The following is a 106,458-nucleotide window of genomic DNA, read 5'->3' as shown; positions in this document are numbered from 1 at the left end:
AATTATATTCAGTTTTACAATTACAAACGTAGGCATTCTACGCTTAATTATATGACGCCACATCAGAAATATAATGAATTAAAAAATGCCGCTTAGAATCTCTACAGAATTTGTTGACCATTACAAGTTAATGAGTCCAGAGGACGATCTGGAGTTAAGATACGTTCAATCAGTCTATGCACGCTTCACAGCCTAAACCATAATAAACAGCTATGTCCACTTTCTTAAGAACAGCAGGTGTTCGTTTAAGGTGGAACAAACTAACATAATTCTCTCTTAGCAGAATTTAACTTAAATCTAATTACTTCAACATCCTTTAATATATTTCATGTGCACTTTATAACCAATAAATGCTAGCTTAGTGGCAAATTAATTGAAGGAAATAATTATGAAACTTGAGTCTTTAGCGCTGCATCACGGTTATGAATCTGAACCTACAACTAAATCGGCGGCGGTGCCGATTTATAATACCTCATCGTATACGTTTGATAATACTCAGCATGGTGCTGATTTATTTGATTTAAAAGTACCCGGGAATATTTATACCCGTATTATGAACCCGACTAATGCGGTGCTTGAACAGCGTATTGCGGCCATGGAAGGGGGCATTGGTGCGCTTGCTGTGGCCTCTGGTATGGCGGCCATCACTTACGCAATTCAATGTTTATGTGAAGTGGGCACTAATATTGTCAGTACCAGCCAAGTGTATGGTGGTACTTATAACTTATTTGCCCATAGTCTACCTCGCCAAGGTATTGAAGCGCGGATGATTAAAGCGGATGACTTTGCCGGTTTTGAAAACGCGATTGATGAGAATACCCGTGCGGTTTTTTGTGAGTCGATTGGTAACCCTGCAGGGAATATTGTTGATATCGCTCGATTAGCTAAAATAGCCCATAGCAAAGGCGTGCCGCTGATTGTTGATAACACGGTGGCAACGCCGTATTTATGCCGGCCATTTGAGTTGGGTGCCGATATTGTGGTGCATTCGCTTACTAAATATATTAACGGCCATGGTACGGCGATTGGCGGCATAATTGTTGATTCGGGTAAGTTTGACTGGAAAGCCAATGCCACTCGTTTTGCGATGATGAATGAGCCTGATCCGTCGTATCATAATGTGGTTTATACCGATGCTTTTGCTGAAGCGGCGTTTATTGGTCGCTGCCGGGTTGTTCCACTTAGAAATACCGGTGCGGCACTTGCGCCTAAAAACGCCTCTGACATTTTAATTGGTCTTGAAACTTTAGGGCTAAGAATGCAGCGTCACTGTGAAAACGCACAACAGCTTGCTGAATACCTAGAGAATAACCCTAAGGTGCTTTGGGTTAATTACGCGGGGTTAGCTTCAAGTCCCTATAACGCAATGAGTAAAACAACCACTAGTGGCAAAGCGTCTGGTATTTTAAGCTTTGGGATAGCGGGTGGCCTTGAAGCTGGCACTCGCTTTATTGATGCACTGAATATGATTTTACGTTTAGTAAATATCGGTGATGCAAAGTCATTGGCTTGCCACCCAGCATCAACCACGCATCGACAATTAAATGATGAAGAATTGGCGAACGCAGGGGTTAGCCGCGATTTAATTCGTTTATCAGTGGGTATTGAAAACATCGACGATATCATTGCTGATGTAAGCCAAGCGCTCGATAAAGCTTAGTAATGTTAGCTACAGGGGTAAAGCGTGATCCACATTAATGTTTAAACATGCATTTTATGTTTTGCTTGTAAGGTAAGTTTTATTTATGACCTACCGCACAAATTTACGTTTATATTCGTATAATGATTTAAATAAAATGGAGTGCCAGTACATGAAACTATTAATTTTTTTAGGTTCAGTTCGAAAAAGCTCGCCACCTAAGCCGGCACGTCTCGGTGAAAGAGTTGCCAAGGCATGCCAACGCTGTTTGCTTGAGCAATACAGTGACCACGATATTGAACTGATAGATCCGCTAGACTACGATCTGGACCCTATATTTAAACCGCACTTTGCTTATTCACAAGCCGAGGTGCCTAAAAAACTCGATGACCTCGCGGAAAAAATTAAAGCCAGCGATGGTTTTATTATGGTCAGCCCTGAGTACAATCATTCAATGAGTCCAGCATTGGCTAATTTATTAAACCATTTTGGTAGCTCTTTATTTGCTTACAAACCCAGCGTTATTGTTACGTATTCTGCGGGGCAGTGGGGTGGCGTTCGTGCCGCTGTTGGGATGCGCAGTTTTTTAAGTGAGCTTGGGTGTTTGCCGGTGTCGGCTATGATCCATGTGCCAAAAGCGCAAGATGTATTTATTGAAAGTGGTGAAACAAACAAAGAGGCAGAGCAAGCATCATGGCGCGAATATTTTTCGCGGTCGTTTAATCAGTTACTGTGGTGGGCTGAGGCAGCAAGTAAGCAACGCGAGCAGGTTGACCCTAAGCAATTAATTAAAGACTTTAAACGCGACCCGTCGCAACGCAATGCACCTTAATAAGCTATGGGGTATTAGCATCCTCTCTAGGAGTATCTAAAATAGCTTGTTTCTCTTGGTCTGATAAAATGATCCAGTCAAATATTTCGTCGCTAGTTCGGCCGCAGCCGCTGCAATAGCCTTTGAGACGGTGGCATTTCCCAATGCAGTCGGTTTTTAATAGCGATGAACTTTTTTGGGGTGTTGAATTCATAAATCCTTAGCCAAGTAGGCCAACATTTGCTGACCTGTTTTATGGTTTTAATGCTATTTATTTGCTACCGATTTACCTACTTCAAATGAGGTAGACCAAGGCGTCGAGCGAGATAATGTTTTTCCGGTATGAATTGAAATAGCTGGGTTTTTTTCATCAAGTACAAAGGTAGTGCGTAATGAATCAGCAGATTCTTTTTGTTGTTCGTGCCAGTTATTTTGCGCTAAACAAGCTCGGGTGAAATCAACAGCCTTTTGATGAATGGCCACCGCTTGCGTTTGTTCTTGGTAATTATCTTGGCAACGATAAGTCACTGTATCGGCATCCAAAGCACTGATTTGGCATGCTTCACCAACGAGATTGTATTTAGCTGTCCAGGTTTCTGCGTACTTTGTATTCACGCGGGTACGCTTTAACACCTCAAAACGTGAGTCGTAGGCTGCTAATAAACCATTGATTTTTTCACAAGGCGTGAGGTTATCAATACTTGCTTTTTGCTCTGTTGTTAAGCTGCTACAACCTGATAAAATAAGGCCTGTTAATAATACCGATAAATACTTTTTCATAGTGGACTATCCTTTTGTGATAGCTAATCCTTCGTAGTTGCTTAAAGGATACCTAAGGGCTTGAAAAAATGCCATTAAAGACGTGAAAATAAAATCATTGCATGACTTATATCAAACGTTTTTAGCGTAATATTTCAAAATTATTTGCATCAAAACTAAGTATTACTTTAAGCAAACGCGGCCACTTATAGATTTTGAACAGGTACATTTTTTATTGTTACGCTACCTGAACCATCAGCAAGTAAAGTAAAACTGCCTGCTTTGTTAACATAAATGCCACCAGAGCCATCGGTTACTGTGACTTTGCCGACAATGTTTTGCACATCGATATTACCCGACCCATCATGAATAATTACATCACCTTGAGTGTTTGCCAGTTCAATACTGCCCGAGCCGTCATGGATGTTTACACTGTCAGTAATATTGCTCGCAGTGATTGCACCTGAGCCATCTTCAATGGTTAATTGACCCGAAATATTATTGATTATAATTGCGCCAGAACCATCATGAATGCTAGTTTCAGCTGCATTTTCAATCGAGATCTCGCCTGATCCATCGGTAATATCAAGCAAGAATGTTGCTGGTAGCGACACCGTTAGATCTATGCGCGTATGATCTTCACTGTGGTTATCACAATTATTCGCAGTTAATTTTGCTGAGTTGCCACTTTTATCTAAAGTAAGGCAGTAGTTGTCATGCGCTTCATATTGATAAATTTCAGCCTTTACCGTCACAGTGTCGGTATTACTGCCTACGATATGTAAAAAGCCCGAACCTGCTGCAACGTTTAATGCTGATAGTGATTGAGCATCAAGGGTAAGCTTTTTTGTGTCTTGTAGTGTCATCTCGTTATTCCAAGCCAAAGCTTGAGCAGATAGCAGTACAGTGCCAATCAGAGTCAATCGTGTGAATGCGTTAATCATTATTATTCCCTTTCATTTTTGTGGTGTTTTTAGTTTAGTCGTATAGAGCGACTAAAAAGGTTTAAAGGGGATTTGATAATTTTTATTTTAATGCGAAAGTTTGATGCGCTTTGCTTAACTACGGTACATGAATTTACGCCCGAGAAAGTACGAAGTCTTAGGCAACAAAATAATCTTTCCCAACCTGTATTCGCTTGCTATTTTAATGTTAGTGATAACGAGTGAGGAAATGGAACAAGGTGAAAGTAAACCAAGAGACGCAGCGTTAAAAATGCTCTCACTGCCAGAAAATAAAGCTCTTGCAGCAATAGCGTGATTTAGACTTTAAAAGCTGACTTGGATGCAGTCTAGCCTTTCATATTCCGCAGTTGCATTTTCTGTTTTAACTATTTTATTTTAAAAGACTTTTTGCTTGGTATTCAGCGCGGCGCCTCTTAGCCTTTTTGTAAACAACTTACTTAAAGGTCTTTAAACAAAGCGCTGAGCAAACTCAGCGCTTAATAAACAAGAGCAGATAAACTTACTTATGTCTTCCTTGCAAACACGCTACTACGTCTTGTAGCTCTAAGCCTTGGCGCTGTAGCAATACGATTAAGTGATATAACAAATCAGCTGATTCGTTGGTTAGCTCTTCGTTATCATGTTTCATTGCAGCTAAAGCGACCTCAACGCCTTCTTCACCCACTTTTTGACAACTGCGGCTTAAATCTTTAGCAAACAAAGAGGCGGTGTAGCTTTTTTCAGGGTCGTCGTTTTTACGCGATACAATTACTTGCTCAAGCTGCGCTAAGAAGCTTAGGCTTGGTTTTGCAGCATCACCAAAACAACTTTGTGTGCCTAAGTGACACGTTGGCCCAAGCGGGTTAGCCAGCACTAAAATAGAGTCATAGTCGCAATCAGTATGGACAGACACTACTTCTAAGTAATTCTCAGAGGTTTCGCCTTTGGTCCATAAACGGTTTTTTGAACGCGAGTAAAACGTCACTTTTTGCTTTTCAAAGGTGACTTCCAGCGATTCTTGATTCATAAAGCCTTGCATTAAAATAACCCCAGTACGGGCATCTTGCACGATGGCAGGGATCAATTCGCTTTTAGCAAAATCAACTTGGGTAAGATTTTGTTTGGTTAGTTGCATAGTCGCGCCGCCACTTGGTTATCTATTAAATATTGTTTTAATTCGCCGATGTTGATCACATTTTTGTGAAATACGCTGGCTGCCAGTGCGCCATCAACGTGGCTTTGTTTAAATACATCGACAAAATCTTGCATGGTGCCAGCACCACCTGAGGCGATAAGAGGAATATCACACAAAGCACGCATTTTAGACAGCTGCTGGTTATCGTAGCCATTGCGTACGCCATCTTGGTTCATGCAGTTGAGTACGATTTCGCCTGCGCCTAAGTCTTGCACGCGTTTTACCCATTCTTGCGTTTTATAACGGGTGCGGCTTGACGCATTAGGATCGCCAGTAAGCTGATACACTAAATATTCGCCAGTTACTTCATCGTAAAAGCTATCAATGCCGACAACGACACATTGTTTACCAAACTCATCATGTAGTTCTTTGATAAGCTCAGGGCGGGCAATAGCAGGGCTGTTTATACTGATTTTATCAGCGCCGCGTTCTAATACGCGTGCTGCATCAGCCACTGATTTAATACCACCTGCAACACAAAATGGAATATCAATATGACGTGCTATGCTCTCTACCCAGTTTACATCGAGAAGGCGTTTTTCAACACTGGCGCTAATTTCATAAAATACCAGTTCGTCAGCACCAGCTTCGCTATACGCTTTAGCCATTGTTAATATGTCGCCAACCACTTCGTGGCCTTTAAATTTAACGCCTTTGACTACTTGGCCGTCTTTAACGTCTAAACACGGGATTATGCGTTTTGATAACATGCCAACGCCTCCTCTACATTAAATGCGCCATCAAGCAGTGACTTACCTAATATAACACCGCCTACGCCAAGCTCTTTGAGCTTTTTAATGTCATCAAGCGAGCTTACACCCCCAGAGGCTTGTACTTTAATATTGCTGTTGTGTTTTATTAAGTCTTCATATAATGCAAATGAAGGACCAGTCATGGTGCCGTCTTTACTGATGTCCGTGCATAGAAAATCAATTACACCCAGTGCTACATAAAAATCGACTAATTCAAATAAGCCGAATTCTGATTCACTTAACCAACCGTGGGTGGCAGGTGCCCAGCCATTGTCGGTTTTATTAACGTCGAGGGCGATAACAAAGTGCTTGGCACCGAATTTTTCAATCCAGCTTTTTACTTCATCACGTTTTTCAACCGCCATAGAGCCAATTACTACTTGGTTAGCACCGGCTTTAAGCCAGTCGCTTACGTCTTGTTCAGTACGAATACCGCCACCAACTTGATACGGTACGTTAAGTACTTTGGTGGCTGCTTGAATGTGTTGCCATTGTTTTTTATTAGGATCGCGTGCGCCTTCTAAATCAACAAGGTGTAATTTACCTGCGCCGCTTTGTGCATACTCTTGTAAGCGTGCACCAAGCTCAAACGGGTAAAACTGTGCAGTATCGTATTTACCTTGATATAAGCGCACAATTTGATTTTGTAATATATCTAATGCTGGAATAATCACTTGAATTCTCTTTATTAATTTGTGTTGATACGCTTTATTTATAGCTGCCAGTCTAAAAAGTTCTGCAATAACTGAGTGCCGATTTTAGCGCTACGTTCAGGGTGAAATTGCATACCCGCGTAGTTATCGTTGGCAACAATCGCTGAGAAGGTTTGCCCGTATTCGCCACTAACCAATGTTGCATCATTCACGGTATGAGCAAAACTATGCACAAAATATACTTGCTTGTTTGCATCAAGGCCTTTGGTTAAAGCATGTTCACGATTAACGGTGAGGTTATTCCAACCCATGTGCGGAGACGTTAAACTACCCACATCAAGTGCTTTAACGTGCCCAGGTATTTTGCCAAGGCATTGCACATTACCTTCTTCAGTGCTTTCGCACAGTAACTGCATGCCTAAACAAATCCCCATCAGAGGGCGTTGGTATTCATTGATTGCCTGTTGCCAACCGCCTTCTACCAAGCGCTTCATAGCAACAGATGCATGGCCAACACCTGGTAAAATAGCGCGTTCAAAGTTTTTAAGTTGCTCTGGCGAGGTGATAACTTCTGGCGTTTGCCCTAAGCGCTCAAAAGCAAAGCGTACAGAGTTTATGTTGGCACAACCGGTGTTAATTATGGCAATCATAAACACCCCTTAGAGCTGGCTGTTTGTTGGCTGGCATCAGCGGCAATGGCCATACGTAAAGCGCGAGAAAACGCTTTAAATAAACCTTCAACTTGGTGATGGCAGTTACCGTCGCTAACCGACAATATTAAGCTGATCGCTGCATTGTCGCTTAAGCTTTTGAAAAAGTGTTCAACCATTTGTACGTCTAAATCACCGGCTTTTTCACGGCTAAAGTTAGCGTTTAATACAAACGAAGCACGACCTGACAAGTCAATTTGTGCCTCTGCTTTGCATTCATCCATCGGTAGCGCAAAACCATAGCGAGCAATTTGTGATTTAGTACCAATGGCTTGTTTAAGCGCTAAACCAAGGGCAATGCCGATATCTTCAACAAGGTGGTGCTCGTCAATGTGCAAGTCGCCGCTGGCTTGAATATCAAGGCCAATATTGGCATGGGTGCGAATTTGATCAAGCATGTGATCAAAAAAGCCAAGGCCGGTGCTGATCTCGCCATTTTTACTTTGATCTAAATTGAGTTTTACATCAATTTGCGTTTCTTTAGTGTTGCGAGTCACGCGGCCTTGTCGATCAGCGGTGGTAAGTTTAGTGACAATTGCATTCCAATCACCGTCATACAAAATACCTTCACAACACAAGTTTTGTGCAAGGCCAATATCTGTTTGGCGATCGCCAATCACAAATGAGCGTGCTAAATCGACTTTACCTGAGCGCATTAACTCGGTAAGCAACCCTGTTTTTGGCTTACGACAATCACAATTTTGCTCATTAAAGTGTGGGCAAATTAATACGTCGTCAAATTTAATGCCTTGGCTTGATAAAATAGCCATCATCTTATCTTGGGCAATATCAAAATCAGCCGTTGGAAAGCTGTCAGTGCCTAAGCCATCTTGGTTTGACACCATCACTAAACGATAGCCTGCGCTTTGTAATTGCAAAAGAGCAGGGATCACGTTTGGTAAAAACGCTAACTTTTCAAGACTGTCTACTTGCTTGTCGGTGATTGGCTCTTCAATAATAGTGCCATCACGGTCGATAAATAAATACGGGTTGCTCATGATACTTCCTGCTCTTTAAAAGTGGCTGATTGGCTTAGGCCATCTAACCATATTTTTACTTGTTCTAGTTCTTGCTCACTGCCGATTGAAATACGTAGCCAATCGTTTTCGCCGTATAAAGTAAAAGCACGCATAACTAAGCCTTGCTCAAGTGCGATATTAAAGCTGTTTTTATCGGCGAGCTTTAGGGTGACAAAATTTCCTTCGCCACTGAGCACTTGTAATACGGCAGGGGAGGCTTCGAGCCACTGCTTTAGCTTTGCCCTTAGTGCATTTAAAATACTTACTTGGCGACGCATTGAAGTAATGGCATCTGGGCTGAGTGCATTTGCAGCAATGCTTGCCACTACCGTTGATACTGGATACGGTGCAATCACTTTACGGATTGGCGCTAGTACTGACGATTGGGCAAGAGTAAAGCCTGTACGCAGGCCTGCTAACGCAAATGCTTTAGAGAGCGTTCTAAGTACTACTATGTTGGCAAATTCGTTGATGAGTTTGCTTGCACTTTGCTCTGGGCAAAATTCAATATAAGCTTCATCCACAACGACCAGTGCTTTATCGGCAAGTGCTGTTGCAATAGCCTTTATTTTTTCAAGCGGTGTTAAGCTGCCTGTTGGGTTATTTGGATTACAAATAAACACTAATTTGCTATTACCAACAGCGTTGATTATTTCATCAACAGTACCATCGAGTAATAATGCTTGGCTTAAGCCATTTATTGCTACGTTGTGGGTGTCGGCGGTGACTTTGTACATGCCGTACGTAGGTAAAAATAAAGCAACCGAATCTTGCTCTGGTTGGCAATAGGTGCGTACCAGTAGCTCAATACCTTCATCCGCACCACGGGTCATAAGTACTTGTTCAGCAGTGAGTCCTGCGTAATCAGCATAGCGGTTAATAACATTGATAGGCTGCGGATCAGGGTAGCGATTTAAATCATTAATGCTGATATCGATACTTTTAACATACGGGCTTTCATTTGCATTAAGCCACGTTGTGCCGGTTAGTTTCTCACTTTTTGCCGAGCTATATGCTGCTAATGCATCAATATTGGCCGGTAATAAAGGATTATTGCTCATTGTTCATCGCCTCTAAACGCACCTTAACGGCATTTGCGTGGGCATCAAGTCCTTCTGCATCAGCCAATGGTAAAATTGCTTTTGATAAGTTTTTTAAACCATTTTGAGTAATGGTTTGTACGGTATAAGTGCGAAAAAAATCAAGTAAGTTTAAGCTTGAATAAGTGGCACTGTAGCCATAGGTTGGTAATACGTGATTAGTACCAGAGGCATAATCACCAGCAGATTCTGGCGTGTAGTCACCCACAAATACAGATCCTGCATTTTTAACTTTGTTTAAATACGGGTTGGCATCAGCCAGTTGCAGTATTAAGTGTTCAGGGCCGTATTGTGCTGATACAGCAAATGCTTGCTCGATTGAATCAACCAAAATAAGCGATGAATTAGCCAATGCTTTTGCGGCAATATCTTGACGCGATAGTTTAGCTAATTGGCGTTCAATGGCTTGCTCGGTGCGGGCAATCATACGTTCACTGTTACACAGTAAAATTACTTGCGAATCAGCGCCGTGCTCAGCTTGAGATAATAAATCAGCGGCAATAAATTCAGGGTTTGCGCGCTCATCGGCAATCACTAACACCTCAGATGGGCCCGCAGGCATATCGATCGCCATGCCTGGTATGGTCTGAGCTACTAGTTGTTTAGCCATAGTCACAAAGCTGTTACCCGGGCCAAAAATTTTATTCACCTTGGGCACTGAGTCTGTACCATAAGCCATTGCGGCGATTGCACCTGCGCCGCCACTTTCTACGATTGTTTTGATACCGCATAGTTTAGCCGCATATAAAATTGCTGGGTTTATCGGTAAATCACCTTGCACCGGTGTTGCTAACACTACGGTTGTCGCACCACTTAGCTGCGCCAGTACACCTTGCATGATCACTGATGAAGGCAATGGCGCACTGCCACCTGGCACATATATTCCAACGGCTTCAATGGCTTGGTATTTTAGTTCACATAACACACCGGGCTGAGTCGACAATTTAATATCTTTGGGTAGCTGTGCTTGGTGAAAACGTTTTACATTAGCGTAGGCTGTGTCTATCGCGTATTTAAGCTCAGCGCTTAACTGCTGCTCAGCGGCATTGATCTCACTTTGCGGCACTAATAAGCGCGGATTTTCGCGGTTATCATATTGCTTAGCCATGTCGAGTAAGGCTGTGTCGCCTTGCTCTTTTACGTTTGCCATAATTGCTTGGCAAATAGCTTCTACTTCCACACTTGCACTAACAGCAGGGCGCATTAGCGCCGCTGCTTGTGCATCTTTGGAAACCTCATTCCAGCGCAACATTGACTTACTCCATCATTTTTTCAATTGGCATAACGAGGATAGAGTTGGCGCCTAGCGCTTTTAATTGCTCCATTGTTTCCCAAAATAATGTTTCACTGCTCACCATGTGCAGGGCTACGTACTCATCAGAGCCAGCAAGCGCTAATACCGTTGGTTGGCCAGAGCCTGGTAAAATATCGCAAATTTCATCCAGTTTATCTTTTGGCGCGTGCAGCATGATGTATTTGCTTTCTTTGGCTTGTCTCACGCCGCGTAAGCGTGGCATAAGTTTGTTGATAAGCGCTAGTTTGTCAGCATCTTGTAAGTCTTTATTTTGGATAAGGCAGGCGTTTGATTCTAAAATAGTATCGCCTTGCATAAGGCCGTTGGCTTCAAGTGTGGCACCGGTAGATACTAAATCACAAATTGCATCGGCAAGTCCTGCACGTGGTGCGACTTCTACAGAGCCAGTCAGCATTACTGTGCTGGCGTTTATGCCTTCACGCTTTAAGTATTGAGTTAAGATTTCAGGGTAGGTGGTAGCAATGCGTTTGCCTTCAAACCAGCTTTTATCTTGCTTGCCAAGTTCTGACGGCCATGCAAGTGCAAGGCGACAGTAGCCAAAATCAAGTTTAGACAGTTTAGTAACTTCACTTGGTACGCCTTGGCGCTGGCGCTCAGCTTGTACTTCAACGAGTACGTTTTCGCCTACTATGCCTAAATCACACACGCCGTCCATTACCAGACCGGGTATATCGTCATCGCGCACCCGTAGTACGTCAATCGGCATATTGGTCGAGTGGGCAATCAAACGTTGCTCACGCAAGTTAAGTTTAACACCTAGCTGTTTTAGTAAGTCTTGGCAATCTTTAGAAAGGCGGCCACCTTTTTGGATGGCGATACGTAGACGGTTGCTATTACTCATTATTCATTTTTCCTTTAATTTAAAAACTAAAAACCCCGAGGGAACCTCAGGGCGAAAAATGAATCATTGTATGTTGACTCGCCAGAGGTTCCTTTTAGGAATAACCTCTCAGCGAAAGACCTGACAGGTTATTCCGGTGAATGGTGGTGATGATGTACTGTTGTCAGGTTTAAGCGCATTATAATATATCCTAAATAACTTTCGTTTTATCATTGCTTCATGTAAACAAAAGTGTTTAATCTGTTTAAGTAAATTTCACATATAGAAAAACACATTTGTGGGGAAGCTGGCAAGTTTTTTTTGCATAAATTAAAGAATAAGCTATAACGGCCGATGATAAGAGTAACCAAAGGAGGAACGTATGGATATTATGATCCCTTATTTAGGGCAGATCACTCGTTTGCAACTTGAGTCGAAAGGCGCTTTTCATATTGCGGGGCTAAAAGATTCGAACGCGCAGCGAATTGAACGTGAAAAGCGGCAAAAACGTCAGTTGGAGCGCAAAGAACTACTGTCTAAAGAAAAGCTTGAAACAGCTAAGAAAGAGCGCAATACAGACGAGGAAGACGAAACCCATTTAGACACATGGGCGTAATATTTCTAGGATCTTATGCATAGAAAATGCATAACTAATTCTAGCACCGTAAGCATTAGCTTGCGGCGCCAGAAGTAAGTTTAAATGTTAGTTTTGTTGTTTGGCACTAATGCTACTGTGAATTAACGGCGAAATAGTGAGCCCTTGCACAATAATCGAAAATATCACCACAACGTAGGTAACAATAACAAGCAGGTTGTGTAAATCAGAGCCGCCCACAAATACCTGATCACGAGGAATTGCCGCAGCCATTGCTAAAGCAAGGCCACCGCGTAGGCCGCCCCAGGTTAAAATTTTAACTGAGTGTTTGTCGTATTTTCTAAATTTCTTAAATACCACAAATGGTGCGCCAACACTGATAAAGCGAGCAAGTAATACTGCAGGCACCATTAGTAGTCCTAAACCAATTTCAGCTAGGCTGATGGGCATAGTGACAATTAGCATCCCGATAATCAAAAATAACAATGCATTCAAAAAGCTGTCGGTGGCGTGCCAAAAGTCTTTTACGTAGCGAGTGTCTTCAGGCCCGGTGCGCTCTGTCGCTTTAGTACGGGTTATATTACCTAACAATATACCGCTAGTTACCATCGCCAGTGCGCCAGATATTTCCCATATATTGGCAGCGGCGAATCCTGCTGTCGGTATAGTTAAGGTTAGTAACAAGCGAATATTTACATCACGACTGTTGATGATCAGATAATGACCCACTAACGCAATCACTAAACCAAATGCAATCCCTCCCAGTGCGTCGACAAAGAATAGCTCTGCAATGCCTGCTGCACTGGCTTCAGTGTCGAGAAAAGCCACGGCAAAAATAGTGGTAAAAATAACTAAACCAATACCGTCATTAAATAATGATTCACCTTCAACTTGCACAGAAATTCCTTCAGGGGCACGCATTTGTTTAATAATTGCAAGCACTGCAATTGGATCGGTTGGACTTATTAATGCACCAAACAATAAACAATAGATAAAAGGCACCGCAAAGCCTAACGCGGCAAATAAGTAAAAGCTTAAAAAGCCAATGATAAAGGTGGAGGCTAAGGTCGAAAATAACACCAGTACGGTAATTTCAAAACGTTGTTTTTTGAGTGCCGCAAGGTTAATTTCCAGTGCGCCTGCAAACAGTAAAAAGCCGAGCATGCCTTTGAGTAATAATTGATTAAAATCGATACTTGAGACTATTTGTGTAATCTCCAGTGCGGTTGAATCGCCCAATAATTTTACCGCGAGTATTAATAACAATGAAATCACTACTGAGCCAGTTGTTATGGCAATAGTGGTTTGCATTTTGAGGATATACTGGTTAGCAAATGCGATAAAAATCGCTAATGCAGATAAAAAACAAATGAGGTACCAAGCATTCATTGTTTGACCTTAAATAATATATTGGAATGAGCAAAAAGGAATGTACTTTCGCGCAGGTATGTTACTCCTGAGACTTTCAAATGTCACCGCGATAATACTGTTAATTACACTTTTAATAGGCGTTTATGCTACTGACGCAATGACAGCGAAATTAATTGATGGTTTTGTTTGAAGTTTTATGGGTATGAACAGCTTCTAAACGTCAACAGCTTCTTTTTCTAGTCGTCAACATTTGCAGTTTGCTATCTATATCGGTAGTCCTATTGCCAATTAATTATAGAGCCGAGTAGCAATGACATTTAATGTATTACCAATAATAAAAACAAATGATATGTAACCACATGTTAATTTAATGTAATTATTTATTTACAGTTTTCCGGGGTTTTGTTAGTGATTAATTAACAATGTTGGTTTAAGTTGTTGTTTTAAAATGTTTCTGTTTTGGTTTTTTGTTATTTAATGTTAATTTTTTGTTTCATTTTCAATTTCACTGAAAGCAGTATAGGCTGAACTTGAATCGGGAACGGGTAGTGCCGGTTTAATACAAAAATATTAAATAAATAACAACTTAAATGGAGCGTAAACGTGAATTTATCTAAAATCACATTAGCAACACTTGCTGCTCTTGCGGTAACGCAAGCATCAAGTGCAGTAGCTGCAAATAAACAATATCTAAATGAACAAGCAGCCCTAACTACAGCTTTGCAAAATAGTGCGTCATCGGTACTTATGGCAAGCCCAATGCAGTTAGTTGGTTTAGATGCTGGCAATGAGTTAGTCGTATTAAAAGAAGTAAAAAGTAACAATGGTGATACGACACGCCGTTATCAACAACAGTATCAAGGATTACCAGTCATTGGTGATACTGTGAGTTTAACGTTTGATAATAACGGCCAATTAAAACGCGCTCATGGTGCTGCTGTATATGATATTAGTAGTGATATAAGCTCAGTGATGCCAAAACTCAGTAAAAAAATGGCTATTACACAGGGGTTAAAAAACTCCCCCGCAGCGGCTAAATCAGTAAGTCTTAAAAAACACAATGAACAATCGCGTTTAGCGATTTGGCTTGATGCGCAACATGTCGCACATTTAGTGTATGAAGTATCGTATGTTACTTATGGTGCTAATCCTTCTCGACCTTATCAGATCATTGATGCGAATTCTGGTGAGGTTTTGCATAGCTTTGATAACCTTCAACATGCCAATGCGACAGGCCCTGGTGGAAATTTAAAAACAGGAAAGTACATTTACGGGACTGATTTTAGTAGTTTAGATGTGTCGCAGTCAGGCAACACTTGCACCATGAATAACGCAAATGTTAAAACCATTAATTTAAATGGTGGCACCAGTGGCTCTTCAGCGTATTCCTTTACTTGCCCCGAAAACACCTTTAAGGAAATAAATGGCGCTTATTCGCCATTAAATGACGCGCACTACTTTGGTAATGTCATTTTTAATATGTATAACGACTGGATTGGTTCTCCTCCGCTGTCTTTTCAATTGCAAATGCGTGTTCATTACGGCAGTAATTATGAAAATGCTTTTTGGGACGGATCAGCAATGACTTTTGGTGATGGTCAAAATACCTTTTATCCATTAGTTAGTTTAGATGTTTCTGCTCATGAAGTTAGCCATGGTTTTACTGAACAAAATTCAGGGCTTGTATACAGTGGGAAATCGGGCGGCTTGAATGAAGCGTTTTCTGATATGGCTGGTGAAGCTGCCGAGTTTTATATGCTAGGCACTAATGATTGGTTAGTTGGCCAAGAAATTTTCAAAGGCAATGGTGCATTGCGTTACATGAATAACCCGACCCAAGATGGTAGTTCAATTGATAACCAATCGAGTTATTATTCTGGGATGGATGTACATTACAGCTCAGGTGTATTTAATAAAGCATTCTATAACTTAGCAACTAAAGCTGGTTGGGATACTAGAAAAGCTTTTGAGGTTATGGCGCGTGCAAACCAATTATATTGGACCGCTAGTACTAATTGGGACTTGGCTGGTAATGGTGTAATGGATGCGGCATGTGATTTAGATTACAGCCCAGATGATGTACAAAGCGCACTTGCGGCAGTGGGTGTAACGTCAAATTTAAGCCCTGGTAGTAGTTGTGGAGGAGTAGAGCCACCAATTGACGAGCCACTTAGCAATGGCGTGCCACGCACTGGGATCAGTGGTACAGAAAAACAGCAACTGTTCTTTACCTTAGAAGTACCAGCTAATGCCACTAATTTGCAGTTTAACACGGTAGGTGGCAGTGGTGATGCGGACTTGTATGTAAAATTTGCGCAAAGACCAACACTGAATAGTTTTGATTGTAACAGCACGACTTCAACCAGCACTGAAAGCTGTGCTATCAGCAATGTTCAAGCAGGTACTTACTATGTAATGGTTGAAGCCTGGAACCAAATATCGGGCGTTTCACTCACGGGGAGTTTTGATGGCGGTGATACGGGTACTACACCAATAAACCGTACTGAAACTAATGTAAGTGTTAGCTCAGGTGGTTGGACTCGTTTTAGTCAAGAACTAAGCGCAGGTTATTCAACATTGAATGTTGCTATAGCGGGTGGTTCTGGTGATGCAGACTTGTATGTTAATTTTGGCTCGCCATCATCAACATCGTCTTATCAATGTCGACCATATAAAAATGGTAACAACGAAAGTTGCGAAATTACTGCTCCACAAGCGGGCACTTGGTATATTGATTTACAAGGCTACAGTGCGGCAAGTGGCGTAACGTTAACAATAACGGCTAACTAATCCCTCACCTAAGGGAGCATTCGCTCCCTTTTTTACCCTTATATTTTCAGAGTCTGAATTTGGGTAAACACAGAAAAAAAGGAAACTGTTATGAATATCTTTGCACCAAGCGTCCTGCTTGGCACTGTGTCATTATTGGTAAGTCAGCTGGTAATAGCACAAGAGCCTGACAGTATTTGGGTAAGTATTGACCCTGTAGCAGCTAAACATTACAAATTAAACCAAACAGCTCATAAACACAGTACCGAGCTCCTCGCTCCACAAGCATCCAGCTTATCTTCTATTAATTTTATGCGTATTAAACAGACTGAAGTGGCTAATTTAAGTGAATTTATGCACGACAATTACCATCGCTGCGGTGGCTTTGTAGCACATGAATCATTGCTTGAGGCGCAGCTTTATACTGAGCAATTAGCTAAAGTACAGAATCAGTCAATCAACAGCTTGGCTATTAACTACACAATAGATAATGCGCAAACGGTACAGACACTGATCAATAACATTAGTCCTAATGATCTAACCAATACCGTTAATTCGTTGAGTGCTTTTAATAATCGCTATTACTCAGTACAAAGTGGAGTTGATGCATCTCAATGGTTAAAAGATTATTGGCAACAGTTAGCGAGCAACCGCGCTGATATTAGTGTTGATTACTTTAGCCATAGTTGGTCGCAATCATCTGTAATTGTGACTATTCAAGGCAGCGAAAAAGCGGATGAAATAGTAATTGTTGGCGGTCATTTAGATTCAATTAATCAATCAAATCCTAGTAATGGCAGAGCGCCCGGGGCGGATGATAATGCCTCCGGTATTGCGGTCTTGTCGGAAGTGCTTCGGGCAATCGTAGATAATAACTATCAACCACAAAGAACAATCCAAATTATGGGTTTTGCAGCTGAAGAAGTAGGGCTGCGAGGTTCAAAAGCGATTGCAACGGCGTATAAATCACAGGGCAAAAATGTGGTAGGTATGGTGCAATTTGATATGACCGGTAATCATGGCAGTAGCGATGATATTGTGATGATGACAGATTATACTAACAGCGGCCAAAATCAGTTTTTGGGACAATTGATCGATACTTATTTACCCACCCTAAGTTATGGTTTTGATCAGTGTGGTTATGGCTGTTCAGATCATGCTTCGTGGTATCAGCAGGGCTTTGCCGCCTCAATGCCATTTGAGTCGCGCATGGCTGATATTAACCCGCTAATCCATACAGCAAACGACAGTAATTTTGATGCTGATCATGCGAGTAAATTTGCCAAGCTTGCGGTGAGCTACTTAGCTGAAATGGCTAAAAATGCCGGCTATGAAGTACCACCCACTGACAATGAACTGGAAAATGGTGTCACAGTGTCTGGAATTAATGCGCTTGCTAAAGAGCAAGTTTTTTATACCTTAGCAGTCCCTGCAGGAAGTAGTAATTTAAACTTTACTACAGCAGGTGGCAGTGGCGATGCTGATCTATACGTTAAGTTTGGCGCACCGCCTACTTTACAAGACTTTGACTGTAACAGCACTAATTCAAACAGTAATGAAGCATGCGCTATTAGTAATATACAATCAGGTACATATCATGTCATGGTTGAAGCATGGAGCGCTATTACCGGTGTTTCCTTAACGGGTAGTTATGATGGTGACAATAATGTACCGACACCGATTAATCGTACCGAGACGAATGTCAGTGTGGCAACAGGAGGTTGGACTCGCTTTAGTCAAAATATCAGTGCGGGTTACGCGTCGTTAAATATTTCTATTTTAGGTGGTAGCGGGGATGCTGATCTGTATGTGAATTTTGGTTCGCCGTCATCAACGTCAACATATCAATGTCGACCTTATAAAAATGGTAATAATGAAAGCTGTACTATTAGCAATCCCCAAGCTGGTGCTTGGTATATTGATTTACAAGGTTACACTGCGGCAAGTGGTATTACTTTAACGATCAACGCACAATAATAACAATAGCAAAGGGGCATTGCTCCTTTGCTATTTGCTTTGCGTATTCACTTGCCCTTGGGGCTATGCTTACGTAAAATCCCGCTATTATTTTTAGCAAAGCGATCGTTATTATCAAACAGCTTTTTAGTGCAGCAGGCCCGTTAGCGCAATCTCTAGATGGTTATACGCCTCGCCAACCGCAGATCGATATGGCGGTTGCGGTGAGTGATGCATTAAAAAACCGCTCGCAATTAGTGGTTGAAGCGGGCACTGGTACAGGTAAAACCTACGCTTATTTAGCCCCTGCGCTAAAGTCTAAAGGTAAAACAATAATTTCAACCGGCACGAAAGCGCTGCAAGAACAATTATATCACCGTGATTTACCACAATTAGTCAAAGCGCTTAGTGCGAGTAAAAAAACCGCGCTGCTAAAAGGGCGCAGTAACTATCTATGTACTTATCGGCTTAATCAGCATGTTGCCCATGTACCGACCGATGATTCTGATGTGATGCATCAATTGGCCATGGTGGCTAAATTTGCCAGTGAAACGCACACCGGTGATCTGGCTGATTGTATTGGTATCGAAGAAGATGCCAAAGTATTACCTTATGTAAGCTCCACTGCAGATAACTGCTTAGGTAAAGAGTGTCCTGATTTTCAAGATTGCTATATTCGCAAAGCCCGCTTAAAAGCGATGGATGCCGATATAGTAGTGGTTAACCATCATTTGTTTTTTGCAGACATGGCGGTAAAAGATACCGGCTTTGCTGAACTCATTCCCACAGCTGATGCCTATATATTTGATGAAGCACACCAATTAAGTGAAATTGCCAGTGATTACTTTGGTGAGAGTATCAGCACTAAAAAGCTGGTGGACTTAATTAATGATTTACGAGCAATTTATCGCTCTGACATTCCGGATATGTTGCAACTTGGTAAAACCTTAAATAAGCTTGAAACCAGTGTTGCAGACTTGCGCTTACAATTTGGCTTAGATGGTAGCCGAGGTGATTGGCGACAAATGCTGGCAAGTAAAGAAATTTGCGCCGCGTTACATAGGGTGATCAGCGATTTAGACTTTTTGTATCAAGTACTCAAACATTGTTTAGACCGTAGCGATAAAATAGAACACCCATTTGAGCGTACCTTAGCTTTTAAAGGGCAATTAGAACGGGTGTTTGATATAAGCCAAACAGGTAACAGTTATTGGTATGAAACAACACGCCGCTATTTAACCGTACATATAACTCCGCTTAACGTATCAGTTAAATTTGCGCAAATGATGGCAGACACGGGGGCTGGCTTTGTATTCACCTCAGCGACTCTATCTGTCGATAATGCACTTGATCATTTTAACGCAAGCCTAGGCCTTAAGCCTGCCAAAAGTATGATGGTTGATAGTCCGTTTGATTATTATCAGCAAGCCTTATTATGTTTACCGCGTTATTTGCCTGAAACACATGCAGCGAATATGCCTCATGCGATTGTTAAGCTTACCCTCGATTTAATTAAAGCAGCAAAAGGGCGCTGCTTTGTATTGTTTACCAGCTATCGGATGATGCATTTAGTCGCCGAAGGGCTAAGTACGCAGATTGATTATCCTATTTATATGCAAGGGCAAATGTCTAAACGTATTATTTTAGAAAAATTTACCCGCCATGGTAATGCCGTATTATTAGGTACTGCGTCGTTTTGGGAAGGAGTTGATGTCAGAGGTAGCACACTCAGTTGTGTTATTATTGATAAGTTACCCTTTGCAGCACCCGATGATCCACTGCTCCAAGCTAAAATGCAAGATGCGCAATTACAAGGACATGATCCTTTTGCTTATATTCAATTGCCACAAGCGGTGATTGCACTAAAACAAGGCGTTGGACGACTGATCCGCGATAGTAAGGATAAAGGGGTGTTGGTGATTTGCGATAACCGTTTAGTGACACGCCAATACGGCCAAGTCTTTTTAAAAAGCTTGCCGCCGATGCGCCGCACACGAAGCCTTCAAGTGGCCAGTGAATTTTTAGAACACATTAACTAGAGAAATAATTACCATGAATAACGCAATCAGTACTAGTGATATTAATCTATTAGCATTTGACGCTTCTACCGAAGCATTGTCTTTAGTGCTCAATTATAATGGTCAGTTATTTCACCATTTTGAAGTATGCCCGCAACAGCATAGTCAAAAAATCTTACCGTTGGTTGATCAGTTGTTAGCTAAGGCAAATTGCCGTTTAACTGATTTAGATGTTATTGGTTTTGGCCAAGGCCCAGGTAGTTTCACTGGCGTGCGTATAAGTGTCGCCATTGCGCAAGGCTTAGCTTATGCATGTAAACTGCCACTAGTTGGTGTGTCAACGCTGCAAATGATGGCGCAGCAAGCTTATCAACAAACCGGTGAAAAAAGTGTATTTAGTGCTATTGATGCGCGTATGGGAGAAATATATTTTGCCCATTATAGACTCAGTGATAATGGTGTGATGACCTTACAAGGTGACGAACAAGTATTAAAACCCGCATTATTATCTCTTGCAGACGAACCAGGGATTGCAGTGGGCACTGGCTGGCAAACATACCCTGAGGCACTGGCAGATAACCCACAAATAGCTATCAATAACGACATCATATTACCTGATGCCGGTTTTATGTTGGCTACAATTAGCGATGATTTCAGTGCGCAACGTACGGTCAGTGCTGCGCAAGCTCAACCTAAATATGTACGTGATACAGTAACCTGGAAAAAATTACCTGGACGCGAATAAACTGATTAATAAAGCAACTTGCAAGGTTATTAAATTTGGCACATAATTTAATAACCTAAGTAACGAGACGCAACTTTGAATCTACCTATTGGCTCAGGGTTTTACTCGGGAGACATACCCGGTAAAATTACCTCAAGACAGATCAACACTAATAAACCTCAGGGTTTATTGGAGCAATCTGCTGCTGATAATAAACAGTCTGCGGAGTTTGTTAAATCAAGCCAAGCAGGTATTGCGCTGGCTGATAAGTTACAAAGTGATACTGCCCAACCTAGTTACCGACAAACGATTTATGACCAACCGACAGCCAAAGTAAGTCGTGCTATTTCAACCTACACCGAGTTTGCTAATTTAGAACGCCGAGCTGAAGTACAAAACTTAATTGGTGTGGACATTTACGCTTAACAATTAGACAGTAATTTAACTCTGTGTTGATGTGCTTGTATTTGGCAAAAGTTTACCTCCAGCTGTGATTAAAAAAGCCCAGATACATTATGACTGGGCTTTTTATAATTAACCTTTAATGTTGCAGTTAGCCTCTCCCCTCAGGAAAAGCAACATGCCAATTAAACATTACTGCTGTTCAATAAAGCCGATCAGTTTATCGGCAATATCAGTATTGTTTTGTGAGCCGATAAATTTATCAGCACCTTTACCATAGGCAAATACTTGTACATCAATAGCAGTGTGACCGCCGGTAGTCCAACCGGTGAAACTGGCTCTACTGATAATATCTTTAATGGCAAGATTAAGTGGTTTATCACCTAATTTTTTTGCTTGTTCAAGCTTGATCTGGTTTTCGGGAGTGTATTCTATATTCGTGTTAGCAGTCCAAATGGCTTTTAAATCATCAGACTCTGACATTAATTTAGTTAATTTAACGGCTGTGGCTTTCACGCCTTTTACTACCTCGGTTTCCCATTTATATTGACCATGCGCACCTAATGTTAAACCACCTGTTGAGTGATCTGCGGTGATCACCAATAAGGTATCCGGGTTTTTATCAACGTACGCTTTTGCTTGCTCGATTGATTTAGCAAAATCATCCATTTCCGCCATTGCACAGGCAATATCATTGGCATGGCCACACCAATCAATTTGGCTGCCTTCGATCATCACGAAAAAGCCATTTTTGTCATTTTCATCAAGTAACTCAAGCGCTTTATTGGTCATTTTTGCTAAGCGTGTTGGGTTATTATCTAACGCAAAGTCAAGCCCAACTGGAGCAAATAATCCCAGCGCAGGAATTTGCTTAATATCTTTTAACGCACTAAAGTCATCACTGTATTGATAGCCCGCTTGCTTAAATTCTGCAACTAAATTACGGTCTTCACGGATGTAATATTTAGTACCGCCACCGAGCATTAAATCAACGGGAAGTTTTCCGGCAATTTTATTATCAATGTAATCATTGGCAATTTCATCGTAGTTACGACGAGATTCATTATGTGCAGCGAAGCTTGCAGGCGTGGCATGATTGATTTGTGAGGTTGCAACTAATGCGGTGATCATGCCTTTTTGTTTGGCAATTTCGAGCATGGTTTTTACCGGTTTTTTATCGGTATCAACTGCAATTGCACCATTATAGCTTTTATGGCCGGAGCTCAAAGCTGTTGCGCCAGCAGCACTGTCAGTTACATAGGTATGGTCGTCAGGGGAAGTATGTGCCATACCTTTAAGAATTGTATCAAACACCGTACCTTCAATTTCTTTGGTCGACGGATCATCTTTAAAGTAGCGATATGCTGTAGTATAAGCGGGGCCCATGCCATCACCAATCATATAAATTATGTTTTTTGGTGCTTGCTCTGCGTATGCACTTGCTGAGCATAATAATGCCAAGAGGCTTATTTGTTTCTTCATCTTTGTACCCTGTTTATTATGTAGTGCCATTGTATACGCAATGTAGTATAAATAAATGTCTTTTACGTTAAACAAACTAAAAACAAAGGGGAATTACGCAGTGCATCCATTTTCAGTTCAAAGTGGCGCATTAACACTTCATGGCCTAACATTTGGGCAAGGAAAAGAGGTTGTCATTGCATTACATGGTTGGCTTGATAATTGTCATAGTTTTTTACCCATGTTAGAACATAACACCTTAACTGCAACTTGGTATTGTGTGGACTTTCCAGGACATGGTTTATCAGATTGGCGTGGTAGTGATGCACACTATTATTTCATTGATTACATTGATGATATTTATAACTTAATCGAGCAACTTGGGGTTAATAAAGTACACTTGGTTGGTCATTCTATGGGCGCAATGGCCGCTGGTCTTTTTGCCAGCTGTTTTCCTGATAAAGTAAATACGGTCACTATGATAGAAGGACTGGGAGTTGTCACAACACCCAGTAAAAAAGTGGTCGAGCAGCTTAGAAATGCAATTTTGAATCGACGTCGTGTAAATAAAAAAGCACCCCGACAGTACGAGTCAAAACAAATAATACACCAAGCACGGGCGGTACAAAGTGACTTACCTTTGGATTTAATAGCACTTTTGATGGACAGAAATATACGAGAAACTGAACAAGGATGGCTGCTAAGAACTGATCCAAAGCTTAAAAATCATTCAGGTTTTAGATTTGATGAGCAACAATGCATAGCGGTAATAAGCGAAATAAATGTGCCGTGCCAATTAATTCTAGGCAGTAAAGGATATCAATTTATTAGTGATAATTTAAATAAATATGCTAATTATTACAAAAGCTTAACAGTAAATGAAGTTGAAGGTGGCCACCACTGCCATATGCAAAGCCCTGAGCAATGTTTACAGCAGGTTCATGCATTTATGCTGCAAACTGGTGCATGTTAATTGTATATTTGCACAAAATGTGGGAATATTTGCGAATTAGAGTGATTGCTCAATTGTGAAATTGCCTTACTTAGTTTAAGGTTTAATAAAAATAAATTATAAATAGAACAGGAGCTAAGAGTGGAAAAAATTTGGCTGAAGCGCTACCCAGAGGGTATGCCTGAAACAATCGATCCTGAGCACTACAACTCGTTGTTAGAAGTGTTTGAAAAAAGCTTCACTGACTACAAAGACTTGCCTGCTTTTACCAATATGGGTAAAACATTGAGCTATGATGAAATAGACCAAGCAACAAAACGTGTTGCCGTGTATATTCAAAAAGAGCTGGGATTGAAAAAAGGCGATAAAGTGGCTGTAATGATGCCAAATTTATTACAAACACCTGTTTCAATACTCGGTATTTTACGTGCCGGTTGTGTCGTAGTTAACGTTAATCCGCTTTACACTGTACGTGAGCTTGAACATCAATTAAATGATTCAGAAACATCAGCGATTTTTATACTGGCTAACTTTGCAGACACGCTTGAAAAAGCATTGCCGCACACTAAAGTAAAACACATCGTAGTTACCCAAGTGGGTGATATGGTGGGTGGCTTTAAAAAGCACTTGGTTAACTTTGTTGTTAAGCATATTAAAAAAATGGTGCCAAGCTATTCATTGCCTAACCCCATTAAGTTTGAAGCCTTACTTGCAGCGAACGAAAAAGATTACATTAAACCTGAAGTGTGTTTATCTGATATTGCTTTTTTACAATATACCGGTGGCACAACGGGTGTCTCTAAAGGTGCGATGCTGACCCATGGCAATATGGTAGGTAACTTAGAGCAGGTTTCTGGTTGCTTAGATCAAGTGTTAGAACGTGGCAAAGAAGTTGTTGTCACTGCTTTACCGCTTTATCATATCTTTGCACTAACAGCGAACTGCTTAACGTTTATGAAGTATGGCGGATTAAATTTATTGATCACCAATCCGCGTGATATGAAAGGCTTTGTGAAAGAATTAGGCCAACATAAATTCACCGCGATCACGGGCGTAAATACATTATTTAATGGTTTGTTGAATACACCGGGTTTTGCCGAGCTTGATTTTTCAAGTTTGAAAATGTCCCTTGGTGGTGGTATGGCTGTACAGCGACCTGTTGCTGAAAAATGGCAAAAGATCACCAGTAGCAAATTAATGGAAGGGTATGGTTTAACTGAGTGTTCGCCATTAGTTACTGTCAGTCCTTATGATCTAGATTCATACAATGGTTCGATTGGTTTACCTGCACCTAATACTGAGATCAAGTTGATGTTAGATAATGGTGAAGAAGCAGCCAAAGGTGAGCCGGGCGAATTATGGGTTAAAGGCCCACAAGTGATGGTTGGTTATTATAATCGTCCTGATGCAACGGCTGAGTGTTTGCAAGATGGTTGGTTTGCCACAGGGGATATAGCCACTTATGACGATGAAGGATTCTTTTATATTGTTGACCGTAAAAAAGATATGATCATCGTATCTGGCTTTAATGTGTTCCCAAATGAGATCGAAGAAGTGATTGCAATGCATGAAGGTGTTTTAGAAGCAGCAGCAATTGGTATCCCTCATGATGTTAGCGGCGAACAAGTTAAAGTTTTTATTGTTAAAAAAGACCCATCTTTGACTGAAAAAGATATAATAAAACACTGTCGTGATAATTTAACTAATTACAAGGTCCCTAAACTGGTTGAGTTTAGGGATGAATTGCCAAAAACAAACGTTGGCAAAATACTCAGACGAGCCTTGAAAGATTAGCAAGCTAAAAAAGCCGACATATGTCGGCTTTTTTATTGTAGGAGATTAAGTGCAATATCAATTGATCCAAACCCAAAATCAATTAAATGAGTTTGTAGAGCAGATCCGTAACAAACCCATCTTAGCAATTGATACAGAATTTATGCGTCGTCGTACTTTGTATCCTGAAGTTGCCCTTATTCAAGTTTATGACGGCGAACATTTAGCATTAATCGATCCGCTAGCCGAGCTATCATTGTTTGATTTTTGGCAGATTCTACGTGATCCTGCGGTGTTAAAAGTCTTGCATTCACCGTCGGAAGATATTGAAGTATTTCAAAAATACGCCGGCTTCGTACCAGCTCCCTTATTTGATAGCCAATTTGCCTTGCAATTATTAGGCAATGGCAACTGCATGGGCTTTGCTCATATGGTAAAAAATTTACTCGATATTGAAATCGACAAAAGCGAATCACGGACCAATTGGTTACAGCGTCCGCTAACAATTAAACAACTCGATTACGCTGCAGCTGATGTATTTCATTTATTACCGTGCTTTAAAATTATTATTGAACAAATCAACGACGCTGGTTTCTTTGATATTGTGATCAATGAAAGTGAGTTGATTGCACAAAAACGGGCTTATCAAACACCGGATGAACATCTGTATCGAGACATTAAAAATGCTTGGCAATTAAAACCTGCGGATCTTGCTGTATTAAGAGAGCTTGCGGCTTGGCGTCGTAACAAAGCGATACGCAAAAATTTAGCGCTTAACTTTGTATTAAAAGAGCATTGCTTGGTTGAATTGGCAAAACGCAAACCAACGAGTTTAACTGCAATGCGTAATGTCCCAGAAGTCGATAGCATCGAAGTTAACCGCTCGGGCGTTGAAATCTTAAAGTGTATTGAAAAAGCTAAAGTGATCCCTGTTGCAGATTTTCCTGAGCCACTAAGACGACTTATTGACTTTCCAAGTTATAAAAAAGTAGCCAAAGAAATTAAACAAAAAATCACTGCAGTTGCTAAAAAACAGGGCATTCCAGAAGATGTATTTGCATCTAAAAAGCAAATCAACCAGTTGATCAGTTGGAATTGGAAGTTAACCAGCGCTGAGCGTGAACAGACTCCAAAGCCCGATTTACTTAACTCATGGCGTTATGAATACTTAAAAGACACACTGAAAGAGTGGGATGTATAATTATTAAGAGTTCATAGGGACTAAGATAGTTAATGTACTATTGTTAGTCCCTACTGTTTGTGTCAGAGGAGGGAGAAAGTTACTTTATTCGCCCATTTTAGCGAGGATCTTATCTAAATTAACTTTAGATTTAGCCACGCTTTGCATTGGTGTTAACCCATTCGGGTATTCTTCTTGCTCTACGACTAGCCACTGAGTGGCGCCATCAACAATCAATGTTTCTATTATTTTTTGCCATGGATAATCATTTTCACCTAATATAGGACTTAAGCCATCGTTAGGATGGGTGCGAACTTTTAAGTGGGTTGCCAGGGTTCGTCCTGGGTATTTTTTAATGAAATATTCAGGATCTTTTCCTGCATAATGTACCCAACCTATATCAAGCTGCAGTGGCAGGGTATTTGGCGTATTACTGGCAATAGCGTCCCAGTATGTCGCGTTTTGGAATTGATTAAACTCCTTATTATGGTTGTGAAAACCGATGTGCATAGCATAGCGCTGAGCGATTTCATTAACCTGAACGAGTTGTTCGGTCAGAGAGGTAATTCCTTGTGGGTGCCAAGCTCTTTCATCCCAAGGTACAAATAAAATCGAGACACCAAGGGTTTTATAAAACAATAATGTGTCTGTTAAGGTGTCATCCGTTAAGGAGTCAAAGCCGATATGTGCGCTACTAGCGACTAAATTTAGCTTCGCGAGTTTGTCCTTCAGTGCACTTGGATTGTTCTTATAAGGCCCAAAGTCACCTGCAAATTCCACACCTTGAAAGCCCATATCAGCAATAGATGAAAGGGTGCCATCAAAATCCGCTTTTAAGGCATCTTTAACAGACCAAAGCTGAACACTAACGGGGAGTAGTTGTTTGCTTGTTTTTGCATAGATAGACAGCGAGTTTAAAACACAAAAAATAAACAGAATTGAAATAACATAATTAAATAATGATTTGATTTTGAACATAAAAAACACCTAGGAGGAAAAGCAGGGAATTGCTCCCTGCTTAGGGCTGGGCTAGCTAAAAAATAACTTAGCGTTAACTGGCAACTGAATCTTGATAAGCATACTCGGTCAAACCCAGTTCAGCTAAAACGCTATCTAAATGGGCTTTTGCTTCGTCAGTAGGTCCTGGGTAATCGCCTGCAATAGGCACATTGCCTAAATAGCCAATATCTTTACAACCTTGCGGTGTACAAAAGTAGGCACCAAGTACAAGGTTTTTAAAGCGTAAAAAAGCATTACCAATGCGTTGAAACTGCGCAGGGGTTTCATCATCAAAATAAGCAATATCATTTAAGATGGCTGTTTGTTGCTCTTTTTTCAATGCGACAAATGGTGCTTTATAACGCAGCACAGCCTCATCATCGATCCATGCTAAGCCGTGTAAAATAGTAACGCGGTCTTTTTGTTGACCGTTATAAGGTGAGCTTACCCACTCATCAATCACACTCGGTACATTTACCTCAGTTGCACTTGGGTTGTTACCTTCGCTAGGCACGATATAATCGGCTAACACCGCAACTAAATTTAATTGTGCTTGAGTTAATGTCAATGGCCAAGGTGATTGTGGTGGCATAACCATATTTGGATCAGTGCCATAACCTTTAGCTGTTATAGGTTGTAAATCTAAGTCAGGCCAATGTCCTTTATCACTAATTTTCTCTTCTAACGCTTTACTACATCCTGCTGAAAGTGATACGGCGGAACCTGCGGCTAATAAACCAAGCCACTTTAACGATTCACGACGTGTCATGCCGGAAATATATTTGTATGAGTCAACACGATCTTCATTATGCATGTTACAGCGCTCCTTGTTCTATTTGTTTGGCTATCCAGGTTGAATTACGCATTGCCAATGTCATGATGGTTAATGTGCAATTTTTATGTGGATTAGAGGCAAATACCCCTGCATCCATCACAAATAAGTTGTCGCAATCCCATGTTTGGCCCCATTGATTGGTCACTGAATCCTGTGCTGAGCTGCCCATGCGAGTGGTGCCTACTTCATGAATGATCTCACCACCTTTTGAAATTGCTTTTTCAGCAGCAGGTAATTTGCCCACAGTAGCCCCTAGATTTTCAAGGATCTGTTTCGCTGTTTTTAAGCCGTGCTCAATTTGTTTTAGCTCACGATCTGACCATTTGAAATGAAATTTCGAAACCGGAATGCCCCATTTATCTTTAACATTTTCATCAATTTCCATGTAGGTATCATCGTTGGGGAGCATTTCTCCGCGCAGCGCAAAGCCAACATAAGATCCATAGGCATCACGAACTTGTTGTTTTAGCTCAATACCATAACCACGTTTATCGCCAGAGACTCCAGAGCCAGGTTGATTAAAACCGCTACTGATCTCAAAGTGATAACCACGAGGAAAATCAAGCTCACCTTTGGCATGTGCTTTGTGTCCCCACCAAGGAATAAATAAATGGTTCCCAGTGTGGCCATCTTCGTTATAACGTGGGCGACCTTTTAATGCTGGAACTTGCGCACCAAGCCAAGCACCGGTTGAATCCATTAAGTTACGACCTACTTGGCCACTTGAGTTAGCTAAACCTTTGGGATGCTTGGCGTGTTTTGAATTTAGCAAAATTCGTGCGGATTCGCAGGCACTAGCAGCAAGGATCACGATATCTGCTGTCAGTGTTTTTTCAGCTACGGTTTGCTTATCTATATAAGTTACACCCGTTACTTTACCGTCATCATTAACAGCGACTGATTTAACCATTGCATCAGTAATTATTTCTAAATTCCCAGTTGCTTTTGCCATAGGTAATAATGAGGTTGTAGTTTGAAACGCCGCGCCGATTGAGCAACCATGGCCACAAGGTGTTGCATAAAAGCATGCCATACGATCATCTTTTGGCCGAGTTAATACTGCTCTGTGCATAGGTACGGCTGCGATACCCATTTTTTTCGCACTGGCAGCAATCAGTAACTCAGGAATTCGCGGCGTTGGTGGTGGCTGTAATACCCCAGGTGCAGATGGCGGCATATCATCAAGGCCGGTATTGGTGCCGCAAATACCCACTAGTTCTTCCGTGATGTCGTACCATGGTGCGATATCATCATAAGTGAAAGGCCAATCTGCGCCGTTGCCATCTTGGCTTTTACCTTTAAAATCATGTTCACTAAAGCGTAATGAGTAACGTCCCCAGTGATTAGTTCTTCCACCTAACATGCGTGCACGCCACCAGTAAAAATCAGTGCCTTTGGCGTTAGTGTAAGGCTCATCAGGAACTTGCCAGCCACCATCGACGGTTGCATCGTAAAAGCCAAAGTTTTTGTCTTTATTTCCTGCGCCCATTAAAGGAGCTTCACTGTTACGGCGAAACATTGGGCTTTCTTTTTTTGGATCGTAATCACGCCCCGCTTCAAGTAATAATACTTTATGGCCTAGTTTAGTTAAGGTATAAGCAGCCATTGCGCCACCTGCGCCGGAGCCAACAACCAGTACTTTATGATCAAATGTAGACATGCTTATAGTTCCTTAATTTTTATATTTTTAAACCACACTTTGTCACCATGATCCTGTAAACCTATGCGACCTTCCTTTGCTGTTGCGAAGTTAGACCAAGTTGCAAATTTACTGTTTTTAACCAAGGTATTCCAAGTACTACTGCCCACAACAATACTGGCAGTGCTGACATCATTTTGCCAAACTTGTAAATGGTCATTAAGCATTCTAATACGCACCGTGTTCCACTCAGTTGCAGGTTTGTGAGCTGAAGTAGGTGGCGTAAATAAATCATAAATAGAGCCAGATAAATGAGAGTCTATTTTTGTATCTGAATGACGTTCGTTATCTATAATTTGGATTTCAGGGGCGTGCGAGTAAATATATTTACCTTGCTCATCGGCAAGAACAAAAATGCCACTATTGCCAACTTCACTAATTTTCCAATCTAGTTTTAAGTCAAAATTGCGATAGACTTTTTTAGTGAGTATGTCGCCGCCGCCTTTAGTGAGTAACATTGCGCCATTGTCTATGGTCCATTTTGGGCTGAGTGTCTCACTTTTGAAGTTGCGCCAGTGCGACATATCTTTGCCATCGAACAGTAATTGCCAGCCAGCTGATTGTTCTTCTTTAGAAAGTTGGTTATCGGGTGTCTTAGCAAAAGCACTGCTACTAAAAGCCAGTGCAATTGACAACACAGAGATTGATTTAAGCATATAATACCCCTTATTTTTGTGTGTTACTTGTTGCTATTAAACGTATTTTTCAACGTTTTTATTTTTTGTTATAAACAGATGAAGACCAATAAATACAATGATCAGGACAATCGGAAAAACCAGTAGATTTTGTAATACAGCTTGTCCTGCGAGCACTTCAACTTGTTCTACACTGACACTAGTTGTTTGTGCTTGTGTTCGCGCATTATCAATCCAATGGCCTATGACGGGGTTCCAGATACTCATTGCAAACATGCCAGCTCCACCAATTAACGACATGCCAAGTGCACCTGTTTTTGGGGCATACTCAGCGACACAACCGATCATGGTTGGCCAAAAATAAGTAACGCCAACGGCAAATAGTGCTGCGGCAAGGTAGATGGTATTACCTTGCGCTTGGCTCATTAAAAATATCCCTAGTGTTGAAAAAATGGCTGAGCCCAGTAGGACACCCGATGGACTAAAGCGGTGCACAATCGGGCCCGCAAAAAACCGGCCTAATGCCATCAATCCGGTGATCAAAGCTAAAATAACCATAGGCGAAGCGCCTGACGAGCCAAGGATTTGCTCAATCCATTGCTGTGTGCCAAATTCGGTGACTGCTGTCAGTGTCATGCAAATAATGAGAAACAAATACAGCGGCGAGAGTAAGTGTTTTAAGTTGCTGGTGGTTGAATTTTGCTGTGTATCAAACTGTGGAAATTTCGCTTTAAGCATCATCGCACCATAAATAATGGTGGGCACAAGGATCAGCGAAACTTGCCATTGCCAGCTGAAGCCAGCGGATGTCATTGCATTTGAAGCTAATGCACCAATTACGATCCCGCCAGGAAACCAAACATGAAAGCGGTTTAACATAGTGGTGGTGTTTTTAGGATACATTTGGGCGATCAGTGGATTACAACCGGCTTCAACCGATCCATTGGCAAAGCCAATTAAAAAGGTAGAGATCAATAATCCCCAAAAACCATCTGCAGTGATAGTTAAAATAAGTCCGCCTAGGTGGCAAATAAACGCTAATGCAACCAACTTTTTAGCACCAATCGCGTTATAAATGATGCCCCCGAGCATGGTTGCAACCGGAAACCCTAAAAATGCCATGGCATTTACCCAACCTAGTTGTGTACCAGTGAGGCCGAACTGCTCGCCTAGTTGTCCTAAAACGCCAGCCCTTATTGCGAAAGTCATTGATGTGACAATTAATGCAATGCAGCAAAGCCGAAAAATAATACCATTATTGTTGTTATTCATTGTGTGTGACCCTGTTTATTAAATACCTAATATCCGCTTATTTCGCTGATCATTTGTGTCCATTGCGCTAAAGTCATCAAATGCTTTAGCCGTAGGGCGGATCAAATGCTCTTTTATAAATTGTGCGCCTTCTTTCGCCCCATCTTCAGGATGTTTAATGCAACACTCCCACTCCAGAACTGCCCAGCCATCAAAACCATATTGCGTTAATTTGCTAAAGATACTTTTGAAATCAATTTGGCCATCACCTAAGGAGCGAAACCGACCAGGGCGGTCTTGCCAATCTTGATAGCCACCATAAATACCGCTGCGACCATTTGGATTAAACTCTGCATCTTTGACGTGAAATGCTTTAATACGATGGTGATAAATATCAATAAATTCTAAGTAATCAAGTTGTTGTAAAATAAAATGGCTGGGATCATAAAGAATATTTACCCGTGGATGATTATTTGTCGCAGCTAAAAAGCGCTCAAACGTTACGCCATCATGTAAATCTTCCCCTGGATGAAGTTCATAGCAAACATCCACATCCATTTCATCAAAGTAGTCGAGGATTGGCAGCCAGCGTTTCGCAAGTTCTTGGAATCCTTGCTCTACCAGTCCTTTTGGACGCTGCGGCCAAGGGTAAAAAGTATGCCAAAGTAGCGCTCCTGAAAAAGTCACATGGCTTTTTAAGCGCAAATTTTTACTGGCTTTAGCGGCCATCATTAACTGATTGATGGCCCATTTAGTTCTGGCTATAGGATCACCGCGTAGTGCTTGAGGGGCAAAATTGTCAAACATGTCATCATATGCCGGATGAACGGCTACGAGCTGCCCTTGTAAATGAGTTGATAACTCTGAAATTGTAAGCCCCGCCTGCGCAGCAATACTAGTCACTTCATCGCAATAATCTTGGCTTTGGGCTGCTTTTTCTAAATCGAAAATACGAGAATTTGCAGTCGGTAGCTGAATTGCTTTGTAGCCTAAATTTGCTGCCCACTGACAAATAGTGGCAAAGCTGTTGAAAGGAGCTTCATCGCTGATGAATTGCGCTAAGAAGATCGCTGGACCTTTAATTTGTTTCATTTTTTATCCAATTTTAAATGGTTGCCACTTAGTGTCTTTGCCCGACGCTGCTACAGCATTTTCTATAAATGCCATTCCGCGAATCGCCTCTTTAATACCAGGCACGTCGAAGTCACTGTTAGATGCTGAGTATCCGGCTTTTTTTGCGTGAATTTGTTTTGCAAAATTGACATAGATATTGGCAAATGCTTCAAGGTATCCTTCTGGATGACCTGCAGGTGTTCGCAGTGAATTTTGTGCCGCAGTACTTTTTAGACCAACACCTGCACGTAATAGGGTGGTTGGCGCGTTATGACTTTTGAGCCACAAACTATTTGGTTCCATTTGTGACCACTCAAGACTTGCTTGATCGCCATAAATACGCAAATTAAGATTGTTTTCTTCTCCTAATGCAACTTGGCTGGCAAGAAGAACTCCCTTAGAGTTGTTGTTAAAGCGCAGTAAAACGGTGCCATCGTCATCGAGTGTTCTGCCTGCAACAACATGATTTAAGTCAGCGCATAGTGCGGTGATTTCTAGGCCGCTCACGTATTCAGCTAGATTTGCAGCATGCACTCCTATATCAGCTATACAACAACTAATACCGGCCTTATCAGCATCTAAACGCCATTTGGCTTGTTTGGCATTTTCATCTTCGCTGGTGGCAAGCCAACCTTGAGTGTACTCTACAATAATTTTACGAATAGCGCCCAGCTCGCCATCAGTAATACGTTGGCGTGCTTCTTTGATCATCGGATAACCAGTGTAGGTATGAGTTAATCCGTATAAACAATCACTGGCTTGCAGAGTTTTTTCTAATAACAGCGCTTGTTCTAAATTTAGGGTGGCTGGTTTATCTGATAAAACGTGAAAACCTGCTTCAATCGCACACTTTGCAATTGGGAAATGCAAATGATTTGGCGTCACTATTGCCACAAAATCAATTCGTTGATCGGCAGGTAACTTAGCTTCTTCGCTAAACATTTGTTGGTAGCTGTCATAGCAACGAGTTGGATTTATTCCTAGCATTGCAGCAGTAGCTTGGCTGCGTGTTGGATCTGAACTAAAGGAGCCTGCGACTAACTCAATTAAGCCATCTAAGCGTGCAGCAATGCGATGGATTGCACCAATAAATGCACCTTGTGCACCACCGACCATCCCCATGCGGATTTTGGCATTATTCATGAAAAAAGCTCCATGTCAGTAATCGTCTACTGAGTTTAGTTAATATCATGTTATTGATAATAGAGAATGAACAGCGTAAGGGATAATAAAAATTCGGTTGACAATGCAATAAAATCGGCGTTTTATGTATTATTATAAATTCATATTTATAGAATATATTATTATGGAAGTGCAAGGGATCATAAATAAAGCGGGTGTAAATCAACTGATCGCGGCATTTGATTTATTACCCGATATTTTGTTCTGGGTGAAGGATTCTGAGAGTCGAATTCTGTATGCAAATCAACACTTTATTGAACATCAAGGGTATAAGTCATTAGAGCAAATTTTACTGAAAACTGATTTTGATTTTTCATCCAAGCACTTAGCATTTCAATACGTCAATGACGATAAACGTGTAATGAATGGCTATGTTGTTACTGATCGTTTGGAGCTAAACCAAACCTCAAATGGTGAATTGGCCTGGTTTTCAACGTCCAAAAAAGCAATTTTAGCTGACGATGGTCAAATACTGGGCACCTATGGCGTTACACGACATTTACAAAAAACATCAAAGGCTTTGTCGCATGTAAGAGCGATTGAAGGGCCAGTAAATTATATACGTGAACACTATCATCGCAATATCTGTATTGAAGAACTTGCCGAGCTTGCTCATTTATCGGTAAGTGCGTTAGAGCGGCGTTTTAAAAAACATTTAGCAAAAACACCTAATCAATTTATTAATGAAATACGTTTAGAAAACGCACGTAAGCTACTTGTTGAAACTCGTTTACCTATTTCACAAATAGCCTATCAATGCGGTTTTTCTGAGCCTAGCTATTTTAGTAAACAATTCAGACGCTTATTTGGTGAGATCCCCTCGCAAATGCGCGACCAAATTGAGTCCTAAGCCAGCCGTTTGGCTAATTGAATAGCGCCTTGCTCGGGCAGGTAATGCGCATCACATAGATAACCTTGTGCTTTGGTAGATAACCAAGGAGTAATTTTCTCGGCTGTGCCTCCCATTAATGTAATGTTGTGATAGCCGTGGCTAACTAAATGATCGATATAACGGGTAATATAGCGCGCTGCTTGCTCTAAAATAATAATGGTCCAAGGATCATCTTGCATTGCGAAAACTAAAGGCGCAAAACCGGCAAAGTAAGCGGGTTTTGCATTGAGTGCTAATTCTGTCAGCTGGTTACTTGTATCACAATTAAGCTGTGCCAATAAGGTATTTATTAATGGGCTTGAGGGGGATAAGCCATCTAAAACCTCTAATGCATAACGAAATAAAGTTAAACCAATCCAGCCTCCGCTTGCGCCATCACTTAATAATAATCCATGGCCTCCTAATTCAATAACGTTACCGTTTTTTATTGCTCCAGCACAAAAGCCAGTGCCTAAAATAATAATCGCACCACTGTTATCACCATGGGCACCTTGGCAGGCTATGTGTAAGTCAGTTGAAAAGTTAAATTGTGCAAATGGATGCTGCCACTGTGCCATCTTTTTATTTGCACCGGCAATGCCAGCGCCAGCGAGTCCTGCATAGGCATAAATTGCCCCAAGTGTTGATAGCCCTAAACCAGCCTGTTGTAATGCGTGTGTTGTTGCATCAATAATGGATTGCTGCGCCACTTCAACAGAGGTTGCAATATTTGCTGCACCGCTTACTGCCTCTGCAAGTAGGGTGCCTTGTGCGTTTTCAAGCCTGACTCGGCATTTTGTACCGCCGCCATCAATACCTAAATACAGCGGCGGTTGAAAGTGGTTAGTCATTTTTAGCCTGCTCGTTAGTTCGTTGATTTAAAATTGCGTTAATTAATAACGGATCCACCCAGCCATCCTTGTTGTGTACGCCGGAGTAGGCATGTAGTGACACTAAATTATTGTTGGCAAGTTGCCAAAGTGTACTTGCATTATCAGTGGTTACGCCACCACCAATAACAATTTCTATCTGATCATTGGCGTGGCTAATGATTGTTTGTAAATGATTAAGACCTTGCATAACGCCTTTATCATCAGTCCATTTAGTGCCATTTGTGAGGATACGATCAATGCCCAGTTCAGTTAATAGGCCAATTGCCTGTTCGCTGTCTGCTATACAATCAAAAGCGCGATGAAATGTCGTTGCTAAATTATATTTATGTGCGCAGGCAATAAGCGATGTGGTAGCTGCGATATCAACGTCATTGGCGTTTAGCGCACCAAAAACAACACCGGTAGCACCTGCGTGCGCCGCGTGTGCTATTTGTGTAAGCATTAGCTTCAGTATTGTTGCATCAACAATAAATTGATTCGCAACAGGTCGTATCATGATAAGCAACTCGCCTTCTGAAGGCATTGCATGAGCTGCAATAGTCATTGCTGTTGCACTAGGAGTGAGACCTTCAAGTTGCATTGTGCTGCAAAGTTCAATTCTAGAGGCGCCAGCTGTAAATGCGTTTTTTACATTATCAGCTAACTGAATATGATCATCTGCGTTTAAACAGACTTCTAAATTTTTACGCATTGTTTCGTTCCAAAATACCAGCGATGTTGTTAACAATAAAATATTTAATAATAGTTGATACTATCAGAATAAATAAAACTCAGTTATAAATCAGTTGTTTATTTTTGTTTTTTACTTTTCATGAATATGAAAAGTGTTTTTATATGCCATTAATTTAAGTTGATGACTATAAACTAGCTCAGCACTGATTGGATCTTTTTTTAACCTTAACGCCGATTTTGTCCTAGAGGCAACCGAATTTCTATTATCACTTTCTTCGACAGAACCCTATTCTTGAAAAGCAGTTTAACAAGCTATTAACCCAGTTCTGAAATGCCTTAAGGTTTACCCACAGGGATTATCATGGGTTTTAAAGTGCTTTAACACAACTAACCACACACAATAATACTGGAGATAAACATGACCAATAATAAGAACAGTCGTGAATCGGCGGATCTTGCACGGCGGTTTAAGAAATCCGCGCTGCTGCTAGCGTTGATGGCAAACTGTCATGGCGTATACGCACAAGAAGAACAAAAAGCACCAGAAAACGACCTAGAAGTAATTGAAGTTAGGGGCATTCGCGCATCGGCAGCTGAAAACTTAGCGATTAAGCGGTTGTCTAATGCAACCGTTGACGCCATTACCGCAGAAGATATTGGTAAGTTCCCAGATAAGAATGTGGCGGACTCATTGCAACGTGTGCCAGGGGTCATTATACAACGGGATGGCGGTGAGGGCGCCTCTGTCAGTATTCGTGGTTTATCATCGGACTTAACCTTCACCCAATTAAATGGCAACTTTATAGCATCGTCGCCCGGTGAACCATCGCGTTCATTTTCATACGCATTATTACCTGCAACTATGATCCAACGCGTTGAAGTATATAAATCTTCAGAAGCTCGCCTTGATGAGGGCGGAATCGGCGGTACGGTCTTGTTGTATAGCCGCAAGCCTCTAGATATGGATAAAAACTCTGGGATCATTAATTTTGAAACCAGTAATTCTGATATTACCGATAAGTATGAACCTCAATTTAGCGGTATTTATTCATGGAAAAATGATGATGAAGACTTTGGGGTTTTAGTGGGTTATACAAAACAAGACCGCACTAATCGCTCACAAAGCTCGCGTATCAATATCATGAATAAAAATTATCTTTATTCTGAAATGAAAGATAATCAAATGGTTGAGGGGGGGGCACAAGGTTATGCTGCACAAAGTATGGTTCAGGAAGTCTTAAACGAAGAGCGAAATCGAACCGGGATCCAGTTTACTACTCAATGGCGACCAACTAGTAACTTAGAGCTTGGCTTTAATTATTTTAATTTTAAATTGGGCCAAGACTCAATTTTAAATCAATTAGAATACCCAGAATGGAACAATAACGATAATTTCTGGACCGATGTCCGTGTTGATGAAGAGTCTCAGTTTGTTACAGGTATAGACTACTCTGTTGGTGCATCAGGCACTCAGGCTGTTTCTCCTATCCCACGTATTAATGGTGAATATACGATTGAAGAATCCAGCTCTGATACATATGATTTTTATGCTAAATACGAAGGTGATAATTACAACGTTAAGCTAGTGCTGGGCCATACCGAAGCTGAAGGTGGCCCTTCACAAAAGTATCGTGCCGCTTATTATGCAAATGAATCCTCGCTTTACTATGGTTACGATTTTTCTGATGGGCGCATGACCACCTATATGGATCCAAGTATGATCAGTAACTTGGCTGCAGGCATTGGTGGCGAACCCGATGTAACAGCCACCGATTCTAGTTTTGTGACCGGTACTCAAGAAGAAGATTACGGACAGATTGATTTTGACTATTTTGTGGATTATGGCGTAATTGAAACGTTGCATTTTGGTGCGAAATATCGCAAAGGTAAAATTCATCGCGATACTCGCAACAGCTTTTATCTCTCTCCAGATTTTGATATAGCAAAAGGTGAAGCTGAAGGCACCATTGATTTAGATGATGATTATTCTAAAAATGGCGGCATACCGGATATTGCAGATTTAATTTATTCAGATTCATTAGGTAACTTGTCTGATGTAATTAATACGAACTTATTCCCAGCCGTAAACTGGCATAAATACCAAGATTACCTGAATGAAAACTTTGTTCATTATACGCGTATAGAACCTAACTATGTTTATAGTGTTGAAGAAGAAATTACAGCGGCTTATGTGCAAGCTGATTATCGTTTTTCACAAGTACGGGGTAACTTGGGTGTACGCGTAGTGCGCACCAAAACGACCACCGGATCATCAGATAAAATCACCTACCGATTAGATTGGAAAGACGACAATGGCAATGAATTACCAATCGACCAACAACGTGTAGAAGACTTTGTTTTTATTGAAAAAGAGAGTACAGAAACGAAGGTGCTTCCCAGCTTTAATATAGTCTGGGATATCGATGACAACTGGGTACTACGTGGAGCGGCATCACAAACCATGGCTCGTCCTGGTTATGATGATTTAGGCCAGTTTCAGACTTTAACGTACACGTCGAATGAATACTCAACGGATCGCTCATCGGCAGACAATTTTGATGCAATTATTGATGGCGAAGGGTGGACAGGATCCGGTGGTAATAACCAGCTAGCGCCATTTGAGTCAACCCAATTTGATATGTCTTTAGAATACTACTACGGAGCTGGCTCTGGCTTTGGTATTGCGTTATTTAAAAAAGATGTTGATAACTTTGTTGTGCCTTTAATAATTGATGTTACCCGCAGTGCACCGGACATTTCATTTAATTTACCCAACGCAGGTGATGAGCAAGTAAATGTCAGTGGCGACAATTTTGCAGTTAGGGATTTTAGCACTGTAGCTAATGGTACGAATGCTTCTTCTGAAGGTGCTGAATTTTTTATCCAACACTTCTTTGATAATGGCTTTGGTCTTTATGCTAATTATACCCGCAATAACACTAATCAAGCCAATGTAGAGCTTGATGGCGAAAAGGTGGGAGAGTCGCCTTTGATAGGTAGTTCTAAATACCAAATGAATTTATCGGTATTTTATGAAGATGACTTATTCAGTGTTCGCGCCTCATACAATAAGCGCGGTCCAACGGTTCAAGGCTACAACGCCTCATGGGAAATGAACTATTACAATGAAGCCTATGATCAGGTAGACGTCAATGCAAGTTATAACTTGACTGATGCTCTCGTGTTATCTGCTTCCGTTATTAACCTCACTCAATCAGATACTTACATGCATCTAGGTGACGATACTAAAAACCGCTTTATTCAAAATGCATACAGTGGTCGTCGTTTTTACGCAGGTGCAACTTACCGCTTTTAATAGCGCAAGGTGAGACGGAACAAATAACCAAGAATCGTATAGAGGAATAAACATGAATAAGCCCAAACTTAGTAAAATATCTAGCATTATGCTGGTAGCAATGATCGGCCTATCAGGGTGTGGTGGAGCTGATGATCCGGATCCGACTGATATCCCAGCAAAAATTGATATTACCTCTGCTGATATTGCCGGTAGTGCAGTGAAAGGGACATTAGGTTTCGCAACGGTCACTGTAAAGCAAATGAATGGCTCAGATATTAAGGTGACATCTAACAGTCAAACCGATGCTGCTGGTATGGTAAATCTGAGCATAGAAAGTCAACAAGGCTTTGGTATTAACGGTATGTTTAAGATGACCGTTAATACGGATGCTAACTCAACGATGATCTGTGATGCGCCCAGCTGTGCTGAACACCTAATCGGTGAACAGCTCAGTGGCACTGAGATTGCTGACCTGCAGTTAGCGACTTTAACATATGTTGATGTGCCTTTCGCATCCACAAGTGATGGCGTAGCAGACGCTAATTTTCAAGTAAATGCTTTAACTACAACCGCTACTAACTTAGTTGAGCAAGGTATTGTCAATGGTTTAAATGTAGCTGTGCGTGAGTTATATGAATTAGCTTTATTGGATAACTCGCGTTTAGTACTAAAAGCACTGGGGATCGACAGTAAAGCCAATGTATTTAAAACCCAATTGATCAGTGCCGAAAGCTACGATAATTTTGTAGTAGGCCAAGATTGCGATAGTGAAGGTAATTGTATTGACCAATTGGCCGACATTAATATTATTAAACTTTCTTTAGCTAACGCAGTATTTGCAAGTATTAGTAAAGATGAAACTGTCGCGGGTGTTATTAACGAACTTATTAGCGCGATTAACTTAGCCAATGACGGGGATGTAGTCGCTTTACAGCCATTGCGTGAGCGAATGTTGAAAACCATTGCTGGTTTTCCTTACCTAGATAAATTAGCGCTATCAGCTGAGGATGTCATTGATGTTGCGCTCCCTTTTCTTGAAAGTGTCGCATCTAGTGGCCCTGTTAAAGAAATTACCAATGCTGAAAATCTTGCTACAGCAACGATCACAGCTCGTAATCGCATAAGTGACAACGAAGCTGAAAGTAAAGCATTTGATGGTGATACGAATACCAAGTGGCTTGATCATAATGATTGGTCAGGTGCGCCAAGTGAGCAAGACCCATCTTGGATCCAAGTTGATTTCGCTGAAAAACATGCTGTTAATAGCGTGTTCATTACGAGTGCTAATGATGCTGAGTCTCGAGATCCTCAAAACTTTAATATTCAAGGTTCTGTCGATGGCGAAAACTGGCTAACCTTGGCTAAATTTATTGGTGAGAACTTTGATGAGCGTTTCCAACGACGTGAGTTTCGTTTTGACAATGGTTTAGAATTTTACTCATATCGTTTAAATATCACTAAAAATAGAGGTGATGATGGTTTAATGCAGTTATCAGAGATTGCTTTTGTGGGGCCTATAAATGCAAGTGTTGATCACGCAGAACCAATTGGCAGTGCTGTAATATCTGCAAGTGCAGGTGAGAGTTATGCACTGGCATTTGATAATAATGACGACACAAGTTGGGTCTCTGATGTGCCTTCAACTGAAGTACCCGTTTCGATAACAGCTACGCTCGCACAAGCCGCTGCCGTTGATAAGTTAGTACTGATCTCAGATGCTCAAAACGCAGATGGTGATCCCGCTACATTTTCACTTGCTGCAAGTAATGATGATGGGCAAACATGGGTTCATTTAGCTGATTATTCAGATGAAAAATTTGAACGTCGTGGTGAAAGGTTATCGTTTGCGACCAATAATACACTGGCATTTTCTAGCTATCGTTTAAGCATAACTAAAACTGCCGCTGACGCTGAGTTAAAAATTGCTGAGATTGCCTTGGTAGGACCTAAAGTGGCAGATTTAAATCATGCTTTATCAGCCGATGCAATAATTACCGTTCGTAACCAGATTGGTGATGGTGAGGCGGGTGTTAAAGCGTTCGATGGTAGTGTTGATAGCAAATGGTTGGACCATAATGATTGGGCTGGCGCGCCAAGCGCTGAAAATCCATCTTGGGCAATGGTTCAGTTCACTACTACGACAGCGGTTAATAAGCTGGCACTAACAAGTGCAAACGATGCTGACTCACGCGATCCGCAAAACTTTAACTTAGCAGCGTCAAATGACGGTGAAAATTGGATCACACTTGGTGCTTGGTTAGGTGAGAACTTTGAGCAGCGTTTTCAACGTCGTGTTTTCACTTTTAGTAACGATTTAGGTTTTAGTTTTTATCGCTTCAATATAACTAAAAACCGTGGCGACGATACGCTGATGCAAATAGCAGAGATCGAGCTAATAGGTCCGCAGGTTGCTTCAGTTGATCATTCTGCAACTGCCTCATCAGTCCTTGCAGGTACTGGCGAGCAAGAGGGAGTGGTAGAAAGTAATGCAACGGATGATGATAAAGCGACGGTATGGACGGCAGCCACTGAAACTATGCCTGTATGGCTTGATGTTGCATTACCTCAAGCACAGATTGTCACTAATATCGCAATCACGAATGGCAGTGATGGTAACAACAAAGATCCGAAAAACTTCACCTTACAAGGCTCAAATGATGGCGGTAAAACATGGTTAGAAATAGCGAGCTTTAAAGACGAGGAATTTGAACAATTGAATCAACGACGTCTCTTTACAATAGGGAATGGTTTTGCCTTTAGCTTATATCGCTTAAGTATTAGTGCTAACAATGGTGATGCTCAGCAAGTTCACGTTTCTGAACTTGAACTAATAGGCCCACTGCAACCATTTTAGTTTTGATTGTTTGGTAGCTTGTGGGTGCTAAATAGCGCTTCAAGCTACCTATTTTTAGGTGAAACGGTAAATAATATGTTGTTTAAGAATAAACTTTCGCGATTAAATAGGTGCTCGGCCATTTTAATAAGCCTTTTATTATGCAGTTTTTATGTGACTGCTGGATCTGCAGCCGGATCACAACAGCGTGGTCTGCATATATTTTATTACAGTTGGTATGGCAACTTAAAAGTTGATGGTCAATGGGCGCACTGGAATCATCAGGTATTACCTTACGGTGATCAACCTATTGTTGGACGTAAAGGCTACCCTGGCGGCGATGACATTGGTGCTAATTTTTATCCTGAATTAGGTACTTACAGTGCAAACGACGAAGCACTTATGGATACCCATTTAGCGATGATGAAACAAGCAGGAGTTAGCGTAATTATATTAAGCTGGTGGGGCGATAGCGATTTTGGTACCAGTTCAGTGCCAGTTTTTATGGATAAAGCCGCTAAAATCGGCCTTAAAGTTAACTTCCATATTGAACCTATCTATCACAGTGCGGCTGAATTTTTACAGGTAGTAAAACAGCTAGATCAGCGCTTTGGGCAACATCCCGCTTTATATCATTACCAAGGCAAGCCATTATATTATGTTTATGACTCATACAAAATGCCAATCAGTGAATGGCAGAAAGTGTTGCTACCAAAAGGCGAATTAACAGTCAGAGGTAAAACGTATGATGCTAACTTTATAGGGCTGTGGGTTGATGAAGGTGAGGAGTCATTCTTTTTAAACAGTGGTATGGATGGCTTTTATACCTACTTTGCTGTTGATGGGTTTGTTTATGGCAGTACCACTAAAAACTGGCCATACCTAGCTAAATGGGCAAAGCAACACAATAAACTATTTATTCCAAGTGTCGGTCCTGGGTATGCAGACGATAGGATTCGTCCGTGGAACAAAAAAAACTTCAGAGCACGCGAAGCTGGAAAGTACTACGACACGATGTTTAAAAAAGCAATTGCAGTGGCTCCAACCTTTATCGGAGTGACCTCATTTAATGAATGGCACGAAGGGACTCAGATCGAGCCTGCGATTGAGAAGCAAGTGGGTGACTATAAGTATCTTGATTACGGCCCTTTAGCTGCTGATTACTATTTAAAACGAACTCATTATTGGAGTGAACGTTTTCAACAGTCTTTAAATATACGCTCAGTTAAAGATTAAACAGATATACCAACCCTATATGCAAGTCGTGGTTAAATTAAATCGCTTGCTTTTGATTTACAGCCGATGCTCGCAAATTTAATGAGGAACAATAATGATCACTAACAGACGTGACTTTTTAAAGTTATCAGCTATTTCAAGTGCTGTTGCATTAATACCGTTTAAGACAGTAGCTAAAAGTAAAGTTAATAAGCCTATCGTCGTCTCAACGTGGCAACATGGTATAGCGGCTAATAAAGCCGCGTGGCAGGTACTTGCTGAGCATGGTAAAGCCATTGATGCTGTGGAAGCCGGTGTGCGAATTCCTGAAGCAGACCCGAATGTGATGACAGTAGGATATGGTGGTTATCCAGACAGAGAAGGGAACGTTACCCTCGATGCCTGCATTATGGATGAAAATCAAAACTGCGGCTCTGTTGCATGTTTACAACATATTAAGCATCCCATCTCGGTTGCCCGGTTAGTGATGGATAACACCCCGCATGTGATGTTAGTAGGTGAAGGGGCGCTGCAATTTGCTAAATCACAAGGGTTTATAGAAGAAAACTTATTAACCCCGCAAGCTAAAAAGGCCTGGCAAGATTGGCTGGTGGAATCAAAATATGCGCCCGTGATCAATATTGAAAACCATGACACAATCGGCATGTTAGCGCTTGATAGTAGTGGCGATTTATCTGGGGCGTGTACCACTAGTGGCGCGGCCTTTAAAATGTCAGGCAGAGTAGGTGATTCGCCCATTATAGGTGCAGGTTTGTACGTTGATAATGAAGTCGGTGCTGCAACGGCAACGGGCATGGGCGAGTTGATGATAAAAACGGTAGGCTGCCATTTAGTAGTTGAAATGATGCGCCAAGGTATGACACCTACTCAAGCGTGTAAGGCCGCAGTTGAGCGAATTGCTCATAAGCTGGGTGATTATAAACAGTTTCAAGTCGGTTTTTTAGCCTTGAGTAAATCTGGTGAATATGGCTCTTATTGTATTCAACCTGGTTTTAATTATGCAGTAACCTCTAAGACAGGAAGTAAATTACTAGATGCGGCGAGTATTTTGTGAATTATTAAGGAACTAACGGAATTTTTAATTATGATTTTATTGAATAATTTTATATAAATTAAAGAGTGAATATTTACCGTTTAAATTGTTTTTTATTGTGGTTTACGCCGATTTTATACTGATTCACACCGAAAATATATTATCACTTTATATACAGTAACCTTATCCTAACTGTGACCTTTACAATTTATTAACCGCATGAGTTAGTGGCTGTAAAGATATAATAAATCACTCGACGTAACTAGAAATTTGCTGAGTGAAATATAACACACACAATGATGGAGATTGGTATGGCTGATAATAGTAACATTAATAAATCAACTGAACTTTCACGAAAATTTAATAGATCAGTATTATTTTTAGCATTAATGGCTGCTTGCAATGTCGCGTATGCAGATCAAAAAGATAATCAAAATAACGATGACTTTGAAGTGATTGAAGTTCGTGGAATACGCTCATCAGCAGCACAAAACCTTGCGATTAAAAGGCTATCTACAGCAAATGTCGATGCAATTACAGCTGAAGATATTGGTAAATTTCCAGATAAGAACGTCGCAGATTCGTTACAGCGAGTTCCTGGTGTACTTATTGATCGCGACGGTGGTGAAGGCAGTCGAGTCAGTATTCGTGGCACATCTCCAGATTGGACACTAACCCAACTCAATGGTAATTACCTTGCTTCATCAGATACAGGCGTACCGAGTAGAAGCTTCAATTATGCGCTATTACCAGCCAGTATGATTAGTAGCGTGGAAGTTTATAAAAGTGCAGAAGCGCGTATAGATGAAGGGGGGATTGGTGGGACTGTTATTTTAAATACTCGCAAGCCTCTTGAGATGGATCAAAATTCAGGCGCTTTAAGTGTTGAAGCAACTTACGATGATGTTTCTGAGGACTTACAACCTCAACTTAATATACTTTATTCATGGAAGAATGATGATGAAAGTTTCGGTATTTTAGCCGGCTATACACGACAAGATAGAACTGTTACAACAGTCTCTAATGTAGCGTCGGGTTGGCGTTTTTACTCAGATACAGTTGAAGGTGCAGATCAGTCAGCAATTGTCGATCAAGCAACAGGTGAGGTTTATAACAATGTGTGGGCACCATCGGGTATGCATGTAAAAAATGCTAACCAAGATCGAACACGTGATGGTTATCAGCTTGCTATCCAATGGATGCCAACAGATAGGTTAGACCTAAATTTTAACTATTTTGGCGCTAAGCTTGGTTATGATCAAACTGGACAAGAAGTGTTTTTCGCTGAATGGAATGATAATCACAATCCATATTTCGGGGTTAAGCTAGATGGAGACACTGTTGTTGCTTATGGAAATGCAGATAATGGTCTATTAAATGATAATAATTTTGGGGATGCTGATGTTAACGATGGTGTTCCAGTAAGGCGTGGGCTTTTATCACCTCAATTGACTGCAAGAGAACGTTTTGGTGAATCAAAATCAAACTCTTTTGATTTTGATGCGACTTATTATGGAAATGGTTATTCACTTTCAGTCCAAGTTGGTCATACCGAAGCTAAAGGTGGTACATCAAAAGAAACTTACGCAAACATAGATGCTCGCCAAGGTTCAGTTAACAGTTGGTTTTTTAATATAGAAAATGGTAAGCCTAGCTACGAAGTTTCCACAGATTTATCAAAAGATAAACAAGCATACCAATACTATGATTGGTTTGATTCTTATTCATCAGAAAATAAAGACTCTGAAGATTACATTCAATCGGATCTTAAAATAGATTTTGATGGTGATTTTTTTACCAGTTTTTTTGTCGGAGCAAAGTATCGACAACATGAAATTAAAGGTATAAGAAATGATTTTCGTTGGGATGATGGCATCGCTGATAACGGTGGTTACCGAGGTTATTTATCTGGTAATGAATGGTTTCACAATCCTGACTTTCATCCAGACGCAGAAAGTTTAGTAAGTGATACCATTATTGATAACAGTGCCGGAAACACTGGTGCTTTTGATTTCCTTGCCTTTGATTTCGCTGCTTTAGAACAGTATCTTTTAAATAACTTTAGCCCAACTGTAGTTCCAACATTATCTGGAACGTATACCTTAGAGGAAAATATTTGGTCGGTCTATGCACAAAGTAATTTTCAATGGCGTGATTTGAGGGGGAACTTTGGCGTTCGTTACGTTAATACTGAACTAAGTACATTAACTTATGATGATGTAATAGGCCAAGATAGTAATGATACGGCCCCTAATGAGCGCTCAAGTGACGATGGGGAATGGCTCCCTAGCTTGAATTTAGCATGGGATGTGAACGATGATATTGTTGTGCGTTTTGCTGCAGCACGCGCTATGTCACGTGTCAGTTATTCAGATTTGAGCCAAGCTGAGTCGTATGGGCCACCGGTTAATATAAACTCACCCGATTCTTGGACTGGGCGTGGTAGAGGCACTTCGGTTAATACAGGTTTAGATCCTATGCTGTCAGATCAGCTCGATTTAGGCGTTGAATGGTATTATGGTGACGGCTCTGCTTTGGGTGCTACATTATTCAATAAGGATATTTCTAACTTGCCTATTTCTTCTCTCGAAATTGTACAACGTGAGCACGATTGCTGTAATGGGCCGATTGAAGTGGAAATGAATACTAAAGTGGGGGGAGGTGAAGCTCAGTCAACAGGTATAGAACTTTTTTTCCAACATTCATTTGAAAGTGGATTTGGTGTTTTAGCTAACTACACATTTACGGACACTAGCACCAGCGAAGTTACCAATGAGGGTGAAAAAACAGATGCTGAAATCCCAGGAACAGCCAAACACCAATATAATCTTTCAGTGTATTTTGAAAATGATGACTTTAGTGTAAGGGCATCTTATAACTGGAAAGATGATCGTGCAAATGGCATCCATAAAGGTTACAACATGTATACGAAAGATTATGGTCAGTTAGATGTTAATGCGGCTTATAGTTTGACTGAGCAGTTGTCATTAACAGCCTCTGTGGTTAACTTAGCTGAGGAAGTTGAGGAAGGTTATTGGAAACAAAGTAATCGCTTTACTTATAACCAGTATTCAGGACGACGCTTTTATTTAGGTGCTAATTATAGTTTCTAAAAATTATAATTTATAATATAAATTTAAAGGGTATTCTTTAGTTGGGATGCCTGTTTTATTTAAATTGCAAGGTTTATTAATCAGACTTTAATTAAATAATAAAGCTAAGTAGTTAAAATAAACATTAGATTTTTTATGCTATTAAAATGTGAAAAGGGCGCTGTAATAGCGCCCTTTTAGTTATTTCTTTTCTTTCTCTTCGTCAGGTAAAGTGACGTTGAGTTCTAATACCGCTAAGTCATCTTCGTTTTGATCGAATTGGACTTGAACCGCGTCATTACTGATGTTGACGTATTTACGGATAACATCAAGAATATCCTGTTTCAATTGTGGCAAGTAATCAGGTGTACCACGCTGTGAGCGCTCATGCGCAACAATGATCTGCAATCGCTCTTTTGCTAGTGACGCTGTATTTTTCTTTTCTGAGCGGAAGTAGTCAAGTAGTGACACGTTAACCTCCAAATATCCGTTTGAACAAACCTTTCTTTTCTACATCTAAGAAGCGAAATTCGACTGTTTCACCTAATAAGCGATTAATTGCATCGGCATAAGCTTGTCCAGCATCAGACTCTGTATCTAATATAACTGGCTGGCCTGAGTTTGATGCACTTAATACCGCTTGTGATTCAGGTATTACACCTAACAATTCGATAGAAAGAATATCTTGCACATCTTCAACTGACAGCATTTCACCTTTAGCTACTCGCTCTGGGTTATAACGAGTCAGTAATAAATGTTCTTTTATGTTTTCAAGTCCTTCTTCAGCACGTTTAGATTTGCTATGCAAAATACCTAAAATACGGTCTGAATCGCGAACTGATGATACTTCAGGGTTCGTTGTTACAATTGCTTCATCAGCAAAGTACATCGCCATCATAGCGCCGGCTTCAATCCCTGCTGGCGAATCACAGACGATATAATCAAAGTCTTTTTTCAGCTCGTTTAATACGCGTTCAACACCTTCGCGAGTTAAAGCATCTTTATCACGGGTTTGTGAAGCAGGTAATAAAAATAATTTATCTACCCGTTTATCTTTGATAAGTGCTTGATTTAAATTTGCTTCACCGTTTATAACGTTAACAAAATCATAGACAACGCGACGTTCACAGCCCATGATCAAATCAAGGTTACGTAAACCGATATCAAAATCTATAATGACTGTTTTATAGCCCTTAAGTGCTAAACCTGTGCCAATTGCAGCACTTGATGTAGTTTTACCTACACCACCTTTACCTGACGTAACGACAATGACTTTTGCCATAAGATTTATCCTTTAACCAAAGCTGAAATTTCTAATGATTCATTTTTTTGTTGGATTTGTGCAGCGTTGCCCCAGAACTCACCTTGCAGAGAATCGCTGATCCAGTAGTTGCCATTGATAGAAACAAGTTCTGCTTCTAATTTTTGGCAAAAAATACGTGCTTCGTTGTAACCTTGTGCGCCTGCTATTGCGCGACCACGTAATGTGCCATAAATATGTACATTGCCATCAGCAATCACTTCTGCACCATGGCTTACCGCACCAATAACGATTAGGTCACGGTCTTTAGCATACACTTGTTGACCAGAGCGCACTGTGCCATTGATAACTTGGGCAGGTAAGTAAACTGTTTTCTCAACAATTGAAGTATTACTCTGCTTTGTAACAGGTTCACTCTTAACGTCTTGTGAATAATTTAAAACTGAGAGCCCAGCGGCTTTGGCTTGCGTATGTTGCTCATCAGAGCCATTACAGACTCCAACAGCATTAAAGTTCATTCGTTCTAATAAAGACTTTAGATGAACAAAATCAACAAGATTATTTTTTATCTCAATTAAATTAACAACAATAGGAGCACCCTCAAAAAAACGAGGGGCTTGGGCAATTTTTATATACAGTTGCTCAGCTAACAGGTTTATATCAGTACTATAAAGATGTAAAACTGATAACGTAAAAAGATTCCCTTTTAGCTCAAAAGTTTGGTCCGACATACACGCTCAATTGAATAGTGTGATCAGAAATCAATTTTAGATAAACGCAGGCTGAATAAGGCCTGTGTTTATATGGATAAGGTGAAATTTCTAATCTAATTTTTCTAACTTATTATGACTCTCATGTTATAGTGTGCAGCACTGTTAAGCAAGATTTTATAGGGTCATAATGCTGACTGCGGTATATAAAAGTAAGAAAAAAGCGGATACCTTCCTTTTTGTAGAAAAAAGAGATGATTTTAGCAAGGTACCGGAACCTTTGATGGCTATGTTCGGTCAACCTCATTACGTAATGTTAATTAATTTAGCAAAACGAACGCATTTAGGCGGGGCTGATTTAAGTTTGGTTGAGAAATCATTAACTGATGTCGGGTTTTATCTCCAGTTACCGCCACCTGAAGCTAACTTACTAGCTGAGCATAGAAAACAAAATGGAGTTGATAGTGACTAAACATATAATGACTAAATTGGCTGCAATTTTATGTAGTGCCTGTATCAGTACATCGGCACTGGCCAAGACCCAAGCACAATTTGATGAATATGTTGCAGGTTTAAAACAAGAAGCAGCACAAAAAGGCTACGATAGTCAATTAATTGAAGATGCTTTCGCTACAGCACACTTTAAAGAAAAGGTAATTTCTGCTGATAAAAATCAGCCTGAAGTTAAAGAAACCTTAGAGACTTACTTACCAAAGCGTGTGCCACAATGGAAAATTGACCGTGCACGAAAGCTATACGCTGAAAATAAAGATATTTTAGAACAAATTGCAGCCGAGTACGGCGTGCAGGCACGCTTTATTGTTGCGTTATGGGGCCTTGAAAGTAATTTTGGTAAAATCCAAGGTGGTCACAACGTTATTTCATCGGTAGTCACGCTGGCTTTTGATGGCCGTCGCGAAACTATGTATAAAAACCAACTATGGGCCGCGCTTGATATTTTAAAGGAAGGGCACATTACTTTAGATAAATTCAATGGTTCATGGGCAGGTGCAATGGGGCAAACGCAATTTATGCCAACCTCATTTAATGCCTACGCGGTAGATTATGATAAAGATGGTCGAAAAGATATTTGGACTACCCAAGTTGATGCCTTTGCATCAATAGCTAACTATTTAAAGCAAGCTGGCTGGAATAGTGATCTTACTTGGGGTCGTCAAATTAAGTTACCACAGAGCTTCGAACCTAGCTATGTATTGCAACGTGGTACTAAAACACGTACTCAATGGTTAGAGTTTTGGGCTGATTCAGAGCGTTCACTAGCTGATTGGCAAGCTTTAGGTTTGCGTAAAATGGATGGTACTGACTTACCAGCCGTAGATGTAACTGCTGCATTGGTTATGCCTGATGATATGAATGGCCGTATGTATTTAGCTTATGATAATTACAAAGCGTTAATGCATTGGAACCGCTCATATTACTTTGCCACCAGTGTTGGTTACTTATCAGACCGCATAGGTTATCCAGCGATTAACTAGGGGCGTTTGTAGTAGGCGCGAGTTTATCTCGCGCTTGCGTTTGTAAAAAATATCAGTACAAAACTCTAAAAATATTCAATAAGGATATATGTATGGATGAAGATTTAATCGTACAAACAGTTGATCTGGCGCAGAATTTATTTGCAAAAAATTACAGTAACTTCATTAAAGAAAAAGAGAGAACTGTTACCGTAGAAGGTGAAGAATTTGAACTGTTAAGTTTTGAGAAGATGATTGAGTTAACTAACATAAATGACATGGAAGTTAGCGAAGTTCGCGCATTAAAAGCATACGCAAACACATTAAAAGATGTTTTAGGCCCTACTCTTTATGATCAAAAAGGGTACGGTTGGTCCATGTTGATGTTATCTGCAAGTCTCACTATTGGTAAAAATACCGAAGGTGATTTGCTATTTTTAGATAGACACAATAGTAAAACGCTGTGTATTTTTCGTCACGATGATGCCAGCATATTTAAAACAAAAGTAACTTTGTATAAATTAATTAAAGCGTATTCTGAATAAATTCGTTCTCGTTTTTTAACAGACTCACACAATAAAGCTCATTTGAAATTATATCTGGGCTTTTATCTATACTGCATTCTCACATACATAATTATCAAGACGTAAGTAGCTACGCTTTGCTAAATCCCCCAGTGTCAGAATGTTGTCGCCTCTAACTTGAGGCGACAACTAACTTGAAAAACTCCGACCTTGAACCTAGAACCATAAAGCTCGCTAACTTTACTCTCGTCCCTCGCTAACTCTTCATTTCTTCAATATCTTATCTTTAAAATCGAGTACTTTACCAATGCCAGAGCCTAGCTTCATTAAACTTTGTAGTTGCTCAGGGCTTAAGCGCTGTAGTTCTGAAGACCACTTAGTGACGGTTTCAAGTAGATCATGAATTTCATGCATTTGTTGTTGGGCAAACTTTTCATCGTCGGTGGTTGCAGGCTCTAACAGGTTATCTCTGAGTAAACTGAGAGTAGGGTCAATCTCACGCTTTTTACGCTCTTCAAATACGCGGTTTGCCATATCCCAAATAGTACCTGCAGGGGCGTAATATTCTTTTCTGTCACCTGGAATATGCTGCACTTTTATTAAACGCCAAGATTGCAGTTCTTTGATCCCCATGCTGACATTACCACGAGAAATGCTTAAGGCATCGGCGATTTCGTTTGCTGTCATTGGCTCTTTGGTGATGATCAATAAACCACACATTTGGCCAATGGTGCGATTAAAACCCCAACGACTGCCCATTTCGCCACAGTGCATTACAAAGGCAAAGTTCTTATCTGATAACGTCATTGCTTCTCAAGTTTCAATAAATAATGAAATTAATGCTAGCACGCTGAATATGTTTAGCAAGATTTACTGCGCAATACGCTGAATTTTCCTTGGCTGAAGCAAGCCTATGGGATTATGTGCTGGTACTAATAGTCGTTCTGAACAAGTTATATCACTAAAGTTTGATTTAGATTAATTTTTGCTCATCTAGAGTCGCGTAAGGTGTACACTAATTTACGACAACTAATTTCTTAACAACAACTACTCAATAACAACTTCGCAACAACAAGGAACGAGCAATGAAAGCAGCCGTTAATAGTACTTACAAAGGCAAATTAGAAATTTCAGACTTACCCATTCCAACCGTTGGAGTCAATGATGTTTTAGTTAAAATAGCCGCATGTGGTGTGTGTCATACTGATTTACATGCCTGTCATGGTGATTGGCCAGTAAAGCCTAAAATGCCGTTAGTTCCAGGGCATGAAGGTGTTGGAGTGATCGAACAGCTGGGTAGCAATATTACTCATTTAGAAATTGGTGATCGTGTTGGCATTCCTTGGCTATACAGTGCATGTGGTCATTGTGAATTTTGTTTAGAAGGTAAAGAGACCTTATGTCTTTCACAGCATAATACGGGTTACTCAGTTGATGGTAGTTACGCTGAATATTGCTTAGCCGATGGGAACTATGTTGTAAAGATCCCTGAAGGCTTAGGTTTTTCAGAAGCTGCGCCATTATTTTGTGCCGGTGTTACAACCTATAAAGCGCTAAAAGTGTCAGGTGCTAAGCCAGGACAATGGGTTGCTATTGTTGGTGTAGGTGGGCTTGGGCATCTTGCGGTGCAATATGCAAAGGCAATGGGCTTTAATGTAATTGCAGTGGATACTGGTGTTGAAAAACTGGCTTTAGCAAAAGAGTTAGGTGCAGATATCACACTGGACTTTAAAGAATGTGTGCCTAGTGAGGCTATATTTGAACAGGTAGGGGGCGCACATGCTGTGGTATGTACCGCTGTATCCAAGCCGGGGTTTGAGCAAGCTTACAAGAGTGTTCGCCGTGGTGGAAAATGCGTGTTAGTTGGTCTGCCTCCAGAGGATATGCCGTTGCCTATTTTTGATACTGTACTCAATGGTGTTTCTGTTGTTGGCTCAATTGTTGGCACACGTAGAGATTTACAAGAATGTTTAGAGTTTGCTGCACAGGGCAAAGTTAAAGCAATTATTGAAGAAAAACGTCTTGAAGATATCAATGACATATTTGACGATATGCTCAAAGGTGAAATTAATGGCCGTATAGTAGTCACTATGTAAACGTAAAAAAGCGCACAAGCATTTTGTGCGCTTTTACAGCTTATAACTTAAAGCTTATAGCTCAAAGTTAGTTTCGCATTGCGTTCTTCGCCTGGCATACCACCTAAAAACATTGCTTTTGAGTAATAAACTTTATTAAACAAATTATTTAAATTTAGCTGTAAGCCCCATTTATCAGTGTTATAACTTAACGCTGCATCATAAATAGTATAGCTTGGTACATAACCATCAGGAATGCCAAATGATGATGCATTGGTACTGCGATCATCAACATACTTTACGCCCGCACTTAATTTTAGTGGCTGTGCTAGTTCAAACCACTGAGCACTGTATGTTAACCATGTGCTTGCTGTTACATAAGGCACACCTTTTTGACGCGCAGCAAATGTGCTCACATTAGGATTTTTCTGATCACGTGCATCTTGATAAACACCATTGATATTGACCTTCCATTGATCATTTAAATAGGCATTTAAATCAAGCTCAATACCACGGGTTTTTTCTTCACCATCAAAGTAATTTTTTGGTACCGATGGATCTGGCTTTGTATCATCATAGGCAGGGTTTACATATTCTAAGTTAGTACGTGCAGTGTCAAATACCACTAATGAGGCGAGTACCTGATCATCAAAGGCTTTTACTCTTATACCTAAATCAGTACTAAGAGATTGCGCATCTTCACGGTCGGCTTCATTACCTGCCACAGAGCCTAAAACGCTATACGCGGTGCGGCCTTTTGAATGATTAATGAAAATAGAAACATCATCGCTTGGTTTGTACGTCGCGCCTAAGTTATAGGTTAAGCCGTTATCTGAAGTGCTGGCTTCTGGGGTTGCAGCAGCGGCACTAGCACGATAACGGGCATCAACACCTAAATGTTCATATTTTTGAGTAATTTCGTTGTATGCTACACCAATACGAGTTGTGAAGGTGTTATTGATGTAAGCAACATGTTGCAGCCCTAAGCCCCATGCCTGCACTTTCTTATTGTAGTTACTGGTTTTTAGCGGATCGTAATCATTAAACTGGCCATCACTCCAATTGGGGTTACGGATATCTAAAATATAAGGTAAAGAGCCTTGATAAGTTACATCGCCATTTTTATCTTTTAGAATATAGTCTTTATCCCAAATAGAGTATTGCGTAAAGCGTATATCGCGGTCTTCATAATTAGCATTGACCAAAAATTCGTTTTCTATATCACCTAGGCTAAAGTCATAGCGTAGATCAGCAAAGTATTGCCATGACTTTTCATCAGCCTCTACTTGGCGATATTCTTGGCGCCGTGCTGCAAATGGATAAAGTACATCATCAACCACCAATGGTGCACGAGGATCAGCATTGATCACACCGTTGCGTTGCCAATACACATAGTTATAGGCACCGGTTTGACGGGCAAAGCTCGATTCATAATTACGGTACTGTAATTGTTGATTTAAAAATAGATCATCCGTTAAGTAATAATTATGAGTGAGTTTTAAGCGTAGCTCTTCACCTTCATTATCTTTTGCCATGGGTGAGATAATACCGCGATGGCCAAATTTATACGGAGTTAAACCATCGTTAGCGGCAAGTGAATTAGCGAGTTGTTCACGTTGTGCATCAGATAATTGCAGCCCTGCAGAGGTTGGATCGTTAACTAAATCATCCGCAGTCACTTGGCCGGCGGTTTTACCACTTACCGACTGCGCATTATAAATACGGATAGGGTGGCCAATTGAATCAACTGCAATGGCATCTTTAATATAAGCGGCTGAGATCATAATATTTTGGCGGTCATTAAACACATATTTTAATGCGCCGTAGATTTCATCGCGGTCATCTTTTAAATCACGGTAGCCATCACTACGTGCTGTTTTTGCATTAACTCTGTATGCTAGATTTTCGGTAATTGCATTGGTGCTATCAATTGATAATGAATAGGTATTCCATTGACCAATTTCCGCTTGTACGTTGTGCTGCTCGGTAAACTGTGGCTTTTTTTCAATCAAGTTAATTACGCCACCTGCGCTGCCCATGCCATATAAACCAGTGGCGGGGCCTTTTAATACTTCTACGGCCTCCACATTGGTTAGTGATCGAGTTGGATTGAATGTGTTTCCTAGGCCTGCACCGCCATACATACCATCATAAGTATAATTTGCACCAAGGCCACGGATCACTAAATTGTCGCCAATTCCGTAGTTATTACCTGCTTGGGTTACACCACTGATATTACGGGCTAAGTCTTGTAAGTTATCAACGCCTTGCGAGTTGATAAGCTCTTGATCGACGATAACGATAGGCGCAGGTGTTTCCATTAACGACATATCAGACTTTGTTGCTAAACCCGAATTTAATACAACATGATTTTGCTTTTGATAAACCGTGATGCGTTCAAGATCGGATTGTTCGGCCGCAGTTGCATTATATGCTGTTAAACAGGCTAGGGTAATTAGAGAGAATTTATGCGTTGTCATAGTCATTACCATTAAAAAATTTTCGTAATGATAATGTGTGGCATTTGTATTTCAAGTTTTAATTATCTAAAAAAGGCAATTATTTAAACCTACCCCAAGCTGCTTACCTTTTGCTTTCAAAATATTAATATATTAACAACGTATTTAGTTAGCTGTTAGTTTAACCCTTGCTTAATGATGGAGTTAGCTTAACGCTAACTCCACACATTTATTTATAAGCAACACCTGCTTTCATCACAAATGCTACATTTTCTAGCAAGGTTATGTCTTGCAGTGGATTGCCTTTAACGGCAATGATATCTGCTGCAAAGCCTGTTTTAATTTGCCCTAGTTGATTTTCAACTTTTAACAGTTTTGCGCCATTAATCGTTGCTGCTTGAATTGCCTGTAGTGGCGTCATGCCAAACTCAACCATTCTCGAAAACTGTTTTGCATTATCACCATGTGGGTAAATTGCGGCATCGGTACCAAACACCATATTTACGCCAGCCTTTACTGCTCGGCTAAAACTATCACGCTGTTTTTTAGAAACTTGGCGCTCTTTTGCTAGGTTTTCTTCGGCTACACCATTTTGCTCACCAAACGTGAGGGTATACTCAGTGTTATAAATATCCACTGAAAACCAAGTGCCGTGTTTTTTTGCCAGTTTAATTGCTTCATCGTCAACAAAACTGACATGTTCAACACTGTCTACACCGGCTTTAATGGCTGCGGTAATACCACTGGTACCATGTGCATGTGCAGCAACCGTTAAACCGCGCATATGTGCTTCATCAACAATGGCAGTCATTTCTTCTAATGAATACTGTTGAATACCTACTTTTGTGCCCTTAGAAAATACTCCGCCAGTGGCGCAAAACTTAATAACATTGGCACCGTACTTAATGTTTTCGCGTACTTTTGCACGAACAGCCCATGGGCCATCAGCCACACCTTCGGCAGTGTATTTCATTTCAGGAGGTAGACGGTTGTTGTCACAGTGACCACCCGTTACACCCAAAGAGGGGCCAGCAGCCCAGATGCGAGGGCCAATAATATCGCCTGCATTAATGCCGTCACGTACTGCAATGACACTGTAACCTTCGGCGCCCACGTTACGTAAAGTTGTAAAGCCCGCTTTTAAGGTTTTTTCTGCAAAATAGGCCGCTTTAATCGCTTTACGTGGCACTGACTGACCGATACGTTCACTACGAGGGACTGTTGGATCGCTGGTTAAGTGTACGTGCATATCCATGAATGGTTAACTCGGGCAACTTAATATGGTCATCACCTTGTTGTAGGGGTGGCATGGTGCCACTACTGATTTTAGTAATAATACCGTCATCGATTTGAATAAGCGGTGCATTAATAAGCTTGCCATTATTTACGTCTAGCATTGCTTTAGCACTAACGTACGTTGTTGCTTGTGCGCTAAAAGCGCTGACACACAGTAAGCCCAAAGGGACAGAAAGTGATAATTTATTCATTTATTTTCTAATTTTTGATTATTTTATATAGCAATGTAGCAAGCAGTTTTTAGGCTGTAAACAAAACGCGATAAGTATCGTATTTTCTTTATTTAGCGATTTGAAAGCTGCATACTTGCGCTAACTTCTTATACTCAGGGATCATTATGAAAAAATTTAAGTTAACCTTGCTTGTCGCTGGTGTACTCAGCGCTTTGTCTGCGTGTTCAAATACGGCTAATAATAATTTAAATAAGCCACAATCAGCATTAACAAGTGAAACTGCCAGCGCAACAACACAACAATTAAATAGCTTGGTTGAGCAGTACTTTGTGGATTCGTTGCAATTTAGCCCTCTTGATGCCACTTATATTGGCTATAACCAATACAACAACCAATTTACAGCACCGATTACCGAGCAAAACCGAGCTCAGCAGCTTGCTTTTTATAAAGATTATCAGCAACGTTTAGCGGCGATTGACCAGCAGCAGTTAACCGGTCAAGCCTTATTAAGTTATGAAATACTGGCACGGGATTTAGCATTAACAATCGAAGGTTTTCAATTCCCGAGTTACTTATTACCAATTAACCAAATGTCTGGCGCTCACAATACGTTTGCAGGCTTTGGATCGGCGCAAAGTGCGCAGCCATTTGCAAGCTACCAAGATTATGAAAATTTCGTCGCGCGTGCTGAAGGTTTTGTAAGTTGGTTAAGCAGTGTGCAAGATGCTATGCAGCAAGGGGTAAATGAAGGTATTGTTTTACCAAAGCCATTAGCTGAAAAGTTATTACCGCAATTTCAAGCGCATATAGTTACCAGTGCAGAACAATCTTTATTTTATAGTCCGATAAAGCAGCTTCCAGAGCAATTCACAGCAGCGCAAAAGCAACAACTCACTGACCAATATAGTGCACTTATTATGGATAAGTTGGTCCCAGCGTATACAAAAATGAGCGAGTTTTTAGCGACCACTTATATACCAAATAGCCGTGCAACAGTAGGTTATAGCGATTTACCAAATGGTAAAGCATGGTATGAATACCAAATAAAGAAAAACACCACCTTGAGTTTATCTGCTGATGAAATTCATGAAATTGGTTTAAAAGAAGTATCGCGTATCCTTAATGAAATGAAAAAAGTAAAGGAAACCGTTGGTTTTAAAGGCAGTTTAAGTGAGTTTTTTACTCATTTACGAGATTCTGATGAGTTTTATTTTGATACACCTGAGCAATTAATTGCGGCCTATGAAGCCGTAAAGTTAAAAATTGACGCGCGTGTGCCTAAATTATTTAACATTGCCCCCAAAGCTGATTACGTTGTAAAAGCGGTTGAAGATTTTCGTGCTGAGTCTGCGGCAGGAGCATCTTATCAATCACCTGCGCCGGATGGCTCTCGTCCGGGAATTTTTTATATTAATACCTTTAATTTAAAAGCGCAGCCTAAGTTTCTACTCGAAACATTGTCAATCCATGAGGCAGCCCCAGGGCACCATTTTCAAATCGCCTTACAGCAAGAAGTTCAGTCATTACCTGAGTTTCGAAAATTTGGTGGTTACACAGTGTTCGCCGAAGGTTGGGCATTATATGCTGAAAGCCTAGGTAAAGAATTGGGTTTATTTACCGACCCATATATGTGGTATGGCCGTTTATCTGATGAGCAATTACGCGCTATGCGATTAGTGCTCGATACAGGTTTCCATGCTAAAGGCTGGACTCGTCAACAAGGTATTGATTACATGCTGGCTAATTCCTCAATGGCTTTAAGTGATGTAACCGCAGAAGTTGAGCGCTATATAGCTTGGCCAGGACAAGCATTGTCGTATAAATTAGGGCAATTTAAAATTCAAGAACTGCGAGATTATTGTAAACAAGCATTAGGTGATAAATTTGATATTAAAGAGTTTCATACGCAAATTTTAATTGATGGTGCTTTGCCGATGCCAATACTAGAAGCGAAAATTAAACGTTGGGTTGATACGCAGCGCTAACTTTTAAACTTGAAATAGCGCAAAGCTGAATGTAGCTTTGCGCGCGGTGCTCAATTAAGCTAAAATGCGCGCTATTAGGGGCACCGAGTTATACCATGTTTGAAAACCAATTTTGGCTTGAGAAATCACTTGAGCAAATGTCACAAAATGAGTGGGAAGCCATTTGCGATGGCTGTGGAAAATGCTGTTTAAATACCTTTATAGACAGCGAAGATGAAGATGAGTTTACCGCCACAGATCAACTTCGCGATGGTGAAGAACTCATTTTTACTAATATTGTTTGCCAATACTTAGATAATAATACGTGTGGTTGTAGTGAGTATGAAAATCGACAAACATTAGTCCCGTCATGTGTAAAATTAACCAAAGAAAACCTCGACAGCATTTTCTTCATGCCGCAAAGTTGTAGTTACCGCCGTTTGCACGAAGGCCGTGGTTTAGCGTCTTGGCATCCATTAAATAACGGTGGCAGCAAAGAACTAATGCATACATTGGGTATTTCTGTAAAAGACAAAACAGTAAAAGATTGTGATGTAGCTCTAGATGACTTTGATCTGTATCAAGCAGATTGGCCAACTAAGGATTGCGATTAATGACTGCGAAGATTGGTTTGATCAATCCTAAAAGTCCCTCTAACGTTGGCGCAGTGTTAAGAGCTGCGGGTTGCTATGGGGCTGAACAAGTATTTTTTACAGGCACGCGTTATTTAAATGCTAAAAAGTTTCATACCGACACAAAAAATGTTGTTGAACGCATCCCACTGACTTGCGTTGACGATTTAGCAACAGCAAAGCCCGCAGGTGCGACTGTGGTGGTGATTGAACTAATAGAAGGTGCAACACCTTTGCCTGAGTTTGTTCATCCTGAAAACGCATTTTATATTTTTGGCCCTGAAGATGGCTCTATTAGCAAAGATGTACTGAACTGGTGCGATGAAGTGGTGTATATCCCCACAATCGGTTGTATGAATTTAGCAGCTACCTGTAATGTGGTTCTTTACGATCGACAAGCTAAACTCGGTGGTGTAGAAAGTTCTGATCAAACGATTATTCAAAGCCGCGACACCAATAATAAAATGATATGGCAGAAATAGTACAAACTGAATTGAACAATTGAAAAAGGGGCAATTAATGCCCCTTTTTTCGTTTAATTCCAAAAAAGTTATTACTTTTTAGTAATTTTGATCTCTGAATTAATAACAATCCCTTCATCTTTTATATCTGTTGCAAAATACACAGACATTGTTTGATTTTTTAATTGTTCAAGTTCTTCCGGTAGTGCTTGCCCTGTCATTTTAAATACTTCGATGACAGGAGTCATTAATGATTTCAGATCAACTGCGGTATTTAAAAATCCATTTTTTTCAAGTGCTTGTTCTGATAATGTATTTGCAATAGCCGCTGATTTTTCACCAGTGAATAAAACAATATGCTTTCCTTTTTTAGCTAACCTTATATCAAGGCCAGCAGGTAAAGGATAAGGAATTGCAGCATTGACACTAATTGCATCGCCGTTTTCTGGTATTTCAAGCTCCGCTAATGCGGGTAAAAATCCTTTAGCAGTAAAAAGTAAATTATCAGGATCTGTCGCAGAAAGTGTGATTAGCGCGTCTAAAGCTTTTAGTTGTGGCAGTTGATTTGCATCGGCTTCTAAAGCAAGATCTTGAATACTTACACTGACACCTTGAATACCATTAGCCATAGCGGTCATCATTGATAGTGCAGCTAAATTTGAGTCTTGAGTTTGTTGCTGTAAGGCAACAAGAGGTGCACACTCAAATTCAGCTTTTTTAAATGTGCTTGAGAGTATATTTAAAAGCGGTGGAATTTTTGAAATATCCGCACCATAAGCAAAGCTTAGCATTTGCCCGTCAAGTTTAGTCGTATGCTCAGGAACAAAACCTCGCACAGATTTTAATGTTTTAATAATATCTGTAGCAGTGCTTTGGAAAATAGCATCTGCTTTAAAATGAGCATCAGAGTTTGTTACTTGTATGTACGTGCTACCGGTTACTGATGCAGGCCAATAACTAACAAGATTGGTAATGTCATTTTGGCACTGTGGTGTTCTAGCTACCTCTAAAGCATTTGGATCACCCAATTCTTTTAATAGTTCATCAAGCATTTCACCTAGGCGTGATGGTGTTTTGGCGGTAATAGCATTAGCAATCTCAACATGGTCTATATACGCAATAGAGTGGCCATCAAATGAATAATTAGTAATATAGTTTTCAAGTTTAGCGGTTTGCGTTAATGATTTTGTTGGTTTATCAATTGCTAAAGCAAGACGTAAATCTTTAATTGTATTAAGTTTTGTATCAAACGTGATGGTAGCCCAGTTATCTTTAACAGACACAATTAAGTTTAATGTAATGTCATTTTCAAGTACTAAAGGGTACGTATTGTAGTCAACACCTTCGATGGTTTGTGTTGTGAAGTTAATTCCCGCTTTATCAGCTGAGCTATTAATTGTATTAAATAAAGCTGTTTCATCTTCAAGTTGATAGCGTAATACTGGCATTAGACCAATTGTATAGGCTAGAGCTTTATAATCATCGGCGAATCCCCAGGCTGCTTTTAGTGTTTCATAAGATGACAATGATGTTTGATATTGATCTAATAGAGACGCTAAAAACTGTGCATTGTTATCGTTACTTGCCGCTAAATTTTCGATCAATGGCGTAAAATCGTCAGCACCTTTCATTTGATCTGGAATCAAATTGAAATATTTACTATAGGGAAATGGTTTTAGCTGACCATAAAATAAAGCAGTATCAGCAGGGACGTAATCAAGTTGAGCAAGTTCTAATGAGGCTGTTGAACTGTCAGTTTGTGTATAGATTATTGCACCCGCCGCTACAGCAACTGCGCAACCAGCAAGTAGTTTGGTGTTCATTTGGAAATTCCTTTTTTGTATCAGTACCAAGCGGTACGTTCTGTAGTATTTATGTTTTGTAAAACGATATCATAAAAGTGCGTAGCCTAGCGAGGAAAAGCACTATTAGTGTTGGTTTTAGTGAAGGCGCGGTATTTATATAAAATTATTAATTTTATATAAATAATTTGTTGTTTAAACGCAAAATTATCGAATGTTGTTTGTTGTTATGTGACTATCTTACTTCATAATAAAGATAGATGGGATTAGCATGAATAATCTTTTTTCTCGAAAAAGTATAATTAATTATATTGCAGTACTTATAAGTTCAGTTTCATTAGCTGCTTGCACCTCAAGCGAAGTGCCATTAGATCCTATTGTAGGAGACACGGGGCAAGTTTTGTCAGATATTGCGTTAAGTAGTGATGTGAAGTTTTATGATTTAGAGTTAGAAGTTTTTCCTACGGATAAAAAAATAGCCGGTATTGGTAAAACCTCATTTTTAATGCTTAAAGCAAACCAATATGTAGAACTAAAATTAGACAGTCGATTTAATATCAGTGATGTAACTGTAGCTGGAAAGAGCGCAAGTTATAAAAGGCTAGGTGGTATTATTACGATTAACTTAGGGGAAGTTAAAACGCCGGGTGAATTGGTTGATGTTGCAGTTCAATATTCAGGGAAGCCACATATTGCGAACAATGCGCCATGGGAAGGTGGCTTTGTATTTGATAAGTCGTCTGATGGAAAACCATGGATTGCAACGGCAGTACAAGGAGAAGGGTGCGATTTATTTTGGCCCTGCAAAGATCATTTTAGTGATAAAGCGGATTCAATGCGTATTCGTTTAACTGTTCCTAACGGTCTTAGTGCCGTGACTAATGGTGTGCTGCAAGATGTCAAAAAGCTGCAAAATGATAAGGTACAATTTGATTGGCTGTTATCTGTTCCCGCCAGTGATTATAATATAGCCTTAAATATTGGTAACTACGAACGTATTCAAAAATCATATACCAGTATTAATGGTACACAGGTACCTATTGAGTTTTGGGTCTTACCTGAAAACAAACAAAAAGCAGAGGATTTGATCGATTTTGATTTGCTCAATCAAATACAATTTTTTGAAAGTCATTTAGGTCCTTATCCATGGGGGAATGAAAAGCTAGGCTTTGTTGAAACACCTCATTTAGGTATGGAACATCAAACGATTAATGCTTATGGCAAAAAGTATAAACGTGATGAAAATGGCTATGATTGGCTACTACAGCATGAGTTAGCACATGAGTGGTTTGGGAACTTAATGACCCATGAGAGATTAAATGATGCCTGGCTTCATGAGGGCTTTGGTTTTTACATGCAGCCTGCTTACAGCTTAAATAAATTTGGCAATGCCGCATATAGTTATACGATGTACAAATCGTATTTGGGGTTAAAAAATTGTCAGCCAGTTGTTCGTGTAGGAGAAGTTACTTCTGATGAAGCATTTAACTCGGATATTTATGGTAAAGGTGGCTGGACGTTACATACATTACGTTGGTTAATTGGAGAGCAGTTATTCTGGCGTGCAACACGAGAATTATTGTATGGTATCGATAATACCTCAGACATAAAGTATCCAATAAAACCACGATATCGTAATACAGAACATTTTATTGATATTGTAAACAAACTAACAGGTGATAATTATAATTGGCTATTCGATATTTATTTAAAGCAAGCTGAGCTACCAATCTTAAATAAACGACAAGTGGATGGAGTTATTACACTTAACTGGGATGTGAAATCTTTAAATAATAAGCCTTTTCCTATGCCTTTACCTATCTCTATCAATGGTAAAGAGGATGTTTATTATCCGCAAGACGGAAAAATTATTTTAAATATCAATCCAGATGATCACGTAGTCGTTGATCCTGATATGAAGGTTCTTCGTTACTTACCTATTATTTCTAAATGTAACAAAAAGCAGGATTAATACTTTGCGATTGATACCACAGTAAATTGATATTTACTGTGGTATCAATCGTCGTGAGTAACTCTGCTGTTATGTGTTTCAAAAATACGTGTCACGTTAGTAACTATTTGTTACGGTTGTAAATCAATGCGTGGATCGTTCCAATTTAATTTTTGTGATTTTTTTATACTAATGTGTAGAATCACACACAACTTGTTAATGGAGTGAAAATCACGTGAGTGAAATAAATATAAATAAAACGTTTGTCACTGAGCAGCCGCAGCAAAATAATAATTACCTGTTACCTTTGACTGCAATGACAACTCTATTTTTTTTATGGGGTTTTATCACAGTACTAAATGATGTACTGATCCCGCGTTTAAAAGGGGTGTTTGATCTTAGTTATACCGAAGCGATGTTAGTGCAGTTCTGCTTCTTTGGTGCTTACTTTATTGTTTCTTTACCCGCGGGGATATTGGTTAAGAAATTTGGTTATAAAAATGGTGTGCTTAGCGGTCTTATCGTGGCTTCTATCGGCTGTATGTTATTTTATCCTGCAGTGGTCGTACATGAATATTGGCTATTTTTAACCGCATTATTTGTACTAGCCGGTGGTGTCACCATTTTACAAGTATCGGCTAACCCTTATGTTGTGGCGCTTGGGCCTGAAAAAACAGCTTCGTCACGGTTAAATTTAGCGCAAGCACTTAATTCATTAGGAACGACTATTGGGCCCTATGTTGGTGGCATTTTGTTCTTTGGCGCAGCAGGCTCATTGACTGCATCTGCGGCGACAGCAGAATCGGTAAAAATTCCTTATTTAATGCTTGCTGCAGCACTGCTTACTATTGCTGTTGTGTTTGCATTTTTAAAATTACCTGAAATCAAATCACACAAAGAAGAACTCGATTGCAAAGCAAAAGGTCATTCTTTAACGCAAGCCCCGCATTTAGTTATGGGTGTGTTAGGTATCTTTTGTTATGTGGGTGGTGAAGTGGCAATAGGTAGCTTTTTAGTTAACTTTTTCGGTGAAGCTCATATTGCAGGGCTCGAAGAGCATACCGCTGCCGCATTAATTGCCTATTATTGGGGCGGGGCGATGGTAGGGCGCTTTATTGGCTCTGCTGCATTACAAAAAATTGCACCATCAAAAGCAATTGCTTTTAATGCATTTGCGGTCATTGCGTTACTTTTAATTACAATCTTCACTGAAGGTGACGTTGCTTTGTATGCTGTGCTGTCGATTGGTTTATTTAATTCTATTTTGTTTCCGACAATTTTCTCAGTCGCTATTCAAGGGCTAGGTTCATTAACCAGTAAAGGATCTGGTTGGCTTTGTTTAGCGATTGTTGGTGGTGCATTAGTACCGTTAATTCAAGGCGTTGTTGCTGATGCAATGAATATTCAAGTTAGTTTTATTATCCCAGCACTTTGCTATTGTTTTATCGCTTGGTACGGGTTGAATGTTGTAAAACTTGCGAGCAAGTGGCAACAAAAAATAAACTAAGCTAATAGTAAAACCTCTTTAGATAAATGCATTTGCAGCACTGTAAATGCATTTATTTTCTTATTATTCTCAATGAATCAATCGCACTCTAAAGTAAAACCTCGCAGTTTAGTTCATTACAAAATAACGACGGATATGCACTGAATACGTATTCAATAGCTATTGTTTATAAAAATCACTGGAACCTTCCAATTTTGAGTTTGTTATTTTTTCGGTGCAATTACGACATTGACTGTCTTTACTTATCGATTAATTACTTTATGAATTTGTTATAGGAGTAAGCGCTAAACTAATTTTTTTACCATGCTTTATTATTGTTTTTGGCTATAACATAGCAACTGTTGGCGATAAGATAAGACAAATAGCGTTATTTTTGTTAAAAAGTAGTTAGCTAACAACGATAAAAAAAATAAATAGGTGTGTCATGCAAAGCTCGCTAAAATTTACCACTAAGGTAACTATCGCAGCATCTGTGGTATTAGTGTTGGTGCTGGGGTTATTTACCATCAATAACTTTATTTCAATGCGCTCACAAACGCAGCAGCAACTGTCTCTAATATTACAAGAAAGCTCTCAATCGGTTTCACAAAATATTGCTAATTGGCTCAATAATAAATTAGCAATCGTTCAGTCTGTTGCGAAAACGCATCAGCAAAATGACACTAAGGAATTAACTCTTAGCCAACTCAATAGCGCAGAAATGGCAGGTAAGTTTAAAAACACCTATATAGGCAAACCTGATGGTACTTTTGTACTCAATGATCAAACAGTTGTATTACCTGCTGATTATGATGCCACAATCCGTCCTTGGTATAAGCTGGTAGAAAATAAAACCACCACAGCGTTTACGACTCCTTATATCGACGTAACCACCAATGAGCTAACTATTTCAGCGGTTGCGCCCATTTTAAATAATGGCCGTTTTAGTGGCGTCGCCGGCGCCGATATCGATATGCAAACCATCACTCAAATAGTCAACGAAATTGATTTTTTAGGTTTTGGTTATGGTTTTCTATTAGACAGTGACGGTCGCATTCTAAGCCATCCAGATATCAAATTAAACGATCAGAGTATGGCGAAGCTGTTTGGTAAAAAGCTTGCTTTAAAAGCTGAGTTTGTCGAGCAGGAAATCGCTGGTATTGATCATCTTGTATCATTTACACATATCAAAGGTATTGAAAATGTAGATTGGTATTTAGGTGTGGTGATCAACAAAGATATTGCTTATTCATCAGTGGCTTCATTTAGAAATATGGCTGCGATATATATGTGTTTGGGAGTTATCGCGACGATATTAATGATGCAATTTTCATTGCGTTATTTGATGCGGCCTATGCAGCGTTTAAACGATGCAATTAAAGATATAGCCCAAGGTGAGGGGGATTTAACTCGTCGTTTAGAGATTGAAAACGATGACGAATTTGGTGAACTGTCAGGTTATTTTAATGCCTTTATAGATAAAATTCATACCTCAATTGACCAAGTAAAAACGACCACGGTTGAACTGGAACGTTCAGTGGAAAGCTTAGTTGAGCAAACAGAGTCAACGCTAACGATGTACAGTGACCAAACTAAACGCACAGACAGCGTTGCAACAGCGATTAATCAGCTGTCATCAAGTGCGATTGAAATATCAAGCAGCGCAAGTCATGCATCAACCCTTGCTACTGATGCGAATACACAGTCAGTACAAAGTCAAAGTACGTTAAATGATAATATCAATGCCATTGGTGTGTTATCGCAAAATATGGAACAAGCACAACAAATTATTAGTAGTGTTGCTGAACACTCTGCAAGTATTGGTCAAGTACTCGAAGTTATTAAAGGAGTCAGCGAGCAAACGAATTTACTTGCACTTAATGCCGCAATTGAAGCCGCTCGTGCCGGAGAGGCTGGTCGTGGGTTTGCCGTTGTTGCAGATGAAGTGCGCCAGTTAGCTCACCGTACTCAGCAATCAACCCAAGAAATTGAAAATACCGTTAGCCAATTACAGCAAGGTTCAGGCAGTGCCGTTGCGGTTATGAAAGCCAGTTTAGTTGAAAGCGAAAATACTGTAAAACAAGCGCAAGCAGCCGGTGAGCAAATGGCAGGAGTAACCAAAGCTATAAAAGCAATTGATGATGTAAATCATAGTGTTGCAAATGCGACCACTGAACAAAATCAGGTAATACACTCTTTAGATAATGATATTCATACAATTAGTGAGTTATCTCAACAAGGTCAGCTAAACTTAAATAACACTTTAGCTGAGTGTACTCGTTTAAAACTGCAATTTGATGAACTTGAAAAAATGGTGCTACGTTTTAAAGTCTAAATGCAATCAGCGATAACTAAAAAGATAAAATAAATGATGCCGGAATCACCTGTAAGCCAAGGATGAAGGGCTAAATAACGTTGTTTCCAGTGAACAGTAACAGGCCAATAATGAATAATAGTCAGCTTATATATGTGTACGACCCAATGTGCAGTTGGTGTTGGGGTTTTCAAAAGTGCTGGCAAAAAATCCAAGACGCCTTAGCGAATGAAGTTGATATTATTTATAAAGTAGGTGGCCTTGCTGCTGATTCCGAACAGCCAATGCCAGTAAGTATGCAACAGTTTTTACAACAAACTTGGCAGCGTATTGGCCAGCAAACCGGTGCTAAATTTAACTTTGATTTTTGGCAAAACTGTCAACCACGCCGCAGCACTTACCCTGCATGTCGGGCGGTGATTGCAGCACGTTATTTTAATAAAGAGCGGGTTATGCTTGGTGCAATTCAGCAGGGTTATTATTTATCGGCACAAAACCCATCGGATCTTAATACACTCGTTAGCTGTGCACAGCAAATAGGTATTGCTGCTGATGAGTTTTTAGCTATATTGCAAAGTGAACAACTTGAACAGGCGTTTCAACAAGAGTTAGCGTATGTTCAGCAGTTACCTGTGCAGGGTTTTCCATCGTTAGTTCTTTGTCATAAACAGCAGTACTTTGCTATCGCCGTAAACTATACCAACGCAAATGCTGTGCTCAGCACCATTCATCGTATACTTGCCGATTAATTTATTTAATCTCACTTCACTCATCATTAAAGCGTACACGCTTGTTAAATATTAAAAACTATTGCTTTATCTAACGTAAAAAGCTGTATTTATGGCAGTTGTCATAAAAAGGACTTTTTAGCGCAACACCTCTGTCATTTTTCACCTATAGAATCTCGTTCATTGATATTAAGCAACTAGCAAATCCGCTAATTTAACGAGTAAAGGTGTATGCGATGAAAGGCGTTAAACCATTGATATTAGCTAGTATTGTAGCCATGAGTGCAACAGTGCAAGCAAATGATTTAAATAAGGTTATCGATAAAAGCAGTGAAATTAACCAATCAGCTGTGCAATCACAAACAAAAATAGACAAGATTGCAGACTCTATGCAGGGTCGTTTACAACAGTTTAAAACCTTCAATAAAGAAATTGATGGTTTAACGGTTTATAACGCACAACTAAGCAAACAGCTTAGTAACCAAATGAGTGAAATGGAAGCCATTAACTTATCTATGGATCAAGTGTCTATTATTGAACGTCAAATTACCCCATTAATGCTACGCATGATCACAGGCCTTGAGCAATTTGTTGCTCTTGATGTGCCGTTTCTAACCGATGAACGTGAAAAGCGTTTAGCGTCATTAAAAGACATGATGAACCGTGCTGACATTAATTCAAGTGAAAAATTCCGCCGTGTTTTAGAAGCGTACCAAGTTGAAGTTGATTACGGCCGTACCATCGAAGCCTATACCGCGTTATTAGATGTTGATGGTCAAGAGCGTGAAGTCGATTTCTTACGCATTGGTCGTTTAGAACTTATTTACCTTACTCGCGATGGTAAAAAAGCAGGCTCATGGGATACAACAAGCAAACAGTTTGTTGCCCTGGATGACTCAACAATCAGCCAAATTAGTAAAGGTTTACGTATTGCACGTAAGCAACTTGCCCCAGATATGTTAACACTGCCAGTACACGCTGCGGATTAAGAGGTTAAAATGAAACTTTTTACAAAAATGACCAAAATTGCTTTATTTGGTGCCACCCTTGGTTTTGCGGGCAACAGCGTTGCTGCTGAAGCTATGGATTTAGACTCGTTATTAAAAACACTTGAGCAAGGTAAAACACAGCAATCAGCACAAAATAAACAACGCGAGCAAGAATTTGCTGCACGTCAAAATGAACAAGTGCAAATGCTTAAAAACACTCAAGCAAAACGTAATCAAATGCTGGTTGAGTCTGAGCGTCTTGAAACACAGTTCGAAGAAAATGAAGTAAAACTTGCTAACCTAACCGATACATTATCTAAGCGTATGGGTTCATTGAAAGAACTTTTTGGTGTGCTGCAACAAGTGGCTGGCGATTCAAGTAATAAATTTGCAACGTCAGTAGTGTCTGCACAGCTACCTGGTCGTGGTGCTTTTATGGATGAATTGGCTCAAAAAATGGGCTCGACTTCTAAACTTGCATCAATCGAAGACATTGAAAAAGTATGGTTTGAACTGCAACGCGAAATGACTGAGCAAGGCAAAGTGTCACGTTTTACAACAGATGTAATTGTAGAAGGCGGCAACAAAGCTAAACAAGAAGTTATGCGAGTGGGGGCTTTTAACTTAATTTCAGAAGGTAAGTACCTTGATTATAACACCAGCACTAATACGTTAAGCGAGCTTACCCGTCAGCCTGTTGGCCGTTACACCTCAACGGCGAGTGATTTACAACAAGCTAAATCAGGCACTGTACAATTTGCGCTTGACCCAACCGGTGGCTCTATCCTTGGTTTATTGGTACAAGCACCTGATACTTCAGAGCAAGTACATCAAGGTGGTGCGGTAGGTTACGTTATTTTAGGCGTTGGCTTACTTGCTTTAATTATCGCTATTGAACGATTTGTTTCATTGATGCTAATGGGCAGCAAAATCCGTCGTCAACTTAAAGACTCGGTGCCACGTGATGACAATCCACTTGGTCGTGTAATGAAAGTCAAAGATCAATACCCAGATGTAGCATACGACACCTTAGAGCTTAAATTAAGTGAAGCGATTTTACGTGAAATGCCAAAAATCACCCGCAACTTAACGCTCATTAAGATTATCTCGGTCGTTGCTCCATTGTTAGGTCTACTTGGTACGGTAACCGGTATGATCAATACCTTCCAAGCAATCACCTTGTTTGGTACAGGTGACCCTAAACTAATGGCTGGTGGTATTTCACAAGCGCTTGTTACTACGGTACTTGGCCTAGTTGTGGCAATCCCAACGGTATTTTTATACACCTTATTGAATACTCGCTCTAAAAACTTGCTGCTTATTTTGCAAGAACAAAGCGCAGGTATTATCGCTGAGCGAAGCGAAAAGGGAGCATAACCCATGGTGCTATTGATTGACTCAATCAATGCTATCCGTGATTTTCTCGACACTGGTGGCCAAGTTCTGTTGGTCATCGGAGTGTTAATCTTCGCGATGTGGTTATTGATACTCGAGCGATTTATTTATTTTTTTAATGGTTTTCGTAGTTACAAACATGCCATTAAAAGTAGTTGGACAGGGCGCGATGAGCGTAATAGCTGGAACGCTGAGCAAATACGCCAAGCAACTATTTCACGCGCTGGGATGAAGTTAAACAACAACTTAGCGCTGATCAATGTGATGGTTGCCTTGTGTCCGCTGCTGGGGTTACTCGGTACGGTAACAGGTATGATAGAAGTGTTTGATGTGATGGCGATTACCGGAACGGGCAGTGCGCGTTCAATGGCATCAGGTGTATCGAAAGCGACTATCCCGACAATGGCAGGCATGGTTGGTGCGTTATCTGGTGTATTTGCTTCTACGTACTTACAACGCAAAGCAAAGCGCGAAGTAGCCCTACTTGAAGACAGCATGGTTTTAGACCATTAAACAACAATTTTTAGTATGTGGCGAAAGCCACATACAATCAGGAGAATAAAATGAGAGCCCCATTAGGAAGCCTTTTTCAAGAAGATGAAGCTGAAGAAATAAACATGACCCCGATGCTTGATGTTGTGTTCATCATGCTTATTTTCTTCATTGTAACCGCCTCTTTTGTTAAAGAGTCAGGTATCGATGTAAATCGCCCAGAAGCGGCAACAGCCGTTAAGAAAGAGCGTGCAAATATTCTAGTTGCGATTTCAGATCAAGGTGAAATTTGGATCAATAAACGTCAAATCGATGTGCGTGCTGTGCAAGCAAACATTGAGCGTTTAAAAGCAGAAAATCCACAAGGTAGTGTGGTTATTCAGGCTGACAAAAAAGCCACTACAGATACCCTTATTAAAGTGATGGATGCAGCACGCGCCGCAGGTGTATTTGATGTGTCTATCGCGGCACAAGAAGCCTAAGGAAGCCATAATGCGTTATTTAGTAGCATTATTAGTTGCCGGTGTTGTGACCTTTATGTTGTTTTTGGGCATGCAAGCGCTTATCACCGGTGGTGAAGGGGCGATGACTGAGCCAGCTAAAGGCAATGTACTTGATTTTGTAAGGCTTAAAAAAGAAGAAACGGTACAAAAGAAAGAACGTAAACCACAAAAGCCGCCAACGCCGAAAGAGCCTCCGCCGCCAATGGATTCACCGCAAATGCAAAATAGTGATCCAAATGCAGCAGCGTCTAACTTTGACTTTGGTGCCAGTGTTGATGCTGACGTGAGTCTCAGTGGTGGTCTAGCTCTTGACTCTAGTGATGGTGAATATCTACCGATTGTAAAAGTAGCACCTGTTTACCCGCGTCGAGCATTGTCACGGGGCATTGAAGGCTATGTGATTGTTGAGTTTACAGTGACTAAGCAAGGTACTGTTCGTGATGCAAAGGTAGTAAAAGCTGAGCCTGAATCATTGTTTGATCAAGCAGCTATGGATGCGGCACTTAAATTTAAATATAAACCACGCGTGATCGATGGTGAAGCGGTTGAAGTTGCGGGTGTACAGAACAAAATTTCTTTCCAAATTAACGGCTAGAAACAGAGGATTGCGATTATGAAATTATTAAAAACAGCATTAGTGTGTACTTTTGCGATAGGAGCCAGTGTTGCGCTGCCAAGTTTAGTCTCCATGTTACCAGGAGTCACGCTTGCGAGCGTTTACGCACAAGAGCAAAAAACCACGAAAGTGCCTGCGCTACGTGAAAAAGTGTATAGCCAATTGGCTCGTGCACAAAAGTTAGCCGATGATGGCGACGCTAAAGCAGGACTTGAGGCGCTTGATAGCATCAAAGAACGTTCTTCTAGCATGAACTCCTATGAAATTGCCATGATGCATAATTTTTATGGCTTTATTTATTACAACGAAAATGATTTGCCTAAAGCAATTGCATCATTTGAAAAGGTGATAGCAGAAGAAGGTATTCCAGAAACATTACGTGTTAGCACTACTTTTAGCTTAGCGCAATTAGCGATGGCAAACAGTGATTATAATAAAGTCATTGATTTTTTAGCTAAGTGGGATGCAATTAACACTAAGCCTAAAACTGATGCCTATTATGTCCTTAAATCACAAGCGTATTATCAGTTGAAAGATTACCAAAAAGGCATTGATAATATTAACTTAGCGATTGCCCAAAGTGATAGTGAAGGCAAGGTGCCAAAAGAAAACTGGTTAGTACTGCAACGCGCCATGTATTACTCACTTAATCAAACTGAGAATGTAGTTGCTGTACTTGAGCGTATGGTAAAGCTTTATAACAAGCCTGAATACTGGGTGCAACTTGGCGGTATGTACGGTGAAACGGGTAAAGAAAAACAACAACTAGCCGTACTTGAAGCCGCTTACCAGCAAGGTTTTTTAACGTCAAAATCAGATTTACGTCAACTTGCCCAAGTTTACTTATACAACGGTTTAGCGTTTAAAGCGGCTGATGTGATGAGTAAAGCGATTGAATCAGGCGTTGCTGAAAAGTCTGCGAAGAATTATGCATTCATCGCAGAAGCCATGGTCCAAGCAAAAGAAGATAATAAATCAGTTACTTACTTTGCTAAAGCGGCAGAGCTTTCGGATCACGGTAAGTACGATCAACGTATGGCTGAAGTACTTGTTAACTTAGAGCAATTTGAAGATGCCGCTGATGCAGCCCGAACGGCGCTTGATAAAGGCTCACTCGATTTTGAATCAAATGCTTATGTTGCTTTAGGTATGGCGCAATATAGTTTACAAAACTTTGATGCGTCTATTTTAGCATTCGAACAAGCCGAGAAGCATAAAAAATCGCAGCGATTAGCTGAACAATGGATCAAATACGTGAAGCGTGAAAAATTGCATGCTGAAACATTACGCACCGCTTTGTTATAAGTAAATATGGCGTTAAAAAATGCCATTTTAACTTCAACGATTTTATTAAAAAACTCGTTTTATAATCGCAACACCAAAACCGCCTCAGGGCGGTTTTTTTCGTTCTAAATATTCCTAACAAATTGTTATTTAAATAAATTATATTGTCACTTTATGTTTATTAAAGTGTAACTGTATTGTCATACACCTCCCGTATTGTAGTCCTCGTTCTAAAGCTCAAGTGACCTTAAAGCATGTTTTTCGTGTTTTAAAGTGACTTGAGTTTTACTTAATGCGCTAACAAAATAATTAAATACTTTAACGGAGTGAACAATGAAATTATCTGGTTTATTTAAAGTCAGCCTTGTGGCTACTGCAATTACACTCGCTGGCTGTGGCGGTGGTGATATTAATGTTACACCTACAACAGTTGATAACAGTGTAGATAATAGTGTAGACAACTCAGTGACTAACCCAGGTGGTGATAATGGTGGTGATACATTAAGTTGCGCTACATATACATTAGATGGAGCTACATTTACAGGTGAAGCAAAGGGTGTTAACTGTGTTTACAGTCAAGCATTTGCAAGTAATGCGAAAGAAATTACCAGCTCTTTTGTTATCCCTGCATTAAGCAGTGGCGGCGCACATGTATTTGAAGGTGCATTATTTATTGGTGATGATGTAGACACATCAACAGGCGCTACAATTGATGGCAATGGTCCTACATTGTCTATTGAAGCTGGCGCGACGATAGCTTTTACTAAGCCTGAGAGTTTTATTCGTATTGCACGTGGTGCAAATATTGAAGCAATTGGTGAAGTAGATAAGCCAATTATTTTCACAAGCATCAAAGAAGTTGATGGCGATGATGCAACAACCGCACAAATTGGTGATTGGGGTGGCGTTCAGGTAAATGGTCGAGGCCATTCTATCCGTTGTACGGCTGCGGCTGCGGCGCAAGATATGTGTAACCACGCTGCTGAAGGTATTGTATCGTATTATGGTGGTAATGATCCGCAAGATAGCAGCGGTATCCTTAAGCATATAGTTATAAAATATGCGGGTTTTGGTGTTGAAGGCGATGAGCTTAATGGTTTAACCCTTAATGCTGTAGGCTCAGGCACAACGATTGATTACGTGCATGTTCATAATGGTTTTGATGATGGTATAGAGCTTTTTGGTGGTAGCGTTAACCTTAAACATATTGTTATTACTGATACAGGTGATGATGGTATTGATTGGGATGAAGGCTGGAAAGGCTATGGACAATTTATTCTTGTACGTTCAAATGAATATGGAAACCATGGCTTTGAAACAGATGGCGCTAAGGTAGATCCATTATCAGCAGATGCACAAGATTTAGTAACAACTGTTTCTAATCCAACAATTGCTAATGCAACGGTTGTAACTACTGGCGACCAAGGTGCTGAAGGGCGTCGTACTGGTGCTGGTATGGAAATGAAAGAATGGGGTAAAGCGCAATTAGCTAATATGCTATTTGTAAACTCTTCATCTGTAGATGGTGCTGGTTGTCTTGATTTATATAATGAAAAAGACCAATCAGGGGATGCTGGTGTGCATGCGAATGCAAATAATGGCGATATCGCATTTATGAGCTCAATATTTGCTTGTGGTAAGAATTTTGAAGACGTAAATACACCTTTAACTGGCGCATTAGCAAGTTTTGATATTGCTTCTTGGTTTACTGGTGGCGAGAATAACCAGTTAATTGGTTTTGCTGATTTTGCAAATGTACTTGGTGCTGATGGTGTTTCAACAGCTGCAACTATTACTGATTCACAAGGCACTGCAGTAGCTACAACAGCTAAAGACATGAGTGAAGTTAACTCTTTCTTTACTAACGCAGGCTATATTGGTGCACTTAAAGACGGTGAATCAAGTGAGTGGGCTGATTTTGTTGCCGCATCTTTACAACGCGCTAGTAATTAATCTAGACCGGCTCTAATTATAAGGCGCTACGGCGCCTTTTTTAAGGGAATTTTAGGTTTAGAGGATATAAATATGAAACATCAAAAGCAGTTTAAAACCAATCTAATAACTTTATCTCTGCTCTCCCTTTTTTCTTCATTTCATTCTTTCGCTGATCAGGCACAAGAAATAATAAATGAAGAAGCGATAGAAGAAGTTGTTGCAACAGGTACGCGCCTTAAAGGCAGTGCTAGTGCCGTAATTGATGAGCGTAAAAATCAGGCATTTGTCGCTGATATAATGGGTTCAGAGCAAATATCTAGAACGGGTGATAGTGATGCAGCTTCGGCACTTCGCCGTGTTACAGGCTTATCATTAGTTAACGATAAGTTTATCTATGTCCGTGGCTTAGGTGAGCGTTACTCTAGCGTACGTTTAAATGGCGCGGTAGTTCCAAGCCCGGATCTAACACGAAATGTAATTCCACTTGATATCTTCCCATCAAGTATTATTGAATCCTTGGCTGTACAAAAAGCCTATTCACCAAATATGCCTGCGGCTTTTGGTGGTGGTGACGTTAATATCAGAACCAAGAGCATTCCAAATGATACTTTATTTAAAGTCGAAATTGGTGCCAGTTATAAAGATACAAACGACGAAGGCTATACATATAATGGTGGCAGTGATGATTGGTTAGGTAAAGATGATGGTACACGCGCATTACCTGGTTCAGTTAAGACTGCGTTAAATACCTATATCAATGGCCTGTCTGATATTTCGTATAGAAATATCAGAGATGTAGAGTCAAGACGTCAGGGGGCTGATATTGGCCAAGCTGCCGCGATAGACTTAAATAAAAGTTTAGCAAAAGCATTGCCAAGAGATTTTGGCTTGGAAAAAGAAAGTTTAAATCCTGATGCCGGTATTAAAGCTGTGTATGGCGACCGTTTTGATAACTTATTTGGCTTAGACGGCTCGTTTGGTTTCTTAGCGTCAGTTGCCTATGAAAATGAATGGTCTAATGCTGAGAAGTTTAGCGCTGTACTTTCTTCTGTTGACGCATCTGAGTCCTCATGTTCACAAGATGACTTTACTTGTTACTCTGCAACAGAGAAAGAAGTGTCAACCAAGCATAATATAAAGTTAAATAGCTCTCTAAATTTAGGTTATAAAATTGGAGGTCACGATTTAACAGCAACTTATATGATGTTACGAGATTCTGAAGATGAAGCCTCTGTTGCGCTTTACCAAGAACCTTCAAAGTCATTAAGTATTGATGCTGGGCAGTTGCAGCGTAGTCACTTAACCTCTTTTGAGGAACGAGAACTTGAAATACTTCAGCTTCGTGGAATGCACAATTTAGATTGGGGTTTTCTTGAAGGTGTTGGTGTAGATTGGCAGTATACTGACTCAACAGCGACTACAAGTATACCTGGTGAGCTTAAAGTAACGGTTCGTGATGAGTACTTAGATGGCAAATATCAACGTACTTTTTACAATGGTAGCTTAGGTGGTAATCCTTATTTGTATCGATTTGTAGAGCTTGAAGACGATGTAGAAAACTGGGGCGTTAATGTAAACAAAGTTTTTTACTTTGATAACGCCGAAGTAGAAATTGCGGGTGGTGGTTATTTTGTTGAAAAAACACGTGATTACCGCACTGACTTTTTTAACTATCGTTTTAACCAAACTCAGTCTTTAGATCTAGCACAAAGTGAAGAAGAAGCACTGTCAATTGGTAGTTTTTTTGCTAACGATGCTGTTGTTGATTCAACGGATGTCGAGTTATTGTTCCAAGAACCAACAGCTGATGATTACTTAGCAGCGCAAATGATTGATGCTTATTACGGCTCTTTTGACGTAACGTTTGCTCAAGATTGGCGTTTAAGCGGTGGTGTGCGTTACGAGGACTTCCGCCAAGTTGCGCTTGCTTTTTCTCGCTCAGCATTCGATCCTGCTTTATTGGCTGATAAATTAAGTGCAGATGCGATAGAACAAGCAAGTGTGATGGAAGATGAGTATTTTACTTCGTTATCTATGACATATAGTCAGCAATCGTATCAAGTTCGTTTTGGTTATGGCAACACGGTTGTACGCCCTGATTTGCGAGAGCTAAGCCCTGTTCAATTCCAAGATCCGCTGACAGGTTATCGAACGCTTGGTAATCCATTCTTAGAATCTAGTTACCTAGATAACTTTGATGCACGTATCGAGTTTTATATGGACAATGGCGATAATTACTCAGTTGGCGCATTCTATAAAGATATCGATAAACCAATCGAAGCACTATTAACAGAAAGCGACGGCCGTTTTACTCTGCAGTTTGACAATGCAGAAACAGCCTATGTTTACGGTATTGAAGCTGAATGGTTAACTGAGTTGCACAGTGATTTATTAGGGGGCGCTTTTTTTACTTCTGGAAATATAACGCTCAGTGATTCAGAAGTTGAAATTGCAGAAGAACAGCGTGGCGATCTCACGAACCTAAAGCGACGTATGACGGGCCATTCAAAGTATGTTGCCAACTTGCAACTGAATTACGATTCACATGATGGCATGCATCAAGCATCTGTTATCTACAATGTATTTGGTGATCGTATTTTAGCTGCGGGTGTTAATAACTTTGATGACGCTTACGAACAACCTTTAAACTCGTTAGACATGGTTTATAGTTATTACCCAACGTTTAATACCACAATAACACTTAAAGTGAAAAATATGTTGGGACAAAACTTTGAAGTAGAACAAAATGATGTGCTAATTCGTTCTCAAGAAACGCCTAGAGAATTAAGCGTGAGCTTTAGCTACGAGTTTTAAAGTCATCTAATAAAGGCAAATTACATAAGTCTCTATTATCTCAGCCCTGCCAAATGCAGGGCTTTTTAATATCTGCTATTTGTAAAACTAATGGTTGTGTAATATCTGTGTTATTAAAGAAGTGATCATTTAATGCAAATTGATATAAGGCTATTATTTTAATGATGATATGTGATTAATGATGAGTTGAACTATGTTGATATTAATTGGAGGAACTTTTGCGCTATGGAATAAGAGCTCAGTTGTTACTGAGCTGTTTGTTTACGTTAGTTACCGCACTTTATACTAGCGTACAATGGATAACACTGATTTTTACTACCAGTATTTTTTGAAACCCATGCGCTACCATACCAGTCATATTCCGCATACTCATATTCATCCTCACCACACTTCACTGTGCTGCCAGTGATTTCTCGCTTATGACCTCGCTCTTTACAGAATTGATTTCCCGATATAAAACTGACAAAGAAGTTGCTATAACTACTATCAACTATCAACTATTACGGTAGGGTTGGGTTGATGTAGATAAGCTTTTTGTTGAGCCCGATGTGTGTTCAACACTGGCAAAAGAAGTATTCGATTCTACATTGATTTCGTTAATATTTGCAGATACACCTAAAGATAGAAAAGTATAATGTTTTCATTTTTTTTGATTCCTTTTAATAAATAAAATAATACACAATACATCTGACTATAAAATGCGAAATGATTATAAATCTTGTTTATTGCATTCTTATTAACTTACTTATGTACAGATAGTCAGTTTCATATTGCAAAAAAATAGCAACAGATGAATCAGTTGGATGTCAAAAACACCGGTCTTTTACAATGACGCACAATAATCATAACTATTAGAAATATGATTATTGACTCAAGATGAAAAAATTTTATGTTCTATGAGTAACACTGGTGTTGCCTCGATCACAGTGCTAGATTGTTCGTTCTAAAAATTAAATCTCACGCAATGAATTTTAATTTTTAACGTATTAGGTATTTCTTATGACTCAAACAGTGGAACAAACAATGAAAAAAGTAGGATTGGTCGGATGGCGGGGCATGGTTGGCTCAGTGTTATTAGAGCGTATGCAACAAGAAAATGATTTTGCTCATATCGACACCACTTTTTTTACCACCTCACAAACCGGTCAGCTTGGCCCTGATTTAGCGGGTCCTGCAAAACCATTACTTAATGCAATGGATTTTGAATCGCTGGCAAAAATGGATATTATTATCACCTGTCAAGGTGGTGACTACACTAAAGCTGTGTATCCACAATTACGTGAAGCAGGCTGGGACGGCTATTGGATTGATGCGGCATCAGCACTGCGTATGAGCGATGACAGTATTATTGTACTTGATCCGGTCAATAAAGATGTGATTGAACAAGGTCTTGAGCAAGGCGTAAAAACCTATGTGGGTGGTAACTGCACAGTGTCACTCATGTTATTAGCATTGGGTGGTTTATTTGAGCAAGACTTGATTGAGTGGGTAAGCCCAATGACTTATCAAGCTGCATCGGGTGCCGGTGCTCGCAATATGAAAGAGCTCATTGCGCAAATGGGCTCTATTCATGCAAGTGTGGCTGACAAGCTAGCTGATCCACAAGCCGCTATTTTAGAAATTGATAAACTAGTCACACAGCAAATAGCCTCAAGCGATTTACCGCAAGAGCAATTTGGTGTGCCGTTAGCAGGCAGTCTTATCCCATGGATTGATGTGCCAATGCCATCGGGTCAATCTAAAGAAGAATGGAAAGCGCAAGTTGAAGCGAACAAAATTTTAGGTTCATCAAAACAGCCTGTGCCTATTGATGGTTTATGTGTGCGCATTGGTGCAATGCGTTGTCACTCACAAGCAATGACGATTAAACTACGTGAAGATATTAGCGTCGAGAAAATAGAACAGATTTTAGCGTCACACAATGAGTGGGTTAAAGTGATCCCGAATGAGCGTGATATTACAGCTACAGATTTAACACCGGTTAAAGTGACAGGCACATTAAGTATTCCAGTAGGGCGTATTCGTAAATTAGCGATGGGGCCTAAATATATTAGTGCTTTTACCGTTGGCGATCAGTTATTATGGGGTGCTGCAGAGCCACTGCGTCGTATGCTACGCATTATTGTTGATAATAAACATTAGTTTACTAGCTGCCATTTATTACAGTTAATATGGAGGGTTGGCAATGTGCCAGCCCTTTTACTGTTGTCTTTTTGCACCGCTTTAGTTTTGTCACTGCTTAGTTAATTTAGTGAGATTGTTTCTTGCTGAATACTCAATAGCTTACTATCTTTATGGGAGTATCTATTTGGCCTCCTATATATGAATATATCAAAAAAATTAAAACTATCTTTTGCCTCCGCCATCGCCTTACCTCTTTTTATTATTGCAGCACTTGTTATCACGCAAACAAGAGAGCAAGCTATTGATAATTTTGCGCAAATGAGCGAAAGAGAAGCACGGCAAATAGATAATGGTATCGCTATATTTTTTGCCGAAATAGAAAAAAATGTTGATTATCTAGCTTCCCATCAAATGGTCTTAGCTGCCAAGCAAGATGTCAAAACTCATGTAGATACAAATAATTCGGTGATGCTAAAACATCTCCAAGGCAGCAGTGTTGAACGTGCCGCATTTCAACAGTTTGATCACTTCGGCCAAACTCACCCAGGGCTTGCTTATATTTATATGGGTAATGAACAAGGTGGTTATATTCAGTGGCCAGCGGGAGAAGTTAATGCTAATTATGACCCACGATCTCGACCTTGGTATTTAACAGGTAAATCTGCAAGTGGTAAAACGGTTCGCACTAGTGCTTATTATTGGGCAGCTGACGACATGGTTATAGTCTCTACTGTAAAAGCAATAAAAGATAATGGACAAATTATCGGTGTACAGGGAATGGATGTTTCTTTGCAAGGACTGACAGAAATTATTGCTAATATTAAGCTGGGTGAAACTGGTTACTTAATGCTGATCGAAGATACGGGAAACATACTTGTTGATGTTAAAAATGAAGATTTTCGTTTTAAACGTTTAACTGATATTGCGGGTGGGAAATACAAGCAGTTAGCGGCTAATACCCAAGGTCAGTTCGAAATTGTTATTAATGACAAAGATTTTATTGCCAATATTTATACTTCAGCTAAGTTAGGCTGGAAATTTATTGGCTTAGTTGAAAAGTCAGAGGTGATGAGCGCCGCAAACACCATGACCGTTACAATTTTAATTATTAGTGCGGTGCTAATTATTGTATTCATTTTAATCGCAAGTTATATCTCAAAAGTAATTTCTTCACCTATAGTTGAAGTCAGTGATGGCCTGGCTGAAATTGCGCAAGGCGGTGGTGACCTAACTCGACGGCTCACGATAAAAACTAAAGATGAGACGGCAAAGCTTGCCAATAGTTTTAACCTATTTTTAAACTTGATTGCTGATTTAGTAAGACAAATCAACGAGTGTGCATTAGATGTAAGCGGTACATCAGAGCAAACTTCTACACAAGCATCGCAATTAACTCGTTCTACCTCCCAACAACAACAAGCACTGGAAATGGCGGCAACTGCAATTAATCAAATGGCTGCGACAGCCAACGAAGTAGCTTCAAGTTGTGCTAATGCGGCAGATCTGGCTATGCAAACGCAACAGGCATCAGAGATAGGTCAAACAGTGATCACAGAGACCGTTCAAAGCGTGGTTGTTTTGAGCGAAGTGATAAGTAAAGCAACGGATGATATATCGCAACTTGACACTGAAAGTGAAAATATAATGTCAATTTTAGGCGTTATAAGAGGCATTGCTGAGCAAACTAATTTGCTTGCTTTAAATGCTGCAATAGAAGCTGCTAGAGCGGGGGATCATGGTCGTGGTTTTGCTGTCGTTGCAGATGAAGTACGTGCATTGTCGAAACGTACGTCTGAATCCACTGAAGAGATTGCTACGCAATTAGACAAATTACGTAGCATGTCTGGCCAAGTCACTACTGAAATGAAACGCAGTTTAGACAGCACTAATAAAACGGTTGAACTATCCCATGCTGCACAGCTGCAATTTACGGAAATAACAGCGTCTATTGTTAATATTAGTGACTTAAATACGCAGATAGCAACCGCTGCAGAAGAGCAGCAGCATGTCGCTGAAGATATAAATCGCAATGTTATAGAAATCAAAAATGCGGCTGATGATGTTAGTGAAATTGCTGCCAATACCAGTAATAATGGCGATAAATTAAAAACCTTATCACACGTTCTTACTGATCTAGTTGGAAAATTTAAAGTGTAGTAATAACAGTGGCTAAGAATAAAATACAAGCTGACAATACCGCTCATTAGTCTTCAATGCGAATACTCCAGTCAGCTTAATAGCCGATTCTATTTTTTTCCGGTATTAACTTGTTGGTATTTTTTGCGGATTAAAATTCAAACCTTGTTGTTTTATATGCTCGGTATAGTGGTAGGCCGATAATGGTTTTGAAAAATAAAAGCCTTGAAATTCTTTACATCCCATATTTGCCATAATTTCAACTTGCTGTTGTGTTTCAACTCCCTCAGATACGCATTTTATACCTAGCTCATCACACATGACGTGAATTGCTTTTACTAAGCTCTTTTGCCTTGTTGAGCTTGTAACTTGGCTTATTAGCGAGCGATCAAGTTTTAGCTTATTTATAGGATATTCGGCTAAGCGCGCAATATTTGAATAGCCCACACCAAAGTCATCAACAGAAATTGTGAATCCCCATGATTGTAGGTTTTGCATTAGCGCCAAGGAATATTCTTGGTTTGCTTCTAATGACGTTTCGGTCAGTTCTAATTCAATTTGACTTGGTTTGACATTAAAGTCCGCTAAGTATTTTACTAATTTTGACATGAAATCGCTTTGGCCAAAATCAAGCAATGATATATTTATTGCAACAGGCACTAGTGGAATTTCATCTTTGCTCCAAGTTGCAATTTGAGTACAGACTTTTTGAATTATGAGATCTGTGAGTCGGCTGATCATCCGGTATTCCTCTGCGATAGGAATAAACACCGCAGGTGATACAACACCAAGAGTTTTACTGTTCCAGCGTGCTAATGCTTCAAGTCCAATGCACTTGCCGTCATGTGTTACTTTAGGTTGATAGTGTAACTCTAACTCGGCGTTATGAAGTGCTTCGTCTAATAACATTGATATTTCATGTTTTTCTAAAAATGCTTGTGAGCGTTTTTCATCATAACCATTAATAGGGCGATGATTATCAGCAAGTTTTAATGCCTCTATTGCGTTGTTCAATACAGTAGCACTGCTTTTTCCTTGTCTTGGAAAGTTAGAAAAACCAAATAAAAACGACTGTTGGTATTTTCTGCCCCGCATTATATAAGGTTCATCAAGCGCATGTTTAACTTCGTTTAAAAGCTTATACTCTATTTTGTTAGCTGAGCTTGTAGTTATTATAAATGCTAATTTATTATTACCTACATGAGCGCACAGAACGAGGTCTTCATTAGAGTCTTTTAAGCGCTTATAAGCTGATACTAAATGTGCTTTTGCATCAGCTTTACTGTATTTGAGATTTAAATATTCATTATTTGCACTCTGGGTGATCACAATATAGAAATCACCTTGGTACTTTGCTACAAATCTTTCACACTGAAGCTCAAACCATTCTCTATTGGGAAGGTGTGTTTGACCATCGCTGTAACGTAAACGTTTGTTTTCTTGCTCCATTGCTAATAAGTTTTGTTTTATTTGATGTTGTTCAGTGCAGTCATCAAAGCGCAGCACACAATAATCAGAGTCAGTAACTTGCTGGTAATGTACAGTTTTATAGGTGTTTTTATATTTAAATACTTGGTTCTTTTGTGGGTTAGCTGCAATCACAAGATTAGGTAATAATTTATCGAGTTTAACTGTGCTGTTTTTAACTGTTGCTTTGAAATCAAATAACATTTTCGCTTGACTGTTAAAATCTATAACGGTGTTTTCACTATCGATAATTATTTTTGCAATACTTGATTCAGTAAAAAATGTTCTATAAAGCTCATTTTTTGCTGCTAGATGACTATTTGATTCTGCCATGGTTTGATTTAAACGTTTAGCTGCAACTATGGTGCGTGCAACCGCAAGCGGAATACAGATATTAAAGATTAAGAATAATAATCCTGATATATACCAGTCTGAATTTGGTAGTTGCGTATTTATGGAGGTAAGAGATGAAATATCAATGTTGTATATTATAAAATAAAAAGGCACGATATTTAGAATCGCATAACTTAGCGCGGTTCTCACACCTAATAGCATCAACGCAATGATAGGACAGGCATACATATACATAGAGCCTATTTTTGCAAGGTTGATATCTGTTAAAAAGAGATTAATTGAGATTGTTGCAGCAACAATACTGAGTAGCAGCGCATGGGCACATAAAGTAAAGCATTTACGGCTAGCTAGAAGTAAGATAGCCATTGTGACAAAAAAGCTCGCGCAAAGCACAATTACATGGATTAAGTTGAACTCAATTGCGGCGTTTAAAGTATCGCAAAGCACTGCAAAACATAGAATAACACCAGCTGCTAAAATAATGCGTAATGCACTGATACGCCAGTTAGGTATTCTAACATTTGAATTAACGTGATCTGATAATAAAAAGTATCTTCTGAAGTAATGCATTATAATTGGTGTAAATTTATCATATTTTTATTAGACCATTGATAAATAGCTAAAAGCAATAATTTATTAGTTTTAGATTTTACACTAGGAATAAATACTTGGTTTATCGGCTGACTACAGATGAACTTAGTTATAATTGCACTAGCACCTAAGCTTTTATATTCTTAGGTGCTAGTTTATCAATACTTAGTTTTTGGGCTTTAATAGTGTTTTTAGTTCTGCTATTTGTGCCTTCAGCTCATTGATTTGTCCTTGGGTTGCCGGCAAGGAATCTACATCGGCTTGCTCTTCACGGGCATTGCGATGCTCCTGTGACATAACTTCTAGAATAGCGCCTACCATCATGTTTAAAAATACGAAAGCAGTTAAGAATATAAAAGTAAGGTAGTAAATCCAACTTAGTTTATAGACAGCCATAGTTTCGTACATGACGTCGGTCCAATCTTCAAAGGTTGCTATTCTGAACAGAGTCAACATTGAGATTGATACATCTCCCCACAGAAATGGATTTATCTCAGAAAATAACATGCTGCCAGTTGCGGCATAAATATAGAAAATAACAAACATTAACAGCGCAATATAGCCCATTTGCGGTATGGCTTTTAATAGTGAATTAACCAACAAACGTAGTTCTGGCACCATAGAGACTAAACGTAGTACGCGGAATATTCGTAGTAAACGGGCTATAAAAATGGTCGAACCTGCAGCAGGATATAAACTGCCAATGACGATTATAAAGTCAAAGATATTCCAGCCTTTGCTAAAAAAGTCTTTTAAGCCTTTACTTGCAACATAGCGGATAATTAGTTCTATTAAGAAAAACACCGTGATGCCCACGTCCATCCAATGTAAAGCAAATTCAACAGTGGGGTGTAACGAATAGGTGTGTGCACCAACGGTGAGCGCTGATACAACAATAACGGCGATAACAAATGATTGAAATATTTTACTTTTATCGATACGCTGGAACAGCTTTTGTAACTGCGACAACATCATAATTAGCCCTTAACGGTTATAGATATAAAACGTTTGCAATATACAGCAAAATCGTCATGGATGAATTACTTTTCCAGCTTAAAATGTAAGGAATTTTTAATGCTTTTCAATAGGCTAAAATGGGTTGTAAGTGCCTCAGCGGTACTGTTTTTAACCGGCTGTAGTTCAGATGCACGCTATCACGAAATTCAAGCTGCCCGTTTAGGTGAATGCAGCTACATGGCAGATAAAGAATATCATGAATGTATAAAGCGCCAAGAAGACGGTTACAAAAAATTTAAAAAGCAGCAAGACATAGTTCCAGAAAACGACTCAAGCCAAGAGCACACCAGTAAAAATGACTAAAACAGAAAAATTGTTAGATAAAGCACTTCGTAATACTCTAACCATCGCTTGTGAAAATATAAAAGACAAGCACGCTGGTTTTAGTTACTTAACGCATACAGTCAATTTAAAAAAACCAAGTAATAGCTTGCATATAAGTTGTTTTTTTATTGATGAATTAGCACTATTAGAGGCAAACAATGAGCAACAATTGCCTTTAATTGAAGCGCAAATTAAGCAGCCGCTTGCGCTTATAAACATCAAGCCACAAGCAATTAATTTTTCATCATAGTTTCGTTTTTAAGGTAAAATAAGTTTTTTAAACACTGCTTTGCGTTAAGAAATAACCGATAGTAGCGATGACGCACTTGAAATTCAGGCTTTTCATTTGTGTAACTATTTGATCATTAACAGAGTTCACTTAAGAGCTAAGCGATGATGTGAAATGACATGTCAATAGTTGCAAAAAAGACAATAACTCAGCGCGTATTTTTCGCTCTCGATTGATTTATTAATACTGTATTGATTGGTTATTTTAAGTAGAATGCTCAGTTTAGACAGGGTATGTGATTTAGTGTAATGGCTACTTATTCAAAAAATTTTATAGCTAAACGACTTAGTTTCGTTAGTTCCTATTTCAATTCAGCTATTATTATAAATCTTATAGTTGCTGTTTTTGTTATTTTTAGTGGCATTAATCAAAGTGACTCTGTAGGAAAGTTGTATTGGTTTTGTATTCTTATTTTCGTATTTTCACTGCGCATTTTAAATCATGTTTTTTTAAGTAATGACAATAATATAAAGTACCATTGTTACTTTATTGGTGTATTTTTAACTGGTTTGACTTGGGCTGTGTTCCCAATATTATTTTTTGAAGATATGCAGATGTCAGAGAAATTTGTCACGCTGGTTGTTTTTAGCTCATTAGCAGGGGGAGCTGTCAATGTTCTGTCCTCCGATATTCGCTCAGCCTTCAGCTATATTACTTTTTTGCTTATCCCATTTAGTATATTGCTTTTATTTCAACCAGACGATAATGAAAATGTTTTAGGCATATTGGGAATTGTATTGTGGTTTATTTTGTGTTTTGTCAGTGCAATACGCGCAGCTAAAGATGTAAAAACCTCAATTAATAATGAAATTAAGCTCGATTTATTTATCCATAATCTAGAAAAAGAAGTGCAAGTTCGTACTGAGAAAATAATTAATTTAGAGCAACGTGATAATTTAACTCAATTATTTAACCGGGGGAGCTTTTTCTCTAATGTCGATCTCGATTTAGCTCAAAATATCAATAACATTAAAGCTGTTCTATTTTTAGATATGGATGACTTTAAAATACTTAATGATAAATATGGTCATGAGTTTGGAGATTTTGTTCTTGCTGAAACTGGAAAACGTTTATTATCGATAGAAAAAAAACGGGAAATGATTGCTTGTAGGTGGGGAGGGGACGAATTTATTCTTTATTCGTGTCACGCGAGTAAAGCTGAGCTGATAAGTAACACGACAAAGCTTGTTGATAATTTAACCCAGCCTGTCGTTAAAGATAACCTGAATATTAGACCCTCCTTTAAAGTGGGCTTGTTTTACACTCGCACAAACTTTGACCTTACTCAAGCTATCAAATATGCTGATGTTGCAATGTACGAAGGTAAAAAAAATCGCAATGAAATTTCAATATTTGATGAACGTATGATGCAAGCTCTTAATAGAGAAGAGATGTTACGTAGATCAATTAAAGAGAGTGTTGAACAAGGAGGCTTTCATCTTTGTTATCAGCCTATTGTTGATATAATCGATAATAAAATAATTACTTTCGAAGTGCTGTTACGTTGGCATTTAAATGATGAATTTATTCCCCCTTCAGAATTTATCGACATAGCAGAACGCTATGGCCAAATTAACTTTTTAGGGGAGTTTGTTTTAGAGCAAGCGATTGCAAGTTTGAGTAAGTTAAACAAACTCGACAATACGACTGCACTATCAATCAACGTATCTGTACTGCAACTTGAAAGTCATGATTTTATTATATTTTTAAAGAATTTATTAAATCGGTATTGTGTTAACACAAATAACATACATTTAGAAATTACAGAAACTATAATGATTAAAAATTTAGTCTATTTATCTAAAGTTATCACACAATTAAAAAGCATTGGCGTACGTATTTCTATTGATGACTTTGGCACTGGGTTTTCCTCGATTTCTGTTTTAAAAGAACTTTCTGTTGATTATATAAAGATAGATAAATCTTATGTTGATAATATTTGTGAGCACTCAAAAGATAAAAGTATTGTTTCAGCAGTGACTAAAATGTCGCATATGATTGGTTGTAAAGTGATAGCGGAAGGTGTGGAGCGTAACGATCAGTTAGCTTTATTAAAAGGTTTAGAAGTTGATAGCTATCAAGGTTATTTATTTAGTAAACCAGTTAAATTTGAACAGGTGCTTGAACTGCTTAGATGAACTTAGGCTTAAGTGATACCTATAAATTTACCAGCATGATTTTGCGGTTATTATCAGTGCAACTAAACCTGAAAAAATGATGATTACGGTGCTTTAGTTTGGTATCAAGATGACATACAGCTATAATCCAACAAAATAGTAAAAGAGATCCATTATGGCAGTTCCTACTCGTTCACAAATCACCCCTGGCACCGAAGTTAATATCGTTTTAAAACAAGATCAGCGTAGCGGCACATTAACGCAAGGTGTTGTTGAGCGCCTTTTGACTAAATCACCCAATCATCCGCATGGTATTAAAGTGCGCTTAGAGGATGGTCAAGTAGGGCGAGTGAAAGAGATTTTGTCATGAGTGCACTTACTTTAAGCGAATTCTGGCAATTAGTTACCGTTGCAGATAGAACCGCAGAGCCAGAATCAGTCAGTGAACGTTTAAAAGGTTTACTTACAGATTTAAGCGATGCACAGCTCATTGAATTTGATAAGCAATTTAGCATTTGTATGCGCCAAAGTTATACTTGGGAGCTATTCGGTGCTGCGTTTGTAATGGCCGGTTGCAATGATGAATACGGTTTCTCAGAATTTCGTTGTTGGTTAATTTCTCGTGGTGAAGCAGCTTTTAATACTGCGCTTGAAAATGCTGATTCTTTGGCTGATTGCACACCTGTTTATCATTTAAACGAGCAGCCTTATCCTTACTTAGATGAGTATGACTTGATCGCTGGTTTATTATATGAACAGCGTAATGAAGACGAATTACCCTTTGCTCCTTCAGGCCTTGATCAACCCAAAGGTAAGCGCTTTAAAGATAAGCCTAAATTTTTAAAGTTGGCATATCCGCAACTATTTGCTAAATATTGGCAGTAACATAATATTAAAAACCAACCATGACTCAGTATACTGGCTGGTTTTTATTTTAATCACCGTAGCTATGCTATGCTGAGTATATAAATCAATAAATGTCAGGTATTTAATGCGCTATCGTAAAGTATTACTGTGTTTAGTGTCGGTTTGTTTAACTACAGTTGTCAGTGCTAAAACTGAGCTGCCAAGTAATAAAAGTCAGTTTATTAATTTATTCAATACTAAGGTTGGTAGTTATCAATTGGTATCAGGTGAGGCTAAAATGTGTGCTGGTGGACAGTTAGCATGGCTTGATGCAAATGAGCCTGATCTTGGCTTTAAGCTCGGTGATGAAATTATTTTTAATAACTTACACCATGGCACACAAACGAATAAAGTCGCTAACTTTTGTTTGGTCACTACTAAGTATAAATACACCACGCAAAGCATTACCATGTCACTACGCCATACTCGCTGTGAAAACGAGACAGATAATTTAGACACGAGCCAAACGCTGCGTTTTATTTCGCCTACAACGCTTGCGTACAGTGTAGAGAGCAGTAATGTTCGTTGTCAGTTTGAACTACAACTTTAAATTTAACGATAATGTGAGTTTTTTATAAATCACAACTTATTTTCGGTAAATGCTGCCAACGCGTTGTGTACTGAGGCGATAAAAATGCACGCTTCATATGCCATGCTTGGCTTTGTTGTTGACTTGCCAGAGTTAGCGTATCGCAGCCGTATCGCTTATTAATTGAATCTAAACACTCCATTAGTTTTATGTTGTCTTGGCTAGGAGCAAATAGGTCGGGTTGTTGAAACTGTTGTGAACTAAGCTCGAGTGCACCCACACCACATTTATAAAAACGGACGTTGTGTTGATATAGCTGCGTAAATATTTCGCTAATTGCTTTAGCAAATACACGGCTATCTGCGCTAGATACGGGTAACTCATACACTAATGATTTTTTATAGTAATGTGACTCATGGGGCGAGCTTGCCACAAATAGTAACAGGCGTTTAGTTAAGGAGCGTTGCTGACGTAGTTTGCGAGCGACAATAATACTGTGATTGATCAACGCTGTTTTTAATGCAACCGGATCAGTTAAACGTTCACCAAAACTACGGGTCGAAAAAATTTCACGCTTATCTTGGCGTACATCATCCCAATTTAAACACACAATGCCATTTAGCTCATTAACTGTACGCTCAAGCACGACGCTAAATAAACGTTTCATACGTTGTGGTGTTTGTTTGGCTAAATCAAGCGCGCTGTTAATGTTAAGTAGTTTGAGTTTTTTAGCTAAACGTCTGCCAACGCCCCATACATCAGCTACATCCATCGCGGCTAAAATATGTTGTCGTGCTTGTTCGCTATCAATCACTGCAATTCCATTAAAACCGTTGAGCTTTTTAGCAGCATGATTTGCGGCTTTTGCCAATGTTGGTGTAGGGCCAAAGCCAACTCCAACAGGGAGTTTTGTTTCGCGCCAAACTGTGCGACGAATTAACTGGCCATACTGATGCCAGTCATTAATGAGTGGGGTAAAGCCGTTAAACTGCAAAAATGCTTCATCAATCGAATATACGTGTTGGGTGTCGCAAAAACGGCTGATCACATTCATCATTTTATCGCTTAGATCCGCGTACAACTCATAATTAGATGAGCGAATAACCACCTTATGTTTGGCCAGTAAATGTTTAACTTTAAAGTAGGGCTGAAACTTAGGGATATTTAAGCGCCGTGCGATAGGACATATCGCACAAATGCAGCCATCGTTATTGGTTAATACCACAACAGGTTTTGATCGGATCGCTGGATCAAATACTTTTTCAGCGCTGGCGTAAAACGCCACTGCATCCACTAAGCAATACATTGGCGCAGCTCAGCACTAGAGCGATGTAATCGAATCGAACGAGTAACCACACCTTCTAATTGAAATTCATCACTATCAGTCAGTTGCACTGGGGGATATAAGTCCGATGCAGAGAGTAGCCGTGCATTAGTTTTATCTAATAATTTACAAACAAATAAACCATTTAAGTTAGCTACAATGACATCACCATTTTTAGCTTCTTCGGCGCGATCAACCAATAATAAATCGCCGTCAAAAATACCGACCTCTTGCATTGAGCAGCCGGATGCCACACCAATAAACGTCGCATCGGGGTGTTTGATCAATAGCTGATCCAGTGATAAACCAAGTTCTTTATACTGAGCGGCAGGTGATTCAAACCCGCATACGCCCGCTTCGATATAAATAGGAATAACAAACATAAATAATTAACCAAGCACATACACTGTATAAGTGTACAGTATATGTGTTTTAGTTAACTTATGCCAAGTAATGAAGTTGCGATCACTGCATATTTTTAATCATTTTTTGAGCAGTATCTAAAAAGTCATTGATTTGTTGAGAGTTTAAGTTTTTGCACATTTGCTCATTAACATGCTGTTCGGCGTTTAATAGTTTGTCATAAAGAGCATGACCTTCAGAGGTAAACGATAAGATAAAGCAACGCTTATCGTGCTCACTGGCATCTTTGTCAATCAGCTTTAATGTAATTAGTTCTTTAACTAAGCGTGCAATTTGCGCTTTATCGCGCTGGGTTTGATTCACAATATCGTTAGCAGTGCAGTGAGTTGTCGCTGCAATAATATGTAGGCAACGCACATGCATTGCGTTTAACCCAAGCTCACCTGCATTAATAGCTTCTCGTATGGTAACGCGATAATTTTGCATTAAAGCAAATAATGTATTGGCCAATGAAGAGTTCATAATAAATCCATAATGGTTGACAAAGTCAATTAAATTGCTATAGTTGATTTTATCAACCAATGGGGCGTTGTGCAATTAAACACGTAAATAAATCTTCTGAGGAGATCAAAATGAGTAGAAAAGTACGTCGTGCAACCGTAATAAGTACAACAGCGATAGCTCCGCATTTAAAGCGTCTGGTTGTTGGCTCAGATGAGTTTCATGATTTTCCTGCGGATCAACAAGGTGCGTACGTAAAAGTACTATTACCACATGCTGGACAAGATGAGGTTGAAACTGACCTCAAAGCAGCTAACCCTGCACCTAAGCGCTCATATACAATCAGAGCTATAGATACTATTAACCATACAATTACGCTTGATTTTGTCGTCAATCAGCATCGTGGTATCGCAACTGATTGGGCTAAACAAGCAAAGCCTGGTGATAAACTCGCAATTGCAGGCCCTGGCCCTAAAAAGCTTGATGATTTTAGTCAGTCGCAGTATTTGATGATTGCTGATTTAACCTCAGTTAATGCTATTAACGGGTATTTACAGCAACTACCTGCAACAGCTGATGTTGATGTGATCATTCATGTTACTGACTCGCAGGATGTTATCGAGCTCGATACAATCAAAGCACACAGCAAGCACACTATAAATTGGTTAATTACAATGCAGCCGCAAATAGATGTGGTTGATCAGGCTTCAGTGCTATTGACTCAATATACGCAAAAACCATTGATTTTCATGGCGCTAGAAGCTGCTATTGTGCGCACCATTAAAGATTTAGCGATTGATAAATATGCAATACCGCGTGAGAAGATTGTCTGCTCAGCGTATTGGAAGCAAGGTGTTGATGCAGATGGCAAGCTAACGGTTTAATCACATTATTAGCAGCAAGTAAGGGAATTAGAGTGCATACCCATGAGAGGAAGTTTACTTAAACAAAATAAGCGTCTCACAGCACTTACTTTAGAATAAGTAAACTTAGGTATGCACTCAGGTTCGGTGTCGAGACGTTAAAGAGTGTTAGCCAATCGATTTAAATATTTAACCATTCTAGCGGGCTAAATAAAGCGCTCACTGTATTAGTAGTTTTTGATGTAGAGCAAGAAAAAATAGCTAAGCCTTTATTGTGTGTTTGATTGTCGCAATGTCTATCTCGACAATTGCTCCACGCTTTTGGATCACTTGGGCGGCCAGTAAATTACCCGCTTGTGCACATTGTTTTATAGGTTGCTCTGTTAACCACTGGGCTAAAAAGCCGGCGTTAAATGAGTCACCTGCGGCGGTAGTGTCGATCACTTTTTCTACAGCGACAGTATTAAACAGCTCGACTGAAATTGAATTGTCAAGGTGTTTTTTACTGTATTGGCAGCCATCTGCGCCGAGTTTTACAACGACCTCGTGAGCGCCTTGTTGGTGCAAACGCTCGGTACATTGCGCAACATTACTATCTCCCCATAATTGTGCTTCATCGTCAAAAGTCACTAATGCTAAATCGGCTAGTGCGTATGCTTTATTATTGGCAAGGTGGCAGTGCATCTTGCTTGACCATAATGCAGGGCGATAGTTGCTATCATAAATAATTTTTATCCCTTGCTGTTTTAGTAACGCTAAATGGCTGAGTAAAGTATGGCAATCTTGCTCTGCTAAAATTGCCAGGGAGATCCCCGATAAATAAATAGCATCAACTTCGGCAAGACTGGTTAGTACTTTTTTAAAATCAGCATGTTGCAATAAATATTTAGCGGCTGAGTCGCTACGCCAATACTGAAAAGTACGCTCCCCTGACACATCGTTTTGAATCATATACAAACCCGGTTGTTTGTTATGACTGAGCAGCACATTGTCAGTATTAATATGGTGAGCTTGCCATTTTTCAATCAGTGCACGACTTAGTGGATCAGTGCCCATGGCACTGACGTAATTGACGTTTACTTCATTGCCTGCGAGTTTTTTTAAGTAAATGGCGGTATTCATGCTATCGCCGCCATAATTTTGTTGCATGGCAGTAAATGGTTGGCCGCTAAGCTCAACCATACATTCGCCAATAATTGCGATGGACTTAGCTGTCATTTATAACGTCACTCCTTTTTTCCAAATAGCGACTTCACGAATGTCGTTTATTTCATTGCAAGTTGGCTGGCCGTTTACGATGTTGACTAGCAGTTCAACAAACTCCCCGTGGACTTGCTCCATTGAGACATCGTTAATTAAAACGCCAGCGTCAAAATCTATCCAGCGTTTTTTCTTATTGGCAAGTTCTGAATTAGTAGCAATTTTTAACGTTGGCACAAATCCACCATAAGGCGTACCGCGACCAGTGGTAAATAACACCATATGACAACCTGCAGCACCAAGTGCGCTGGTGGCAATAGGGTCGTTACCTGGTGCATCCAATAGATTTAATCCAGGTATTTGCAGGCGCTCACCATAATGCAAAACCGCTTGTACTTTGCTGGTGCCGGCTTTTTGCGTACACCCTAACGATTTATCTTCTAAGGTAGTGATCCCGCCTTTTTTATTACCTGGCGACGGATTTTCATAAATCGGTTGATTATGAGCTTTGTAATAACCTTTAAAGTTATTAACCATGTTAACGAGCTTGTTAAAGGTTTCCTCGTCTTTACAGCGCGACATTAATAAAGTTTCAGCGCCAAACATTTCAGGTACTTCGGTTAATACCGTTGTGCCACCTTGAGCAATTAAATAATCTGAAAAATAACCCAGCATCGGATTCGCCGTGATACCAGACAAACCATCGCTGCCACCACATTCAAGGCCAAACTTTACTTCAGATAAAGTACCTGGTTGACGTTTATCTTGTTTTACTTGGGCATAAATTTGTTCAAGTAGCGCAACGCCTTCTTCAATTTCGTCATCGGCTTGTTGGGTGATTAAAAACTTAATGCGGCCTTCATCGTAATCCCCTAAGCCATCACGAAATGCCGGTAATTGATTATTTTCACAGCCTAAGCCAACGACTAAAGCGCCACCCGCATTTGGATGCAGTGCCATGTTTTGTAGCAGTATCCGTGTTGTATCTAAATCATCACCGAGCTGAGAGCAGCCAAACTGGTGAGGAAACGCATAAATGCCATCAATTTCTAATTGTGGATGACGCAGTTTAAACTCTTTGATCATTTGGTTGATCATGCCATTAACACAGCCTACCGTAGGGATCAGCCAGATTTCATTACGAATGCCAATTTCACCGTTTTGTCTACGATAAATATTTACTTCAGGCGAAGGGGTCGCTTCACTTTGTTCAATAAACTCTGGAACATACTGATAATCCAGTTCATCATTGAGGGTGGTTTTAACGCAATGGGTATGCACCCAACCGCCTTTTTGAATATTCTCTAGGGCAAAGCCAATGGGGGCACCGTATTTAATAACATTCTCTTGTTTATTAATATCGCGCAGCGCCACTTTATGGCCTTTATCAATGTTCTCATTGACTAAGATCTCTTCGCCATCAACGGGCAATATTTCACCAGCGGTGATATTACGCATTGCAATGGCAACATCATCAGTTGGGTGTAGTTTAATTAATGGTTTCATATTATTGGCCTAACTGGTTAGTAAGCGTAGTTGCTACACCTTCAGTGAGCATATTACGTAGGTGAGCTGTAACGGTGGCAGTTAATTCAGGAAGTTCATTTAAATCACTTTCCCAATGCCATTGTGCCCCTAGTACTTGTTCAACAAGCGTGTTTAAGGATAGGGTGTTGTTATCAAAGTCATGCCACAGGGTATTAAATAGTTCTAACCATTGTGGGGCATCGCTCAATTCAATTTGCTGCTCATTACGTAGGCCTTTATACATCAAAATTTGCCCTGCAATAGCCAATGCCATCATATTCGGTACGGCGTTATTTGTTTTCACATAGGTGTGCAACTGCGGCAAAATACGGGTCTTAAATTTAGTCATACTGTTGAGTGAAATAGCCAGTAATAAATGGCAAATATACGGATTTCTGAAGCGGTTCAGTACATCATTGGCAAAGCGCTTTAATTCATCTTCAGGTAAATCAAGAGTGGGAATAATTTCAGCAAAGATTAACTGGGTTAAGTATTTTTCAAACAGAGGGTCGGCCAGCGCATCGCCCACAGAATCAATGTTCGCCATGTAAGCTAGTGGCACTAAAGCCGTATGAGCACCATTTAAAATACCGACTTTTTGTTGTTTGTAAGGTGAAATATCATCAACAATTTTTATATTTAGATCACTGTCTTGCAAGCATAATAATTCAGCTAGATGCTGCGGTCCTTGAATAACAAACAAGTGAAAGTACTCAGCGGTCACCATAAAGTTATCTAAATAACCTAACGATTCTTGTAGTTGTTGATGCTCATCACGGGGGAAGCCAGTGACAATACGGTCAACTAAGCTTGAGCAAAAGTGGTTAGCTTCATTCAACCAGCTTGAAAACGCCTCAGGTAGTTGCCAAAGTTGGCAGTATTGAAACACGATTTCTTTGAGTTTCTCGCCGTTGTAGTCAATTAACTCACAAGGGATGATCACCATACCGCTGTCAGCTGAGCCGTTAAAGTGATTAAAGCGATGGAACAACCACTGCGTTAATTTAGCTGGGAATGCTTTAGCGGGAGCGTCATCGAGTCTATCAGTATCAATATATTCAATACCAGCTTCAGTGGTATTTGAAAAAATAATTTTCAGATCCGGATTCTCAGCTAATGCCATATAACGCGGAAAATCTTTATAGACAGGAATTTCTTCATTGATTGAACTAATAATACGGTGATCGGCGACGGTTTCACCTTGCTCGTTTAAGCCACGAATAATAGTGGTATACAAACCATCTTGAACATTAAGTAAAGGAATTGCGTCATAATCAATAGGGCGGATCACCGCAACGCCGGCGTTTAGATCACTTGTTTCATTGAGTTTATCAATTTGCCAATCGATAAATGCACGCAAGAAATTCCCCTCACCGTATTGCATTATTTTTGTTGGGTATTTGTTTTTATTAAAGTTTTTTCTATTCAGTGCTTGCATAATATGAACCTATAAACGTTATATGGGCTGATTGATATTTACATCTTAGCTATATTTGCCACCGGTGGCAAATAATATTTGACAAATTGCCACCGGTAGCGAAGAATGGGTATTAACAAGTTTAGTCAATTCAATTTACATTGAATTAGTAATTACGTAATAAACACTTTATACAGGAATTTAAAATGACAGCCACTTTGTTTGATCTAACTTCAAAAACGGCACTCGTCACCGGTGCAAGCCGCGGACTGGGTCAACAAATTGCACTGGGTTTAGCAGCTGCTGGCGCCAAGGTTATTTGCAGTAGTAGTAAAGAGCACGGCTGCCAAGCAACGTGTCAGATGATCAAAGAGCGCGGTGGTGAGGCGTATGATTATGCAGCTGATTTGAGTAATACGGATTCAGTGAATGCCTTAGCAGCTACAGCCTTAGCTAATCATGGCGGTATTGATATTTTGGTTAATGTTGGCGGCACAATATTTCGCAGCCCTGCGGTGGATTACCCGTATGAGCAATGGCAGAACGTGATGAAAGTAAACCTTGATGCCAGTTTTTTATTGGCCCAAGCGGTTGCGCCAAACATGATCAAACAAGGGTTTGGCAAAATAATTAATATTGCCTCAATGCTGTCATACAGCGGCGGTATGACAGTCCCAGCATATACCGCGAGCAAACATGCGGTAGCGGGTCTTACTAAAGCGCTGGCAAACGAATGGGCGCAACACAATATTCAGGTTAATGCTATTGCGCCAGGTTATTTTAGAACCGATAACACCCAAGCATTACAAGATGATGCCGCTCGTAATAGTGAAATTGAAAAGCGTATCCCTGCGGGGCGTTGGGGTGAAGCAGAAGACTTAATTGGTTCAGCCATATTTTTATCATCAACAGCCAGTGACTATGTCAATGGCCATATTCTCGCGGTTGATGGTGGCTGGTTAGCACGATAATTTTTAATTTTAGGTAGCATGTTATGAGCACACAAATAGAGTCACGTTATGCCGTTGGTCCAAATGAAGTTAAAGGCTATGACACCCAACAGTTAAGAGATGAGTTTTTGGTCGACAAACTCATGCAAGAGAACACCATTTATTGGTTATACACTCACTACGAGCGTTTTATGGTGGGCAGTGCGGTGCCAACCAGCGCACCGCTTAGGTTAGAAACGGTAGACAACTTAAAAGCAGCAAACTTTTTAACGGGTAGAGAGCTTGGTGTGATCAATGTTGGCGGCAGCGGCACGGTGACTGCTGATGGAGAAGATTTTCAGCTTGGCTATAAAGATGCCTTGTATTTAGGTAAAGATACCAATGAGGTGCTGTTTACTAGTCATGACAGTGGCAATCCGGCAAAATTTTATCTTAATTCTGCACCAGCTCACCACAAATATCCAAATAAGTTAGTGACACGTAATGATGCCAATGTATTGCATTTAGGTGCGCTTGAAACCTCCAATGAGCGCAATATTAATCAGATGCTGATCAATACCCTAGTACAAACATGCCAACTACAAATGGGGCTAACGGAATTAAAACCAGGCAGCGTCTGGAATACCATGCCAGCTCATCAGCATGATCGTCGCAACGAAGTGTATTTTTATTTTGAAGTGCCAGAGCAGCAAGCTGTGTGTCACTTTATGGGCGAGCCGACTGAAACACGCCATATTTGGGTACATAACGAGCAAGCAGTGGTATCTCCACCGTGGTCAATTCACTCAGGTGCTGGCACACAAAACTACAGTTTTATTTGGGGCATGGCTGGTGAAAACCTCGATTATGATGATATGGATAAATATCAACCGAGCGAGCTGAGATAATCAGCTCTTTTATGATCATATAGCGATAAGAAGAAATAATAATGAATAGAAATCTTCTCATAAAGATAATGCTAGTTTTGTCGTTATTTTTGCTAACTAGTTGCACAGATGACAAAAAAACAGTGCGATTAACTTTGGCACATACATTAGACACCCGCCATGTGGTGCATCAAGCAATGGAATATATGGCTGAACGTTTGGCATTTTATTCAAATGGCACAATGGAAATTGTTATCTATCCAGGTGGTCAGTTGGGGTCTGAACGTGAACTCATTGAGTTGTTACAAATTGGAAGTTTATCAATCACTAAAGTATCGGCAAGCCCGCTGGAAGGCTTTGTACCTGAGATGAAAGTGTTTGGCATTCCGTATTTGTTTCGCGATAGTGAACATTTTTGGCGTGTACTTAAAAGTGACTTAGGCACCGATCTACTTAATAAAGTGAGCACTGCAAGGCTTAAAGGTTTGGGCTATTACGATGCAGGCAGCCGCAGCTTTTACACCACCAATGGCGCGATTAATACCCCAGATGATTTAATAGGTAAAAAAATTCGCGTGTTAAATAGCCCTACAGCAGTAGCAACAGTGCAGGCTTTAGGCGGCGCTGCAGCACCGATTGCATGGGGCGAATTATATGCCGCACTGCAACAAGGTGTAGTTGATGGCGCAGAGAACAATCCGCCAAGCTATTACTTATCTCGTCATTACGAAATCGCTAAATATTATTCGCTGGATGAACATACCTTTGTTCCAGATGTAATTTTAGCAAGCTTAGAAGTTTGGAACTCACTTAACAACGAACAACAACAGTGGTTAACCCAAGCGATGGCCGACTCTGTTGAGTACCAACGTTCATTGTGGCAAAACGCATCTGATGAGGCGCTTAAAGCAGTTATCGCAGAAGGCGTACAAGTGACCTACCCTGACAAACAAGCGTTTCAAGATAAAGTGGCTGATTTTCATGCTTCGTTCGCTGATACAGCGGTTGCAGCTCACATTAAAAAAATAAAAAGCATGTAGGAGCAAACAATGCGACAACTCAACACACACTTAAATCGCATCATCGAGCGATTACTGATTTTGGCCATGATAGCAATTGTAACCGTTGTTTGTTGGCAAGTATTTTCACGATTTATTTTACGTGCACCGAGCTCATACACCGAAGAGTTAGCGCGTTTTATCCTGATTTGGATTGGTGTCTTGGGCGCTTCGTATGCGTATCGTACTAAAGCACATTTAGGACTTGATCTGTTTTATCAAAAAATGATCCCGTCACTTAGGTATAAGTGTTCATTTGTAATCGAAATCTGCGTGCTGATCACAGCATTAAGTATTTTAGTGTATGGCGGCAGCCAATTGATGATGCTGAGCTTTGAATTAAAGCAAACGTCAGCGGCGCTTGAGATCAACATGGGTTATGTGTATATCGTTTTACCGCTGAGCGGGGTGTTGATTGTGATTAATTGCATTGAAAACCTGATCAATTATGCACAGCAAAAATTCACGGAGGAAGCGTAATGGACTTAACAGCAATTGTTTTAATCGTTTGTTTTTTTGTATTGTTATTTATTAATGTACCTATTTCTTTGTGTATTGCGCTATCAACATTAGCAGCGCTATTAATGCACATTGATTTTACGCCTGCCACCACGACCATAGCCCAACAAATGGCCGGTGGCATTGATAGTTTCGCATTATTGGCAATCCCATTTTTTATCTTGTCTGGATTGATAATGGGTCAAGGCGGCATTGCTAAACGGCTGATTGAATGTGCTATGGCGATGATAGGCTTTTTACCCGGCGGCCTGGCACTCGTAAATGTAATGTCGTGCATGTTATTTGGTGCAATATCAGGCTCTGCCGTTGCAGCCACATCGGCGATTGGTAGTTTTATGGTGCCAGAAATGAAAAAACATGGTTACAGTGCCAGTTTTGCTGCGGCGGTTACCGCAAGTGCAGCCACTACGGGCATGTTAATACCACCGAGTAATATTTTAATTATCTATGCCATCGCCAGTGGTGGGGTGTCGATTGCGGCATTATTTATTGCCGGCTACTTACCGGGTATTTTAGTAGGGCTGGCATTGATGATTGTTTGCGCTATTTACTCGATTAAAAACAACTACCCAGTAACAGCAAGACTGCCATTTAACATTGTGATGAAAAAAATACTCGCAGCTTTGCCAAGCTTGTTGCTTATTTTTATTGTTATTGGCGGCATTATTGGCGGTGTATTTACCGCAACTGAAGCCGGCGCTATTGCCGTTATTTATGCTTTAATACTGTCGGTATTTATCTACAAAGAAATCAATATAGCTGAAATGCCTGCTATATTACTAAAAGCTTGTGAAACAACGGCTATTGTAATGCTGATCATTGCCGCGTCTTCGGGCATGTCGTGGTTATTGTCATACACACATATTCCACAGCTGGTCAGTGAGTTCTTTTTAACACTCAGTGATAATCCGATTTTAATCTTGTTGTTAATCAATCTGATTTTAATTTTGGTTGGCGCGTTTATTGATATGACGCCTGCGGTATTGATTTTTACACCGATCTTTTTACCGGTAGCTGAGCAATTTGGTATGTCGCCGATTCAATTTGGGATTATGATTGTATTAAACTTATCAATTGGCTTGGTGTCTCCGCCAGTTGGGAGTGTACTGTTTGTCAGTTGTGCGGTGGCGAAAACATCGTTACATAAAATAATTAAGCCAATGATGCCGCTGTATGCTGTGATGTTTCTGGTATTGATGTTGGTTACATATGTACCGGCGATCAGTGAAACGTTACCGCGTTTATTTGGTTTAATCGAGTAACTAACCTGAACTTGGGATAATTTATTTGCCAGCGTTTAGGCCAACTTAATCAAACAAATCTGTGATGGAGCTCAACAGCTCCATTTTTCTTTTAAATCAAAGTAGTCAATGTATAACAAGAGCTGACTAACTACTTCTATGGATCTACGGTTAGTGTTAAACTTTGCAATCATCCTAAATAGGAACTTTTATGTCAGTAACGATTAATGATGTAGCTAAGCTGTGTGGTGTTTCAAAGCGCACAGTTTCACGTGTGATCAACCGCTCTCCCGCTGTGGGTGAAGCGACGCGAGAGCGAGTGCTTAAAATTATCAGCGAAGTTGGTTTTTCTCCTGACAAACAAGCTCGGGGGCTGGCATCAAGTCGTTCTTACTTATTAGGTTTAATTTATGATAACCCCGATGCATTGTATATTGATCAGGTGCAACGAGGTGCATTAAGCGTCTGCTCTGAACTTGGCTATGAATTGGTTGTTCATCCTAGTTACTCTAAAAGTGCTGAATTTATTGACGATTGCCTGTCATTTATCTCTCGCTCTAAGCTTGATGGCGTGATTATTTTACCGCCAGTATCTGAAAACAAAGAGTTGGCTGCAGCAATTCGTGAAGCAGGTTGTCCTTATGTGCGCTTAGCATCGGTAGATTTAGATGATGCTGATAATATTGTGGTCTCAGACGAACGCGCAGCAATGAAAGAAATGGCCAGCTACTTGGTTGAACTTGGTCATAAAGACATTGGTTTTATTTCTGGACCGCAAGTTTATCGTTCTTCAATCGAACGCTTAGCTGGATTTTTAGCTGAACTGCAACAATGTAATGTGCAACTGCCAGGAAATCGTATTATTGAAGGCAAAAATAGTTACGAAAGTGGTATTGAGTGCGCTATGACATTGTTAAGCACTGAACCAAGACCAACGGCCATTGTTGCTAACAACGACGAAATGGCGGCTGGGGTATTACGGGTTGCCAGTAATTTAAATATCAAAGTACCAGAACAGCTATCAGTAGCAGGTTTTGATGATAATATTTTGGCTTCACGGATCATTCCATCGCTAACGACTATTCGAAGACCGGTACAAAATATGGCATGTTTAGCGGTGCAAAAACTCATTAATAAAAGCCAATCGACACAAAGTGAAAAAATTAAATTAGATGACGTAGTCACTCCTTATTTAGTGAAGCGTGAATCTACTAACAGATGCGCTAAATAGTACCGATTACCCCCCCCATAATAACCTTTTTGTTACAGACATATAAAGCGCCTAACTGACAGTAGGGCGCTTACTTCTATCCGTAATCCAATATACTTTTTTGATTTAATTAATGAGTTAATTAAATTTGAGGAGCACCTTTGATAAAATAGCATGAAATATCGCTGTTAAACGAAACGGCCGATATGCTGCCTAAAGGATAAAATGCATAGCGCTCGTTTTTAATATCTGGAACATTTTGTGCGCTGTAAGCCCCGGCTGATATCAATTGTATTAAGTTACTGACCATTTATAGCGACAGATAAATACAGTGATACCAAGGCAGAAATTTTGATAGGGTGTTCTTGGCAATTACTCCTGCATTGCTCTACCTCCTGCATCTATGCAGTCGTACTTGAAAAATTACTAACTCAATTTAATAACGTTAACTTCATGCCCTAGGGTAATCCCCCCATTTTTAATGGAGGCTAGCTCTTTAACCGCAGCGCCTGTTAATCTCTTTGTGAATTATTAACTTGAAGATTTTATTGCGCAAAGAGAAAGGAATGATATGGATAAAAAAATACCCTTGCTGTGCGGGGCAAGGGTATTGGTAACTATCAAATTGTCTTAAAGCAGCGCTTGGCTGCTCTCATTACAACTACTGAATGGTTATCTCATCCAATGTGATAGTTGCTTCACTTTCCGTTCTGAGAGTGATGAATGAGGTTGCTGTGGCTACCAACCCATCGACGGTGTACGTTTGACCAGGGACGAGCTCTTCAAGTTTTACTGAATAAAACTTTGAAGAGCCGCCATGGATCGAATTAGCGCTACCTGAGGTATTGTTATCTACATATATTTGGAAGATTTTTGCGGTGTTACCTGCTACAGCCGCGACTTTAAAGCTCACTTGATAGTTGTTACTTAAATCAAGTAGACCCGTTGTGCTTGCATCCGCTGAGGTGGTATTCACCGCAGGGGTGGTATTGGCAATGCTAATACGTGCACCTGTCATGGTTAGTTGCCCAGCGGATACATCGATTGTGCCAGTGACACGATGAAACAGCGGGGTCCCCGTACCCGCTAAACCTGATAGGTCGCGGTAGCTATTACTAAAAAATTCGTCAGCATTTGCTGCGGCAAAATTTTCAGTAAATGGTAAACCAAGCGGCTGTTGCACAGGTGGCTCACTTGGCGCTGCAATGTCTGGGATGTCTAAATCGCTTTGATCTATTTTACCAATACCGGCATGGCCAATAACATGCGCTTTAACGTCCATTACTGGAGTTAACTTATACTCGTAAGGTGCTTGGTATGAGCTGGTGGGTGTCATACCTGTAGCAGTAACCTCTGCTGCCACATCGCCGTCAGCCACATCACCCCAAGTAACGCCTTCACCTAGGTAGTTACCAGAGGTATTCCAATAACCAATTACTTTTGAGTAAAAAGAGACCACAGGATTTTTAGTATGCTCAAAGTAGTTATTCTCAATATGTAGCTCTGCGCCCATTCGTGAGTTAATCGCGCTAGAGGTGATATTGTTATAATAGTTGTTGAATATATGGCCTAGACCAAATCTAAACAACGGAACACGCGATATGATGTTTTCAAAGCGGTTATGGTGAAAGGTAATATGACGATTCTTGTTGCTGCTCGAGTCATC

General features: G+C 40.0%; 89 protein-coding genes and 1 pseudogene (1 of these 90 running past the window's edge). 52 read left to right on the top strand and 38 right to left on the bottom strand.

Features of this window, described 5'->3' with window-relative positions; genetic code table 11:
- The 3 genes from H5186_RS23365 to H5186_RS05075 form a co-directional block, all read left to right on the top strand.
- On the top strand, nt 1–96 hold a 96-nt coding region (locus tag H5186_RS23365; RefSeq protein ID WP_404936146.1), incomplete at its 5' end, for an IS3 family transposase.
- A gap of 292 nt (nt 97–388) precedes the next feature.
- Nucleotides 389–1,660, top strand: coding sequence for an O-acetylhomoserine aminocarboxypropyltransferase/cysteine synthase family protein (locus tag H5186_RS05080; protein ID WP_145235791.1), 1,272 nt, complete (start codon nt 389–391; stop codon nt 1,658–1,660).
- A 151-nt stretch (nt 1,661–1,811) separates the two neighbouring features.
- Nucleotides 1,812–2,471 (top strand): NADPH-dependent FMN reductase, encoded by a 660-nt coding sequence (locus tag H5186_RS05075; protein WP_182794203.1) that lies wholly within the window; start codon nt 1,812–1,814, stop codon nt 2,469–2,471.
- A gap of 4 nt (nt 2,472–2,475) precedes the next feature.
- Here the strand turns inward: H5186_RS05075 and H5186_RS05070 are convergent, their stop codons facing one another.
- From H5186_RS05070 to hisG, 11 genes are all read right to left on the bottom strand, one after another.
- Entirely contained in the window at nt 2,476–2,664 is a 189-nt protein-coding gene (locus tag H5186_RS05070) for a DUF1289 domain-containing protein (protein WP_149980198.1), read from the bottom strand.
- 53 nt (nt 2,665–2,717) lie between these two features.
- The gene (locus H5186_RS05065) at nt 2,718–3,230 is read right to left on the bottom strand and encodes a hypothetical protein (protein WP_145235753.1); all 513 of its coding nucleotides are present in this window, start codon (nt 3,228–3,230) and stop codon (nt 2,718–2,720) included.
- A 185-nt stretch (nt 3,231–3,415) separates the two neighbouring features.
- Nucleotides 3,416–4,153 (bottom strand): hypothetical protein, encoded by a 738-nt coding sequence (locus tag H5186_RS05060; RefSeq protein WP_182794202.1) that lies wholly within the window; start codon nt 4,151–4,153, stop codon nt 3,416–3,418.
- Between the two features lie 520 nt (nt 4,154–4,673).
- Entirely contained in the window at nt 4,674–5,288 is a 615-nt protein-coding gene (hisIE, locus tag H5186_RS05055; protein WP_145235744.1) for a bifunctional phosphoribosyl-AMP cyclohydrolase/phosphoribosyl-ATP diphosphatase HisIE, read from the bottom strand.
- Nucleotides 5,279–6,058 (bottom strand): imidazole glycerol phosphate synthase subunit HisF, encoded by a 780-nt coding sequence (gene hisF, locus H5186_RS05050; protein WP_182740262.1) that lies wholly within the window; start codon nt 6,056–6,058, stop codon nt 5,279–5,281. Before hisF ends, hisIE begins: the two co-directional genes overlap by 10 nt.
- Nucleotides 6,040–6,774: a 1-(5-phosphoribosyl)-5-[(5-phosphoribosylamino)methylideneamino] imidazole-4-carboxamide isomerase gene (locus H5186_RS05045; RefSeq protein ID WP_182761066.1), complete on the bottom strand. Its 735-nt coding sequence runs from the start codon at nt 6,772–6,774 to the stop codon at nt 6,040–6,042. Before H5186_RS05045 ends, hisF begins: the two co-directional genes overlap by 19 nt.
- Nucleotides 6,775–6,812: 38 nt before the next feature.
- Nucleotides 6,813–7,403 (bottom strand): imidazole glycerol phosphate synthase subunit HisH, encoded by a 591-nt coding sequence (hisH, locus tag H5186_RS05040; RefSeq protein ID WP_182761065.1) that lies wholly within the window; start codon nt 7,401–7,403, stop codon nt 6,813–6,815.
- Nucleotides 7,400–8,461, bottom strand: coding sequence for a bifunctional histidinol-phosphatase/imidazoleglycerol-phosphate dehydratase HisB (gene hisB, locus H5186_RS05035; protein WP_182761064.1), 1,062 nt, complete (start codon nt 8,459–8,461; stop codon nt 7,400–7,402). The genes hisH and hisB overlap by 4 nt, the downstream gene beginning before the upstream one ends.
- Nucleotides 8,458–9,543, bottom strand: a complete 1,086-nt coding sequence (gene hisC / locus H5186_RS05030; RefSeq protein WP_182761063.1) for a histidinol-phosphate transaminase — start codon at nt 9,541–9,543, stop codon at nt 8,458–8,460. Before hisC ends, hisB begins: the two co-directional genes overlap by 4 nt.
- Nucleotides 9,533–10,834 carry a histidinol dehydrogenase gene (gene hisD / locus H5186_RS05025; protein WP_149980206.1) on the bottom strand — a complete coding sequence of 434 codons (1,302 nt, stop codon included), beginning with the start codon at nt 10,832–10,834 and terminating at the stop codon, nt 9,533–9,535. Before hisD ends, hisC begins: the two co-directional genes overlap by 11 nt.
- Before the next feature lie 4 nt (nt 10,835–10,838).
- Nucleotides 10,839–11,738, bottom strand: coding sequence for an ATP phosphoribosyltransferase (hisG, locus tag H5186_RS05020; protein ID WP_145235723.1), 900 nt, complete (start codon nt 11,736–11,738; stop codon nt 10,839–10,841).
- A gap of 361 nt (nt 11,739–12,099) precedes the next feature.
- Between hisG and H5186_RS05015 the strand changes: the two genes are divergently transcribed.
- Entirely contained in the window at nt 12,100–12,333 is a 234-nt protein-coding gene (locus H5186_RS05015) for a hypothetical protein (protein ID WP_182718775.1), read from the top strand.
- An 87-nt stretch (nt 12,334–12,420) separates the two neighbouring features.
- Here H5186_RS05015 and H5186_RS05010 read toward each other — a convergent pair whose 3' ends face one another.
- Nucleotides 12,421–13,701 carry a sodium:proton antiporter gene (locus H5186_RS05010; protein ID WP_182718776.1) on the bottom strand — a complete coding sequence of 427 codons (1,281 nt, stop codon included), beginning with the start codon at nt 13,699–13,701 and terminating at the stop codon, nt 12,421–12,423.
- Nucleotides 13,702–14,286: 585 nt separating this feature from the next.
- Between H5186_RS05010 and H5186_RS05005 the strand changes: the two genes are divergently transcribed.
- From H5186_RS05005 to H5186_RS04985, 5 genes are all read left to right on the top strand, one after another.
- A complete protein-coding gene (locus H5186_RS05005; protein ID WP_149980208.1) occupies nt 14,287–16,473 on the top strand; it encodes a M4 family metallopeptidase in 2,187 nt (728 codons plus the stop codon).
- 90 nt (nt 16,474–16,563) lie between these two features.
- Entirely contained in the window at nt 16,564–18,429 is a 1,866-nt protein-coding gene (locus H5186_RS05000) for a M28 family metallopeptidase (protein ID WP_182767958.1), read from the top strand.
- Between the two features lie 191 nt (nt 18,430–18,620).
- A complete protein-coding gene (locus H5186_RS04995; RefSeq protein ID WP_220491309.1) occupies nt 18,621–20,447 on the top strand; it encodes an ATP-dependent DNA helicase in 1,827 nt (608 codons plus the stop codon).
- Between the two features lie 13 nt (nt 20,448–20,460).
- Nucleotides 20,461–21,171, top strand: a complete 711-nt coding sequence (gene tsaB / locus H5186_RS04990; RefSeq protein ID WP_182718779.1) for a tRNA (adenosine(37)-N6)-threonylcarbamoyltransferase complex dimerization subunit type 1 TsaB — start codon at nt 20,461–20,463, stop codon at nt 21,169–21,171.
- A 75-nt stretch (nt 21,172–21,246) separates the two neighbouring features.
- Nucleotides 21,247–21,576 (top strand): hypothetical protein, encoded by a 330-nt coding sequence (locus tag H5186_RS04985; protein WP_149980212.1) that lies wholly within the window; start codon nt 21,247–21,249, stop codon nt 21,574–21,576.
- A gap of 168 nt (nt 21,577–21,744) precedes the next feature.
- On the opposite strand, the gene H5186_RS04980 is transcribed toward H5186_RS04985, so the two are convergent.
- Nucleotides 21,745–23,034, bottom strand: a complete 1,290-nt coding sequence (locus H5186_RS04980; protein ID WP_182794201.1) for an alkaline phosphatase — start codon at nt 23,032–23,034, stop codon at nt 21,745–21,747.
- Between the two features lie 100 nt (nt 23,035–23,134).
- On the opposite strand from H5186_RS04980, the gene H5186_RS04975 reads away from it, so the two are divergent.
- The 3 genes from H5186_RS04975 to rnd all read left to right on the top strand — a co-directional run bounded on the left by H5186_RS04975 (nt 23,135) and on the right by rnd (nt 26,939).
- On the top strand, nt 23,135–23,986 hold the full coding sequence (locus tag H5186_RS04975) for an alpha/beta fold hydrolase (protein ID WP_182794210.1): 852 nt from the start codon (nt 23,135–23,137) through the stop codon (nt 23,984–23,986).
- Between the two features lie 120 nt (nt 23,987–24,106).
- On the top strand, nt 24,107–25,759 hold the full coding sequence (gene fadD, locus H5186_RS04970) for a long-chain-fatty-acid--CoA ligase FadD (protein ID WP_182740266.1): 1,653 nt from the start codon (nt 24,107–24,109) through the stop codon (nt 25,757–25,759).
- Between the two features lie 49 nt (nt 25,760–25,808).
- The gene (rnd, locus tag H5186_RS04965; protein ID WP_145235687.1) at nt 25,809–26,939 is read left to right on the top strand and encodes a ribonuclease D; all 1,131 of its coding nucleotides are present in this window, start codon (nt 25,809–25,811) and stop codon (nt 26,937–26,939) included.
- Between the two features lie 84 nt (nt 26,940–27,023).
- Here rnd and H5186_RS04960 read toward each other — a convergent pair whose 3' ends face one another.
- The 7 genes from H5186_RS04960 to H5186_RS04930 form a co-directional block, all read right to left on the bottom strand.
- Nucleotides 27,024–27,896 (bottom strand): sugar phosphate isomerase/epimerase, encoded by an 873-nt coding sequence (locus H5186_RS04960; RefSeq protein WP_182794200.1) that lies wholly within the window; start codon nt 27,894–27,896, stop codon nt 27,024–27,026.
- A 73-nt stretch (nt 27,897–27,969) separates the two neighbouring features.
- Complete coding sequence (locus H5186_RS04955) at nt 27,970–28,731, bottom strand: gluconate 2-dehydrogenase subunit 3 family protein (RefSeq protein WP_145235681.1); 762 nt, start codon at nt 28,729–28,731, stop codon at nt 27,970–27,972.
- A gap of 1 nt (nt 28,732) precedes the next feature.
- Nucleotides 28,733–30,412: a GMC family oxidoreductase gene (locus H5186_RS04950; RefSeq protein WP_182794199.1), complete on the bottom strand. Its 1,680-nt coding sequence runs from the start codon at nt 30,410–30,412 to the stop codon at nt 28,733–28,735.
- A gap of 2 nt (nt 30,413–30,414) precedes the next feature.
- Nucleotides 30,415–31,107: a DUF1080 domain-containing protein gene (locus H5186_RS04945; protein WP_182794198.1), complete on the bottom strand. Its 693-nt coding sequence runs from the start codon at nt 31,105–31,107 to the stop codon at nt 30,415–30,417.
- 36 nt (nt 31,108–31,143) lie between these two features.
- Complete coding sequence (locus H5186_RS04940) at nt 31,144–32,358, bottom strand: sugar MFS transporter (protein WP_182761056.1); 1,215 nt, start codon at nt 32,356–32,358, stop codon at nt 31,144–31,146.
- 18 nt (nt 32,359–32,376) lie between these two features.
- A complete protein-coding gene (locus H5186_RS04935; protein ID WP_182794197.1) occupies nt 32,377–33,429 on the bottom strand; it encodes a sugar phosphate isomerase/epimerase in 1,053 nt (350 codons plus the stop codon).
- 3 nt (nt 33,430–33,432) lie between these two features.
- Nucleotides 33,433–34,593: a Gfo/Idh/MocA family protein gene (locus H5186_RS04930; protein ID WP_182794196.1), complete on the bottom strand. Its 1,161-nt coding sequence runs from the start codon at nt 34,591–34,593 to the stop codon at nt 33,433–33,435.
- Between the two features lie 163 nt (nt 34,594–34,756).
- Between H5186_RS04930 and H5186_RS04925 the strand changes: the two genes are divergently transcribed.
- Entirely contained in the window at nt 34,757–35,482 is a 726-nt protein-coding gene (locus H5186_RS04925) for an AraC family transcriptional regulator (RefSeq protein WP_182794209.1), read from the top strand.
- On the opposite strand, the gene H5186_RS04920 is transcribed toward H5186_RS04925, so the two are convergent.
- Both H5186_RS04920 and H5186_RS04915 read right to left on the bottom strand, forming a co-directional pair.
- Nucleotides 35,479–36,354 carry a BadF/BadG/BcrA/BcrD ATPase family protein gene (locus H5186_RS04920; RefSeq protein WP_182718788.1) on the bottom strand — a complete coding sequence of 292 codons (876 nt, stop codon included), beginning with the start codon at nt 36,352–36,354 and terminating at the stop codon, nt 35,479–35,481. The genes H5186_RS04925 and H5186_RS04920 overlap by 4 nt on opposite strands.
- On the bottom strand, nt 36,347–37,087 hold the full coding sequence (locus tag H5186_RS04915; RefSeq protein ID WP_182794195.1) for a copper homeostasis protein CutC: 741 nt from the start codon (nt 37,085–37,087) through the stop codon (nt 36,347–36,349). The genes H5186_RS04920 and H5186_RS04915 overlap by 8 nt, the downstream gene beginning before the upstream one ends.
- Before the next feature lie 399 nt (nt 37,088–37,486).
- Between H5186_RS04915 and H5186_RS04910 the strand changes: the two genes are divergently transcribed.
- From H5186_RS04910 to H5186_RS04890, 5 genes are all read left to right on the top strand, one after another.
- Nucleotides 37,487–40,384 (top strand): TonB-dependent receptor, encoded by a 2,898-nt coding sequence (locus H5186_RS04910; protein WP_182794194.1) that lies wholly within the window; start codon nt 37,487–37,489, stop codon nt 40,382–40,384.
- Between the two features lie 52 nt (nt 40,385–40,436).
- Nucleotides 40,437–43,220 carry a discoidin domain-containing protein gene (locus H5186_RS04905; RefSeq protein ID WP_182794193.1) on the top strand — a complete coding sequence of 928 codons (2,784 nt, stop codon included), beginning with the start codon at nt 40,437–40,439 and terminating at the stop codon, nt 43,218–43,220.
- A 153-nt stretch (nt 43,221–43,373) separates the two neighbouring features.
- Nucleotides 43,374–44,435 (top strand): alpha-mannosidase, encoded by a 1,062-nt coding sequence (locus tag H5186_RS04900; RefSeq protein WP_310736618.1) that lies wholly within the window; start codon nt 43,374–43,376, stop codon nt 44,433–44,435.
- A 94-nt stretch (nt 44,436–44,529) separates the two neighbouring features.
- Nucleotides 44,530–45,489, top strand: coding sequence for an isoaspartyl peptidase/L-asparaginase family protein (locus H5186_RS04895; RefSeq protein ID WP_149980228.1), 960 nt, complete (start codon nt 44,530–44,532; stop codon nt 45,487–45,489).
- Nucleotides 45,490–45,779: 290 nt separating this feature from the next.
- Nucleotides 45,780–48,581, top strand: a complete 2,802-nt coding sequence (locus H5186_RS04890; protein WP_182794191.1) for a TonB-dependent receptor — start codon at nt 45,780–45,782, stop codon at nt 48,579–48,581.
- 180 nt (nt 48,582–48,761) lie between these two features.
- Here the strand turns inward: H5186_RS04890 and minE are convergent, their stop codons facing one another.
- Genes minE through minC form a run of 3 tightly spaced genes read right to left on the bottom strand, consistent with a single transcriptional unit; the run spans nt 48,762 to nt 50,552 of the window.
- Nucleotides 48,762–49,031 carry a cell division topological specificity factor MinE gene (minE, locus tag H5186_RS04885; RefSeq protein WP_145235646.1) on the bottom strand — a complete coding sequence of 90 codons (270 nt, stop codon included), beginning with the start codon at nt 49,029–49,031 and terminating at the stop codon, nt 48,762–48,764.
- A gap of 1 nt (nt 49,032) precedes the next feature.
- Entirely contained in the window at nt 49,033–49,842 is an 810-nt protein-coding gene (gene minD / locus H5186_RS04880; protein ID WP_145235643.1) for a septum site-determining protein MinD, read from the bottom strand.
- Nucleotides 49,843–49,847: 5 nt separating this feature from the next.
- Complete coding sequence (gene minC, locus H5186_RS04875) at nt 49,848–50,552, bottom strand: septum site-determining protein MinC (RefSeq protein ID WP_145235640.1); 705 nt, start codon at nt 50,550–50,552, stop codon at nt 49,848–49,850.
- Nucleotides 50,553–50,721: 169 nt separating this feature from the next.
- Between minC and H5186_RS04870 the strand changes: the two genes are divergently transcribed.
- The 3 genes from H5186_RS04870 to H5186_RS04860 all read left to right on the top strand — a co-directional run bounded on the left by H5186_RS04870 (nt 50,722) and on the right by H5186_RS04860 (nt 52,551).
- Nucleotides 50,722–51,003 carry a YcgL domain-containing protein gene (locus tag H5186_RS04870; RefSeq protein ID WP_145235637.1) on the top strand — a complete coding sequence of 94 codons (282 nt, stop codon included), beginning with the start codon at nt 50,722–50,724 and terminating at the stop codon, nt 51,001–51,003.
- Between the two features lie 4 nt (nt 51,004–51,007).
- Entirely contained in the window at nt 51,008–52,027 is a 1,020-nt protein-coding gene (locus H5186_RS04865) for a lytic transglycosylase domain-containing protein (protein ID WP_182794208.1), read from the top strand.
- A 92-nt stretch (nt 52,028–52,119) separates the two neighbouring features.
- On the top strand, nt 52,120–52,551 hold the full coding sequence (locus H5186_RS04860; protein WP_182761050.1) for a hypothetical protein: 432 nt from the start codon (nt 52,120–52,122) through the stop codon (nt 52,549–52,551).
- Nucleotides 52,552–52,794: 243 nt separating this feature from the next.
- Here the strand turns inward: H5186_RS04860 and H5186_RS04855 are convergent, their stop codons facing one another.
- On the bottom strand, nt 52,795–53,337 hold the full coding sequence (locus tag H5186_RS04855) for a GbsR/MarR family transcriptional regulator (protein WP_182761049.1): 543 nt from the start codon (nt 53,335–53,337) through the stop codon (nt 52,795–52,797).
- 278 nt (nt 53,338–53,615) lie between these two features.
- On the opposite strand from H5186_RS04855, the gene adhP reads away from it, so the two are divergent.
- On the top strand, nt 53,616–54,626 hold the full coding sequence (gene adhP, locus H5186_RS04850) for an alcohol dehydrogenase AdhP (RefSeq protein ID WP_149980237.1): 1,011 nt from the start codon (nt 53,616–53,618) through the stop codon (nt 54,624–54,626).
- Nucleotides 54,627–54,673: 47 nt separating this feature from the next.
- On the opposite strand, the gene H5186_RS04845 is transcribed toward adhP, so the two are convergent.
- Together H5186_RS04845 and H5186_RS04840 are read right to left on the bottom strand one after the other, a co-directional pair.
- A complete protein-coding gene (locus tag H5186_RS04845; protein ID WP_182761048.1) occupies nt 54,674–57,085 on the bottom strand; it encodes a TonB-dependent siderophore receptor in 2,412 nt (803 codons plus the stop codon).
- Nucleotides 57,086–57,293: 208 nt separating this feature from the next.
- Nucleotides 57,294–58,551: pseudogene (locus tag H5186_RS04840) on the bottom strand (amidohydrolase family protein).
- 146 nt (nt 58,552–58,697) lie between these two features.
- Between H5186_RS04840 and H5186_RS04835 the strand changes: the two are divergent.
- The 3 genes from H5186_RS04835 (at nt 58,698) to H5186_RS04825 (ending at nt 61,611) form a co-directional block, all read left to right on the top strand.
- Nucleotides 58,698–60,518 carry a DUF885 family protein gene (locus H5186_RS04835; RefSeq protein WP_182717237.1) on the top strand — a complete coding sequence of 607 codons (1,821 nt, stop codon included), beginning with the start codon at nt 58,698–58,700 and terminating at the stop codon, nt 60,516–60,518.
- A gap of 95 nt (nt 60,519–60,613) precedes the next feature.
- Complete coding sequence (locus tag H5186_RS04830) at nt 60,614–61,111, top strand: YcgN family cysteine cluster protein (RefSeq protein WP_182794190.1); 498 nt, start codon at nt 60,614–60,616, stop codon at nt 61,109–61,111.
- A complete protein-coding gene (locus tag H5186_RS04825) occupies nt 61,111–61,611 on the top strand; it encodes an RNA methyltransferase (RefSeq protein ID WP_145235608.1) in 501 nt (166 codons plus the stop codon). The genes H5186_RS04830 and H5186_RS04825 overlap by 1 nt, the downstream gene beginning before the upstream one ends.
- Before the next feature lie 71 nt (nt 61,612–61,682).
- Here H5186_RS04825 and H5186_RS04820 read toward each other — a convergent pair whose 3' ends face one another.
- Nucleotides 61,683–63,413 carry a hypothetical protein gene (locus tag H5186_RS04820; protein WP_182794189.1) on the bottom strand — a complete coding sequence of 577 codons (1,731 nt, stop codon included), beginning with the start codon at nt 63,411–63,413 and terminating at the stop codon, nt 61,683–61,685.
- A gap of 250 nt (nt 63,414–63,663) precedes the next feature.
- Here H5186_RS04820 and H5186_RS04815 point away from each other — a divergent pair, with 250 nt between their 5' ends.
- The 14 genes from H5186_RS04815 (at nt 63,664) to H5186_RS04750 (ending at nt 84,180) form a co-directional block, all read left to right on the top strand.
- Entirely contained in the window at nt 63,664–65,364 is a 1,701-nt protein-coding gene (locus H5186_RS04815; RefSeq protein WP_182794188.1) for a M1 family metallopeptidase, read from the top strand.
- A 214-nt stretch (nt 65,365–65,578) separates the two neighbouring features.
- A complete protein-coding gene (locus H5186_RS04810; RefSeq protein ID WP_149980243.1) occupies nt 65,579–66,850 on the top strand; it encodes a sugar MFS transporter in 1,272 nt (423 codons plus the stop codon).
- Nucleotides 66,851–67,274: 424 nt separating this feature from the next.
- Nucleotides 67,275–69,164 (top strand): methyl-accepting chemotaxis protein, encoded by a 1,890-nt coding sequence (locus H5186_RS04805; protein ID WP_182767340.1) that lies wholly within the window; start codon nt 67,275–67,277, stop codon nt 69,162–69,164.
- A 110-nt stretch (nt 69,165–69,274) separates the two neighbouring features.
- On the top strand, nt 69,275–69,892 hold the full coding sequence (locus H5186_RS04800; protein WP_149980245.1) for a DsbA family protein: 618 nt from the start codon (nt 69,275–69,277) through the stop codon (nt 69,890–69,892).
- A 215-nt stretch (nt 69,893–70,107) separates the two neighbouring features.
- Complete coding sequence (locus H5186_RS04795) at nt 70,108–70,860, top strand: DUF3450 domain-containing protein (protein ID WP_182794187.1); 753 nt, start codon at nt 70,108–70,110, stop codon at nt 70,858–70,860.
- 9 nt (nt 70,861–70,869) lie between these two features.
- Nucleotides 70,870–72,237, top strand: coding sequence for a MotA/TolQ/ExbB proton channel family protein (locus H5186_RS04790; RefSeq protein WP_182794186.1), 1,368 nt, complete (start codon nt 70,870–70,872; stop codon nt 72,235–72,237).
- 3 nt (nt 72,238–72,240) lie between these two features.
- On the top strand, nt 72,241–72,768 hold the full coding sequence (locus H5186_RS04785; protein WP_145235579.1) for a MotA/TolQ/ExbB proton channel family protein: 528 nt from the start codon (nt 72,241–72,243) through the stop codon (nt 72,766–72,768).
- 50 nt (nt 72,769–72,818) lie between these two features.
- On the top strand, nt 72,819–73,229 hold the full coding sequence (locus H5186_RS04780; RefSeq protein ID WP_145235576.1) for a biopolymer transporter ExbD: 411 nt from the start codon (nt 72,819–72,821) through the stop codon (nt 73,227–73,229).
- A 10-nt stretch (nt 73,230–73,239) separates the two neighbouring features.
- Nucleotides 73,240–73,845, top strand: a complete 606-nt coding sequence (locus tag H5186_RS04775) for an energy transducer TonB (protein ID WP_182717243.1) — start codon at nt 73,240–73,242, stop codon at nt 73,843–73,845.
- Between the two features lie 18 nt (nt 73,846–73,863).
- Nucleotides 73,864–75,171, top strand: coding sequence for a lipopolysaccharide assembly protein LapB (locus tag H5186_RS04770; protein WP_182717244.1), 1,308 nt, complete (start codon nt 73,864–73,866; stop codon nt 75,169–75,171).
- Between the two features lie 312 nt (nt 75,172–75,483).
- Nucleotides 75,484–77,103 carry a hypothetical protein gene (locus tag H5186_RS04765; protein WP_182717245.1) on the top strand — a complete coding sequence of 540 codons (1,620 nt, stop codon included), beginning with the start codon at nt 75,484–75,486 and terminating at the stop codon, nt 77,101–77,103.
- A gap of 72 nt (nt 77,104–77,175) precedes the next feature.
- Nucleotides 77,176–79,899, top strand: a complete 2,724-nt coding sequence (locus H5186_RS04760; RefSeq protein ID WP_182794185.1) for a TonB-dependent receptor plug domain-containing protein — start codon at nt 77,176–77,178, stop codon at nt 79,897–79,899.
- 999 nt (nt 79,900–80,898) lie between these two features.
- Nucleotides 80,899–82,041, top strand: a complete 1,143-nt coding sequence (gene asd, locus H5186_RS04755) for an aspartate-semialdehyde dehydrogenase (protein WP_182731235.1) — start codon at nt 80,899–80,901, stop codon at nt 82,039–82,041.
- Nucleotides 82,042–82,221: 180 nt separating this feature from the next.
- The gene (locus tag H5186_RS04750; protein WP_149980254.1) at nt 82,222–84,180 is read left to right on the top strand and encodes a methyl-accepting chemotaxis protein; all 1,959 of its coding nucleotides are present in this window, start codon (nt 82,222–82,224) and stop codon (nt 84,178–84,180) included.
- A 105-nt stretch (nt 84,181–84,285) separates the two neighbouring features.
- Here the strand turns inward: H5186_RS04750 and H5186_RS04745 are convergent, their stop codons facing one another.
- Entirely contained in the window at nt 84,286–86,346 is a 2,061-nt protein-coding gene (locus tag H5186_RS04745) for an EAL domain-containing protein (protein WP_310737076.1), read from the bottom strand.
- A 390-nt stretch (nt 86,347–86,736) separates the two neighbouring features.
- On the bottom strand, nt 86,737–87,543 hold the full coding sequence (locus H5186_RS04740; protein ID WP_182717347.1) for an ion transporter: 807 nt from the start codon (nt 87,541–87,543) through the stop codon (nt 86,737–86,739).
- A gap of 102 nt (nt 87,544–87,645) precedes the next feature.
- On the opposite strand from H5186_RS04740, the gene H5186_RS04735 reads away from it, so the two are divergent.
- The 6 genes from H5186_RS04735 to H5186_RS04710 all read left to right on the top strand — a co-directional run bounded on the left by H5186_RS04735 (nt 87,646) and on the right by H5186_RS04710 (nt 91,774).
- Nucleotides 87,646–87,891, top strand: coding sequence for a hypothetical protein (locus H5186_RS04735; RefSeq protein ID WP_182717251.1), 246 nt, complete (start codon nt 87,646–87,648; stop codon nt 87,889–87,891).
- Complete coding sequence (locus H5186_RS04730) at nt 87,884–88,162, top strand: hypothetical protein (protein WP_182794183.1); 279 nt, start codon at nt 87,884–87,886, stop codon at nt 88,160–88,162. Before H5186_RS04735 ends, H5186_RS04730 begins: the two co-directional genes overlap by 8 nt.
- A 287-nt stretch (nt 88,163–88,449) precedes the next feature.
- Nucleotides 88,450–90,339 (top strand): bifunctional diguanylate cyclase/phosphodiesterase, encoded by a 1,890-nt coding sequence (locus H5186_RS04725; protein WP_182784276.1) that lies wholly within the window; start codon nt 88,450–88,452, stop codon nt 90,337–90,339.
- 154 nt (nt 90,340–90,493) lie between these two features.
- Nucleotides 90,494–90,688, top strand: a complete 195-nt coding sequence (locus H5186_RS04720; protein WP_145239148.1) for a YwbE family protein — start codon at nt 90,494–90,496, stop codon at nt 90,686–90,688.
- Nucleotides 90,685–91,203: a DUF4240 domain-containing protein gene (locus H5186_RS04715; RefSeq protein WP_182717254.1), complete on the top strand. Its 519-nt coding sequence runs from the start codon at nt 90,685–90,687 to the stop codon at nt 91,201–91,203. Before H5186_RS04720 ends, H5186_RS04715 begins: the two co-directional genes overlap by 4 nt.
- Before the next feature lie 106 nt (nt 91,204–91,309).
- A complete protein-coding gene (locus H5186_RS04710; RefSeq protein WP_145239144.1) occupies nt 91,310–91,774 on the top strand; it encodes a hypothetical protein in 465 nt (154 codons plus the stop codon).
- Nucleotides 91,775–91,796: 22 nt separating this feature from the next.
- Here H5186_RS04710 and H5186_RS04705 read toward each other — a convergent pair whose 3' ends face one another.
- The 3 genes from H5186_RS04705 to H5186_RS04695 form a co-directional block, all read right to left on the bottom strand.
- Entirely contained in the window at nt 91,797–93,059 is a 1,263-nt protein-coding gene (locus tag H5186_RS04705) for a Y-family DNA polymerase (RefSeq protein ID WP_182717255.1), read from the bottom strand.
- Nucleotides 93,047–93,460, bottom strand: a complete 414-nt coding sequence (locus tag H5186_RS04700; RefSeq protein ID WP_145239137.1) for a LexA family transcriptional regulator — start codon at nt 93,458–93,460, stop codon at nt 93,047–93,049. The genes H5186_RS04705 and H5186_RS04700 overlap by 13 nt, the downstream gene beginning before the upstream one ends.
- 82 nt (nt 93,461–93,542) lie before the next feature.
- Nucleotides 93,543–93,962: a MarR family winged helix-turn-helix transcriptional regulator gene (locus H5186_RS04695; RefSeq protein ID WP_145239134.1), complete on the bottom strand. Its 420-nt coding sequence runs from the start codon at nt 93,960–93,962 to the stop codon at nt 93,543–93,545.
- A 110-nt stretch (nt 93,963–94,072) separates the two neighbouring features.
- Here H5186_RS04695 and H5186_RS04690 point away from each other — a divergent pair, with 110 nt between their 5' ends.
- Nucleotides 94,073–94,825, top strand: a complete 753-nt coding sequence (locus H5186_RS04690; protein ID WP_182739295.1) for a siderophore-interacting protein — start codon at nt 94,073–94,075, stop codon at nt 94,823–94,825.
- A 240-nt stretch (nt 94,826–95,065) separates the two neighbouring features.
- Here the strand turns inward: H5186_RS04690 and H5186_RS04685 are convergent, their stop codons facing one another.
- From H5186_RS04685 to H5186_RS04675, 3 genes are read right to left on the bottom strand one after another with little or no spacing between them, the layout of a single operon-like run.
- A complete protein-coding gene (locus H5186_RS04685; RefSeq protein WP_182757742.1) occupies nt 95,066–96,022 on the bottom strand; it encodes a sugar kinase in 957 nt (318 codons plus the stop codon).
- Nucleotides 96,023–97,510, bottom strand: a complete 1,488-nt coding sequence (locus H5186_RS04680) for a UxaA family hydrolase (RefSeq protein WP_182717259.1) — start codon at nt 97,508–97,510, stop codon at nt 96,023–96,025.
- Nucleotide 97,511: 1 nt separating this feature from the next.
- Nucleotides 97,512–98,969 (bottom strand): tagaturonate reductase, encoded by a 1,458-nt coding sequence (locus tag H5186_RS04675; protein ID WP_149980267.1) that lies wholly within the window; start codon nt 98,967–98,969, stop codon nt 97,512–97,514.
- A 185-nt stretch (nt 98,970–99,154) separates the two neighbouring features.
- Between H5186_RS04675 and H5186_RS04670 the strand changes: the two genes are divergently transcribed.
- From H5186_RS04670 to H5186_RS04645, 6 genes are all read left to right on the top strand, one after another.
- On the top strand, nt 99,155–99,919 hold the full coding sequence (locus tag H5186_RS04670) for an SDR family oxidoreductase (protein ID WP_145239119.1): 765 nt from the start codon (nt 99,155–99,157) through the stop codon (nt 99,917–99,919).
- 23 nt (nt 99,920–99,942) lie between these two features.
- On the top strand, nt 99,943–100,785 hold the full coding sequence (gene kduI, locus H5186_RS04665; RefSeq protein WP_182794182.1) for a 5-dehydro-4-deoxy-D-glucuronate isomerase: 843 nt from the start codon (nt 99,943–99,945) through the stop codon (nt 100,783–100,785).
- A gap of 41 nt (nt 100,786–100,826) precedes the next feature.
- Nucleotides 100,827–101,804, top strand: a complete 978-nt coding sequence (locus H5186_RS04660; RefSeq protein ID WP_259397119.1) for a TRAP transporter substrate-binding protein — start codon at nt 100,827–100,829, stop codon at nt 101,802–101,804.
- A 9-nt stretch (nt 101,805–101,813) separates the two neighbouring features.
- The gene (locus tag H5186_RS04655; protein ID WP_145239113.1) at nt 101,814–102,302 is read left to right on the top strand and encodes a TRAP transporter small permease; all 489 of its coding nucleotides are present in this window, start codon (nt 101,814–101,816) and stop codon (nt 102,300–102,302) included.
- Nucleotides 102,302–103,603: a TRAP transporter large permease gene (locus H5186_RS04650; RefSeq protein ID WP_145239111.1), complete on the top strand. Its 1,302-nt coding sequence runs from the start codon at nt 102,302–102,304 to the stop codon at nt 103,601–103,603. The genes H5186_RS04655 and H5186_RS04650 overlap by 1 nt, the downstream gene beginning before the upstream one ends.
- A gap of 190 nt (nt 103,604–103,793) precedes the next feature.
- Complete coding sequence (locus tag H5186_RS04645) at nt 103,794–104,813, top strand: LacI family DNA-binding transcriptional regulator (protein ID WP_145239108.1); 1,020 nt, start codon at nt 103,794–103,796, stop codon at nt 104,811–104,813.
- A 640-nt stretch (nt 104,814–105,453) separates the two neighbouring features.
- On the opposite strand, the gene H5186_RS04640 is transcribed toward H5186_RS04645, so the two are convergent.
- Nucleotides 105,454–106,458, bottom strand: the final stretch of a protein-coding gene (locus H5186_RS04640) for a pectinesterase family protein (RefSeq protein WP_182794181.1). Its footprint extends 5,166 nt past the window's final position; 1,005 of the gene's 6,171 nt are visible here — the last part of the coding sequence; its start codon lies beyond the right edge, outside the window; the stop codon is at nt 105,454–105,456.

Source organism: Pseudoalteromonas sp. SG41-2 (assembly GCF_014164535.1).
In the GTDB taxonomy this organism is placed as follows: domain Bacteria; phylum Pseudomonadota; class Gammaproteobacteria; order Enterobacterales; family Alteromonadaceae; genus Pseudoalteromonas; species Pseudoalteromonas rhizosphaerae.
The sequence above is the reverse complement of the archived record's forward strand: the minus strand, read 5'-3'. Positions and strand labels throughout refer to the sequence as shown.

Excerpts from the sequence above, each read along its gene's own strand:
- H5186_RS05080 (WP_145235791.1), top strand. The coding sequence starts at position 389 with ATGAAACTTGAGTCTTTAGCGCTGCATCACGGTTATGAATCTGAACCT.
- H5186_RS05075 (WP_182794203.1), top strand. The coding sequence starts at position 1,812 with ATGAAACTATTAATTTTTTTAGGTTCAGTTCGAAAAAGCTCGCCACCT.
- H5186_RS05070 (WP_149980198.1), bottom strand. The coding sequence starts at position 2,664 with ATGAATTCAACACCCCAAAAAAGTTCATCGCTATTAAAAACCGACTGC.
- H5186_RS05065 (WP_145235753.1), bottom strand. The coding sequence starts at position 3,230 with ATGAAAAAGTATTTATCGGTATTATTAACAGGCCTTATTTTATCAGGT.
- H5186_RS05060 (WP_182794202.1), bottom strand. The coding sequence starts at position 4,153 with ATGATTAACGCATTCACACGATTGACTCTGATTGGCACTGTACTGCTA.
- hisIE (WP_145235744.1), bottom strand. The coding sequence starts at position 5,288 with ATGCAACTAACCAAACAAAATCTTACCCAAGTTGATTTTGCTAAAAGC.
- hisF (WP_182740262.1), bottom strand. The coding sequence starts at position 6,058 with ATGTTATCAAAACGCATAATCCCGTGTTTAGACGTTAAAGACGGCCAA.
- hisH (WP_182761065.1), bottom strand. The coding sequence starts at position 7,403 with ATGATTGCCATAATTAACACCGGTTGTGCCAACATAAACTCTGTACGC.
- hisB (WP_182761064.1), bottom strand. The coding sequence starts at position 8,461 with ATGAGCAACCCGTATTTATTTATCGACCGTGATGGCACTATTATTGAA.
- hisC (WP_182761063.1), bottom strand. The coding sequence starts at position 9,543 with ATGAGCAATAATCCTTTATTACCGGCCAATATTGATGCATTAGCAGCA.
- hisD (WP_149980206.1), bottom strand. The coding sequence starts at position 10,834 with ATGTTGCGCTGGAATGAGGTTTCCAAAGATGCACAAGCAGCGGCGCTA.
- hisG (WP_145235723.1), bottom strand. The coding sequence starts at position 11,738 with ATGAGTAATAGCAACCGTCTACGTATCGCCATCCAAAAAGGTGGCCGC.
- H5186_RS05015 (WP_182718775.1), top strand. The coding sequence starts at position 12,100 with ATGGATATTATGATCCCTTATTTAGGGCAGATCACTCGTTTGCAACTT.
- H5186_RS05010 (WP_182718776.1), bottom strand. The coding sequence starts at position 13,701 with ATGAATGCTTGGTACCTCATTTGTTTTTTATCTGCATTAGCGATTTTT.
- H5186_RS05000 (WP_182767958.1), top strand. The coding sequence starts at position 16,564 with ATGAATATCTTTGCACCAAGCGTCCTGCTTGGCACTGTGTCATTATTG.
- H5186_RS04995 (WP_220491309.1), top strand. The coding sequence starts at position 18,621 with ATGGCGGTTGCGGTGAGTGATGCATTAAAAAACCGCTCGCAATTAGTG.
- tsaB (WP_182718779.1), top strand. The coding sequence starts at position 20,461 with ATGAATAACGCAATCAGTACTAGTGATATTAATCTATTAGCATTTGAC.
- H5186_RS04980 (WP_182794201.1), bottom strand. The coding sequence starts at position 23,034 with ATGAAGAAACAAATAAGCCTCTTGGCATTATTATGCTCAGCAAGTGCA.
- H5186_RS04960 (WP_182794200.1), bottom strand. The coding sequence starts at position 27,896 with ATGTTCAAAATCAAATCATTATTTAATTATGTTATTTCAATTCTGTTT.
- H5186_RS04955 (WP_145235681.1), bottom strand. The coding sequence starts at position 28,731 with ATGCATAATGAAGATCGTGTTGACTCATACAAATATATTTCCGGCATG.
- H5186_RS04950 (WP_182794199.1), bottom strand. The coding sequence starts at position 30,412 with ATGTCTACATTTGATCATAAAGTACTGGTTGTTGGCTCCGGCGCAGGT.
- H5186_RS04945 (WP_182794198.1), bottom strand. The coding sequence starts at position 31,107 with ATGCTTAAATCAATCTCTGTGTTGTCAATTGCACTGGCTTTTAGTAGC.
- H5186_RS04940 (WP_182761056.1), bottom strand. The coding sequence starts at position 32,358 with ATGAATAACAACAATAATGGTATTATTTTTCGGCTTTGCTGCATTGCA.
- H5186_RS04935 (WP_182794197.1), bottom strand. The coding sequence starts at position 33,429 with ATGAAACAAATTAAAGGTCCAGCGATCTTCTTAGCGCAATTCATCAGC.
- H5186_RS04930 (WP_182794196.1), bottom strand. The coding sequence starts at position 34,593 with ATGAATAATGCCAAAATCCGCATGGGGATGGTCGGTGGTGCACAAGGT.
- H5186_RS04925 (WP_182794209.1), top strand. The coding sequence starts at position 34,757 with ATGGAAGTGCAAGGGATCATAAATAAAGCGGGTGTAAATCAACTGATC.
- H5186_RS04920 (WP_182718788.1), bottom strand. The coding sequence starts at position 36,354 with ATGACTAACCACTTTCAACCGCCGCTGTATTTAGGTATTGATGGCGGC.
- H5186_RS04915 (WP_182794195.1), bottom strand. The coding sequence starts at position 37,087 with ATGCGTAAAAATTTAGAAGTCTGTTTAAACGCAGATGATCATATTCAG.
- H5186_RS04910 (WP_182794194.1), top strand. The coding sequence starts at position 37,487 with ATGACCAATAATAAGAACAGTCGTGAATCGGCGGATCTTGCACGGCGG.
- H5186_RS04905 (WP_182794193.1), top strand. The coding sequence starts at position 40,437 with ATGAATAAGCCCAAACTTAGTAAAATATCTAGCATTATGCTGGTAGCA.
- H5186_RS04895 (WP_149980228.1), top strand. The coding sequence starts at position 44,530 with ATGATCACTAACAGACGTGACTTTTTAAAGTTATCAGCTATTTCAAGT.
- H5186_RS04890 (WP_182794191.1), top strand. The coding sequence starts at position 45,780 with ATGGCTGATAATAGTAACATTAATAAATCAACTGAACTTTCACGAAAA.
- minD (WP_145235643.1), bottom strand. The coding sequence starts at position 49,842 with ATGGCAAAAGTCATTGTCGTTACGTCAGGTAAAGGTGGTGTAGGTAAA.
- minC (WP_145235640.1), bottom strand. The coding sequence starts at position 50,552 with ATGTCGGACCAAACTTTTGAGCTAAAAGGGAATCTTTTTACGTTATCA.
- H5186_RS04870 (WP_145235637.1), top strand. The coding sequence starts at position 50,722 with ATGCTGACTGCGGTATATAAAAGTAAGAAAAAAGCGGATACCTTCCTT.
- H5186_RS04860 (WP_182761050.1), top strand. The coding sequence starts at position 52,120 with ATGGATGAAGATTTAATCGTACAAACAGTTGATCTGGCGCAGAATTTA.
- H5186_RS04855 (WP_182761049.1), bottom strand. The coding sequence starts at position 53,337 with ATGACGTTATCAGATAAGAACTTTGCCTTTGTAATGCACTGTGGCGAA.
- adhP (WP_149980237.1), top strand. The coding sequence starts at position 53,616 with ATGAAAGCAGCCGTTAATAGTACTTACAAAGGCAAATTAGAAATTTCA.
- H5186_RS04845 (WP_182761048.1), bottom strand. The coding sequence starts at position 57,085 with ATGACAACGCATAAATTCTCTCTAATTACCCTAGCCTGTTTAACAGCA.
- H5186_RS04835 (WP_182717237.1), top strand. The coding sequence starts at position 58,698 with ATGAAAAAATTTAAGTTAACCTTGCTTGTCGCTGGTGTACTCAGCGCT.
- H5186_RS04830 (WP_182794190.1), top strand. The coding sequence starts at position 60,614 with ATGTTTGAAAACCAATTTTGGCTTGAGAAATCACTTGAGCAAATGTCA.
- H5186_RS04825 (WP_145235608.1), top strand. The coding sequence starts at position 61,111 with ATGACTGCGAAGATTGGTTTGATCAATCCTAAAAGTCCCTCTAACGTT.
- H5186_RS04820 (WP_182794189.1), bottom strand. The coding sequence starts at position 63,413 with ATGAACACCAAACTACTTGCTGGTTGCGCAGTTGCTGTAGCGGCGGGT.
- H5186_RS04815 (WP_182794188.1), top strand. The coding sequence starts at position 63,664 with ATGAATAATCTTTTTTCTCGAAAAAGTATAATTAATTATATTGCAGTA.
- H5186_RS04805 (WP_182767340.1), top strand. The coding sequence starts at position 67,275 with ATGCAAAGCTCGCTAAAATTTACCACTAAGGTAACTATCGCAGCATCT.
- H5186_RS04800 (WP_149980245.1), top strand. The coding sequence starts at position 69,275 with ATGAATAATAGTCAGCTTATATATGTGTACGACCCAATGTGCAGTTGG.
- H5186_RS04795 (WP_182794187.1), top strand. The coding sequence starts at position 70,108 with ATGAAAGGCGTTAAACCATTGATATTAGCTAGTATTGTAGCCATGAGT.
- H5186_RS04790 (WP_182794186.1), top strand. The coding sequence starts at position 70,870 with ATGAAACTTTTTACAAAAATGACCAAAATTGCTTTATTTGGTGCCACC.
- H5186_RS04785 (WP_145235579.1), top strand. The coding sequence starts at position 72,241 with ATGGTGCTATTGATTGACTCAATCAATGCTATCCGTGATTTTCTCGAC.
- H5186_RS04780 (WP_145235576.1), top strand. The coding sequence starts at position 72,819 with ATGAGAGCCCCATTAGGAAGCCTTTTTCAAGAAGATGAAGCTGAAGAA.
- H5186_RS04775 (WP_182717243.1), top strand. The coding sequence starts at position 73,240 with ATGCGTTATTTAGTAGCATTATTAGTTGCCGGTGTTGTGACCTTTATG.
- H5186_RS04770 (WP_182717244.1), top strand. The coding sequence starts at position 73,864 with ATGAAATTATTAAAAACAGCATTAGTGTGTACTTTTGCGATAGGAGCC.
- H5186_RS04765 (WP_182717245.1), top strand. The coding sequence starts at position 75,484 with ATGAAATTATCTGGTTTATTTAAAGTCAGCCTTGTGGCTACTGCAATT.
- H5186_RS04760 (WP_182794185.1), top strand. The coding sequence starts at position 77,176 with ATGAAACATCAAAAGCAGTTTAAAACCAATCTAATAACTTTATCTCTG.
- asd (WP_182731235.1), top strand. The coding sequence starts at position 80,899 with ATGACTCAAACAGTGGAACAAACAATGAAAAAAGTAGGATTGGTCGGA.
- H5186_RS04750 (WP_149980254.1), top strand. The coding sequence starts at position 82,222 with ATGAATATATCAAAAAAATTAAAACTATCTTTTGCCTCCGCCATCGCC.
- H5186_RS04745 (WP_310737076.1), bottom strand. The coding sequence starts at position 86,346 with ATGGCTATCTTACTTCTAGCTAGCCGTAAATGCTTTACTTTATGTGCC.
- H5186_RS04740 (WP_182717347.1), bottom strand. The coding sequence starts at position 87,543 with ATGTTGTCGCAGTTACAAAAGCTGTTCCAGCGTATCGATAAAAGTAAA.
- H5186_RS04735 (WP_182717251.1), top strand. The coding sequence starts at position 87,646 with ATGCTTTTCAATAGGCTAAAATGGGTTGTAAGTGCCTCAGCGGTACTG.
- H5186_RS04730 (WP_182794183.1), top strand. The coding sequence starts at position 87,884 with ATGACTAAAACAGAAAAATTGTTAGATAAAGCACTTCGTAATACTCTA.
- H5186_RS04725 (WP_182784276.1), top strand. The coding sequence starts at position 88,450 with ATGGCTACTTATTCAAAAAATTTTATAGCTAAACGACTTAGTTTCGTT.
- H5186_RS04720 (WP_145239148.1), top strand. The coding sequence starts at position 90,494 with ATGGCAGTTCCTACTCGTTCACAAATCACCCCTGGCACCGAAGTTAAT.
- H5186_RS04715 (WP_182717254.1), top strand. The coding sequence starts at position 90,685 with ATGAGTGCACTTACTTTAAGCGAATTCTGGCAATTAGTTACCGTTGCA.
- H5186_RS04710 (WP_145239144.1), top strand. The coding sequence starts at position 91,310 with ATGCGCTATCGTAAAGTATTACTGTGTTTAGTGTCGGTTTGTTTAACT.
- H5186_RS04705 (WP_182717255.1), bottom strand. The coding sequence starts at position 93,059 with ATGTATTGCTTAGTGGATGCAGTGGCGTTTTACGCCAGCGCTGAAAAA.
- H5186_RS04700 (WP_145239137.1), bottom strand. The coding sequence starts at position 93,460 with ATGTTTGTTATTCCTATTTATATCGAAGCGGGCGTATGCGGGTTTGAA.
- H5186_RS04695 (WP_145239134.1), bottom strand. The coding sequence starts at position 93,962 with ATGAACTCTTCATTGGCCAATACATTATTTGCTTTAATGCAAAATTAT.
- H5186_RS04690 (WP_182739295.1), top strand. The coding sequence starts at position 94,073 with ATGAGTAGAAAAGTACGTCGTGCAACCGTAATAAGTACAACAGCGATA.
- H5186_RS04685 (WP_182757742.1), bottom strand. The coding sequence starts at position 96,022 with ATGACAGCTAAGTCCATCGCAATTATTGGCGAATGTATGGTTGAGCTT.
- H5186_RS04680 (WP_182717259.1), bottom strand. The coding sequence starts at position 97,510 with ATGAAACCATTAATTAAACTACACCCAACTGATGATGTTGCCATTGCA.
- H5186_RS04675 (WP_149980267.1), bottom strand. The coding sequence starts at position 98,969 with ATGCAAGCACTGAATAGAAAAAACTTTAATAAAAACAAATACCCAACA.
- H5186_RS04670 (WP_145239119.1), top strand. The coding sequence starts at position 99,155 with ATGACAGCCACTTTGTTTGATCTAACTTCAAAAACGGCACTCGTCACC.
- kduI (WP_182794182.1), top strand. The coding sequence starts at position 99,943 with ATGAGCACACAAATAGAGTCACGTTATGCCGTTGGTCCAAATGAAGTT.
- H5186_RS04660 (WP_259397119.1), top strand. The coding sequence starts at position 100,827 with ATGAATAGAAATCTTCTCATAAAGATAATGCTAGTTTTGTCGTTATTT.
- H5186_RS04655 (WP_145239113.1), top strand. The coding sequence starts at position 101,814 with ATGCGACAACTCAACACACACTTAAATCGCATCATCGAGCGATTACTG.
- H5186_RS04650 (WP_145239111.1), top strand. The coding sequence starts at position 102,302 with ATGGACTTAACAGCAATTGTTTTAATCGTTTGTTTTTTTGTATTGTTA.
- H5186_RS04645 (WP_145239108.1), top strand. The coding sequence starts at position 103,794 with ATGTCAGTAACGATTAATGATGTAGCTAAGCTGTGTGGTGTTTCAAAG.